At 48.1% G+C, this 115343-nt stretch carries 114 protein-coding genes, 1 pseudogene and 2 riboswitches (2 of these 117 running past the window's edge); of the genes and pseudogenes, 34 read left to right on the plus strand and 81 right to left on the minus strand.

Features of this window, described 5'->3' with window-relative positions:
• From KB559_RS04560 to KB559_RS04575, 4 genes are all read left to right on the plus strand, one after another.
• Positions 1 to 542: the 3' portion of a serine hydrolase domain-containing protein gene (locus KB559_RS04560; RefSeq protein ID WP_211020529.1), read on the plus strand. It extends 1528 nt beyond the left edge of the window; 542 of the gene's 2070 nt are visible here — the last part of the coding sequence; the start codon falls outside the window, past its left edge; the stop codon is at positions 540 to 542.
• A gap of 296 nt (positions 543 to 838) precedes the next feature.
• Positions 839 to 3280: a nitrite reductase large subunit NirB gene (nirB, locus tag KB559_RS04565; RefSeq protein ID WP_211020530.1), complete on the plus strand. Its 2442-nt coding sequence runs from the start codon at positions 839 to 841 to the stop codon at positions 3278 to 3280.
• A 19-nt stretch (positions 3281 to 3299) separates the two neighbouring features.
• Entirely contained in the window at positions 3300 to 3665 is a 366-nt protein-coding gene (locus KB559_RS04570; RefSeq protein WP_247681578.1) for a nitrite reductase (NAD(P)H) small subunit, read from the plus strand.
• Complete coding sequence (locus KB559_RS04575) at positions 3658 to 4491, plus strand: uroporphyrinogen-III synthase (protein ID WP_211020531.1); 834 nt, start codon at positions 3658 to 3660, stop codon at positions 4489 to 4491. Before KB559_RS04570 ends, KB559_RS04575 begins: the two co-directional genes overlap by 8 nt.
• Before the next feature lie 184 nt (positions 4492 to 4675).
• Here the strand turns inward: KB559_RS04575 and KB559_RS04580 are convergent, their stop codons facing one another.
• Entirely contained in the window at positions 4676 to 5146 is a 471-nt protein-coding gene (locus tag KB559_RS04580) for a MarR family winged helix-turn-helix transcriptional regulator (protein ID WP_211020532.1), read from the minus strand.
• 109 nt (positions 5147 to 5255) lie between these two features.
• Here KB559_RS04580 and KB559_RS04585 point away from each other — a divergent pair, with 109 nt between their 5' ends.
• Positions 5256 to 6176, plus strand: a complete 921-nt coding sequence (locus tag KB559_RS04585) for an alpha/beta hydrolase family protein (protein ID WP_211020533.1) — start codon at positions 5256 to 5258, stop codon at positions 6174 to 6176.
• A gap of 1039 nt (positions 6177 to 7215) precedes the next feature.
• Here the strand turns inward: KB559_RS04585 and KB559_RS04590 are convergent.
• Complete coding sequence (locus KB559_RS04590; protein ID WP_211020534.1) at positions 7216 to 7563, minus strand: winged helix-turn-helix transcriptional regulator; 348 nt, start codon at positions 7561 to 7563, stop codon at positions 7216 to 7218.
• Between the two features lie 190 nt (positions 7564 to 7753).
• Here KB559_RS04590 and KB559_RS04595 point away from each other — a divergent pair, with 190 nt between their 5' ends.
• Both KB559_RS04595 and KB559_RS04600 read left to right on the plus strand, forming a co-directional pair.
• The gene (locus tag KB559_RS04595; RefSeq protein WP_211020535.1) at positions 7754 to 8500 is read left to right on the plus strand and encodes an SDR family NAD(P)-dependent oxidoreductase; all 747 of its coding nucleotides are present in this window, start codon (positions 7754 to 7756) and stop codon (positions 8498 to 8500) included.
• Positions 8501 to 8759: 259 nt separating this feature from the next.
• A complete protein-coding gene (locus KB559_RS04600; protein WP_211020536.1) occupies positions 8760 to 9116 on the plus strand; it encodes an antibiotic biosynthesis monooxygenase family protein in 357 nt (118 codons plus the stop codon).
• A gap of 327 nt (positions 9117 to 9443) precedes the next feature.
• Here the strand turns inward: KB559_RS04600 and xerS (KB559_RS04605) are convergent, their stop codons facing one another.
• From xerS (KB559_RS04605) to KB559_RS04640, 8 genes are all read right to left on the minus strand, one after another.
• Positions 9444 to 10514, minus strand: coding sequence for a tyrosine recombinase XerS (xerS, locus tag KB559_RS04605; protein ID WP_211020537.1), 1071 nt, complete (start codon positions 10512 to 10514; stop codon positions 9444 to 9446).
• 232 nt (positions 10515 to 10746) lie between these two features.
• On the minus strand, positions 10747 to 11832 hold the full coding sequence (locus KB559_RS04610; RefSeq protein ID WP_211020538.1) for a Gfo/Idh/MocA family protein: 1086 nt from the start codon (positions 11830 to 11832) through the stop codon (positions 10747 to 10749).
• A gap of 24 nt (positions 11833 to 11856) precedes the next feature.
• Positions 11857 to 12795, minus strand: a complete 939-nt coding sequence (locus KB559_RS04615) for an AraC family transcriptional regulator (protein ID WP_211020539.1) — start codon at positions 12793 to 12795, stop codon at positions 11857 to 11859.
• Positions 12792 to 13802, minus strand: a complete 1011-nt coding sequence (locus KB559_RS04620; RefSeq protein WP_211020540.1) for a Gfo/Idh/MocA family protein — start codon at positions 13800 to 13802, stop codon at positions 12792 to 12794. The genes KB559_RS04615 and KB559_RS04620 overlap by 4 nt, the downstream gene beginning before the upstream one ends.
• A gap of 280 nt (positions 13803 to 14082) precedes the next feature.
• Entirely contained in the window at positions 14083 to 14940 is an 858-nt protein-coding gene (locus KB559_RS04625; RefSeq protein ID WP_211020541.1) for an aldo/keto reductase, read from the minus strand.
• 33 nt (positions 14941 to 14973) lie between these two features.
• Positions 14974 to 15954, minus strand: a complete 981-nt coding sequence (locus KB559_RS04630) for an aldo/keto reductase (protein WP_211020542.1) — start codon at positions 15952 to 15954, stop codon at positions 14974 to 14976.
• 50 nt (positions 15955 to 16004) lie between these two features.
• Positions 16005 to 16571, minus strand: a complete 567-nt coding sequence (locus tag KB559_RS04635; RefSeq protein ID WP_211020543.1) for a sugar O-acetyltransferase — start codon at positions 16569 to 16571, stop codon at positions 16005 to 16007.
• 20 nt (positions 16572 to 16591) lie between these two features.
• Positions 16592 to 17632 (minus strand): NAD(P)-dependent alcohol dehydrogenase, encoded by a 1041-nt coding sequence (locus KB559_RS04640; RefSeq protein ID WP_211020544.1) that lies wholly within the window; start codon positions 17630 to 17632, stop codon positions 16592 to 16594.
• A 190-nt stretch (positions 17633 to 17822) separates the two neighbouring features.
• Between KB559_RS04640 and KB559_RS04645 the strand changes: the two genes are divergently transcribed.
• Positions 17823 to 18242 (plus strand): MerR family transcriptional regulator, encoded by a 420-nt coding sequence (locus KB559_RS04645; protein WP_211020545.1) that lies wholly within the window; start codon positions 17823 to 17825, stop codon positions 18240 to 18242.
• A gap of 82 nt (positions 18243 to 18324) precedes the next feature.
• Here KB559_RS04645 and KB559_RS04650 read toward each other — a convergent pair whose 3' ends face one another.
• From KB559_RS04650 to KB559_RS04665, 4 genes are all read right to left on the minus strand, one after another.
• Positions 18325 to 20232, minus strand: a complete 1908-nt coding sequence (locus KB559_RS04650; RefSeq protein ID WP_211020546.1) for an effector binding domain-containing protein — start codon at positions 20230 to 20232, stop codon at positions 18325 to 18327.
• A gap of 18 nt (positions 20233 to 20250) precedes the next feature.
• Positions 20251 to 21051: a VOC family protein gene (locus tag KB559_RS04655; RefSeq protein WP_211020547.1), complete on the minus strand. Its 801-nt coding sequence runs from the start codon at positions 21049 to 21051 to the stop codon at positions 20251 to 20253.
• A gap of 165 nt (positions 21052 to 21216) precedes the next feature.
• Complete coding sequence (locus KB559_RS04660) at positions 21217 to 22773, minus strand: ABC-F family ATP-binding cassette domain-containing protein (protein ID WP_211020548.1); 1557 nt, start codon at positions 22771 to 22773, stop codon at positions 21217 to 21219.
• A gap of 142 nt (positions 22774 to 22915) precedes the next feature.
• On the minus strand, positions 22916 to 23731 hold the full coding sequence (locus tag KB559_RS04665; RefSeq protein ID WP_211020549.1) for a ZIP family metal transporter: 816 nt from the start codon (positions 23729 to 23731) through the stop codon (positions 22916 to 22918).
• 251 nt (positions 23732 to 23982) lie between these two features.
• On the opposite strand from KB559_RS04665, the gene sleB reads away from it, so the two are divergent.
• On the plus strand, positions 23983 to 24630 hold the full coding sequence (sleB, locus tag KB559_RS04670; RefSeq protein ID WP_211020550.1) for a spore cortex-lytic enzyme: 648 nt from the start codon (positions 23983 to 23985) through the stop codon (positions 24628 to 24630).
• Between the two features lie 62 nt (positions 24631 to 24692).
• On the opposite strand, the gene KB559_RS04675 is transcribed toward sleB, so the two are convergent.
• From KB559_RS04675 to KB559_RS04690, 4 genes are all read right to left on the minus strand, one after another.
• Positions 24693 to 26630 (minus strand): FtsX-like permease family protein, encoded by a 1938-nt coding sequence (locus KB559_RS04675; RefSeq protein WP_211020551.1) that lies wholly within the window; start codon positions 26628 to 26630, stop codon positions 24693 to 24695.
• A complete protein-coding gene (locus KB559_RS04680; RefSeq protein WP_211020552.1) occupies positions 26627 to 27382 on the minus strand; it encodes an ABC transporter ATP-binding protein in 756 nt (251 codons plus the stop codon). The genes KB559_RS04675 and KB559_RS04680 overlap by 4 nt, the downstream gene beginning before the upstream one ends.
• 109 nt (positions 27383 to 27491) lie before the next feature.
• The gene (locus tag KB559_RS04685; protein ID WP_211020553.1) at positions 27492 to 28496 is read right to left on the minus strand and encodes a sensor histidine kinase; all 1005 of its coding nucleotides are present in this window, start codon (positions 28494 to 28496) and stop codon (positions 27492 to 27494) included.
• Complete coding sequence (locus tag KB559_RS04690; RefSeq protein ID WP_211020554.1) at positions 28493 to 29185, minus strand: response regulator transcription factor; 693 nt, start codon at positions 29183 to 29185, stop codon at positions 28493 to 28495. Before KB559_RS04690 ends, KB559_RS04685 begins: the two co-directional genes overlap by 4 nt.
• Positions 29186 to 29325: 140 nt before the next feature.
• On the opposite strand from KB559_RS04690, the pseudogene KB559_RS25560 reads away from it, so the two are divergent.
• A pseudogene (locus KB559_RS25560) lies at positions 29326 to 29436 on the plus strand (DUF3231 family protein); the annotation flags it as partial.
• 73 nt (positions 29437 to 29509) lie between these two features.
• Here the strand turns inward: KB559_RS25560 and KB559_RS04695 are convergent.
• From KB559_RS04695 to KB559_RS04725, 7 genes are all read right to left on the minus strand, one after another.
• Positions 29510 to 30838 (minus strand): voltage-gated chloride channel family protein, encoded by a 1329-nt coding sequence (locus tag KB559_RS04695; RefSeq protein ID WP_211020555.1) that lies wholly within the window; start codon positions 30836 to 30838, stop codon positions 29510 to 29512.
• Positions 30839 to 30908: 70 nt separating this feature from the next.
• Positions 30909 to 30968, minus strand: a riboswitch (Fluoride riboswitch).
• Positions 30969 to 31016: 48 nt separating this feature from the next.
• Positions 31017 to 31571 (minus strand): GNAT family N-acetyltransferase, encoded by a 555-nt coding sequence (locus tag KB559_RS04700; RefSeq protein WP_211020556.1) that lies wholly within the window; start codon positions 31569 to 31571, stop codon positions 31017 to 31019.
• A gap of 80 nt (positions 31572 to 31651) precedes the next feature.
• On the minus strand, positions 31652 to 32290 hold the full coding sequence (locus tag KB559_RS04705; RefSeq protein WP_211020557.1) for an NAD(P)-dependent oxidoreductase: 639 nt from the start codon (positions 32288 to 32290) through the stop codon (positions 31652 to 31654).
• Positions 32291 to 32293: 3 nt separating this feature from the next.
• Positions 32294 to 33175: a VOC family protein gene (locus KB559_RS04710; RefSeq protein WP_211020558.1), complete on the minus strand. Its 882-nt coding sequence runs from the start codon at positions 33173 to 33175 to the stop codon at positions 32294 to 32296.
• A gap of 197 nt (positions 33176 to 33372) precedes the next feature.
• The gene (locus KB559_RS04715) at positions 33373 to 33810 is read right to left on the minus strand and encodes an Rrf2 family transcriptional regulator (protein WP_211020559.1); all 438 of its coding nucleotides are present in this window, start codon (positions 33808 to 33810) and stop codon (positions 33373 to 33375) included.
• A gap of 93 nt (positions 33811 to 33903) precedes the next feature.
• Positions 33904 to 34683 carry a TIGR00266 family protein gene (locus KB559_RS04720; RefSeq protein WP_211020560.1) on the minus strand — a complete coding sequence of 260 codons (780 nt, stop codon included), beginning with the start codon at positions 34681 to 34683 and terminating at the stop codon, positions 33904 to 33906.
• Between the two features lie 55 nt (positions 34684 to 34738).
• Positions 34739 to 35242 (minus strand): hypothetical protein, encoded by a 504-nt coding sequence (locus KB559_RS04725; protein ID WP_211020561.1) that lies wholly within the window; start codon positions 35240 to 35242, stop codon positions 34739 to 34741.
• Between the two features lie 178 nt (positions 35243 to 35420).
• Between KB559_RS04725 and KB559_RS04730 the strand changes: the two genes are divergently transcribed.
• Positions 35421 to 35804: a MerR family transcriptional regulator gene (locus KB559_RS04730; protein WP_211020562.1), complete on the plus strand. Its 384-nt coding sequence runs from the start codon at positions 35421 to 35423 to the stop codon at positions 35802 to 35804.
• On the plus strand, positions 35794 to 36123 hold the full coding sequence (locus KB559_RS04735) for a thioredoxin family protein (RefSeq protein ID WP_211020563.1): 330 nt from the start codon (positions 35794 to 35796) through the stop codon (positions 36121 to 36123). Before KB559_RS04730 ends, KB559_RS04735 begins: the two co-directional genes overlap by 11 nt.
• A 65-nt stretch (positions 36124 to 36188) precedes the next feature.
• On the opposite strand, the gene KB559_RS04740 is transcribed toward KB559_RS04735, so the two are convergent.
• From KB559_RS04740 to KB559_RS04755, 4 genes are all read right to left on the minus strand, one after another.
• Complete coding sequence (locus tag KB559_RS04740) at positions 36189 to 37325, minus strand: zinc-dependent alcohol dehydrogenase (RefSeq protein WP_211020957.1); 1137 nt, start codon at positions 37323 to 37325, stop codon at positions 36189 to 36191.
• A 181-nt stretch (positions 37326 to 37506) separates the two neighbouring features.
• Positions 37507 to 37974 carry a hypothetical protein gene (locus tag KB559_RS04745; protein WP_211020564.1) on the minus strand — a complete coding sequence of 156 codons (468 nt, stop codon included), beginning with the start codon at positions 37972 to 37974 and terminating at the stop codon, positions 37507 to 37509.
• 118 nt (positions 37975 to 38092) lie between these two features.
• A complete protein-coding gene (locus tag KB559_RS04750) occupies positions 38093 to 39172 on the minus strand; it encodes an AI-2E family transporter (RefSeq protein WP_247681579.1) in 1080 nt (359 codons plus the stop codon).
• 39 nt (positions 39173 to 39211) lie between these two features.
• The gene (locus KB559_RS04755; protein ID WP_211020566.1) at positions 39212 to 39478 is read right to left on the minus strand and encodes a hypothetical protein; all 267 of its coding nucleotides are present in this window, start codon (positions 39476 to 39478) and stop codon (positions 39212 to 39214) included.
• 162 nt (positions 39479 to 39640) lie between these two features.
• On the opposite strand from KB559_RS04755, the gene KB559_RS04760 reads away from it, so the two are divergent.
• Both KB559_RS04760 and KB559_RS04765 read left to right on the plus strand, forming a co-directional pair.
• Complete coding sequence (locus tag KB559_RS04760; protein ID WP_211020567.1) at positions 39641 to 41014, plus strand: TrkH family potassium uptake protein; 1374 nt, start codon at positions 39641 to 39643, stop codon at positions 41012 to 41014.
• A 68-nt stretch (positions 41015 to 41082) separates the two neighbouring features.
• A complete protein-coding gene (locus KB559_RS04765; RefSeq protein ID WP_211020568.1) occupies positions 41083 to 42315 on the plus strand; it encodes an aminopeptidase in 1233 nt (410 codons plus the stop codon).
• Positions 42316 to 42405: 90 nt separating this feature from the next.
• On the opposite strand, the gene KB559_RS04770 is transcribed toward KB559_RS04765, so the two are convergent.
• Together KB559_RS04770 and KB559_RS04775 are read right to left on the minus strand one after the other, a co-directional pair.
• Positions 42406 to 42612, minus strand: coding sequence for a hypothetical protein (locus KB559_RS04770; protein ID WP_211020569.1), 207 nt, complete (start codon positions 42610 to 42612; stop codon positions 42406 to 42408).
• A gap of 38 nt (positions 42613 to 42650) precedes the next feature.
• A complete protein-coding gene (locus tag KB559_RS04775) occupies positions 42651 to 43850 on the minus strand; it encodes an MFS transporter (protein WP_211020570.1) in 1200 nt (399 codons plus the stop codon).
• Positions 43851 to 44038: 188 nt separating this feature from the next.
• On the opposite strand from KB559_RS04775, the gene KB559_RS04780 reads away from it, so the two are divergent.
• The 3 genes from KB559_RS04780 to KB559_RS04790 all read left to right on the plus strand — a co-directional run bounded on the left by KB559_RS04780 (position 44039) and on the right by KB559_RS04790 (position 46221).
• Complete coding sequence (locus KB559_RS04780; protein WP_211020571.1) at positions 44039 to 44617, plus strand: TraR/DksA C4-type zinc finger protein; 579 nt, start codon at positions 44039 to 44041, stop codon at positions 44615 to 44617.
• A 184-nt stretch (positions 44618 to 44801) separates the two neighbouring features.
• The gene (locus KB559_RS04785) at positions 44802 to 45410 is read left to right on the plus strand and encodes an RNA polymerase sigma factor (RefSeq protein ID WP_211020572.1); all 609 of its coding nucleotides are present in this window, start codon (positions 44802 to 44804) and stop codon (positions 45408 to 45410) included.
• Positions 45385 to 46221, plus strand: coding sequence for a hypothetical protein (locus KB559_RS04790; RefSeq protein ID WP_211020573.1), 837 nt, complete (start codon positions 45385 to 45387; stop codon positions 46219 to 46221). The genes KB559_RS04785 and KB559_RS04790 overlap by 26 nt, the downstream gene beginning before the upstream one ends.
• 69 nt (positions 46222 to 46290) lie before the next feature.
• Here the strand turns inward: KB559_RS04790 and KB559_RS04795 are convergent, their stop codons facing one another.
• The 3 genes from KB559_RS04795 to KB559_RS04805 form a co-directional block, all read right to left on the minus strand.
• Positions 46291 to 47571 (minus strand): hemolysin family protein, encoded by a 1281-nt coding sequence (locus tag KB559_RS04795; RefSeq protein ID WP_211020574.1) that lies wholly within the window; start codon positions 47569 to 47571, stop codon positions 46291 to 46293.
• A gap of 352 nt (positions 47572 to 47923) precedes the next feature.
• Complete coding sequence (gene gerQ, locus KB559_RS04800; RefSeq protein WP_211020575.1) at positions 47924 to 48376, minus strand: spore coat protein GerQ; 453 nt, start codon at positions 48374 to 48376, stop codon at positions 47924 to 47926.
• 74 nt (positions 48377 to 48450) lie between these two features.
• A complete protein-coding gene (locus KB559_RS04805; RefSeq protein WP_211020576.1) occupies positions 48451 to 48873 on the minus strand; it encodes a cell wall hydrolase in 423 nt (140 codons plus the stop codon).
• Positions 48874 to 49099: 226 nt separating this feature from the next.
• Here KB559_RS04805 and KB559_RS04810 point away from each other — a divergent pair, with 226 nt between their 5' ends.
• On the plus strand, positions 49100 to 50425 hold the full coding sequence (locus KB559_RS04810) for a phytoene desaturase family protein (RefSeq protein WP_211020577.1): 1326 nt from the start codon (positions 49100 to 49102) through the stop codon (positions 50423 to 50425).
• Between the two features lie 73 nt (positions 50426 to 50498).
• Here KB559_RS04810 and KB559_RS04815 read toward each other — a convergent pair whose 3' ends face one another.
• From KB559_RS04815 to KB559_RS04830, 4 genes are all read right to left on the minus strand, one after another.
• Positions 50499 to 50906 carry a DUF2500 domain-containing protein gene (locus KB559_RS04815; protein WP_290408085.1) on the minus strand — a complete coding sequence of 136 codons (408 nt, stop codon included), beginning with the start codon at positions 50904 to 50906 and terminating at the stop codon, positions 50499 to 50501.
• Between the two features lie 226 nt (positions 50907 to 51132).
• Positions 51133 to 51318 carry a hypothetical protein gene (locus KB559_RS04820; RefSeq protein ID WP_211020578.1) on the minus strand — a complete coding sequence of 62 codons (186 nt, stop codon included), beginning with the start codon at positions 51316 to 51318 and terminating at the stop codon, positions 51133 to 51135.
• A 182-nt stretch (positions 51319 to 51500) separates the two neighbouring features.
• Positions 51501 to 52799 (minus strand): WD40/YVTN/BNR-like repeat-containing protein, encoded by a 1299-nt coding sequence (locus KB559_RS04825; protein ID WP_348772887.1) that lies wholly within the window; start codon positions 52797 to 52799, stop codon positions 51501 to 51503.
• A gap of 67 nt (positions 52800 to 52866) precedes the next feature.
• The gene (locus tag KB559_RS04830; RefSeq protein ID WP_211020579.1) at positions 52867 to 53946 is read right to left on the minus strand and encodes a polysaccharide deacetylase family protein; all 1080 of its coding nucleotides are present in this window, start codon (positions 53944 to 53946) and stop codon (positions 52867 to 52869) included.
• A gap of 366 nt (positions 53947 to 54312) precedes the next feature.
• On the opposite strand from KB559_RS04830, the gene KB559_RS04835 reads away from it, so the two are divergent.
• Positions 54313 to 55239, plus strand: a complete 927-nt coding sequence (locus KB559_RS04835) for an L-lactate dehydrogenase (protein WP_211020580.1) — start codon at positions 54313 to 54315, stop codon at positions 55237 to 55239.
• Positions 55240 to 55309: 70 nt separating this feature from the next.
• Here KB559_RS04835 and KB559_RS04840 read toward each other — a convergent pair whose 3' ends face one another.
• Positions 55310 to 56851, minus strand: coding sequence for a 2-isopropylmalate synthase (locus KB559_RS04840; protein ID WP_211020581.1), 1542 nt, complete (start codon positions 56849 to 56851; stop codon positions 55310 to 55312).
• Between the two features lie 2020 nt (positions 56852 to 58871).
• Entirely contained in the window at positions 58872 to 60107 is a 1236-nt protein-coding gene (locus KB559_RS04845; protein WP_211020582.1) for an MFS transporter, read from the minus strand.
• Positions 60108 to 60260: 153 nt separating this feature from the next.
• Between KB559_RS04845 and KB559_RS04850 the strand changes: the two genes are divergently transcribed.
• Positions 60261 to 60671 (plus strand): MarR family winged helix-turn-helix transcriptional regulator, encoded by a 411-nt coding sequence (locus KB559_RS04850; RefSeq protein ID WP_211020583.1) that lies wholly within the window; start codon positions 60261 to 60263, stop codon positions 60669 to 60671.
• A 268-nt stretch (positions 60672 to 60939) separates the two neighbouring features.
• A complete protein-coding gene (gene xerS, locus KB559_RS04855; protein WP_211020584.1) occupies positions 60940 to 62037 on the plus strand; it encodes a tyrosine recombinase XerS in 1098 nt (365 codons plus the stop codon).
• A 73-nt stretch (positions 62038 to 62110) separates the two neighbouring features.
• Here xerS (KB559_RS04855) and mobB read toward each other — a convergent pair whose 3' ends face one another.
• The 5 genes from mobB to KB559_RS04880 are packed head-to-tail and all read right to left on the minus strand — an operon-like array spanning position 62111 to position 65925.
• Complete coding sequence (mobB, locus tag KB559_RS04860; protein WP_211020585.1) at positions 62111 to 62653, minus strand: molybdopterin-guanine dinucleotide biosynthesis protein B; 543 nt, start codon at positions 62651 to 62653, stop codon at positions 62111 to 62113.
• Positions 62650 to 63927 carry a molybdopterin molybdotransferase MoeA gene (locus KB559_RS04865; protein WP_211020586.1) on the minus strand — a complete coding sequence of 426 codons (1278 nt, stop codon included), beginning with the start codon at positions 63925 to 63927 and terminating at the stop codon, positions 62650 to 62652. The genes mobB and KB559_RS04865 overlap by 4 nt, the downstream gene beginning before the upstream one ends.
• Positions 63924 to 64265 (minus strand): prenylated flavin chaperone LpdD, encoded by a 342-nt coding sequence (lpdD, locus tag KB559_RS04870; RefSeq protein ID WP_211020587.1) that lies wholly within the window; start codon positions 64263 to 64265, stop codon positions 63924 to 63926. The genes KB559_RS04865 and lpdD overlap by 4 nt, the downstream gene beginning before the upstream one ends.
• A 35-nt stretch (positions 64266 to 64300) precedes the next feature.
• The gene (locus KB559_RS04875; RefSeq protein WP_211020588.1) at positions 64301 to 65233 is read right to left on the minus strand and encodes a dihydroorotate dehydrogenase; all 933 of its coding nucleotides are present in this window, start codon (positions 65231 to 65233) and stop codon (positions 64301 to 64303) included.
• Complete coding sequence (locus tag KB559_RS04880; protein WP_211020589.1) at positions 65230 to 65925, minus strand: dihydroorotate dehydrogenase electron transfer subunit; 696 nt, start codon at positions 65923 to 65925, stop codon at positions 65230 to 65232. Before KB559_RS04880 ends, KB559_RS04875 begins: the two co-directional genes overlap by 4 nt.
• Positions 65926 to 66107: 182 nt before the next feature.
• Here KB559_RS04880 and KB559_RS04885 point away from each other — a divergent pair, with 182 nt between their 5' ends.
• Entirely contained in the window at positions 66108 to 66935 is an 828-nt protein-coding gene (locus tag KB559_RS04885; RefSeq protein ID WP_247681580.1) for a polysaccharide deacetylase family protein, read from the plus strand.
• Between the two features lie 50 nt (positions 66936 to 66985).
• Here KB559_RS04885 and KB559_RS04890 read toward each other — a convergent pair whose 3' ends face one another.
• From KB559_RS04890 to KB559_RS04905, 4 genes are all read right to left on the minus strand, one after another.
• The gene (locus tag KB559_RS04890; RefSeq protein ID WP_211020590.1) at positions 66986 to 67675 is read right to left on the minus strand and encodes a 3D domain-containing protein; all 690 of its coding nucleotides are present in this window, start codon (positions 67673 to 67675) and stop codon (positions 66986 to 66988) included.
• Positions 67676 to 67679: 4 nt separating this feature from the next.
• Positions 67680 to 67855: riboswitch (cyclic di-AMP (ydaO/yuaA leader) on the minus strand.
• A 168-nt stretch (positions 67856 to 68023) separates the two neighbouring features.
• Complete coding sequence (locus tag KB559_RS04895) at positions 68024 to 68746, minus strand: amino acid ABC transporter ATP-binding protein (protein ID WP_211020591.1); 723 nt, start codon at positions 68744 to 68746, stop codon at positions 68024 to 68026.
• Complete coding sequence (locus tag KB559_RS04900; RefSeq protein ID WP_211020592.1) at positions 68733 to 69395, minus strand: amino acid ABC transporter permease; 663 nt, start codon at positions 69393 to 69395, stop codon at positions 68733 to 68735. The genes KB559_RS04895 and KB559_RS04900 overlap by 14 nt, the downstream gene beginning before the upstream one ends.
• Positions 69396 to 69490: 95 nt before the next feature.
• Positions 69491 to 70321 carry a transporter substrate-binding domain-containing protein gene (locus KB559_RS04905; RefSeq protein ID WP_211020593.1) on the minus strand — a complete coding sequence of 277 codons (831 nt, stop codon included), beginning with the start codon at positions 70319 to 70321 and terminating at the stop codon, positions 69491 to 69493.
• A gap of 473 nt (positions 70322 to 70794) precedes the next feature.
• Between KB559_RS04905 and KB559_RS04910 the strand changes: the two genes are divergently transcribed.
• Positions 70795 to 72540, plus strand: coding sequence for an alpha amylase N-terminal ig-like domain-containing protein (locus tag KB559_RS04910; RefSeq protein ID WP_211020594.1), 1746 nt, complete (start codon positions 70795 to 70797; stop codon positions 72538 to 72540).
• A gap of 115 nt (positions 72541 to 72655) precedes the next feature.
• Here the strand turns inward: KB559_RS04910 and glgA are convergent, their stop codons facing one another.
• Together glgA and glgB are read right to left on the minus strand one after the other, a co-directional pair.
• Entirely contained in the window at positions 72656 to 74092 is a 1437-nt protein-coding gene (gene glgA, locus KB559_RS04915) for a glycogen synthase GlgA (RefSeq protein ID WP_211020595.1), read from the minus strand.
• Positions 74089 to 76050 (minus strand): 1,4-alpha-glucan branching protein GlgB, encoded by a 1962-nt coding sequence (glgB, locus tag KB559_RS04920; RefSeq protein ID WP_211020596.1) that lies wholly within the window; start codon positions 76048 to 76050, stop codon positions 74089 to 74091. The genes glgA and glgB overlap by 4 nt, the downstream gene beginning before the upstream one ends.
• 190 nt (positions 76051 to 76240) lie before the next feature.
• Here glgB and KB559_RS04925 point away from each other — a divergent pair, with 190 nt between their 5' ends.
• Positions 76241 to 77464, plus strand: a complete 1224-nt coding sequence (locus KB559_RS04925; RefSeq protein WP_211020597.1) for a glucose-1-phosphate adenylyltransferase — start codon at positions 76241 to 76243, stop codon at positions 77462 to 77464.
• A gap of 71 nt (positions 77465 to 77535) precedes the next feature.
• Here KB559_RS04925 and KB559_RS04930 read toward each other — a convergent pair whose 3' ends face one another.
• Genes KB559_RS04930 through KB559_RS04950 form a run of 5 tightly spaced genes read right to left on the minus strand, consistent with a single transcriptional unit; the run spans position 77536 to position 82239 of the window.
• Entirely contained in the window at positions 77536 to 78078 is a 543-nt protein-coding gene (locus KB559_RS04930; RefSeq protein WP_211020598.1) for a GNAT family N-acetyltransferase, read from the minus strand.
• Positions 78075 to 79511 (minus strand): sensor histidine kinase, encoded by a 1437-nt coding sequence (locus tag KB559_RS04935; RefSeq protein ID WP_211020599.1) that lies wholly within the window; start codon positions 79509 to 79511, stop codon positions 78075 to 78077. Before KB559_RS04935 ends, KB559_RS04930 begins: the two co-directional genes overlap by 4 nt.
• Positions 79508 to 80206 carry a response regulator transcription factor gene (locus KB559_RS04940; protein ID WP_211020600.1) on the minus strand — a complete coding sequence of 233 codons (699 nt, stop codon included), beginning with the start codon at positions 80204 to 80206 and terminating at the stop codon, positions 79508 to 79510. The genes KB559_RS04935 and KB559_RS04940 overlap by 4 nt, the downstream gene beginning before the upstream one ends.
• A gap of 30 nt (positions 80207 to 80236) precedes the next feature.
• Complete coding sequence (locus KB559_RS04945; RefSeq protein ID WP_211020601.1) at positions 80237 to 81508, minus strand: hypothetical protein; 1272 nt, start codon at positions 81506 to 81508, stop codon at positions 80237 to 80239.
• Positions 81505 to 82239 (minus strand): phosphonate ABC transporter ATP-binding protein, encoded by a 735-nt coding sequence (locus KB559_RS04950; protein ID WP_211020602.1) that lies wholly within the window; start codon positions 82237 to 82239, stop codon positions 81505 to 81507. Before KB559_RS04950 ends, KB559_RS04945 begins: the two co-directional genes overlap by 4 nt.
• Positions 82240 to 82504: 265 nt before the next feature.
• Here KB559_RS04950 and KB559_RS04955 point away from each other — a divergent pair, with 265 nt between their 5' ends.
• Positions 82505 to 83419 (plus strand): winged helix-turn-helix domain-containing protein, encoded by a 915-nt coding sequence (locus KB559_RS04955; protein ID WP_211020603.1) that lies wholly within the window; start codon positions 82505 to 82507, stop codon positions 83417 to 83419.
• Between the two features lie 84 nt (positions 83420 to 83503).
• Positions 83504 to 84289, plus strand: coding sequence for an HAD family hydrolase (locus tag KB559_RS04960; RefSeq protein WP_211020604.1), 786 nt, complete (start codon positions 83504 to 83506; stop codon positions 84287 to 84289).
• A gap of 104 nt (positions 84290 to 84393) precedes the next feature.
• On the opposite strand, the gene KB559_RS04965 is transcribed toward KB559_RS04960, so the two are convergent.
• The 6 genes from KB559_RS04965 to KB559_RS04990 all read right to left on the minus strand — a co-directional run bounded on the left by KB559_RS04965 (position 84394) and on the right by KB559_RS04990 (position 90765).
• Positions 84394 to 86673, minus strand: a complete 2280-nt coding sequence (locus KB559_RS04965; protein WP_211020605.1) for a type IA DNA topoisomerase — start codon at positions 86671 to 86673, stop codon at positions 84394 to 84396.
• Positions 86674 to 86821: 148 nt separating this feature from the next.
• Complete coding sequence (locus KB559_RS04970; RefSeq protein WP_211020606.1) at positions 86822 to 88309, minus strand: glutamate synthase subunit beta; 1488 nt, start codon at positions 88307 to 88309, stop codon at positions 86822 to 86824.
• Positions 88310 to 88437: 128 nt separating this feature from the next.
• Positions 88438 to 88938, minus strand: a complete 501-nt coding sequence (locus tag KB559_RS04975) for a dihydrofolate reductase (protein ID WP_211020607.1) — start codon at positions 88936 to 88938, stop codon at positions 88438 to 88440.
• A 52-nt stretch (positions 88939 to 88990) separates the two neighbouring features.
• Complete coding sequence (gene thyA, locus KB559_RS04980) at positions 88991 to 89785, minus strand: thymidylate synthase (protein WP_211020608.1); 795 nt, start codon at positions 89783 to 89785, stop codon at positions 88991 to 88993.
• A gap of 79 nt (positions 89786 to 89864) precedes the next feature.
• On the minus strand, positions 89865 to 90293 hold the full coding sequence (locus KB559_RS04985; RefSeq protein WP_211020609.1) for an NUDIX hydrolase: 429 nt from the start codon (positions 90291 to 90293) through the stop codon (positions 89865 to 89867).
• A 13-nt stretch (positions 90294 to 90306) separates the two neighbouring features.
• Positions 90307 to 90765, minus strand: a complete 459-nt coding sequence (locus tag KB559_RS04990; protein ID WP_211020610.1) for a GNAT family N-acetyltransferase — start codon at positions 90763 to 90765, stop codon at positions 90307 to 90309.
• 225 nt (positions 90766 to 90990) lie between these two features.
• Here KB559_RS04990 and KB559_RS04995 point away from each other — a divergent pair, with 225 nt between their 5' ends.
• Complete coding sequence (locus tag KB559_RS04995) at positions 90991 to 91422, plus strand: Lrp/AsnC family transcriptional regulator (RefSeq protein WP_211020611.1); 432 nt, start codon at positions 90991 to 90993, stop codon at positions 91420 to 91422.
• A gap of 26 nt (positions 91423 to 91448) precedes the next feature.
• Entirely contained in the window at positions 91449 to 92078 is a 630-nt protein-coding gene (locus KB559_RS05000; protein ID WP_211020612.1) for a LysE family translocator, read from the plus strand.
• A 134-nt stretch (positions 92079 to 92212) separates the two neighbouring features.
• Here the strand turns inward: KB559_RS05000 and KB559_RS05005 are convergent, their stop codons facing one another.
• From KB559_RS05005 to KB559_RS05015, 3 genes are all read right to left on the minus strand, one after another.
• Complete coding sequence (locus KB559_RS05005; RefSeq protein WP_211020613.1) at positions 92213 to 93067, minus strand: undecaprenyl-diphosphate phosphatase; 855 nt, start codon at positions 93065 to 93067, stop codon at positions 92213 to 92215.
• 142 nt (positions 93068 to 93209) lie between these two features.
• Positions 93210 to 93770: a peroxiredoxin family protein gene (locus tag KB559_RS05010; RefSeq protein WP_211020614.1), complete on the minus strand. Its 561-nt coding sequence runs from the start codon at positions 93768 to 93770 to the stop codon at positions 93210 to 93212.
• A gap of 39 nt (positions 93771 to 93809) precedes the next feature.
• Positions 93810 to 94394, minus strand: coding sequence for a hypothetical protein (locus KB559_RS05015; RefSeq protein ID WP_211020615.1), 585 nt, complete (start codon positions 94392 to 94394; stop codon positions 93810 to 93812).
• A gap of 280 nt (positions 94395 to 94674) precedes the next feature.
• On the opposite strand from KB559_RS05015, the gene KB559_RS05020 reads away from it, so the two are divergent.
• Positions 94675 to 94968 carry an ArsR/SmtB family transcription factor gene (locus KB559_RS05020; protein ID WP_211020616.1) on the plus strand — a complete coding sequence of 98 codons (294 nt, stop codon included), beginning with the start codon at positions 94675 to 94677 and terminating at the stop codon, positions 94966 to 94968.
• Positions 94961 to 97480 (plus strand): DsrE/DsrF/DrsH-like family protein, encoded by a 2520-nt coding sequence (locus tag KB559_RS05025; protein ID WP_211020617.1) that lies wholly within the window; start codon positions 94961 to 94963, stop codon positions 97478 to 97480. The genes KB559_RS05020 and KB559_RS05025 overlap by 8 nt, the downstream gene beginning before the upstream one ends.
• A gap of 48 nt (positions 97481 to 97528) precedes the next feature.
• Here KB559_RS05025 and KB559_RS05030 read toward each other — a convergent pair whose 3' ends face one another.
• From KB559_RS05030 to KB559_RS05045, 4 genes are read right to left on the minus strand one after another with little or no spacing between them, the layout of a single operon-like run.
• Positions 97529 to 97669: a hypothetical protein gene (locus tag KB559_RS05030; RefSeq protein ID WP_211020618.1), complete on the minus strand. Its 141-nt coding sequence runs from the start codon at positions 97667 to 97669 to the stop codon at positions 97529 to 97531.
• Positions 97656 to 98234: a hypothetical protein gene (locus tag KB559_RS05035; protein ID WP_211020619.1), complete on the minus strand. Its 579-nt coding sequence runs from the start codon at positions 98232 to 98234 to the stop codon at positions 97656 to 97658. The genes KB559_RS05030 and KB559_RS05035 overlap by 14 nt, the downstream gene beginning before the upstream one ends.
• A complete protein-coding gene (locus tag KB559_RS05040) occupies positions 98156 to 98473 on the minus strand; it encodes a hypothetical protein (RefSeq protein WP_211020620.1) in 318 nt (105 codons plus the stop codon). Before KB559_RS05040 ends, KB559_RS05035 begins: the two co-directional genes overlap by 79 nt.
• A 15-nt stretch (positions 98474 to 98488) precedes the next feature.
• The gene (locus KB559_RS05045; protein ID WP_211020621.1) at positions 98489 to 100774 is read right to left on the minus strand and encodes an ATP-binding cassette domain-containing protein; all 2286 of its coding nucleotides are present in this window, start codon (positions 100772 to 100774) and stop codon (positions 98489 to 98491) included.
• A gap of 94 nt (positions 100775 to 100868) precedes the next feature.
• Between KB559_RS05045 and KB559_RS05050 the strand changes: the two genes are divergently transcribed.
• Positions 100869 to 101807 carry a helix-turn-helix transcriptional regulator gene (locus tag KB559_RS05050; RefSeq protein WP_211020622.1) on the plus strand — a complete coding sequence of 313 codons (939 nt, stop codon included), beginning with the start codon at positions 100869 to 100871 and terminating at the stop codon, positions 101805 to 101807.
• Between the two features lie 112 nt (positions 101808 to 101919).
• Here KB559_RS05050 and lpdA read toward each other — a convergent pair whose 3' ends face one another.
• Genes lpdA through pdhA form a run of 4 tightly spaced genes read right to left on the minus strand, consistent with a single transcriptional unit; the run spans position 101920 to position 106793 of the window.
• Positions 101920 to 103335, minus strand: a complete 1416-nt coding sequence (lpdA, locus tag KB559_RS05055) for a dihydrolipoyl dehydrogenase (RefSeq protein WP_211020623.1) — start codon at positions 103333 to 103335, stop codon at positions 101920 to 101922.
• Positions 103336 to 103339: 4 nt separating this feature from the next.
• Positions 103340 to 104662 (minus strand): dihydrolipoamide acetyltransferase family protein, encoded by a 1323-nt coding sequence (locus tag KB559_RS05060; protein WP_211020624.1) that lies wholly within the window; start codon positions 104660 to 104662, stop codon positions 103340 to 103342.
• A 44-nt stretch (positions 104663 to 104706) separates the two neighbouring features.
• The gene (locus tag KB559_RS05065) at positions 104707 to 105687 is read right to left on the minus strand and encodes an alpha-ketoacid dehydrogenase subunit beta (RefSeq protein ID WP_211020625.1); all 981 of its coding nucleotides are present in this window, start codon (positions 105685 to 105687) and stop codon (positions 104707 to 104709) included.
• A gap of 35 nt (positions 105688 to 105722) precedes the next feature.
• Positions 105723 to 106793: a pyruvate dehydrogenase (acetyl-transferring) E1 component subunit alpha gene (pdhA, locus tag KB559_RS05070; RefSeq protein WP_211020626.1), complete on the minus strand. Its 1071-nt coding sequence runs from the start codon at positions 106791 to 106793 to the stop codon at positions 105723 to 105725.
• A 254-nt stretch (positions 106794 to 107047) separates the two neighbouring features.
• Here pdhA and KB559_RS05075 point away from each other — a divergent pair, with 254 nt between their 5' ends.
• Complete coding sequence (locus KB559_RS05075; RefSeq protein ID WP_211020627.1) at positions 107048 to 107776, plus strand: alpha/beta hydrolase; 729 nt, start codon at positions 107048 to 107050, stop codon at positions 107774 to 107776.
• 101 nt (positions 107777 to 107877) lie between these two features.
• Here the strand turns inward: KB559_RS05075 and KB559_RS05080 are convergent, their stop codons facing one another.
• Positions 107878 to 108519: a trimeric intracellular cation channel family protein gene (locus KB559_RS05080; protein WP_211020628.1), complete on the minus strand. Its 642-nt coding sequence runs from the start codon at positions 108517 to 108519 to the stop codon at positions 107878 to 107880.
• Positions 108520 to 108652: 133 nt separating this feature from the next.
• On the opposite strand from KB559_RS05080, the gene KB559_RS05085 reads away from it, so the two are divergent.
• Both KB559_RS05085 and KB559_RS05090 read left to right on the plus strand, forming a co-directional pair.
• The gene (locus KB559_RS05085) at positions 108653 to 109294 is read left to right on the plus strand and encodes a thiamine diphosphokinase (protein WP_211020629.1); all 642 of its coding nucleotides are present in this window, start codon (positions 108653 to 108655) and stop codon (positions 109292 to 109294) included.
• 308 nt (positions 109295 to 109602) lie between these two features.
• Positions 109603 to 110112: a C40 family peptidase gene (locus KB559_RS05090; RefSeq protein ID WP_211020630.1), complete on the plus strand. Its 510-nt coding sequence runs from the start codon at positions 109603 to 109605 to the stop codon at positions 110110 to 110112.
• 58 nt (positions 110113 to 110170) lie between these two features.
• Here the strand turns inward: KB559_RS05090 and KB559_RS05095 are convergent, their stop codons facing one another.
• From KB559_RS05095 to KB559_RS05125, 7 genes are all read right to left on the minus strand, one after another.
• Complete coding sequence (locus tag KB559_RS05095) at positions 110171 to 110848, minus strand: winged helix-turn-helix transcriptional regulator (RefSeq protein ID WP_211020631.1); 678 nt, start codon at positions 110846 to 110848, stop codon at positions 110171 to 110173.
• Between the two features lie 123 nt (positions 110849 to 110971).
• Complete coding sequence (locus KB559_RS05100; protein WP_211020632.1) at positions 110972 to 112003, minus strand: thiazole biosynthesis adenylyltransferase ThiF; 1032 nt, start codon at positions 112001 to 112003, stop codon at positions 110972 to 110974.
• 120 nt (positions 112004 to 112123) lie between these two features.
• A complete protein-coding gene (locus KB559_RS05105) occupies positions 112124 to 113113 on the minus strand; it encodes a hypothetical protein (protein WP_211020633.1) in 990 nt (329 codons plus the stop codon).
• Complete coding sequence (locus tag KB559_RS05110; protein ID WP_211020634.1) at positions 113100 to 113654, minus strand: hypothetical protein; 555 nt, start codon at positions 113652 to 113654, stop codon at positions 113100 to 113102. Before KB559_RS05110 ends, KB559_RS05105 begins: the two co-directional genes overlap by 14 nt.
• Before the next feature lie 12 nt (positions 113655 to 113666).
• Positions 113667 to 114101 (minus strand): hypothetical protein, encoded by a 435-nt coding sequence (locus KB559_RS05115; protein WP_211020635.1) that lies wholly within the window; start codon positions 114099 to 114101, stop codon positions 113667 to 113669.
• A gap of 19 nt (positions 114102 to 114120) precedes the next feature.
• On the minus strand, positions 114121 to 114612 hold the full coding sequence (locus tag KB559_RS05120; RefSeq protein ID WP_211020636.1) for an ABC transporter permease: 492 nt from the start codon (positions 114610 to 114612) through the stop codon (positions 114121 to 114123).
• A gap of 17 nt (positions 114613 to 114629) precedes the next feature.
• A protein-coding gene (locus KB559_RS05125; protein ID WP_211020637.1) for a hypothetical protein crosses the window boundary here: on the minus strand, positions 114630 to 115343 show its 3' end. It continues 1365 nt past the right edge of the window; 714 of the gene's 2079 nt are visible here — the last part of the coding sequence; the start codon falls outside the window, past its right edge; the stop codon is at positions 114630 to 114632.

The following is a 115343-nucleotide window of genomic DNA, read 5'->3' on the forward strand; positions in this document are numbered from 1 at the left end:
ATATATGGGCAAAAAGAGAAGGCAAAGCCTATTACGCTGTGAACGAGAAGTATAGCTCATTAGTTTACATGATAAATCCAACCCTCAAGATTTCCCGTAACAAAGAATTGCCGGATTATTTGGGGGATAAGAAAATTACAGGACCGAATACTGCAGTGAGTCAACATCAAGTCCCTGGAACGGGAAGCCGGGATAGTGCTGAGTATCGCTTTTATACTCAAGAAGGTATCGAATACTTTGAATCGGCTGGAAGTTTGTATATAAGTGAAGATAATGTAGTGCCTATCTATAAAGGAAAACAATCTAAGGTTACTGTGCAAACAGATGGATATTCGAAATGGTATAGTATACCTCAAGAAATAGCTGGTAAGAAGATGATCGTATCGATGCCAGAACAAGGATCCTATGCGGTGTATGACAAAAATGGAACATGCGTGAATTACACCGTAATCAGCGGAAATAATGAAGTTGTTCTCCCAGAAAACGGAACAATCGTATTTGCAGGCCATGTGGGATCAACATTTAACATTTCGTTGGAATAATAGTTAGAATTCATCGCATTGAACGTTACAAAGTTTTTTAACAAGCACACCGTTAATTTGAGCTTACTCAAAGCTAACCGGTGTGCTTGTTATTTTCACGCGCTTAATACGATTATGAAGTTGATTAAGCAATCATTTAGTTAAAAATTAAAATAAACGGTTCCCTTCATACTCATTTTTTCTTATGATAGAAACAGAGAAAATCTGCTAAAACTGGTTCGCTTGTACGTATGATGTTTAGAAGGTTACAAGTTCACTTTTGCATGGATAGGACTATATATTTAGGAGGTTTCAGCATGGTGGAAGCACAAGAACGTCGGCATCTAGTCTTGATTGGTAACGGGATGGCCGGGATCAACACGGTGGAACAAATATTAAAACTGGCACCCGGCGCTTACAGGATCACCGTTTTTGGGAGCGAGCCTTATCCCAACTACAATCGTATTCAATTATCGTATGTGCTAGAGAAGAGTAAAGCGGTAGAAGACATCATTTTAAACGACAGGGAATGGTACCTTGAGAACGGAATAGAGCTGTATACGGGAACGACTGTAACGCATATTGATACGGAGCAAAAAACCGTGAAGGCAGACAACGGTATGGAAGTTCCGTATGACACTCTGATCATTGCAACCGGTTCCAACCCGTTTATCCTTCCGGTTCCAGGAGCAGATAAAGAAGGAATTGTAGGTTTCAGGGACATTGCGGACTGCGAGAATATGCTGCGTGCGGCTGATCAGTACAAGAAGGCTGCCGTAATTGGCGGAGGCTTACTTGGACTAGAGGCAGCTAAGGGGCTGCTTAAACTGGGGATGGATGTGACGGTGGTCCATCTGTTTGAGGAGATCATGGAGCGTCAGCTGGACCATACCGCCTCGCTGATGCTTCAGGCAGAACTGGAAAGTCAAGGCTTGAAATTCGCAACAGGCAAGCAGACCGAGGAGTTTCTGGGGGACAAGCGAGTCAGCGGCATTCGTTTTTCCGATGGAACAACATTGGATGCGGAATTCGTAGTTATGGCGGTAGGAATTCGTCCGAATATTGCGTTAGCTAAGGAAAGCGGTATAGCTGTTAACAAGGGTATTCTCGTGAATGATTATATGCGTACTTCGGTACCGGATGTATATGCAGTCGGGGAATGTAACGAGCATCGGGGCATTACATATGGGCTCGTGGCTCCACTGTTTGAGCAGGGGGCTGTGCTTGCGAAGCATCTGTGCGGAGTGGATACGAAGCCGTATGAAGGATCTGTGGTATCTACTCAGCTCAAAATATCTGGTGTAGACGTGTTCTCCGCTGGTGAGTTTATGGATGCAGAAGGGCTGTCCATTGTGCGGATGCATGATGACTGGCGACGTATTTACAAAAAAGTGCTGCTCCGCGGCGGACGGATCGTCGGCGGTGTTCTGGTCGGTGACGGGAAGGAATCCTCCAGACTGCAGCAGTGGATTCGAACGGGCACGGTTATGACGGAAGCCATCCATGATGCGATTGTTGGACAAGCCTCGGTGGAGACCGGGAACACGGCCGCTGAGCTGGCGGACGAAGAAATCGTCTGCGGATGTAATGGTGTGACGAAGAAACACATTGTCGATGCCATTAACGAAAAAGGATTAACCACAGTGGAAGAGATCAAGGTAGCGACAAGCGCATCGCGTTCTTGTGGAGGCTGCCGGCCTGTTGTAGAGCAGATTTTGCAATATGTGCTCGGGGACAAATATGATTCAGCAGCAGCGAAACAGGAAGCAATCTGTTCCTGTACCACATTGAGCAAAGATGAAGTCGTGACGGCGATTAAAGAAAAGGGGCTGATCACCTCTAAGGAAGTAAGGTATGCGCTGGAATGGGATAACCCTGAGGGCTGCTCCAAATGTCGTCCGGCGCTGAATTACTATTTGGGTATGATCTGGCCGACTGAGCATGTGGACGAGAAGGATTCACGTTTTGTAAATGAACGTATGCATGCGAACATCCAGAAGGACGGAACATTTGGCGTTGTGCCGCGGATGTACGGCGGGGTAACCACTCCGGAGGATCTCAGACTGATTGCTGATATAGCGGTAAAATACAATGTCAAGCTGGTTAAGGTAACCGGTGGTCAGCGGCTTGACTTGCTTGGGGTCAAAAAGGAGGACCTGCCGAAGATCTGGAAGGACCTTGGCATGCCTTCCGGTTATGCGTATGCGAAGGCGCTGCGCACGGTCAAGACCTGCGTGGGATCACAATTCTGCCGTTTTGGTACGAAAGATTCGATGGGAATGGGAATATTACTCGAGAAGAAGTTCGAGCGGTTAGATATGCCAGCCAAGTTCAAGCTTGCCGTAAACGGCTGTCCGCGTAACTGCGCGGAGTCATCAACCAAGGATATTGGGATCGTCGGCAATGAGGGGGCTTGGGAAATTTACGTTGGCGGTAATGGCGGGATTAAAGCCCGACTTGCTGAACTGCTGTGCAAGGTGCGAACAGATGAAGAACTTCTGGAGATTGTCTCCGCGTTCATGCAGTACTATCGGGAAACAGGCAAATATCTGGAGCGGACCTCGGATTGGATCGAACGGGTGGGACTAGAGTCCGTCACAGAAGCTGTAGTCCATGATCTGGATAACCGCCGGGCTTTGGCTGAGCGAATGGAGGTCGCCCTGGCTCAGGTGAAGGAACCTTGGAGTGAAATCCTGAACAATTCAAATTTGCGAGAACGGATGTTTGATGAAATCACTGTCTCAACGAACCAGGACTGAAATAGGAAGGGGCTGCAAGATGGAACCAATATTGAACAGCAATGAATATACGTATTACCTAGTTGGCCATGTGGATGATTTCCCGGAGAGACTGGGACGAGTTGTTCGCTTGGGTAAGGAAGTGATTGCGGTATTCAAAACAACGGACGGACAAATCTATGCGCTTGAGAATAAAAGCCCTGGGCCGCGCGGAGGCACAATTGCGGAAGGAATGATATCCGGAGAGGTCCTGTTCGACCCGATCTGTGACTGGAAAATTTCGTTGACGGATGGTCAAGTGCTTGATCCCGATACGGGACAGGTTCGGGCCTATCCGGTTCAAGTTCTCAGGAACGAGGTACGGATTGGATTACTTACGAAAGAGGGAGGGCTGTTCCATGAGTAAAGAACTTCAGAACAAAAAAATTGTCATTGCAGGGTCGCAAAAAACAGAAGAAATGGCTGAAATTATTGAACGCAGAGGTGGAATCCCCCTTATCCGTTCACTTCAGGGGCTAACGGATTGTGATCCGGTTGAAGTGGAAGAGGATGTAAAGCGTTTTATCGAGCAGGGAGCAGACTGGTTTATTTTCACGACAGGCATTGGATTTGAAGCCATGATTCAGGCTGCGGAGAGGCTTAACGCCGTAACTGAATTCGAAGAGAGATTGAAAGAAACTAAGATAGCCTGCCGCGGTTATAAAACAAACGCCTTTTTAAAGAAATCCGGTATTCATCCGGTTGTCTGTGATGATGATGGAACGGTTGCCAGTATGATCGAAAAGCTCGAGGTGTTTGATTTTACCGATCAAAAGGTGTGGATTCAGCTTCATGGCGAGTTGTCGTCGCAGTTATATCAGTTTATCCAAAGCAAAGGCAGCATGGATGTTCAAGCTGTACTGCCTTATCGTTATCATGCTCCTGAGCAGGAGACGCTTGCATCGCTTATGAATGAACTGATTCAGCGAGAAGTGGATGCCGTTTGTTTTACGACAAGAGTACAAGTCGGATATTTATTTGATTATGCGAGAGAACATGGACGTGAGGAAGAGGTGAAATCCGTCTTTGAACAGGATGTGCTGGCTGCCGCTGTCGGCAAAGTAACGGCTGAGGCGCTTCGAGATAGAGGGATCAGCCGGATTATCGTGCCGGAGATAGAACGAATGGGTGCTTTAATTGTGGAGATCTCGCATTATTATGAAGCTCAGCAAAGTGGAGTAAAGGCAGATTAAAAGCGGAGAACATAATATCTGGAGTTAAGGTTGTAATATAAGGGCTGTCCCACTCGGGGTGTTAGCGAGTGGTGACAGTCTTTGCTTTTTTTCTATAAGCTTGCTGAAGCAAAAGCCCCCTCCGTTATTTGATGAAAGGGGCCAGTTCAATTAACGTTCAACAAATTTGTTTCAAAAAGCGCGGTCACTGCTTCGAGGGATTACTAGACGCTAAAGGCCCTTTTTTTGTTCTTTCCGCCAGCCTCATAATCGATTCAATGTCTAAGTCGGTTAACTGATCTAGGAAATGTTTGCGTATGGCCATAGAGACAATGGGCCGGGCATCATCTAATGCTGACTTTCCTATTGGGGTGATAATGACTTGAACACCTCGATCTGCGTCTAATGGCTTCCTCATTACAAGGCTTCGTTTTTCCATACGCGTCAGATGATGTGACAATCGGCTCTTATCCCAGTCCATAGATTCGGCCAGCTCTTGTTGGCGAAGGCAGCCGTTCCCCAAAAGGTCTAACCGATCCAATACCCCATAATCACCCTCGGATAGTCCGGTGCGCTCGGACATCTCTTTAATTACTCGGCCGAAGATGCTATGAAAGGATCCTTTCCACTTATACCATAATTGAATTTCTTCATCGTTCAGTTTGCTCTTATCCATGGGAATATAATAACACGGTTGACGTGACAACTTCAACATGATATCATCACTAAAGGTTGACACGTCAACCTGTGTTTAAATTGAGAAGACCAAGAAAGGAATATCTATTATGAAAATGCACGTAAGTACGTCTACTCCAGTCCTCTCAGTAAAGCCGATAGTGCTGTCAGCCCCGGGCCGCGGGGAGGATTTGCAAGTGCGGGTATCAGTGCCAGCGACGGGTAGTCAATTGCCTATTATTATTTTCTCGCATGGATTTGGTTGGTCGATGGACAGCTACGGTCCGTTAGTCGATTACTGGGCTGCTCATGGCTTCGTGGTCATTCAACCCACCCATCTCGACTCGAGGACACTGAACCTTCCTCCTGACGATCCCCGTACACCACTGATCTGGCGTTTTCGCGTCCAAGACCTGAAGCACATCCTTGACCAACTTGATCTTATTGAAGCATCCATTCCAGGCCTCAGCGGACGTCTCGACCGCAGCCGCATCGCCGCGGCCGGACACTCCTGGGGAGGCCAAACGGTGAGCATGCTGCTTGGCGCGCGAGTCCTCGATGCCAATGGCGAACCGGGAGAGGACATGTCCGATTCGCGGATCAAGGCGGGCATATTGCTTTCCACGACTGGCCTTGGTGGAGCTGACTTGAGTCCGTTCGCGGCAGAGCACTTCCCATTCATGAACCCGAGCTTTTCCGATATGAGGACGCCGGCTCTCGTGGTCGCGGGAGATCATGACCAATCCCACCTGTCCACTCGGGGGCCGGACTGGTTCACAGATCCCTACTTCCTGAGCCCGGGCAGAAAGAGCCTGCTCATCCTCTTCGGTGCAGAGCATATACTTGGCGGAATCTCCGGATACAACGTCGCTGAGACGACGGACGAGAACCCCGAACGAGTTGCTTTGCTCCAACAGCTCACGTGGTCTTACCTTCGCGATGCGCTCAATCTCGACGATTCAAGCTGGTTGGCAGCCCGGAAGAATCTGGAGGAGAGGGCCAATACATTAGGTCGCATCGAATCTAAGTAAGAACCTAAAAGGCGTGATCAAAACGAATCAAAAAAAGGGCCATTCCTCAAAAGGATGGCCCTAAAGGTGTGTCGGTGGACAAGAACATAGTCCCAAAAGAACCCGAACCTAGTGCGTTCACATTGTTATGTGACAATTGATAAGATGAGAGGTTAAACACGGTTGCTAGGTATTAAAAAGGCGAAAAAATGGACAAGAACTTGCATTCATAGCCGATTAGATAATTGGATCCCAATATAAAAGTCAAGGGACCCCTGTACGGAATAACATGATTGCTTTAGGTAAGTGAGACAGCGCAAACTCGAAACAACGCAACAGGAGTGGGAGTGATTTTCCATTTTAGTGTCTCGAGCATTCTGATCTTCTCCATATAATTCCGACCTGTACGAACGGTCCTGCAGGAGGCGGCCAGCACATCTATATACAGCTTTGCATTCCTTTGAGAATGATACGTTAGGATGGAGATTGCGGACATACGAATTGAAGGTGACAGAGTTAGTAGCGGCTACGGATCAATCACAATGAATGCCATTTTGAAGCTTGTAGACCAGATGAATATCCGGTTTATCACCGGTTGGATTTCGAGTGTCGACTGGGATCATATCAACCGCTCGGAGCGATTTTACAGTAAGTTTGGCTTTGAGTGCGATCTTAACCATGAAACTAAGTATGGCACGATCACTTGGATCAATCAATCACTCGGGGCTACCCGAGAAGAACTAAAGGACCTAATGAACCCTATAAGGGCAAGATCAGAATAAGTCTCGACGTATGAATTTAACAACAGTATTCGTTTTGTTCAATAGTAATTGCTTATCAATATTGGAATAATCAATCGAAAACAGTATATCTTTAAATGTAATTAAGCAGACTTATGTCGTTTTTGTGAGACACAAGTCTGCTTAATTAATGACCACGTCGAAACAAATATGCACAAAACGTTAAGGGATGAAGGGAGAAGACCTGTATGATTACGTCCTAGATTCATCCTTCGGCTCAACGGTCACATTCGTAAATCCGCTTTGCATGCTAGTGATTTTTAATCAACTTTCAAAATTTGCACTTCTCCTTCAGTGAATGTTTTATCGGCATAACCGTCACCCCATTCACAAAGCGCTCTTAGAATTGGTTCAAGCGATTGCCCAAGCTCTGTGGTCGAATATTCGACCTTCGGAGGGACCTGATTAAACATTTTTCTGCTTACAAGTCCATCAGCTTCTAATTCTCTAAGCGTTTGGATAAGCATTTTTTGAGTTATATTGTGTACAAGTCGCTTTAACTCACTCGTTCGTTTTGGACCATGTATCAAATAATATAAAACTAGCCCTTTCCATTTCCCCCCAATTACCTCCAATGTAACTTCAAGGTTACAATAATAAACTTTCATGTAGAAAACTCCTCCAGTGTCAATTATTACTTTTTAGTTACTATATAACAAAAAAGTGGGTACTTCTATAATTATTACTTTTGATACATAATATCATTTGTGGGATGTTATTAACAGTTTTTTTGAAAAAACGGCAGTCAAGAGATAATATACTCAGAACAAAAATTAACCTTACAAGGAGAGTCATAACATGGGAAAGTTTAATGGAAAAGTAGCGGTTGTAACAGGGGGTACTAGCGGCATCGGTCTTGCAACAGCGCAGAAGTTTGCAAAAGAAGGTGCACATGTTTTTATTACAGGACGCAGACAAAGTGAACTTGATTCAGCGGTGAAGCTGATTGGAGATAATGTAACTGGTATTCAAGGTGACGTTTCCAATCTGGCGGATTTAGACAGACTGTTCGAAGCAGTGAAGCAAGAGAAAGGACATTTGGACATTCTCTTTGCAAATGCTGGTCTTGGGTCATTCCTTCCATTGGGTGAGATTACAGAAGAACATTATTACAAAACATTCGACGTTAACGTAAAAGGAACGATATTCACGGTTCAAAAGGCGTTGCCCTTGTTTCCGAACAATGTAGGTTCGATTATCATAACCGGGTCCACGGCTGGTTCCGTGGGTGACCCAGCATTCAGTGTCTATGGCGCATCAAAGGCAGCAATAAGACAGTTAATTCGCAACTGGATTCTTGATCTAAAAGGAACTGAAATTCGTGTAAACGTCGTTAGTCCTGGATCCGTTCATACACCGGCTTATAATTACTTATTTGGAGCCGAGGTCGAAAATGTCCTTGAACATGCCAAGACCGTAATTCCACTAGGCAGAGTGGGAACATCTGAAGAAATTGCAAATGCTGTAATGTTTCTTGCCTCGAATGAAAGCAACTATATAAATGGAATTGAATTGTTCGTGGATGGCGGAACTGCACAAGTTTAGTTCGGAGATATTCCACGAAAGTTCCTTAGAAGAACACCATGGTCAAGTAAAGTTTAGCTGGTATTTCGGACCTTCTGACAACCCACAAACAATCTCTGGTCACGACTTCATAGTCATTGAGAATGGGTTAATTTTAGGTGTCTTTATTGAAAAGTCAGAATAATAACCAGTTTAACCGATGGATACAATATACAAAATGTATTGAATTTTCGAAGAAACAAAAACAGTGCTAATAAACTAAAGAAGAGGTGTATCAACTATGACAAACAATAATAATCAAATTATCCTTAACATACGCTTCAAAGTAAAACCCGGTAAGAAAGATGATTTTCGCAAGCAATTATCCTCACTGGTTGACATTATGTCAAATGAAACTAACTTTGTGAACGCCATTATTCATGATGACATGGATCAATCGGAAGACATCGTCATTTACGAGATATGGAAAGGCACACAAGAAAGCTGGCTGCAAGAAGAGTTTCCTAAGCCCTACCGCAAGGAGTATGAAGGAGTTCTCTCCGAATTGCTGAATGATAGAATGGTTAGCTGGTTAATCCCAGTTGCTGAATGGGGAAGCAACTTAACTGGAGTATCTAAAAAACAATCCTTAAAGTAGGTGACTACATGTTTCAAATATTTCCAAGTTTGTGGTACTCGGATCATAATAATCAGCAAACGAGAAGCTCATGTACTGATCAACCAACCGTGATTTGCATAGTAATGAGATGAAGCCAATCGCGAGACAAAACTTGAAGTTTTGTCTCGCGTTTTAGTTTTAGTTATAGGCAAAAATTGAATAGTATTAATGCTTGGAAGAAGTGTCAGCCACAAGGTTATTTCTTTCGCTACTACATATGTACAAAATACGGGTTTTGTGAATAAGTATAATAAAAACAAGACAGGAACAAGGTTTCCGCAGATTTTCGGTCTTGTTCCCAGTCCATTATTTATCCATATTGTTTACGGCTTTCTGCATCTCTTCATCTGTTAAATGCGTGTAGATCATTGTCGTTTGGATTGATGAATGCCCTAACTGATTTTTAAGTCGCGGGACATCGTTATTTTCCTGGTGGTAACGTGTAGCGAAAGAATGTCTCAATGAGTGAACCGTTAGCGCCGGTTTACCGTATGCTTTAGCGTATTTTTCGATCAGCTTTTGAATCGATCTCGGTGTTAATCGCCGGTTTTTGCCTTTGCGTCCGATCGGTGCTGCCATAAATAAGTAAGTTTCTGATTTTTCCGGTTTATATCGGTCACTGCGGATCTGAACGTAATTCTCCAGGTCCGTTTTTGCTTGTTCGCTAAAATATACATATTGTTCCTTATTACCTTTACGGATGACCCGTACTAAACCTTTGTTCATATCCAAATCCTCGATATTGATGCCGGCAACTTCCGATAAACGCAATCCGGAGCCCAGGATAAACGATACGATTGCTGTATCGCGTTCGCGGTTAAACTCATGGAATTGATACAAACGCTTGTTTTCCCGATTTTGAACACCGAAATCATACGCTATAAACTGCCGGAACAGTTCAAAATCATCGGCCCGAAGGATTTTACCTTCAATTCGATTGGCGATCGTTTCCTGGCTTTCTTTTATTGCGTTAAATTCGATTTTGGCCATCACATTTCGTTCGAGATATGGTTTCAGATCTGAGGTTTCGGCTTTGTTTTGCAAATAATCGAATAACGACTTCAAAGCGGACAGTTTCCGGTTGATTGTCAATTTCGTGTTGCCTAATTGATACTCCAGGAACGTCAAGAAACTTTCGATTTCCCGTACGGTCAGTTTCTCCAGAATCGATAATTCGATTTCTTTACGCGTGGGAGCTGCAAACTTCTCGGACACCAGCCAATCAAAAAATATAATGTAGTCGTGGCAATAATTCAACAACGTAGTATGTGATAATCTGCGTTTGCGCGTGTCTATGTATTCGGTGACGTACCACGGCAGTTCCATTAATTTCTCATCGATTCGGCTCATATAATGCGATCTCGTGATTTTATCCATTTCAGCATTCACCTCATGTTTCTAGATTAATCCATTCTTATAATTTCGTCAAATTATTATTTTACGTAATTATAAGAATCAACTCCAAAACTGACCAGCCGCTTCCCCCTGTTTACAGACATCAATATATCTTTCATTAAGTTATATCGATTAGTTACATGGATTCTGTTGATTCCATTCTTATCTCATTGTAAAAAAAGAAGCCGCTAATCAGCGGCCTCTTAAATGTGAATCACGAATTCATGTATACGGCTTTGCCCGTCTTCGACGATTCGTAAATGGCCTCCAGAATTTCGGAGACGACGCAGGCTTGCTCAGGTGTGACTACTGGTTCCAGATCATTATCCACGGCTTCAATCCAGCTTTTCATTTCTAAATCCGCATCGTTCTCGGCTTTCCCTTCATAAAAGGCAACACCGCCGGCTCCAAGCTCTGCCTCTTTGGTGTATAGAAGTCCAAACTCCTCACCGTTGATGCGCAGCCCGTTCTTCATGTCGGCTCCGGCTTTTGAGCCGCTCAAAGTGCATTTTGCCTCATGCACATCCAGCGTGTTCAGAGCCCAGCTCGATTCAAGCATGACGGTAGCCCCATTTTCCATGATGATCATACCGAAAGCGGAATCCTCAACCGTAAACTTCGCCGGGTCCCAAGGCCCCCAGGCATTAGCTGCATTCTCCGTTTGTGAAAGCTCGTGATATTTCGTCCCCAGAACTACTTTCGGCTTGTAGTTGTTCATCATCCACAGCGTCAAATCGAGGGCATGCGTACCGATGTCGATGAGCGGACCTCCTCCTTGCTTCTCCTCATCCAGGAACACGCCCCAGGTCGGTACGGCTCTTCTGCGTATGGCATGGGCCTTTGCAAAATAAATATGGCCGAGATCCCCGGATTCGCAAATCTTTTTCAAATGCAGGCTGTCCGGACGGAACCGGTTGTTATAGCCGATGGTCAGCTTTTTGCCCGTACGTTTGGCGGCTTCAACCATTCTGCGCGCATCGGCGGCCGTCTTGGCCATCGGCTTCTCGCACATGACATGCTTATCGGCCTCCAGGGCGGCAATTGTAATTTCCGCATGCATATCATTCGGGGTCAACACATGGACGATATCGAGCGATTCGTCCTTCAGCAGTTCACGATAATCGGAGTAGACCTGTGCACCTTCACAGCCGTACTCGGCTGCAGCTATCTCCGCGCGCTCCGGGACGATGTCACAGAAGGCGACAAGCTCCACGTTACCGAGTTTCTTTAAGCTTGGTAAGTGCTTCCCATTAGCGATTCCGCCGCAGCCGATAATTCCGATTCGATACATCTTGCTCATAGATGATTCCTCCTAAATTATGATTCATCGCTCCAGCGATTTGGTCTTTCTATACTCTGTCGGGGTCATGCCGATTCGTCGGCGAAACACAGCGTGCAGATAAGTGGCGTTCGCGAAGCCTTCCGACTGGGCGATTTGCTCGATGGACAGATCACTCTCTTCCAGCCGGCTGCAGACCGCATTCAACCGGATCTCCTCCAACAATTTGCTGAAGGGCTTGTTCGCATCCATCTGCTGGAACGTTCGCTGCAGCTGTCTGGCGCTGATATTCAGCTTTTCCGCCACATTTTCCAAGGTCAAGTTTGCCGAAGAATTGGCTTCCATGTACTGAACCGCATATTGGTAACGGTATGTCATCATGTTCCGGATGGGCGCTTCGGCGGTGATAACGCCGGCATCGTAAGCCCTTACCGCCTTCATCAGAATACTGAGCACCAGTTGCTTTATCGAAGTGTAATATCCTGAGTACTTGCCATCGCACACCTGATAAGCTTCCAAGAAGCACGCCATCGCACCATGCTGGTCTTTCTTCGGCCGAAGCGGCAGACTGCACAGCTTCCCGATGCATTCCTCCGCTTCCGCCGCTTCCCACGGATCGCATTCCGTCCGCTCCCAAGGGATGATGTCGACATGCAGGCACAACTCGTCCATGGCTTCTTCCGAAGATGCAGCCTGATAGTGCATAACGCCAGGGCCGGTCAGATAGAACATCCCCTCCGACAGTGCATACGTCTGATCTTCAAGAATGACAAGCCCCTTCCCCCTCGGGATGAAATGGAACTCAAATTCGGAATGATTGTGAAAATCGATGATTCGTCCCGGCTCAAACGAAGTTAAATGAAACCGCAGCACTTTAATCTTGTAGTGGCCCCAGACGATCTGGATATCTAGCCGCTCCAACAAATCCTGCTTCTCAAACATCACTTCATACGGAAACGGCGGCTTCACCCTAGGACCGGTCATGGATGTTGAGCGCTTCCTTCCAAGGAAATCACGCGTCCTTCGCGGGCCGAAATATTAGCGGCTTCCATCAGACGGGTCAATTCCACCGCGATTTGCAAATTCGTACGGGCTGTCGTGCCGTTCTGGATATGGCCCACCCATTGATCGAAAGCGCTTTCCCGATGGCTTCGCAGCGGCCATTCCACCCAGCCTATTCCTCCACTCTCATCCTTGTTGGACTTCAGTAGAAGCTTCTCCTCCGGAGTTCCGAACAGCAGCGTGCCTTCCGTGCCGTGAATCTCGATCGTAAAAGGTGAATGACTGTTCACGAAGCCGGCTTCTACGACGCCAATTGCTCCTGAACCGGTAAACAACGTCACGATAGCGTTATCCTCCACTTCCTTGCCGGTCACATAGCCAAAGTTGGCACTGACACCGGTAACCTTCTCGCCGAGGAACAAGCTTGTTAAATACATCGGATGGCAGCCAAGATCGATCATCGCTCCGCCGCCGCACTGCTCTTTATTGTAAAAATGCTCAGGCAGCCATCCCGCCAGCGCCCCGTTATGGGCCAAACGCACTCTTGCGTATGTCACTTGGCCGAGCAGCCCTTTTTCCAAAATATCCTCAATCGCAAGCGTAGATCCCGCATTCAGCCTTGGGAGCGACACAGTAAGAGTAACCCCGTTCTCCTCCACGGCAGTCATGATTTCTTGAACCTCATCCGCCGTCGGCGCGATTACCTTTTCCGTGAAAATATGCTTACCCGCTTGCGCAGCTTTTAATATCACTTCTTTATGCCGGTTTGTTGGCGCATCCACGATCACAGCGTCCAGATTGGCCTGAGACAGCATGTCGTCGAGCGATTCGTAAAAAGGAACGCCCAGCTTCCCCGCCGCCGCTTCTCCCCGCACACGATCTTCATCCCACACAGCCGCCATTTCGGTATCCGGGTGCTCCAGCGCCTGTTCGGTATATTCCCAAGCATGAACATGCCAGAAGCTGATTTTGCCGATTCTTGTACTCATTTCATTGCCTCCTTCATCTGTATAAAATTCTGACATCTGTTGATTAAAGTAACACATTCATTGCGATTAATATAGTGAATTTATGCGACAACTATCTATATAAAATTACGACATTCAAAGAACACATGAGTCATAACTTTTACCACCACAATTCATCGGGCATCACTCATTTTAAAGTCAATTTTACCCACAAAAAAGCCTCCTTTCCGGCTAACGGATAGGAGGCACATACAAACAAAAAGATGTACTACTATACTAAAAGCATTCGCACTAATGATTCTTAAACTAAACCTTTCTTGCCGTACTCGGTTAAAAACTCAACAGTTTGCGGATCGTAGTGAGAGAAGAATGAACTTTCTCCGGTGTCGAGTGCTGCTATCTTGTTCAAATCCTCCTCTGTGAGTTCAAAATCAAAAACGTTGAAGTTTTCCTCCATACGATTTTTGTTGACCGTTTTTGGAATTACTACAACACCTCTTTGGATTAAGAAGCGTAGGGCTACTTGAGCCGTCGATTTGTTATATGTGGCGCCCACTTCTTGCAAGGTAGGGTTGATAAACAAATCATTCTTACCTTCAGCAAATGGGCCCCAGGATTCGATTTGCGTATTGTATTTCTTCATAATTTCATGTGCTTTTACCTGCTGATTGAAGACATGGGTTTCCACCTGGTTGACAGCCGGAACAACTTCACTAAACTGAACAAGGTCGATATACCGGTCCGGGTAGAAGTTACTGACACCGATCGCTTTAATTTTACCCGCTTTATAGAATTCTTCCATCGCACGGTACGTTCCATAATAGTCATTGAATGGTTGATGAATCAGGAGTAAATCTAAGTAGTCGAGTTGAAGTTTGTTTAGTGATTCCTCAATTGAAGCTTTTGCTTTTTCATATCCTGCATTGGATATCCAAACTTTAGTGGTGATAAAGAACTCTTCTCGGGATACTCCACTTTTCTTAATCGCTCGACCTACTGCTTCTTCATTTCCGTAAGCCTGCGCGGTATCAATGGAACGGTACCCTACGCTGATGGCGTCAAGTACACATCTTTCGCATTCCGCCTGATCAGGAATCTGGTAAACGCCATATCCTAAAATGGGCATTTTAATTCCGTTGTTCAAAGTTACATATTCCATTAGCTTAACCTCCTTATGTTTCTGATAGATCTTTTACTGTGCCCCCACTACAGGATGTGGGACATAAGGCTCTTCCAGAAATGCGATTTCGTCAGGGCTTAATTTCACCGTTAGAGCTCCAATAGCATCTTCAAGCTGTTCGACTTTAGTAGCCCCGATAATCGGAGCTGCAACCGCTTCCTTCTGTAACAGCCATGCGAGTGCGATATGAATACGCGGAACATTACGTTCTTTTGCTATGGATGCCACTCGTTCAACGATTACTCTATCCACATCTGCAGTCGCCTCATATTTGGATTTCTGTATTTGGTCGGTTTCTGATCTAAGCGTGGCTTCAGACCAATCACGGATCAGCCTTCCTGAGGCAAGAGGACTATAAGGAGTCACTGCAATTTTCTGATCTTTGCAAAGCGGCATCATTTCTCTTTCCTCTTCACGGTAGATGAGATTAAGATGATTTTGCATGGAAACAAATCGTGTCCAGCCATTTTTCTCAGCTACATGCAATGCCTTTTGAAATTGCCAAGCATACATGGCGGATGCACCGATATATCTGGCTTTTCCGGCCTTCACAACATCGTGCAAGGCTTCCATTGTTTCTTCAATAGGTGTGCTATAATCCCATCTGTGGATGATGTAAAGGTCCACATAATCGGTCCCCAGTCTTTTTAAGCTCTTATCGATTTCGCTCATAATGGATTTTCTGGATAGACCGGCACCATTAGGGCCATCATGCATGCGCCCCCAGACTTTCGTAGCCAGAACAATTTCATCCCTGTTCGCATATTCCTTTAAAGCTCTTCCGGTAATCTCTTCACTGGTTCCGCCTGCGTAGACATTCGCTGTATCAAAAAAGTTGATGCCGAGCTCAAGAGCCCTTTTAATAATCGTGCGGCTTCGAGCCTCATCAAGTACCCATTGATGACCTCCCGGCAACACCTCTCCAAAGCTCATGCAGCCAAGGCAAATTCTGGAGACGTCCATCCCCGTGTTTCCAAATTTGATATACTCCATTCATCAAACCTCCATTTCCACGAAAATATGAAGCTTAGGATTAACGAACATTATAAATTCTTTATGACTTTTGCCGGAACGCCGGCAACAACACTATTATCAGGAACATTTTTATTTACGACAGCCCCTGCCGCAACGACGGAATTGTCTCCGATCGTTACTCCAGGGAGAATTGTAGCGTTCGACCCAATCCAGACATTTTTGCCAATGGTAACTGGAGACGGGAAAGTTGTACTCCTAGTTTCTAAATCTAAACCGTGATTTAACGTAGCAATCGTGACATTCATACCGATCAACGAACCGTCTCCTATGACAATTCCGCCGCGATCCTGGAAGGAACACCCGGTATTCAGAAACACGTTTTTTCCAATTGTGATATTTTTGCCGAAATCGGTATAGAACGGCGGGAAACACATAAAAGACGGATCGACTTGACGACCTGTCAACTCACCAAAAATCGTTACTATTTCTTCTTGTGAATGGAAAGATGTGTTCAGAGCCATCGTGATCTTTTGAGCTTCAAAACTACACTGAACCAATAGTCGATGCAATTCTTTTTCTTCGCCCGAAATAGGATTTCCTTCTCTACAGTAATTAATAAAATCTATCATCTCCAAGAAAGATCATCCTTTCAAAATCACATCGTGCTGATATCAATCACGAATCTATATTTAACATTGGAGGCTAAAACGCGTTTATATGCTTCGTCGATCCGGTCGGCGGATATCACTTCAATCATAGGGACAATATCGTATTCTGCACAAAAATCAAGCATTTCTTGGGTCTCGCGAATGCCGCCGATCATGGAACCAGCAAATGAACGACGATGTCCGATCAGATTGATCGCGTACAGTGACAATGCTTCTGCAGGAGCCCCTACGTTTACCAGCGTACCGTCAAGCGCTAGCAGCCCTAAGTAAGCATCCATATTAATCTTTGCACTTACCGTATTTATTATTAGATCAAAGCTTCCGGCCAATTTCTCGAAAGTTTCCTGTTCGCTAGTGGCATAGTAGTGGTCTGCTCCTAGTTTTAGACCGTCTTCCTTTTTGTTCAGGGTCTGAGACAGAACGGTGACCTCGGCCCCCATCGCATATGCAATTTGGACTGCCATATGGCCAAGTCCGCCCATGCCGACAACAGCCACTTTTTTGCCCGGACCGGCTCCCCAGTGATGAAGCGGAGAATAAGTCGTAATCCCTGCGCAAAGTAACGGAGCCGCCGCGTCGAGACCTATAGAATCCGGAATTCTGACTACAAAATCCTCTGTTACGACAATATGGGTAGAGTATCCGCCTTGTGTAGGTTCGCCATATTTATCAACACCCGCGTAAGTTGGTATATTTCCTTTGAGGCAGTACTGTTCTTCCCCTTTTAGGCAATTCGCACACTCGCCGCAGGAGTCCACCATACATCCAACCCCTACTCGATCACCGATCTTGTATTTTGTAACATGAGGTCCGACTGCCGTAACAATTCCCGCAATCTCATGTCCAGGAACGAGAGGGTAATTCACTGGCCCCCATTCGCCATGGGCGGTGTGGATATCAGAATGGCAAATACCGGCATATTTAATTTCGATCAGAACATCCTGCGAATCCAGATCCCGCCGTTTAATCTCAGCAGCTCGGAACGACTGATCCGGACCGTCAACAGCACGTGCTTTAGCAATTATCATAATAGAAACCTCCTAGAATAAATGTTGTATCAAAAATGTACTAGAACCCTCTTGCAGAACTATGTTAATCCTTATAGTTAACTCTAAGTCAAGTGCTTGATTTAAATTTAGATTTGACGCTGTACATCATACAGTGATAAATTTTCATAGTATAGAGTTTGCTCTAAGTCTAAAACCAGGAGATACCACGATGAAAACATATTCGATCAGCGAAGTTGCAAAAGAATTGGATCTAACGACATTTACCTTACGTTACTATGATAAAGAAGGACTAATCCCCTTTGTAGAACGGACCTCCAGTGGAATACGGTTGTTTAAACAATCCGATATCGAAGCTTTGAAAATTATTGAATGTCTAAAATCCACAGGGATGCCGATCAAGGAAATAAAAAACTTTATTGATTGGTGTTCGGAGGGAGACGCCAGCTTACAACAAAGATATGAAATGTTCCTGGAAAGGAAAGCAGTCGTAGAAGCACAGATAGCTGATCTAAGAAAAACAATGGAAATAATCGATCATAAATGCTTTTACTACAAGACGGCCCTGGAAGCCGGCACGGAGAATATCCATAAAGACATTAACATTGGAAACACCCTTACTCACGAATAGAAAACCACCTGTAGTTCATATTGTTCGATATGAATTACAGGTGGTTTTGTTTTTTGTTTTATTTGTACTCGTTCTGCAACATCTATTTTAAATAATGCTCCAGAAGAGCTGTAACTGGTATTCCATTAATCCGCATTCCATCAAGTTGACAGTTTTGGATATCAACATCACTCAAATTGCAGTTTTCAAACTTCGCTGTACTTAGATCACTGTTGCGGAAAATGACCGGCTCTACATTTACCCAACCTTCGGTACCCGGCTCCCCGTCAAGATGGCTTTTTACAGCATCAGGCCGGCGGATATGTTCGAAGATCGTACCGCCCAACTGAGTTTCGTTGATGTGTACGTTTGAGAAGTAAATATGCTCCCAATTCGAGCCCACAAAATTCACATGCTTTAACCGGGCATTTCTCATATCGATCCCGTGGAGAACGGCATCCTGGAAGCTTACCATTCTGACATTCTCTCCCCGCAGATCCTGCAGTACATGTCCGCCCTTTTCATCGACGACTGTTTTATCTGTCAGGCGTTTATCCGCCAACCGCTTGCGAACCGGGAAATGCATCTCGAACACCGAGTTTCCATTATCCGCTCCAAGGTAGCTTTGATCATAACACTCAAATTCAAAATCATGAACAGCATCATATTCCGTCTGCTGCGGGAACCAATAACCATGGAAATAATCCCATACCTGACCAAGTCCATCGCTAGTTCCGCGATAAGTGATCACCACAAAGTCATGATCAGGAATAGATAGTTCCGTCAAGCCTTCCGGTACAGGAGTTTGAGACTCACCCTCCACTTCAACTGCTGCAACATAACTGAAATCTTGATGCGGTCCAAAAGGAGGTTCATATAGGTACAATCCAACCGTGCTTAGCGGCTGTCTAACATCCGTAATCTCCCCGATCCGCGGCATGAATTCCCCCCACATTTTCGGAATCGCCTGCTCCGGAATCGTCTGTTTACGATCAACGAACATTTTTACTCCGATAATTTTGCGGGTTCTCCCCTGTCGAATCTCCACATTGATGACTCCGGGATAGCGATCCGAAGCAAGAAACTTTGAATCTTCCTTAATCGGCGCGTAAATATCGTAATCAAAGTAGTTGATCTCGTCCGCCGGAATTTCGAAGGGATTTATCGGCTGAAGCCGGTTCATCTCATACCCGAAGGAACCTTCCTGCATGTCCCTCTCGTAAGGCCCTTGCTCAAACCATTTGAACAGATACCCGTAAGCTTGTTCCATGCGGGTCCGGTCTCCATCAACCCTCAGACGGGCAAAGCGTTTGGCGGGAATGGTGATCTGCTCAAGCTCATCCGGCAACCCGTCAAAATGCTCTACGGCCATGCCAACCCATAACGTGGTTACTTCCGAGGACCATTGCCATTCCGGAATAAAGACGTATCCATGCTCCCGGTCGGTTACTGCGGGGTGATGCTCCAGCAATGAAGCTACCTTCTTCCAGGCTTCGCGAACTTGATGGCCGTCCCTCGGAATACGCAGCACGGCCGCTTTCATTTCCGGCCTCTCTATGATTTCAACGTTCATTTCTCCATCTTCGAGCGCTTCCGGGAAATCATCGGCATGCTCACGAGATCCGTCGATCCCGCCGAAAGCCAAATGATACCCGTCCGGATCTTCGATTACGAATTCTTTCCATGGTCCTCCGTCCGCATAGACGACAGGCTCCATGGCGATAATGGCCCCTTTGGATTTGAATTCTTGATACAGGCTGTCCAATCCGGTCCAATTATCAACATATGCGGAGACATCGATGCCAATGGACGAACCGGGCTCTGGAGCGTTTGGAAATACCCGAGAAGGATCCGGTGCTTGATGAAGCTTGAGCGCCAGCCCGGTCAATCCGTCGCGCTCCGCCCACCAGTCGGTTACGTCGAAGCCAAGCACGTCACGGTAATAGGCTCTTGAGCGCTCTAAATCCGCTACGGATAACACGCTTAATGAACTGCTGATTTGCTTAGGCATCTTGTCCGATTCTCCTCTTTAATTCATTTGAGCAACCACAATTCGATTTCCATCGGGATCGATCAGGGAAAATTCACGCAGATCGGGGAAGTAGTTAGGCTCCCCTGCGAGTTGAAACCCATGATTTCGCACAAACTCAAGCGCGCCTTCGAAATCTTCCGTTTCAAAAAAGAATAGCTCCGTGAACGAGTCCTGGTTTAAATGGCGGTGTTGGTCCAGTAAAAGAGCGGCTCCGGAAGTAACCGGCACCGAGTAAATATTCTGTGATGCAGCCGCTTCATCCAACGGCACCCCGAGCAGGTCGGTATACCACTTCGCTGCTTCCGGCATATTTTTTACATCGACAAAAACTCCGCCGATCCTCGGAATGATTGGACTTTGTGCTGCAAACTCCGGACTGTCTTCTTGAACCGCAGTCCAGCAGGCCATATGACAATTGCCTTCAGGATCCCGGAAATTGAAGTACGCCATCGTTCCATTTCTTTCCGGTTCGAAACAGGTCTCCCCACTGTCCTGGATATAACGGTACGCTTGATCAATATCCCGAGCCGGGAACATCATCCGTGGCTTCATTCCCTCATTCCAGTCCGGGTTTTGGTGGTTGGCTGCATTAGAATCAAGAATTAAGTGCGTGCCTTGAAAATCGAACCAATATACAGGGCCTCCGTTCAAACGCTCTTCCTTGATTGGCAGTCCAAGTAAACTGCTGTACCACTCCGCTGATTTACGCAAATCCGTGACATGAACAAATACGCTGGCAACCCGGTTTTCAAGCGGAATCGACGAGGTCGTCGGGAATACGCTTTCATGATTAGACAAAGGAATTTCCTCCATTCGAATAAATGATGTGTTCCAATTCATAAATGAAATGATTTTAATATATTGAATTTGACACTTTCCATGAAATTCCTTCAACGGGTAGGAGTTCTACTATAAAAAAACAACGCGACCCCTTAAACGGCCGCGTTGTATCTATATCTACAATTAGAACACTTTTGTTGTCCAGGACTCACAGTTCCAAGTCTCCGTCACGACATCACGATAGAATTCCGGTTCGTGGGAGATGAGCAGAATGCTTCCCTTGTATGCTTTGAGCGCACGCTTCAGTTCGTCCTTGGCGTCTACATCCAAGTGGTTAGTAGGCTCGTCGAGTACGAGCAGATTGGATTCACGGTTGATGAGCTTGCAAAGACGTACCTTTGCCTTCTCGCCCCCGCTTAATACCGCAACTTTACTCTCGATATGCTTCGTAGTCAAACCGCATTTGGCAAGCGCCGCCCGTACTTCAAATTGCGTAAAGGATGGAAACTCGGTCCAAATTTCTTCGATGCAAGTATTGTAATTCGCTTCTTTCATTTCCTGCTCGAAATACCCAATCTCCAGGTTCTCACCCAGACGAACAGAGCCTTCCAAAGGCTGGATTTGACCCAAAATGCTGCGCAAGAGCGTTGTCTTACCGATTCCGTTTGCGCCGACGAGCGCGATCTTCTGACCGCGTTCCATACGGAGGCTCAGCGGGCGGGACAACGCCGAATCGTAACCGATGACCAAATCCGTCGTTTCAAAGATCATCTTCCCGGATGTTCTGCCGTCCTTGAAATTGAACTGCGGCTTCGGCTTTTCCTTGGCCAGTTCAATGACATCCATCTTATCGAGCTTCTTCTGTCTGGACATCGCCATGTTACGGGTAGCCACACTCGCCTTATTCCGGGCCACGAAGTCCTTCAGATCCGCGATTTCCTGCTGTTGACGTTTATAAGCGGATTCCAATTGCTGTTTCTTCGCTTCGTAAACCTGCTGGAAATAGTCGTAGTCGCCTACATAACGGTTCAGTTCCTGATTTTCCATGTGATAGATCAGGTTAATTACGCTATTAAGGAACGGAATATCATGCGAGATCAGAATGAAGGCATTCTCGTATTCCTGCAAATACCGTTTTAACCATTCGATATGCTGCTCGTCCAAATAGTTGGTGGGCTCATCGAGGAGCAGAATATCCGGCTTCTCAAGCAGCAGCTTCGCAAGCAGTACCTTCGTCCGCTGCCCGCCGCTCAAATCGTTGACGTCTTTATCGAGCCCTATATCAGTCAAACCCAAACCGCGTGCAGTTTCATCCACCTTGGAATCGATCAAATAGAAGTCTTGGTTCGTCAGCGTATCCTGGATCGTTCCCACATCCTCCAGCAGCTGCTCCAGTTCTTCCGGTGTTACATCGCCCATTTTGCCGTACATGTCGTTCATTTCCTGTTCCATATCGAACAAGTATTGGAAGGCGCCGCGCAGGACATCCCGAATCGTCATTCCTTTGCTAAGCACCGCATGCTGATCCAAGTAACCGACACGGGTACGTCTGGCCCATTCAACTTTTCCTTCATCCGGCTGAAGCTTGCCGGTAATGATGTTCATGAAGGTGGATTTCCCTTCACCGTTGGCACCGATCAGACCGATATGCTCCCCCTTAAGGAGACGGAAAGATACATCGTTAAAAATCGCACGGTCCCCAAAACCGTGGCTAAGTTTTTCTACATTTAATATACTCATGAATTTAACACCTTTTCTGTTTAGATATACTCGTCATATTATATATGTAATCCGCGGCATACAACAAGTCCTCAGCGACAGGAAATGTATAAAGGTTCAACAAAAATAGAAGCTCCCGTCCCTATGACCGGAGCTTTTACCTCTATCCCAAAGCCACATCGAGAATCATCATTAAAATAAAACCGAACATCAAGCTCATGGATGCCAGATCTTTATTGCCCTTTTCCTGTGAGCTTGGAATTACTTCTTCAACTACGACGAAGATCATGGCCCCAGCTGCAAAGCTTAACGCGTAAGGCAATAAAGGTTCGACAAAAGCAACGGCAAATGCCCCAATGACCGCGGCGATCGGTTCAACCATGCCTGAGAATTGTCCGTAGAAAAAGCTCTTTCTGCGCGACATTCCTTCGCCTCTCAGCGGCATGGACACGGCAACTCCCTCAGGAAAGTTCTGGATACCAATTCCGAGCGCCAAAGTCACGGCTCCGATGAGCGCCCCTTCGGTCCCGCCGTTAGCAAGGGCGCCAAAGGCAATCCCTACAGCCAAGCCCTCCGGAATATTATGAAGCGTGATGGCAAGCACCAGCAAGGTGCTTCGCTTTCTTTTATTCGGAAGTAAACCTTCCGCTTTGCCGATCGACGTATTCGGATGAAGGTGAGGTAATATTTTATCGATTCCCCAGATAAACACGCCGCCTAACAAAAATCCAAATGCTGCCGGAAACCAGGTACCGATGGCATTGTTCCCCGACATCTCAATGGCGGGAGCCAATAAGGACCAGTAACTGGCGGCAATCATGACCCCGCCGGCGAAACCCAACATGCTATCCAACAGTCGCTGGTTTAAGGTTTTTGTGGCAAACACGAGAGCGGCACCCAGCGCTGTCATTCCCCATGTAAACAAAGTTGCCAGTAAAGCTTGTAAGATCGGATTAAGATTCTGAAAAAAATCTAGCAATTGAACAACTCCTTTTGCCGAAAAGATGACGTAAGAAAAAATTGTTTCCCCCAGTAAACATCTTAGCTTATTCTGCAGAACCGTCAATTACTTAATTTACTTTTTTATGCGCCCACTTTACCATATTCGCTTTAGTATTGAGCTGTGCCTAGTAATTTTAAACTCCACAAATTGCCACAGTGCCAAATGTTGTGGGTTGCTCTCTCTCCTTTTTCAACATAAAATCAGTCAGGAAAGGAAGTGATTCGCAAATGAAAATTTTCCGTACGTTCATCATACTTATTATTGCAACATTTACAATAGGATTGTTCGGCGGCTCCACGCAAGCGGCAGCTCCGGGTAAATTAAATGTGGGCAGTAACGGCGGCGATGTATGGGATCTGCAATACAGGCTTAAAGCGCTTGGTTTATTCAACCTGGAGCTTACCGGTTATTACAGAACCTCCACCAAAAGCTCCGTACAAAATTTTCAGAAGACTTATGGACTGCAAGTTGACGGGGTAAGCGGTCCCCAAACCTGGCAGGCCTTAAAAAAATACTCACTGAATCAGAGTGAAATGGATATTCTGGCAAAAGTGATCTATAGCGAGGCGCGTGGAGAGTCTTACAAAGGACAGGTAGCTGTCGGTGCCGTCGTCTTGAATCGGCTCCAATCCGATCAATTCCCGGACACGATTAAGGATGTTGTTTTTCAGCCTCGTGCGTTCACGGCCGTGGATGACGGACAATACTATTTGACACCCGACAGAACGGCCTATCTGGCAGCACAGGATGCTGTACGAGGATGGGACCCGACGTATGGATCGCTATATTATTTTAATCCGGAAACCGCAACGAGCGAATGGATTTGGTCTCGTCCACAGAAGATCAAGATAGGTAATCATATATTTGCCGGCTAAAATACAAAGACAGGACCGCTGAACTGGCGATCCTGTCTTTATCTATATCTTTATCTTTGGTTTTATAACGATTCTTTAATGACCCGTTTATAGAACAGGACCGACAATAGTGCGAAGATCGAATACAAAGCCGTATACAGCAGCATTACCAAAATCATGGGCATCCATAATTCCGTACCGAAGAAGAACCATCCCGATTTTACTGCAAAATAACTGTGACTTAGCCCGACGATCAACGGAATACCGAAATTGAACAATTGCTTGAACTGAATTCCGCGTAGTAAATTCCCTTGTGTAAACCCGAGCTTCCGCAAGATCGTATAATTCGGCCGTTCCTCTTCCCCTTCATCCATTTGTTTGAAATACAGGATACAGCCCGAGGTGATCAGGAAGGTCAAGCCCAGAAAGGCAACGATAAACATGATCAAGCCCATATTGCTCTTCTGATTCATAACGAGCTGCGGCTGCGACAAATAGCCGGGTTTGTCCGCGAATCCCATCTCCGTGTAAAGCTCGTTTGCCTGTTGAAGCTTCGAGGAATCAACGATATCGATCCCAAGATACATCCGGCTTTCTCTCTGCAACTCCGGATTGAAATCTTTGGCGAGCCGCTCATAGACCGTCTGGTCCACGATGGCCGCCGACAAGCTGCCCGAATAATACCAGGACACTACACCTTCTTTATCCGTACCGATCAGATTTAGCTTCACCGAGTCGGTCTGTCCCTGGAGCTCGATTTCGCCTTTATCGCGTAGACCCATAAATTGAGTCAGGGCATCATTGGTGCCGGCAAACAGTGCCTCTCCCGGACTGACGTCCACTCCCTCAACGGTAGCATCGCTGACGATGGCCAGGGTCATGATGTTGTTGTCTTTTTTGCCTATATCGGAACTGATAATTTTAGAGGCGTCCATATCCACCATCGTGACTTCCCGCCGGGTTTCCTTGAACCCGATATTGTTCTTCTGAATCGCCTCGGTAAATTTCGCGGCATCGTCTTCATACAGGACGGAAAAGTGGTTCGGCACACTTTGCTCGGCTGACTTTTCCGCCGAATAGTAAGAAATATAGCTTAAGGACAACAATCCGATTGCCAGCGCCGAAACGGTTGTGATAATCGTTAGCAGCAAGGCGTTTGATTTCATGCGAAACATGATCGATGAGAGTGACAGCACCTCGCCCAGTGATAAATAACCGCCCTTGCTCTTTCGGATCACGTTGAAAATAAAGCTGACAGAGCCTTTGTAGAACAAGTATGTCCCGATAATGACGGAACCCAGAATCAGGATCATCGCCATAAACAGCTCGGTCATTTCCAAGAAATCCCCACTGAACAGCTTCGTTGATACGTAATACCCGTACAGAATAAGTCCGATTCCGAGTATACCCAAAATGATTTCGATCAGGGGCTTTCTCCGGACGTTATTCTCGGTAGTTGATACGACGCGGAATAAGGACAGAATACTCTGTCTCTTAATGAACGTGAAGTTCATAATCATAATAAGCAAGTAAATGGCCGCAAACACAATCACGGTTTGAATCAAAGCTTGAGTTGAAAAATTCAGGGAAGCTTGGGCTTCCACATCGATCACCTTGAACAGAACCATCAACAGCAGTCGCGAACAGGAGAATCCGATGAAGATCCCGATCAGCATCGAGCCGAAGTATAAGATCAGGTTTTCACTGCTCAGAATTCTGAATATTTTCCCTTTTGTTAATCCAATTAATTGAAACAGACCGATTTCTTTACTGCGTCGCTTAATAAAAATCGTGTTGGCATATAGAAGAAAAATAGCTACGATCGCTACGAGCAGGACGGATGCGGTACCAATGCCCGCGGCCCCCTTCACGGTATCTTTCATTTCATCCAGTGCCGGATCATATTGCAGAGTCACGAAGGCGAAATACAGAGCCACGCTAAAAATAAGCGCAAATACATACAGATAATAGTTTTTGATATTCTTCTTCAAATTACGGTAAATCAGGTAGTTGATATTCATCCCTGAACACCGCCCAATACGCCTTGAGTCTTGATAATGTCGTTAAAGAACGATTGTCTGGATTCTTCGCCCTTATTTAACTGGGTATAGATTTGACCGTCTTTAATAAAGACGACTCTGCTGCAATAACTCGCAGCACCCGGATCGTGCGTAACCATAACGATGGTCGATGAAATTTTCTGATTCAGATCGCTTAACTTGTTGAGCAGGTCTGAAGCGGATTTGGAGTCCAGTGCCCCTGTCGGCTCATCCGCAAAAATAATGCTCGGATCATGAATAAACGCACGGGCCGCCGAGGTCCGCTGTTTCTGTCCGCCGGATATTTCGTTCGGATATTTATCTTTAAGGTCAAAGATGCCGAGCTCGGTGGCCACCATTTGAAACTTTTGATCGGCTTCTTTTTTGGACACTTTCTTGATCGATAGCGGCAGCAGTACGTTTTCTTTAACCGTCAGCGTATCGAGCAGATTGTATTCTTGGAAAATAAAGCCCAAATGGTGCTTCCGGAATTCGGCCAATTCTCTTTCCTTTAGCCCCGTAAATTCCTTGCCTTCAATTTTGATGCTGCCGTTACTGACCTTGTCGATGGAAGACAACACGTTCAGAAGCGTCGTTTTCCCGGAGCCCGAAGCGCCCATGATGCTGACGAACTCCCCTTTTTCCACCTGAAGATCGATTCCCTTAAGTACTTCCTGTTTATTGAACTTGTTGCCATAGCTTTTATGAATTTTGCTAGCTTCCAAAATCGCCACTTTAATCACTCCTAAACTTATCTTTACCTCATGCATTTATCATAATGCCTAAGGCGGAACCTTTTCCCTCGATTCCCCGAACAAAGCACAAAAGCATGTGACATTGTTGTCACATGCCTGTCAGGCTCAGAAATTCATTCTTTTTCGGAAAATACAACGTGAAGACCGTGCCTTCACCCGGCTTGGATACAACGTCGATGCGAATCAGCAAGGAATCGGCGGCCTTTTGTGCCAGATACAGCCCCATTCCGGTAGCTGCGCTGTCCTTATGTAAGGTTGTCGAAGTAAAGCCTTTATCAAAAATACGGGGTAAATCCTTCGGGTCAATCCCACGTCCGTAATCTTGAATCCGAAGATACACCTGTCCGTCCTTAGCCCCGCTTTCGATTACAATATCCGAAGCATCACTGTATTTAACAGCATTCGTCAGCAGCTGCCGGATAATAAAACCCAACCATTTCACATCCGTGAGCACCTCCGCAGCGGGTAGGGAGACGTCGAAGCCGATGTTTTTTTGCAGACACCATGATTTCAGAGATATGATCTCGGTATAAATGATCGGTTCGAGAGCAGTCTGCTCAATAAACAAATCATTCTTGATAAAAGATATCCGTTTCTGGTGCAGTTGCTGGTCCAGCAGCAAATGAATCCGCAGCCACTCGTACATCATCTGCGATTTCAGAGTCTCGTCATCCAGCCGCTCGATCATTAACCTCAGCGTGGTCAGCGGGGTTTTAACTTCATGAATCCAGGACAGAAGGTCATCCTTCTCTTGTTCCAATTCGATCATATAGAGCGAGGCTTCCTTCTTGTACCGTTCCGTCTGCCGGGTGAGCACTTCCGTAGTTATTGTCTCGAACGGACTCTCCGGATCTGCGACGGAGGCTAGATCATACGTGTCGTCCCAGGATTCCAGGCTGGCGTAAAACCGGGTTTCCCGCGGATACCTGATCACCAGGAAAGCTATGAAGATTAGGAATGACAGAAAGACAATGTATAGAATCGGCATAAAAGGTATGGTGGCATCGATAGCGGCGACAAACAGAATGAGCAGCTGCAGGCACAGAAACAGCAGGATCCAGCTCAGTCGTTCCCTCAAATACTTCCCAATCACAGAGGAGCCGCCTCCTCCGTTGCCATATACCCCTGGCCAACCTTCGTTTCGATATAGGGATCCAATCCAAGGTTCTCCAGCTTTTTGCGGAGACGGTTGACGTTCACGGTCAGGGTGTTATCGCTGACGAAATGCTCGTTGTCCCATAAACTCTTGATCAGGTCTTCCCGGCTTACGATCTGGTTCTTCCGCTCGATGAGCAGTTTGAGGATGAACATCTCATTTTTGGTCAGTTCCACAGACCCCGCGCTACTCGTAATCGTATTCTTCACATATTCCACAGTTGCTCCGCGCCAGGTTCGCAGCTCAACGCGCTCCGTGTTGTAGTTATAAACCCGGCGGAGAGTCGCCTGAATTTTCGCGATCAGCACTTCAAAGTGAAACGGCTTCTGGATAAAATCATCCGCACCCAGCTGCATGGACATCACCATATCTGTCGGATGATCCCGGGACGACAGGAAAATAATCGGTACATTGGAATGCGAACGGATCATTCGGCACCAGTGAAAGCCGTCAAATTTGGGCAGTTGAATATCGATAATGACCAGATCCGGCCGCAATTCCGTAAATTCCTCGGTAACTTTACTGAAGTCCTGGACTCCATGCACGTCGTAGGACCACTGCGAGAGCCGTTCTTTTACCTCATGAAACAAGGTGATATCGTCTTCAATGAGCATGATTTTAAACAAGGCGGTCACCACACTTTATGTATTCATTATGTACAAATCAAGTTTATAGCAAATTTAAGTGATATGCCATCGATGCCAAAGCATGAGATTCAAACGCTCAGGTAACAATACCGTATGAATCGAAACTTAGGAGAGATGATATGGGAATTTTAAGTGGAAACCCAAAAAATGAACCTATGCATTATGGAGAGATCTTTGGCGTATGGGAAGCCTCCATGATGGCCAAAGGTATGGTTTCCTGTTACCAGGCCCCGTCGTTGAAGCGAGGGCGTTTATTTATCCTTCATTTCGCAATCCGAAATTTAGCCTCGATTATTCCCCGCCTTAACGGTCTCCGTCCTTTATTTTTTTCCGTATCCCTTTCACGCTAGACAATGTAGTTCCTCCTGGCAACGAAATAAAGTGGCTTTTGGAAATACCGATCCGCTGCGATGTATATATGCCCGTGTGCCCGGAAAATAGGTAGCTTACGATACTGGCTATAAATAAGTAAATAGCTGCTTCAGAGCCAAAAAGTTCAATCCCCATCAAAAAGCAGGCAATAGGCGTGTTGGTCGCACCGCTAAATACCGCGATAAAACCCAGTCCCGCCAGAAAGGGAGCATATAAATGAAGGAACCCGGAGAGCGCGTTCCCGAGCGTAGCTCCGATCGCAAATAAAGGCGTAACCTCGCCTCCTTGGAATCCGGCGCCCAGCGTCAGAGACGTAAAGATCAGCTTAAATAAAAATGCGAATGGGGACACGTTTTCCGTAAAGGAGCTTTGGATTAACGGAATTCCCAACCCAAGGTAGTCACGACTCCCGATCATATATACAAGTCCAATGATGATAAATCCCCCGACAGCACTTTTTAGCATGGGATTCTTAAATAGCCGGGTGTACCATTTCTTCAAAAAATGAGTTAATTCACTAAACAAAATACTCGTTAGCCCAAACAAGATCGATGCAAACACAACCTTGAGCACTACGAGCCAATCCAAGGAGGGAACCTCTCCGATGGAATAGTGAAGATGCGAGACGCCCCAGAACGAAGAGGTAACCAGATTGCCGACAAAACTCGCTACGAATGCGGGGATGAGCGCCTCGTGGCTGATCAGGCCGATAGCCAGCACTTCAAGACCAAACACCGTGCCGGCCAATGGCGTCCCGAATATCGATCCGAATCCGCCGCTGATTCCGCAGATCAACAGGATTTTTCGGTCGACAGGTCCGACGCGCAGCAGCTTCCCGAACCATTCGGCCAAACTTCCGCCCATTTGTACTGCCGTTCCCTCCCGGCCGGCGGAGCCGCCGAGCAAATGGGTGACCAACGTACCAAACAGGACCAGCGGCGCCATCCGAAGCGGTATCGTCTCCTGTCCGTCGTTAATCTGCTCCAGAATGAGATTGTTCCCCTTGGAACTGTTTTTACCGAACTTCCAATACAGATAACTGACCAATGCTCCGCCTGCAGGCAAGAGAAATAAGAGCCATGAATGTTCTAAACGAAGATTAGTTACGGCATCCAGGCTTTTTAAGAATAACGCGGAAGCCGTACCGGTAAGAATCCCTACCCCGCTCCCTAGAATAATCCACTTGAGCAGCGTACCGGCCAGTGCCAGCAGAGTCCACTTTTCGGACCATTTGGCCCAGGCTTGTCTAAATTCGTTCATCTCTTTCTCTCTTCCTCTCCGATCGTAATGGAACAAAAAAACAGACTCCTACCAGGGAAGTGTTGCAAATTCTCTGGTAGGAGTCATCAGCTTCACAGCGGTTATGGCGAACTCCATCGCCTATAAAGGATATAAGCATTTTAATATAACGGGAAATATCAGCCAACTTCATTTCGTACTATTCCCGGTTAATTAAGTATTGACTCTTTAGCAGGGCAAATATTACGGCATCCACGAATTGATCCTTTTCATAGAAGCACTGCTTTAAATAGCCCTCTTCATGAAAGCCCGTTTTCTCAAGCAGATATCGGGACCGGATATTGTCCGGGTCGATGAAGGCTTCAATCCGGTTAAGACCGAGATCTTCGAACCCGAAGCGCAAAATTTCTTGAAGCACCTCGGTCATGACGCCTTGGCGCCAATAAGAAGGATTCAACTCGTAACCGATCTCTGCTTTATAATGCTCCTTGGCCCAATTGTGATATCCGCAAGTCCCGATTACCTTGTTGTCGGGCTTGACCGTGATGGCCCAACGGAATCCCTTGTTTTCCAAGTATCGGCTGTTCCAGGATTGGATCAGGTCCTCCGCCTGACGTAACTCCACAAAACTGTCCAAATCATAGTACTTGGTTACTTCATCATTAGAGAAATAATGAAACAAATCGCCGGCATCCGCGGAGGTCAGCTTACGTAATATGAATCTTTCCGTCTCCAATTGAGGGAACAGCTGCATGGCGTTCGGTCCTTTCGTACTGAAATAGTACTCTATATTATAGGCGAAAGGCCGAAGCAGTGAAAGGGTTTTCTAGTAACTTACGATTCTGACACGACGGTAAAGCGCTGATTGAGATGACGGGGATGCTCGATTTCGTCTACAACGGCTACAGCAAAGTCCTCGTAACTGACATAACTTTCCCCTTTGCTATTGACCAGCAGTTGGTCTTTTCCGGTTTGATAAGATCCCGTACGTTTACCAAGCGCGAAGTTTGCCGAAGGGCTCAGGAACGTCCAGTTTACGCCTTCGGTTCCAAGCAGTATGTCCAGATTCTTGCCTTGATTTGAAGCCGTCGGCAGAAATAGGGCGGGGAAATCCGGCGTATCCATGACCCGAACCGTCTTTGCCTCGTCCACATACAAACTTCCCGCACCGCCAACTACGATCAATCGGGTAGCCTTCGCCCCCTTCAAGGCTTCAATGAGGACATTGCCGGCATCGACATGCAGCTGCTCCTGGCCGAAAGGAGCGGCAAACGCGTTCACTACTACATCAAACTGCTGCAAGTCCTCTGCCTTCAAATCGAAAATATCCTTTTCCACGACGGAAACATGCTTGTTATCCAGTTTGGAGGCATTCCGCACAATGGCGGTCACTTCATGACCCCGTTTTAATGCTTCCTCCACTATTCTGCTTCCTGCCTTACCTGTTGCTCCAATGACTGCGATATTTGCCATGATTTATTCTCCCTTCTCATTCTTAGTTACTGTAATTTTCATCCCGATTCCGAAGGGATCACTCAATGAGATGTCATTCCCGTCGGATTGACGCTCAAATGCCGTCCCTTCAGCGGTGAGCCGCTGCTCAATCTCAAGCAAGGCGTCCCGGTCAGGTACATTTATCGTAAAATAACGAAGACCGACGGCATCTTCAGGGGTAGGAGGAGCACCGGCGCCGGCCCACAGGTTCAAGCCGATATGATGGTGATAGCCTCCCGCGGATATGAACAGCGCGGCACTGCCGTATCGGGCGATCACGTCGAAGCCGAGTACATCGCAATAAAAATGCTTGGCGGCTTGTAAATCCCCGACATGAAAATGCACATGTCCGATTTTGGTTTCCGGCGGCAATCCGTTCCACTCCGCACCTTCCGAAACGGCCAGCAGCCCGTCGATATCCACCGGATCGGTGGTCATCAAAATTTCGCCTTGCTCATTTTTTTGCCAAGTATCCCGTGGACGGTCCGCATACACCTCGATACCGTTGCCGTCGGGATCGTTCAAGTAGAGAGCTTCGCTGACCAAATGATCGCCTTGACCCAGCGGGATCTTGTGGTAGGCCATATTGCGCAGTGCAGCTCCAAGACTAATACGATCGGGAACCAGAATGGCAAAATGGTATAATCCCGACACGGAGCGTTCCGGCATCCGGTGGAATTGATTGTTTTCCTCCAGGATAAGTAACGGAGTATGTCCATCAGCGGTAAGCTCGGCGACAGCGCCGTCCCTCTTCAATAGACGGAAGCCGATGACTTCCTCATAGAAGCGGAGCGAAATCTCCATATTCGTAATTTTCAAGCGCACGGCGCCAATTACAGTTTCCGGATGAATAGATGTGGGCACGACCTCATCCTCCTTAGTTTCATAAAATTATAATCAAACAGCATATTTTATTTTGAATCGCGTCCGTGTAACTTAAGTGGTTACAGCGCGTCGATGTAACTAGTATAGTTACAGTTAAGAATCCTGTCAACCATGAGCAGCTTCCGCCTATATAAAAAAATGCCCCTAAAAGGGGCATTTTAAATCAATCATTTTGATTATTCACATTTGGTGTCCGTCTCCTGAATCGAATTTACGATATCCTGAAGCGTTACCCGCTCTAAAGTTAATTCCAATGCCGCCTGGGCCGAAGAGAAAATCGGTTCGATCGAGGATTGAATATTACGGCCGACCGGACATTTCGGATTTGGCTTATCATGAATAGAAAATAACGCGTCCTCTTCCACAACTTGAACTGCGCGATATATATCCAGCAGAGTAATCTCCGATACCGGCCGGAGCAGCTTCGTTCCGGCAACACCGGAGCGGACCTTCACCATCCCCGCCTTATTCAGCATGCCCATAATCCGGCGGATGACCACCGGGTTTGTATTTACGCTGTCAGCGATATACTCTGAGGTATTGACGCCATCCTTGTTCAGTTCAAGCAGGGACAAGACATGAATGGCAACGGAAAAACGCGAACTGATCGTCATGGCTATCCCTCCCTTATCTCACTGTAACAATAATAGTTACACAAAGGGGGAAATGTCAACGTCAATTGCCACAGCATCGCTGCCGAACGTCTCTTAACGTTCGAACAAATTACCGAGGCCTCCAAGCAGGCTGCCTTCGTCTTTGCCTCCGACACGCGCTGCGGAAAGAACACGGTCAGCCAAACGGCTGAACGGAAGCGATTGTACCCATACCTTGCCGGGTCCGCGCAGCGTTGCGAAGAACAGGCCTTCTCCTCCGAACAATGCGGATTTCACGCCTTTGACCATTTCGATGTTGTAATCGACCGAAGCGGTCATAGCCACTAGACAGCCGGTATCCAGGCGAAGCACTTCGCCCGGCGCAAGATCGCGTTCGATGACCAGACCGCCGGAATGCACGAATGCAAGACCGTCGCCCTCAATTTTTTGCATAATGAATCCTTCCCCGCCAAAAAATCCGGTTCCAAGCCGGCGCTGGAACTCGATACCGACCGACACGCCTTTGGCTGCGCAAAGGAAGGAGTCCTTCTGGCAAATAATTTTACCGCCGAGCATTTGCAGGTCCAGCGGAACGATTTTCCCGGGATAAGGAGAAGCGAACGTCACGCTTTGCCGCCCATATCCGGCATTCGTGAATACCGTCATAAACAGCCCTTCACCTGTAATCAGGCGTTTGCCGGCCCCCATCAATTTGCCCATTAAGCCGCCGCCTTGATTGCTTCCGTCGCCAAAGATCGTCTCCATCCGGATATCCGGATCCATCATCATGAAGCTCCCGGCTTCCGCTACGACGCTCTCCCCTTGATCAAGCGCGACCTCCACGCACTGCATTTCCTCGCCGATAATCCGATAATCGATTTCATGAGCATTCATTCAGTTCCGCCTCCAATAATAATTAATCATATTAATTTATGTAAAATAATTGTGCTTATAACCGCTCCAGCATGTAAAGCATATGTTCTAACATTTGAGGCAGATCGGGAATGACCTCTTCCCCGAATCTTCTATGAAATTGTACCGTTATTTCGTTCAGCGGGGGTGCGTTGCTGTCGCCGTAAACGGAAGTGATCTTTTGGATCTGGTGAACATGGCTTCCCCATATCTCGGTGGTGAGCCTTTCGATGGCGGGACACTCGCTGTCCGGATCCTTCAGGTGCTTGTAAAAGACAGGTTGCATCTGGCAGCCGAGCGTCACTGAATCCAGCTCCATAATTTCTCCGGCCAAATCTTCCGTGTCCGCCCATAGCCGGAGTTCCGCCCAAGTCTCCGGTTTCCCCGGCAAACAGAACTGAATGGCGTAATAACGGGACATGGCCGACAACTCGACCCGGTCGCTTCGTCCAATGATCTGAAGCTGCCCATGCAGGTCCGAATCATAGACAGCGCCTTCAAGAACGACTTTTAAATTATCAAATACCGTTGGATCGAACAAGCCGATACTCCCTCCTTACCGTTTTCAGGATGGATTGACTGATTACCTGAGCTCACTTCACTTTATTATACACGGTTCGGCAGCAGGAGAAAAATGGGATTGACCCTCACACTAATGTCAGGGTTTATAATGGCATTACAATACAGAATCAGTAACTGAAGGCAGGTGAAGCCCATTTATGAAAATCGGCGAATTATCCAAGGCAACCGGAGCCAGCATCCGCTCGCTGCGATACTATGAACAGCAAGGTTTGATTGCTTCACGGCGAATGGATAACGGATACCGGGACTATAGCGGATTATCGGTCGATACGGTCAAGACCATACAGTTTTATCTGCAGCTCGGGTTGACGACCGAACAGATTTCAGGCTTCCTGAACTGTGTCATGGCCAGCAAGGAAGCGTTTTGCGAACAAATCATGCCCGTCTACCGCACCAAACTCAAAGAAATTGAAGAACAAATTGCTCTGTTGTCGTCGATAAAGTCAAACCTGGAAGAACGGATTACCTATCTTTTGGAGGAAAATCCGAAATTGAAGGAGGAAATGAATCATGAGCGTTAAAAGAGTGTCCACACCTGCCGAGTTCGGTCAAGAGCTGCTGCCTCAAGGTATTACGTTGGTAGATTTTGATGCCCCTTGGTGCCCGCCTTGCAAAGTGCTCGGCCCGCTTTTGGATCAACTGCATGAAGATTATAAGGGAGCCCTCAACCTGGTCAAAGTAAACTGCGATGAATCGCCGGAACTGGCTTCGACTTATGGGATCATGTCTCTGCCGACCGTCATTATGTTCCATCACGGTGAGCCCGTAGAGAAGCTGGTAGGATTAAGACCTAGAGAAGCATATGACAGAATCATCGAAAAATATCACATTAATGCCTAAATGATTAAAGCAAACAACGGGCTGTCCCTAATGGGCCGCCCGTTGTTCTATATTCGAAGGTTAAGCTAAGGCTTTAAAACAACCTTGATACAGTTTTCTTCCTTGTCATTGAATATTTTATAACCATGTTCCCCCTGATCCAGCGGCAAACGGTGCGTTATGATATCGGTCGGATCAAACCGGCCGGACCGGATTTGTTCATACAGCTCGGGAATCAAATGAATCACCGGCGCTTGTCCGGTTCTAATGTTGATATTCCGTTCGAACAGATCGCCGAAAGGAAACAGGTTGTATTTCAAGCCGTATACGCCCGTCACCTGAATGGTCCCCCCTTTGCGGACCACCTTGGTTGCCAGATTGAATGCGCTGAGCGAACCGCCTTGAAGCATGAGCGCGGTCTCGACCTTTTCAGCCACCGATTTCTTGGCGTCGAGACCCACACAGTCAATGACCACATCTGCCCCGCCCCGCGTGATCTCTTTTAAATGCTCTTCCAGATGATCGACCTTCTCGAAATTGAAAATCTCCACCCCGTTGGTCCGCTTGGCGTGTTCTAGGCGATAATCCAGATGATCGACGGCGATTACACGTTTCGCCCCTTTTTGCCAGGCGAATTTTTGCGTAAGCAGTCCGACGGGGCCGCAGCCGAGAATGATGACGGTATCCCCGGCCTTTACACCGCCGTTGATTACGCTCCAATAAGCCGTTGGAACGATGTCGGACAGGAACAGCAGCTTTTCGTCTTCCATTTCGGCATTCTCGGGAATGACGAAAGGAACAAAGTTCCCGAAAGGTACGCGCATCAATTCCGCCTGGCCGCCGGCATAATCCCCATAACGGGACGAATACCCGAAATATCCGCCGGTATCCCGGTTCTCATTCGCATTGTCGCATTGACTTTCAAGTTGGTTTTTGCAGAAAAAACATTCCCCGCAAGCAACGTTGAAAGGAATAATGACCCGATCTCCTTTCTTCACTCGTGTCACTTCAGGACCTACGTCCTCTACAATTCCCATCGGCTCATGGCCGATTACGTAATCATCGTACATGCCGAGAATTTCCCCGTTATAAATATGCAGGTCAGAACCGCAAATGGCGGTCGAGGAGACTCGAACAACAATATCGTCTTTCTTTTGAAGCCTGGCATCCTCCACTTCTTTCACGCGAATGCTCTTCTTGCCTTGATAGGTTACCGCTTTCATGAACTCGCTCCCTTCTTGATTCGCGTTCATTGTACGCAGGTTTCATGCGAATTATTTATTATTACCCTAAACCATATTGAAACGACCTGAGTACATGAAAGAAATAAAAAAGGCCCCCGCGATCATATCGCAGGCAGCCTTTAAGTTATTTCAATGGGTTTAGCCTCATCCCATCTATCACTTACTCGTAGGTCGGCATTCCTTTTACTTGCTTTGCCAGTTCAATGTAGGGCCCGTCAGCCAGATTGTTAAAAGCCAAATGTGTGGCTCTTAAGCTTAGAAGCTGTTCCCCGGGACGTACCCCGAATTGCTCCCATGTCTGCAAAGGCAAACGGATGTAATGATCACTGGCCAGATAGGTCCAGCAGAACACCCGCTCTTTGAAGGTAAGCGTTTCCCCTGCTGGGATCGAAAAGCTTTGCAGCTGAGGCAAGCTTGCGAACACCTTCGCCAAAGGAGAATTGTCGATCAGTTCCTTGCAAACGACGCTGAATCCCTTCGCGGTATTGCGCCCTGACATGAGAATGACGTTGGAATTCGTTTGGATGTGATACTCCTGCAGGGCTTGATCCGGCAGGTAAAAGGATCCATCAGGAAGTATTTTGCTCCATGCGTAAAAATACTTCCCGTTTTTGGCGGTTACTGCCATTTCTTATCATCCCCCGAGAATTTTTACTAACCAATTTATTAGGTTAATCATCACTCAAGGAGTGGAATTGGTGATATGATATTCGTCACCATTCCATCAGAAATGGAAATATTTTGGATTATGTGTTTAAATCCTCGGTCTTTTGGGACAAATAAATCTGATATATCTTTACCACTATAATTTTAAGCATCATATATACGGGAATCGCTAAGATCATGCCTAAAATTCCGCCGAAATCACCGGCGATCAAGAGCAGAACAATCGTGGTCAACGGGTGAATGTTGATCGTCTTTCCGTAAATATAAGGAGAGATCAGGTTTCCTTCAATCTGTTGTGCGATAAACACGATAATGATGACCCACAGGACCATGGACGGAGATACCGTAAAAGCGACGATTACGCAAGGGATGGCTCCGAGCAGAGATCCAAAGTACGGGATAAAGTTAAACAATGCTCCGACAATCGCCAATAGCAAAGGATATGGCAAACCGATCAGCCAAAAACCGAGGAAACTCATTACGGCCAGCACCACGGCGCTGATCATTCTTCCGGCGATGAAGCCCTTCAGCATCGTGTCGATATCATGAATCGTAATTTCCCCTTCGCGGCGGAAGTTCTTCGGTACCATGCGTACCAGAGACGGAGTCACCCGATGATCTTCCTTCAACATATAGTACAGCATGATCGGAACCGTACCGACGACGATGAAGAAATCATTCAGGAAGTTGAACACATGTGAGATGTAACCGGTAGCACTTTCAATTCCCGCGTTCACGTATTCCGTAATTTTATCCATCAGCTGCGTATCTTTATTGTCAAACATTGAAAAATAACGATTGTTGCGAATTTCGTTCATCTGACTTTGCAAACCGTCGATCAGCTGCGGCACGTTGTTGATGAATTCCGTGATCTGCTTCTGCAGCGGAGGCCACACGACCATCAGAAATATAGTGACAACTCCGGCAAACAGCAAATAAATAAACAGGATGGAAAGGATCCGGTTCATTTTTTTACTTTCAAGAAACTGGACGATCGGCCTCAGCAAATAATATAAGAACCCCGAAATCGTCAAAGGCACAATCAAAATCTGGACGAGCGTGGAGATCGGGTTAAAAATAAAATGAACCTTGTGAACCAAATAGATGATGGTCAGGACCATAATGGCTCCAAGGCATCTTCTGTAGAATGGTTTTTCCATCAATAGCGATCCCCCCTTTTATTTAAATATAGGTCTGCCTTACTCTGCGAGCGTGTTCCGGGCAGCGTCCAACAGTTCGTCAAATCCGTCATCGTCCTGCTCGATCCATTCGTCAACAGCCATAAATTCCGCCTCAATCCCGGATTCCCGGGCATAATTCAAGCTGTAGTCCCATTCCTTTCCTTTTTTGCTGAAAAATGTGATCTCATAGGCGGCTTTATGTCCCTCCACTTCAAATATTGTTTTACCCAAAAAAGCTCCCTCATCATCTTTATGCATGTCCGCTTGCAAAATGTTCAACTTCATATCAGCCATAACTCCTTTTCCTGTAATTTCTCTTTAAATGTCGATCTAATTTAAGGTTTCTACTATAATGGTTGTTATTGAGGAAAGATGTAGCCAACCTTTATTGAAATATCGTACCATGTTTTACGTCAATAGCAAGATCATGTAAGAGGTGAATAATCATTGTCCAAGCATCGCAGTAAAACCAGCAAGAAGAGGAAGTCCAATCCGCTTACTCCGGCAAAAACACTATCATTTGGCTTCGGCATCATCATTATTCTGGGTACATTTCTGTTGTCCCTTGGACCGGCGTCAGCCGACGGGCGCCCGATGAAATTGATCGACGCCTTCTTCATGGCCACATCGGCTACCTGCGTGACCGGGCTTGCCGTCGTTGATACGGGCACCCATTTTTCCCTCTTCGGTGAAATCGTAATTCTGACGTTGACCCAGCTCGGAGGGCTCGGCTTCATGACCTTCGGCACACTGATCGCGCTGGCGTTCAACCGCCGAATTTCACTGCGGGAGAAGCTGGTGCTCCAGGAGGCGATGAATTATAACTCCATGGAAGGGCTAGTTACCCTGATCCGCCGGGTCATTACATACGCCGTTGTGATCGAAGGAACGGGCGCACTCCTGCTGGCCGCCAGATGGATGCTGGACATGCCTTGGCACAAGGCGTTGTATTACGGCATTTTCCACAGTATATCGATCTTTAATAACGCGGGCTTTGATTTATTCGGACCCCTTCACGGGGAATTCAGCGGTCTCTCCGAGTACTCCAACGACCCTTTCGTCAACGTCGTCTTAATGATTCTGATCGTTCTGGGCGGCATCGGGTTTATCGTGATATCAGATCTGCTGCACTATTCCCGTACCCGGAAGCTGTCGCTGCATTCTAAAGTCGTCCTTAGCATGTCCGCGTTCCTGATCGTTGGCGGAGCTCTGATGATGTTCATCCTGGAGATGGGAAATCCAGCTACGCTGAAGCCGTTAGGCTGGGGAAATCAAATCATGACCTCCTTATTCCATTCGATCAGTTCCAGATCAGGCGGCGTGAGTACGCTTAGTATGGCGGATATGCAGCATTCCACCCAGTTTATGTTCATCCTGCTCATGTTCATTGGAGCGGCTCCCGGCTCTACTGGCGGGGGAATCAAAGTTACGGTGTTCGCCGTTCTTCTCGGTGCGATGTATTCCATGCTCCGCGGCCGGGAAGATATCGTCTTGTTCCGCAGACGTCTTTCCAAGGGAGCGATTATGCGTGCGATCACCCAAACCTGGCTCGCCTTGTTTCTCGTCATCTTCGTGGCCATGGTGCTGTCTGCCATTGAGGACAGGGAATTCCTCCCCCTGCTCTTCGAAACCACCTCGGCGTTTGCAACGGCAGGGTTCAGTCTTGACCTGACTCCGCGGCTGACGGACACGAGCAAAGGCGTGCTTTGCCTGGTCATGTTCCTGGGCCGGGTCGGCCCGGTTACATTGGCGTATGCCCTGGCACCGAAATCGGAGAAAGAGCTGTTCAAGTATCCGGAAGGAAAAATAACCATCGGTTAATTGGATAGTCTAAAAAAATCGTAGTATGATATATCAATAACCATTTTTTAGATTACGGAGGTAGGACAATGTCTGATTTTCAAGAAAAGCTACAGAAATATGCTGAGTTGGCCGTTAAAGTAGGTGCCAATGTTCAGCCCGGTCAAAACCTGATCGTGGTCGCCACAGTAGATTCGGTGGAACTTGTACGTTTGATTGTTAAGCAAGCCTATGAAGCCGGAGCAAGATTTGTAAAAGTCAACTGGAGCGACGACACCGTCACCCGGTTGCGTTATGAGCATGCGGCGGATGAATCCTTCCTGGATGATCCAAAATGGTACGCCGGAGAGATGCTCGAATATGTAGAAGGCGGCGCGGCTGTTCTTCACGTCATTTCCTCGGACCCCGACTTACTGACCGGTATTGATCCGCAGCGGATCACCAATCATCAGAAAACATACGGCAAAGCCATGAGTAAATATCGCGAGCTCCAAATGTCGGATAAGTTCAGCTGGTCTATCGTTGCCGTTCCGTCGAAAACTTGGGCGGCCAAAGTGTTCCCGGATCTTCCGGAAGCCGAACAGGTGAATGCTCTGTGGGAGGCGATTTTCCGTACCGTACGTATCGATCAGCCTGATCCGATCGGCGCTTGGCGCGATCATATTGCAAATCTGAATAAGAAATCCGAATATCTGAATTCCAAAAAGTATAAGAAGCTTCACTATCTTGCACCAGGAACCGATTTGACGATCGAACTGCCTGAAGGGCATATCTGGGTCGCTGCAGAGAGCATCAATGCCCAAGGCAACACGTTCCTGGCGAACCTCCCGACCGAAGAAGTGTTTACGGCACCGCTGAAAACCGGTGTCAACGGTACCGTATCCAGCACGAAGCCGCTTAGCTATAATGGAAACATCATCGATAAGTTCAAACTTACGTTTGAAAACGGCCGTATCATTGACTTCTCTGCAGAGGTGGGAGAATCCACGCTCAAACAGCTCGTTGAGCTGGACGAAGGCTCGCATTATTTGGGCGAGGTCGCCCTCGTGCCGCACGGATCGCCGATATCGCAATCCGGCATCTTGTTCTATAACACTTTGTTCGACGAGAATGCATCCAACCATCTGGCGATCGGCAATGCTTACGCCTTTAACCTGGAAGGCGGAAAGTCCATGACTCGCGAAGAATTGAACAAGCATGGATTGAATGCCAGCTTTGCACATGAGGACTTTATGGTCGGTTCCGCGGAAATGGACATTTTCGGGGTAACGGGCGACGGCAAAGAAGAGCAAATTTTCAAAAAAGGAAACTGGGCGTTTTAATAAGCTCTCACTTTATTTATTCACGAATAAGAGCACCCCGCCGAAGATCGGCGAGGTGCTCTTTTGTTCTGATACAGCATTTACTTGTGCTTATGAAGATAAATCCAATAAACCAACTAGGAGTAGAGCTATAATTAAAATAGAACCGCCATAAATGAGCGTCAGTTTAATCAGATTCTTTTTCGTTCGCTTGTCATAGTCGGGATTGCCTGTTCGATTCTCCTTGGAATTTCCGATAATTAGCGTACCTGCCGCGGCAATAGCCACAAGCGCTACAATAACGATATACAGCCACATTCCTGCTTCTCCCCCTTCATTTCATTTCTTCCCTGCTGTTATTCTTTTTCCGGCAATCCCAGCGGATTTGAATTTACCCGCTTGATCAATACGGCAGCCGTGCTGAATATCACCAGCGCACCAATAAACCCTGCGAGAAGCCAAGACGAAGCGCCTGCTCCTCCCAGGTCCATGCTCTTCCCCATCAACAGCGGGAGTACCGCGCCCCCGATGCCGCCGGATGCGATCAGCAGACTCGGTGTCGTTTCCTCCGAACCCGGCAACATCTTGTTAGCGAACACCAAAGCGATGGAGAACAATCCGGACATAAACAATCCAAGCAGCAGAATCAAAGCGATCAGACCGGTTAATCCCCCGACGAGCGCAAAGCACGAAATCAGAAAGAAACTGATCAAACTCCCGCTAATGACATATCTGCTGTAGGATATTTTTTCCGCAATGATTCCCGCGAACAGTCTGCCTACCGTCATGGCGATCCAGAACAAAGTGACGCTGAGCGCGGCCGTCGCTTTATCCGTCCCTACCTTCTCAATCAGCATCGATGGAAGGAAATTGACGAAGCTCATCTCTGTCCCCACATAGAGGAAGAAGAACAGGATGAAGACAAGGAGCATCAACCCTCGGCTGCCTTGATATTGGCGAAGCAGACTTCCTTTTTCTTTGCGTCTCTCTTCCCTGGCATTTAATACGGCGTTCAATTCTTTGAAATTCCCTTTCCCCCACGCCAGCAGCATCACGAAAGCAAGCGTGCTGACCAACAGAAAGGAATACCGCCACATTTCCGCCCGGATGAGCCACCCGGCTACAAGCGGCATCAGAAGCGCTCCAACCCCGAAAAAGACTTCAAGCCGGCTCATCGCCACTGCCGTCCCCTCCGTAACGGCTACCAGAATAAGTGTTCCGATGACGGCCTCAATCATTCCGAAGCCGAAGCCGGCAACCGCGCCCACCGCGTACATCCATTCCCACGGCGGGAGCAGAGTGTATACCAGTTCGGCAACGAATAACATGCCTGTGGCAATCAGCAGCCCGTTTCGCTTTCCGAATTTTCCAATGAGCAAGGGAGATAAAAGCACTCCGATCAAAAAGCCGGTAAACTGTGCAAAAATCAGGGTCCCTCCTGCGCTGTAATCCTTGCCGTAATGCTCAAGCAGATTAGGCATAATCGATCCTACGACCACATGAGCCAGTCCGATCAATAAATAGGCCCAGCAACCGAACCACATCAACCTCTTCATTAAAACTCCTCTCATGATGCCAAGACCGCGTCTTTAATTCAAGCATCCTTACTTGAAGTAATTACAGTTTTAAGTATTAACTCCATTGTAAGATAAAGTCGACATTGCGTCACCCTACTTCATTCCGGGGTAAAGCATACATAGGCGATTGAAGGAACTTGGCCTATTTTCAGAAGGAGGGAAAGTTCATGAGCCATCTGACAAACGAACAGTTGACGAAATTAAAGGAATCTCTTCAACAGGAGAAGAGCGATCTCGAGAGACATTTTAGTGCGGACGGCAATGCCCAAGGCCAGGAAGAGTCGCTGCGGGTTTCGACGGGTGAATTGTCCGCTTACGACAACCATCCTGCCGATGTCGGGACGGAAACATTTGAACGAAGCCGCGATATGGCGGTTGATGATAACTTGGAAAGACGGCTTGAGGAAATAAATTCGGCATTGGACCGGATCGAGGATTCCAGCTATGGACAATGCGCCGTATGCGGCCGGGACATCCCTTACGAGCGTCTGGAGGCGGTTCCCTATACCGCTTATTGCGTGGAGCATACACCGGAACGGAACGTATCCGACTACCGGCCTGTAGAAGAGGATGTCATCACTCCACCCCCTAAGGGAGCCGGGGAAAACAGGCAGCGGGATGCCGGTAATTTCGATGACGCAGAGGCCTGGCATACTTTGGAAAAGTATGGAAATTCCGATTCCCCCGCTATGGCCGCTAAACGTAACCCAACTGATTACGATTCCCTAACGGTTGAAGACGACTGATCATTTATATAAGCCTTTCCTGCACTAATAATTGAACGTTCGAGATCAAGGGTGTTCTCCTCCGGGGGAACTCCCTTATTTCATCTTGTCATGGAAAATCATTCCTTTCACGCCCGGCTTATAGTAAAATCGAGATATTGGCTTTTTAGATTCATGCGCCTTAACGGCAAGAGAGGGGAGAACCATGCCGGAACGGTTAGAATGGCTGCTCGGAGCCGACTATCATCACCTGTCTGAGACCATTCAGGAAGATGTCTACTGTGCATTTTACGATCTTGTTTATGGGGCGATTTTTTACCTGGTAAAGGATCATCAGGCTGCCGAGGATATAATTCAAGAGGCATTTATTAAAGTTGTCACGAAAAAACCGGAATTTGAAAGTGTCAGCGGAATGAAATCATGGATGAAAACCGTAGCACGCAACACGACGATTAATTATTTTAGAAAAAATAAAAAATTTCGTAACCACTTGGACGTGGAACGTGTTTATATGGATATAGAGCCTATTGGTCCTATGGTCCCATCCGTAGAGCAGACGGTTGAAATCAAGATGATGGAGGAAGCCATCCTCTCTCATCTGAGTAAGTTGAAGCCGGAATACCGCCAATTAATGGAATTGCGTTGGAAGCAAGGCTTAAGTTATAAGGAGATTGCAGAGCAGCTGGATCTTTGCGAGAATATCGTCAGACAGCGTCTATTCCGAACCCGGGAAGGGATCAAGAAAATGCTATACAGAGAGTGGGGTGGCGACTATCAAAAACGAGAAAATGGAGCATCAAAAGTATCCCGATGAGTTTGAAGCCCTATTTAATGATGCATTTGATAACGCCATTGAGTCGCTTCCCTCTTATTCCGAATCCGATCGCCGCAAATCCTGGGAACAAGTTCAGAAGAAGCTTAACCGGAAACGGACCCGTTTAAATAGACGCCGTAAAGCTCAGTTGTTCGGTATTGTAGCTGCATCCATGCTTTTGGGGGCCGCTTTGTTCAGTCCTCCTTTAGTAACGAAGGCCATCTCCCCTATTTTTCAGGAGCTCAAAAATCTGGGCAGCGGGATGTCGCAAATGGTGTTCGGCAATGGACAGCCGCAAGCGGATCCATCAATGGCCAAGACACCTCCTCCGCCTGAAGATTTCACTGAGGATGAACTCAGAGAAATGAGCAAAGAGGTACACCTTGTCGATGCGGGGACTTATGAAACGGTAAAAATGGACATGGAGGAAGCCCGCGATACACTCGCCTTCTCTCTTCCCCGGATTACCAACATTCCGGAAAGATTTACTTTGGAATCACTCGAGGTGGTCATTCCGTCTGGAACGCCGGAAGACCCGAATACCTTCGGAAAGAGCGCTCACCTGCTCTACCGAACCGAAGACGGCCAAATACTCAGATTGACGTTCGATCTGTTGATGAATAACGAAATCCTGTCAACGATGAGTAAGGAAAATACCGAAGAGGTTGAACTGAATAATGGAAATATAGCGTTTATCAGCAGCGGAGACATGAGCGAAATCAATATGATGCTCGGGAATGTATATTTTAATGTGATCGGCAATGTGGACAGGGATGAAATTCTTGCGATCGCTAACGGGTTGAACCAATAAGTAATCATTGGATGTAAAAAAGGCGGGCAGTCCTTCAAAGGGCTGCCCGCCTTGCATGTTCTTTTATGTTTATGCGCCGGCTTCCTCGATCGGAATAAACTGCTGTTTCAGCAGCTTGACGCGTGAAATTCTCTTGTTGTCGGTCTCCTCCACCACATATAAATAGCCGTCGTATTCCACGGTTTGCCCGACTTGCGGCGGAAGAATTTCAATTCTGGAATACAGCCACCCGCCGATCGTATCGTAATCGTCGGAATCCAGTTCAAAACCGAACCGGTCGTTGACGGATTCGATCAGCATCAGCCCGTCGATGGAATAGGCATTCTCATCCACTTGCTCGATACCCGGTCGCTCCTCATCGAATTCATCCTGGATTTCGCCAACAATCTCTTCGACGATGTCTTCCAGGGTGACCATGCCGGAAGTGCCTCCGTATTCATCGATCAAGATGGCGATCTGGGTTTTCCCACGCTGCATCCGCTTCATCAAATCGCTGATCTGGATCGATTCAGGTACAGCCATGATGGGACGCAATAGATCGAGGTAATCCGAGGTATTCGAACGGATTAAATCTTTAATATGAATGAATCCAATAATATGGTCCTTATCATTATTGCAAACGGGATACCGCGTCCGGGTGCCTTCCAAAGCGATTGTCAGGTTTTCGTCCAATGAATTCTGAGTATAAAGGCAGATCATTTCCGTCCGCGGGATCATAATCTCCCTCGCCGTTGTGTCGGCGAACTCAAAAATATTATCAACGAGCGACATTTCCGTACTATCGATAAGTCCGCTTTCTGTGCTCTCCTTCATCATTACCCGGATTTCTTCCTCGGTATGCAGGGAATCCTGCTCGGACACCGGAGCAATGCCGAACAATCTCAGCAGTCCGGACGACAATCGATTTAGCGTCCATATGAAGGGGAACATCAGCTTATAGAACATTCTCATCGGCCTAGCCGATAAGAGAGTAATTTGCTCCGCTTTGCGTACGGCAATCGTTTTGGGCGCGAGTTCGCCGAGTACGATATGCAATACGGCAATCAGCAAGAAGGAAACAAACAGAGATACAATATGCACCGGTTTATCGCCAAACCCCGCAAACTCGAACAACGGATTCAGGAGCCGGGCTACGACCGGTTCGCCAAGCCATCCCAGGCCAAGGGAACAAAGTGTGATTCCAACCTGACAAGCGGATAAGTAACCGTCAAGGTGATTCAGCAAGCTCCTCACGATAACAGCGTTTTTTCGTCCTTCTTCGACTAAGGCATCGATTCGGCCGCTTCTGATTTTTACGATTGCAAATTCAGCAGATACGAAAAATCCGTTCAGCAGGACCAGTAACAGCATCAGTCCTATAGAAAAAAGACTCGGTAAAGGGTCAGTCAATACGTTTCCTATTCGCCGCAATCAGTGCGGTGAATAGGTGCACCTCCTTCGCGGTTTGAAATGATATTGATGTCTGATTTCGTAATATATCGTCAACTTCCCAATGGATTCATCTCCTTGTCAGATCATTAATTTAGCCTCTAAACAACCTCAGCAAATGAAACAACTTTGGTGAGTGTATTACTATTAATTATATAATTATACACTACACAGTCAAACCCCGGCGTATGCCAAGGAAACAGGCTGGGTTACGCACTTTTTTTGATTTGACGCGAAATAGGGCCTCCAGTAAGGAGGCCCCTTCATATTACAATTATCTCCGGGTTGTCGGCGGGTTCCCGATCGTGCCCGGGTATTGATACACCAGCGGCTGATCGAACGTAGCAAAATCCAGATTAACCATCAGCAGAATGGTGCGCACGCCTGTATTAGGGTCGCTGATGATGATATGGTCACGGCCGGCCGCTTCGAGTACGCCCTTGAAGATTTTAGCGTTCCACTCGGAATTGTTCTCATATGTCATGTAGAAAGTGCCTACTTTGCCCAGGTTCAAACGAAGTATGTTCTCGATAAACGACTGCTCATTCGTCGGAAATTGTACCGGCACCACGGTTCCGGATGGTGTCATCGGACTGCCGCTCGGAACTTGAGGCGGTTGGCCGCCCGTGGTTCCTGTTCCCGATGGATAAGTCCCTGAAGGATAAGTCCCGGATGGAGTTCCTCCTCCGATAGTGTATGTGACCGGCCGATAAGGTTGATTAAACATGGAAATAATTCCTCCTCAAAATGATCTTACTTATGTTCTTTAAATATCCTGAAGGGCGGAGCGTCGCTGTTTCCTCAATATACGGCCGGGCAATCTTCCCCACTCGGGGCAAAGAAGCAATGCGCCTTCCATCGTCCGGTGTTGGTCTGGTCATACCAGGTGTCCGGGCAATCCCCAGCCGGTCTGAAGAACCATAGAGCATTGGATGCAGGCCATATTTTTTCGCCGTTGATTACTCGCTGGGCCAGTCGAATATCGCGGTCCCGGGCTTTTTGATAAAAATAACCCTTCTGCGTAGCTTCAAAGCCGCCCGGCGATTGGAACACCATGTCGTTCATGTTTCGTACGTTCTTGAAATCAAGACAACCACCGAGAATCCGGTTGACTCCGACGTTGCCGACCATCAGCATGCCTTGCTCGCCTTCTCCCTCGGCTTCCGCCCGCATAAGCCGTGCTAGAAGTTTGACATCCTCGGAATTAGTTCTAATAACAGCCAAATTCCGTTTCCCCCCTTTCCTCTCTTCTCAACGCTATATCCTATGTGCTAATGCCTATATTGGTGCAAACACCTATCAATTTGACCAGGCTGTCAAGGAAGAAATCGTGTTCCGACTATGAAGGCGGTTGCAATTTTGAATATTTAGTGACCATTTCTATGGACGCGCTTACATGAATAGCATATACTGATAAGGAATAAGGATTTTCCTTTTAGGAGGTTCTCCCATGAAAATCGCAATCATTGGCGGCGGTTTGGCCGGCTTGACGGCTGCCGCATATCTTTCCGACAGCCCGGACACCGAAGGTACGGTGTTTGAACGCAGTCCGCAGCTGGGCGGGCGCGCATTTACTTATGAGAAATCCGGTTTTACGCTCAATTATGGAGCACATGCGGTTTACGGCATCGACAGACATACCTTGCAGCATATGGAGGAAGAGCTTGACCTTAAATTCCAGAGCAAGCAAGTGGATAAACGAAAGGTCGTATATGCCAAGCATGGTAATTTGACACCCGCTCCGCTAGATTTCGTGAATATTATGAAGACCGATGTGCTGACCACGATGGAAAAGGTAAGATTCGTAGCGGAAATTGCCGCAGTAATCGGAAACATTCACCAACTGAAGCACTACCAGACACTCGGAGAATATTTGGATAAATCCAATGCTTCCTCCGATGTCAAAGAATTATGGGAGCATCTGGTGAGCTCGAACTTCTTTATTACGCCGGATGATGCTCGCAAGGTGTCAGGTGAAGTGATTGCCGATTACTACCACAATCTGTTCCTCTCCAGCAAACCGGTCAATTATATTCTCGGCAGTTGGGCGACGATTACGGAACAGCTGGTTCAAAAGATCAATGACAATGAGAAATGGGATATTGCGGTTAAAGAACCGGTTGAATCGATTGTAATGGAGAATGGGAAGTTTATTTTGAAGACCAAAACCCGGGAAGCCCTGGAGTATGATCAGGTTATATTTGCAATGCCTGTCCAACAGGTATACAAATTGCTGGAATCCTCCCCTTGGGCCGGGGCTCTTGAACCGTTTAAGGACAATTCGTGCACGGAGGTCCTCGTCTATGACGTAGGCTTCTCCAAAGTAGTAGCCCGTCCATTCCACTATATCAGCGATATGGACAACAAAGTATTTATAAGCGACGTGTCGGCTACCGACTATACGGTCGTTCCAGTAGGCGGACAGCTTCTGCAAGGGATCGCCTATTTGAATGACGATTTCCAGGATGAGGATCAGAAGAAAGAATATCTGGAAAGTAAAACTCAGCAAATGGAAGCGTTATTCGATACTTATTATCCGGATTGGCGGGAACATACGGCTGTAAAACGCGTTTCTAAGAAAGCCATGGTGTCGAGTGTCAAGAACATCCACACCAACAAGCTGCTCCCAAGCAAACTGCCGGGCGTTCCGTTCCTCTTCTGCGGGGACGGCTGCGAAGGCAAAGGCGAGCTCGCTGAACGGGCTTTCTCCAGCGGGCGTGCCGCTGCTCAAATGATGCTGTCCGATAAAGTTAAGACTAAGGCACTGACGCATTGATCTAGCATTCATCATCTTTCAAACAAAAAGAGCTGTCCGATGGACAGCTCTTTATTATTTTATGGGAAGCCCGTTAATAATGGCGATACTCCTGAAGCGAGGCCCGATATGTTTTGCTTAGACGTTCAAAACCAAGGTAACGGCTGCCTTGAAACGTAAGCTTCCCCTCATCCCCTTCCGAGCATTGGCCATACTCTTGCCCGCTCACACCAAATTCCATCCGGTCCCCGCTCTCGACTTCAAAGGTAATGTAATACTTGCTGTCCGAACGGTTTACGGAGAGATCCGTATCATGCCTGTGGGAGACCTCGGTCCGTTTACCGACGATGACAGACGAAACACTCAGCACCGGTTGCCGGTTATTGGTCCAATGCCGTTTGATGCCGCCTGCTGCCGTTAAAGCAATGATCCCGAGAATAACGGCAACAAAAACCGGGAAAGCCGTATTCATCACCCCGAACATTTCCATCCAAGATTGCACGCTTCTCCCTCCTTAACAAGCATCGGTCTATTACGATAGCCTGACAGCCTCCCCTTCTCTCCTATGTATATGCCGTCCAAATCAAAACTTGTTATTCCGGCCCCTGTGAAAATATGCCACCCTTGTCCCTATATTTTGGACATTCCTTTATATGCATGAAAAAACAAATAACCTTCGGTTCCTGGGCAGAACCGAAGGTTATTTAGATGATGAGGAAGCTATTGTATCAGGCATAATAGAATTGAAGCAATTCGCGGGTTTCATGAACACCCTCTGTTTCCATCTCGTTAAGTCCTTGCTCCGCCCAGCAAGCTTGGCAAGCTTCCTCGGTCATGCACAGATGAGCGTCGTCGCAAGTGTAGCAAAGTTGGAGGAAATTGCGGGTTAAATTCTCAGCGTTCATAGTTTTCATTTTGGCTCACTCCTAATGGTTTGTTTTTGATTTGTTTGGCTTGAATGTGTTTCCTTCTTACAAGTTAAATATATCACAAAGTTTAATTAGTGCACGTGATAAATTTCACAAATTAATGAACATCGTATTTCCCCTCTTTGTCGTCGGGCACCAAAATAAAAAAATGCCCGTCAGCACGCCTCTTAGAGTACGTGCCAACTGGCTCCGCCGTCTTGGGTTTGCAAGAGCAGCGATCGTTTTTTGTCGCTTTTTTCTACGAGTAACCAGCCCACCTTAGGAGAGAAGAACTGAATCTTTACCACTTCGGGATAATCGGCTAGCACTTCCTTCAATTTTACGTTCTCGGGAAACAATGTCCAGCTCTTTCCTTGATCCACGGTATGATACAAGGTTGCGTTTTGAATCGCCCACCCTTCCATAGGATTGAGGAAAGTCATCGATAGGTGAGCGTCGTTCCCGTCTCTCCAAGGCAAGCCAAATGGCGAAAGCAACCAACTCTTACCGGAATCCGAGGAAAAGTAACCGTTATATTTGACCGCCTCTTCCCGTTCGCAACCAATGGAGATCCAACCGGCAGAGCCGCTTCCGTTAAAAAAACTCGGAGCCCCTACTGAGAAACGACTGCAGGTACTAAATTTATCTTTTTCAAAAAAACCGTTATCTTTTGTCCACTGACTTCCGCCGTTTGTTGTTACATATAAAGCGGGCAGCCCGGCTTCGATCATCGTGATATATCCGTTAGTTTTATTTGTAAAAATCATTCCGACCGGATTTCCAAGCTTAGGCAGTGTATGATCGATGGATGACGTATCCGTCGGAAGAATTGGTGTGCTCATTATTTTGGTCCAAGTGGCCCCGCCGTTAGTGGTTGAATACAGCGCTTTGGCTTCACTGCTGTCCGGACCGTTACCGACCGTCAGAATCCAGCCGCGGTCCTGATCCAGGAAGTAGATGGAAGCCACATCATCCGCTTCGGGCAGTGAGGCCATCTTCCAGGTTAAGCCACCGTCACCTGTCCGCAGAATGATCGCTTCCCCGGAACCGAGCGAATCCCGGACGATCCAACCATGCTCCGCATCGACAAAAAACAAGTCGGTGCCGTATTCCGGATTATTCGGAAACTGGACCGATGCGGACGGCGATATATTAGTCCACGTTTTGCCGCTATCCTGAGTAACATATAACCGAAGCTCACTGCGGGTTGAACCCCAGGCCAGCCCTTTTGAGGCGCCTAGTAGCCGGAAATCGGTGAGCCGGGTTTGAATCTGATATTTCTTTCCTTCTTCAGCCGCTGGAAGAGAAGCGGATGAGTTGTTCACCGATGATTCCGGATTGATAACGGTCAGTGTCTGTCCTTCTTCAATCATCTCTTCCTCTTGCTGAGCAGGCTTATTGTTCGCCGGCAGGTGCCCCGAAGAGCAAGCAGTCAGCAGCAAACCCGCCATAACGGCGAATCCTGCCGCTTTGTACCACCATCTCACCAAGGAACCACCTCTCTTTCAAGAATCTCGCAGATTATTTTAATTATACCATAGGGAGAATCGTAGATTACAAACGCTGGTCCTTCGCAAAGTTCACAGAGAAGTGCTGGTCCGGCTTGTAGACCGCGAAGGAATACCCCTTCTTCTGCAAATAACTTATGATTTCTGGCAGAGCCTGTACCGTTTGCGATTTCTCATGCATCAGAATAACTTCGGTATCCCGGTGAACCTGTCTCTTAACCTCTTTGATGATACGATCGGGCTTTCCTGTATAGCTCCAATCTTTGGAATCGACAGTCCAGTCCCACATTTTAAATTTGGCAGCCGCAATGTCGTCCCGGAATTTCTCTCCGATTTCCGGCTTGCTTCCGTAAGGCGCCCGGATCAGCCACGGTGTGGTCCCGGTGATCTTTTTGATGAGAGCCTGTTCCTGCTTGAACTCCTTGATAAATTTCGCCGAGTTACCGCTTTGATATAACTTCTTCTTATCATGGGTCATACTGTGCAAGCCGACATAATTGCCATTTTCGGCCGCGTTTTTAACAGCTTTCTCATTCCCGTCCAATTGTCTTCCGATCATAAAAAAGGTGGCATGGATTCCATTTTGATTCAATATATCAACGATTTGATTCGTATATTTGCTTGGCCCATCGTCAAAGGTGAGATAAATGACTTTTTTGGCTGTAGCTTTATCGGTTTTTACTGCCGGTTTGTCTGGTTTCTCTTCCCCTTTTGACTCGGTCGTTTTGCTTGGGGGCAAGCCCTGGTCGTTCTTCTCGATAGTGGCAGGAGGTTCCATATCGTTCGGAATGGAGTTTTCTGATGCTTCGGGAACGCTTGAGCTTTCCCCTTCAGAAGCTGGGTCTTGTATAGTATCAACACCTTCGCCGCTTACTTGTCCCTCTTTAATAGTCGGACTCTCGGCAGAGCCTGCATATTTAGGCGTCACTACGGCCGCTGAGCCATAGCCGGCACTTTTACCCTGAATAACTGTCGTCGCCGCAAAAGCCGATAAGACTAATGAGGCGGAGGACAGTACCAATGCAGCGATAACCATGGATTTCATCTTACGAGTGGACTTCTTCTCCTGGTTGCGTCTGGATTGCTGCAATTTTTGTTCCTCTTCAATTCGGCTTATGTAAGACATTAAATTTCACTTATCCTCTCTCTATTAATACTACTAGAATAATATAAAAGAGAGTCCGGCGTCCTTACAGAATGGTTACATCTGAGGTTACAAAGTACTCATAATCCACTTTAGTTTACATAATAAATATTATGAATCCTATTTTTTTGATAGTCTCTCACAAGTTTTATGAAAAAAATGATTATTTCATGTTTTACTTTAAATTTTGAGTGTTTCATGTACAATGTAGGGAGTAATAAGTACATATCTGCTAACACTACTAGCGGAGCTTTGATCTTTATGCCTAGGGATCCCCTAAAATTGGTTATGGGATCTACACTATACATCGCTTAGGCAGGAAAAACTAACTTTTAAGGAGATGAACTAATGAAAACTCAATTGCGTTCCAGTAGAGTCGTTATTATCGGGACCGGAGCCGTAGGCGCAACAACTGCCTATACATTATTGCTTCGGGAACGCGTATCCGAGCTCGTATTGATTGACGCCAACAAAGACAAGGCGCTTGGTGAAGCCCTGGATATGAACCACGGCCTTCCGTTTACAGGCGGTGTGAAGCTCTGGGCGGGTGACTATAGCGATTGCGCCGACGCCGATGTGATCGTCATTGCTGCCGGTGCCTCCCAACGTCCGGGTGAAACCAGAATTGATCTGCTTAAAAGAAATGCAGGCATTTTCGAAACCATCATCCAGAACATCGTAAAATATAATGATCACGCCATCATTTTGGTAGCGACGAATCCGGTCGATATTTTATCTTATGTAACTTTGAAAAAGAGCGGCTTCCCTTCGAACCGAGTCATCGGCTCCGGCACACTGCTCGACAGCGCTCGTTTCCGGTATCTGATCGGGCAAAACAAAAAAATCAACCCGCGCAGTATCCATGCGCATATTATCGGCGAGCATGGCGACTCGGAACTTCCGCTTTGGAGTCTTGCGAATGTCGCTGGTATCGATCTTGAATTCTCCGATCAGGACCGTGAGAATATTTTCAACAGCACAAAAAATGCCGCTTACGAAATCATCAACGCCAAAGGAGCTACTTTCTATGCGATTGCTCTGGCGTTGGACCGGATTATCACATCCATCCTGCAGGATGAAGGCTCGGTTCTAAACGTTTCCACCCTGCTGGAGAACTACAACGGCGTTTCCGATGTGTATCTCGGAGTACCAAGCATCGTTGACCGTAGCGGTGTTCGTGAAGTGCTTGATCTCAAACTTAGCGATCAGGAACTGGTCCAGTTCCAAAATTCGGCGAACAAGCTGAAATCGGAAATTGCCAAACTGGAGCTATAAGCAAATTGGAGACGCCCCTAATGCTAGGGGCGTCTTTTTTTAAAGTAACTAGCTTAGACAAACCACATGATTAATAGATTACGATATTCCCGTCCCTTTCGCGTTCTTGACGGCCTACCAGACGGTTAATTGCCTCAATGTAAGCTTTGGCGCTGGCCTCGATAATATCGGTGCTCACGCCTCTTCCCGATACCGTAACCTCACCCTGTCTCAACACAACATGCACTTCTCCCTGGGCGTCTGTTCCCTGCGTAACGGAATGAATCGAGTACTCTTCCAGCTCCGCCTGGATACCAATAACTTTGGATAGCGCTTGGTACACTGCGTCAACGGATCCATTGCCTACGGACGCTTCATCGGCAATAGTACCGTCCTGCCTAATGATGCGTACCGAAGCGGTAGGTATCGATCTGTTCCCGTAGGAAACCTGTATGCTGTCCAGGACAAAGAATTTCGGTCCCTCCGTCATATTATCATCCAGCAGTGCGCGTATATCTTCGGAGAGAACGTTTTTCTTCCGGTCAGCCAGCTCTTTGAACTTGGCAAAAGCGATGTTAAGCTGCTCTTCATCCAACGAATAGCCGAGATCGATGAGCTTTTCCTTGAAGGCATGGCGGCCCGAATGCTTGCCCAGCACAAGCTTGCTGGAGCTGGCGCCAATCGTCTCCGGGGTAATGATCTCGTACGTACTGCGGTTCTTGAGCATTCCGTCCTGGTGAATTCCCGATTCATGCGCAAATGCGTTAGCGCCGACAATGGCCTTGTTCCCCGGCACGCTCATCCCGGTCATTTTGCTGACCATCCGGCTGGTTTGATAGATCTCTCCGAGATTTAAGGTCGTTTTCGCTCCGTAATAGTCGCTTCTTGTTTCTAGTGCCAGAGCCACCTCCTCGAGACAGGTATTACCTGCACGCTCACCTATGCCGTTGATCGTCCCCTCGAACTGGTCCACTCCATTCGCGATGGCTGCCAACGTATTAGCCGTAGCCATGCCGAGATCATCGTGACAGTGAGTGCTGAGCTGAATTTTCTCGATGCCCGGTACATTCGCTTTAATCGTTCTGAACATTTCCCCGAATTGCTCCGGTGTCGCAAATCCGACCGTATCCGGTAAATTCACTACCGTCGCCCCGGCTCGGATCGCCATCGCAGTCATTTCGCACAAAAAGTCGACTTCAGTCCGGCTTGCATCCTCAGCGGAAAATTCGACCTTGTCAAAAAACTTCCGGCCGTACCGGATTGCGGCTTCTGCAGTTTCCATCACTTTTGATTTGTCCATGCGCAGCTTGTATTCGCGATGAATCGGCGAGGTAGCCAGCACCAGATGCAGACAAGGATCTTGAGCATCCTTCAGCGCCTCGACCGCCGCATCGATATCTTTCGTATGACAGCGGGCCAGGCTGAGCAAGGTTGCATTCTTAACTTGCTTCGCCACCTCCCGGATGCTTTGCAAATCTCCGGGCGAAGTTGCGGCAAAGCCAGCTTCGATCCGGTCGACGCCAAGCCGCGCCAGTTGAAGAGCGATCGCCACCTTTTCCTCAATGGTTAGGCTGACGCCTGGCGATTGCTCTCCATCACGCAAAGTCGTGTCAAACACATAAATTTTCCGCATACTTAATCCCACCTTCTCTGAAATATTGAAAAAACCTCTTCCGCCCTGCTGCAGCCAATTCAACTGCAACAGGGGCGAAAGAGGTTACTTTCACGGTACCACCCTGATTTTACCGCAACATATCGGCGGCCTTAACGAAAATCGCGCGAAAAAAGCACGGTTTCCAGTACGATAACGGGTACGACCCGGCGTTCCTTAGTCATGCAACTGTAGCACGATTCGGGAATGCAGCTCCAAGGCGAGTCGGCAACGGGATTAAGACGGCGATTTCAACTGGTACGCCGCTCTCTGGACATAAGGGCCCGTTTAGCCTGCTCCTTTTCATTGCCTGCAATATAAAAAATAAAACCATAAGAAAACAAAAATCCCCTTTCATCCCGCACGCCAAATGGCGTACTTTAGGGACGAAAGGGGTTATCTTCCGTGGTACCACCCATGTTCACCATATCATTTGAATCTGAATATGGCCTCATTGTCAAAAGGACTTGGTCCATTTGACGCGCACGATAACGGATGCGATTCCGGCGGTCCTTATTCCTACGTTCAGAAATCGGGACAACGGCTCCAAGGCGAGTCGGCACTCGGGATTAAGACGGCGATTTCAGCTGATACGCCGCTCTCTGGACATAAGGGCCCGTTTAGCCTGCTCCTTTTCATTGCCTGTAAAATTAATAAAACTTGGAGTTATTATATGCCGGTTTCTTAACAATAGTCAACACCGGGTAGAAAAATGCTTAAAATTCAGATAAAGACCGAGATAGGAGGTCGTTTTATAATTCATGTGATTAATAAAAAGTTATTAATGTTATTAATTAACGAAGATTAATATGATTAATTATATTCAGATTCGGTAATCCCTCTTATCCCTTTTCTTCTTCTGGCGAGCGTAGCCCGGGTGTTACAAAGGAGCTTACTGCTTTTATTGAACGCATCTCCACTACTACGATTAGTCCTCAACACATTTACGAGTGCAACATAAGAATCACAAGCAGCTTTCAGCTAATAGCAAGCTCCCCTTAAATACTCCGCACTGTTCCCTGCTATTATTGAACGATATCCAAGGTGTAACAATAAGCGCCTACTTCTATCGCGCCTTCTCCAGATGTTAAGAGTCGGTTCCTGCTTATAGTGAGCGCATCAAAAGTTTAACGACGAGTATCTCTGCATCTAAGGAGTTATAACGAGCTTTTTGGCGAACAAACGAGCAACCCTTCATGCGCTAACGGACATAGCAGCCCTTATTAGACCAATTTTCAGCTACTTTTAAATCTAACGGACACCACAGACCTTAATCTGCAGATTTACAGGGTGATTGGCCTGTTTTCGAAGAAATAACGGCCTGTATGTCCGTTAGATTGTTAAATATGCTGTTTTGATCCCAATAACGGCTGTAGTGTCCGTTAGAATTCTCGAACCACTCTCGACCCTCACACTACATGCTTCACGTTACCTTATTCCATCACACTATTTAGCAAAAGTTCGAGACGAGCTCCCTCCCAGGTTCTAACGGACATAGCGGTCCTTATTCGACCATTTTTTCGCTACTTTTAAATCTAACGGACACCAAGGACCTTAATTGGCAATTTTACCGAGTAATAGGACTGTTTTTGGAGAATTAACGGCCTGTATGTCCGTTAGATTGTTTCCAAGGCTGTTTTACTCCAAATAACGGCTGTAGTGTCCGTTAAAACACTCGCCCAACAGACTAAACTCTACACACTACGCGTTATTCTCTCCCATAACACCATTAGCCGCCACCTAGCCTGCCACCAGATAAGTTTCGCATGGATTACCATATAACATGTCGGTCACCTAAGCGCCTTAACTCTATTGCCGTTCAACTCTGCTTGCTGAGAACTTTGGAAAGTCACGCACCGTTTCCTTCAGCTGTAAATTACGCTAACAAGGAAAAGAACCCAAAGCGCCGGCTGAGGGTTCTCTCGAGTTCTCCCTAATTAAGTTTACATAACATTTATTACGGTAAAAGACTATTATTATTTCCTTCTACCTTACTTCTATCTTAATGCCCACTCCCTGCATGATCGACATGCTTCACATGATGCTGGTTGGCCATAATGAGGACCACGGACAACAGTACAAAACCCGCGCCGACTACAAAAGGAATATGCGGATTAAACCATTCCGCCAGCTTCCCTGCCAGAAAAGGAGCGATCGCACCGCCAAGGAAACGCAAGAAACTATAAGCAGCTGAAGCCGTGGAGCGTTCTACAGGTGAAGCGTTCATTACCGCCGCGGTGATCAGGGTATTGTTATTTCCAAGCAACGCGCCGGCAAATACTACCGCTGCAATGACAACCCATTGTTCATTTGTCCAAATGCCCATAACCAACAGCGTCAACGCAAACAGAAAGAGCATTACGCTCATAGACTTAACGGTTCCGAAACGCTGCTGCAGTCTTGGAGCCATAAACACGGAGGTAAACGCCAGAAGGACGCCCCAACCCAGGAATACAAAGCCAAGACCGTGTTCATCTAGTCCCATAACGAAAGGTGCGTAAGCCATTAGAGTAAAGAATCCAAAGTTATAGAGACAGGCAGTTAATCCGAAGATAACGAGCGAACGGTGTTTAAGTGCACGGAACGGATCCAGTACGGAGGTTTTTGGCCGGTCTTTACGGGATACGTTAGACTTAGGCATCAAGGTAATCAGCCCGATAAAGGCAATGACCATGAGTGAAGCCACTCCGAGGAACGGTCCTCTCCATGTGATCGCGCCCAGCCATCCGCCGAGCAGCGGACCGACAGAAATACCAAGGCCAACCGCAGCTTCATACAATATCACGGCTTGTGTGGTACCGCTATTGGACAAGGACACGATAGCAGACAATGCGGTAGCTACGAATAAAGCATTCCCGAATCCCCAGCCGCCTCGTAGTCCGATGATTGTCCAAATATTATCCGATAGTCCGCCTAGAGCCGAGAAAATCGCGATAACGATAATGCCGAGCAACAGCGTCCATTTCATCCCTAATCTTGATGATATTGTACCAGTAACCAACATGGCTACCGCCATAACTGCATTGTAGCTTGTAAACAATAAAGAGACTTGGCTCTGGGTTGCATTCAGGTTTTCAGCGATGGCCGGCAAAATCGGATCCACAAGTCCAAGCCCCATGAATGCGATAATTCCGGCAAAAAAAACGGCCCAAACGGCCCGTGGCTGCTTAAAAAAGCCGCCTTCCTCCAGTTTGGCCGATCCATCGGTTGAATCGGTGTTTACTACATGATTAGACATTCATGATCTCTCCCCTTAATCTGTATATAGAATAACGATTCACATTTTACTTTCAATATAACTAGTTGTATGATGAAAGTACATTATTGTATTATACAACTATAAGTAAATATGTCAACATACTAACCATTTAAATAAAGTGAGGTTAAAACCATGGACGAACAAGCCTTGGATGTTATTGAAGTTGAATTGGCGATCCTTTATCGCCGTATTTCAAACCGGAAACACGGTAATTTGGACCGCTCAGCCTATTTGCTGCTTCATCAAATAAGTGTTTATGGTGCCGCCGGGGTGAAGGCTTTAGCGGATGAATTTCATCTGGACGTCTCTACGGTCAGCCGGCAGGCTGCCGCTTTGGAGCAAAAAGGTTATGTCTTCCGCACTCCCGATCCAACTGACCGGAGAGCTTATTCTTTGCAAATTACGGAGCTTGGAAAACGGGAATTAATCGAATCCAAAAAGGCTCGTACCGAAAGAATCGGCCGCCTGATCCGCGATTGGACGGAAGAAGAGCAGCAAATCTTCGGGGAATTGTTGACCCGATTAAACCGGACCTTTGACTAACCTTCTTTTTTTCGAGATTAGATTGGTTATAGATATGTGTAGAGTAGAAAATTTGCCGAAAGTAACTAAGTATATTTTGGTATTTCTATTGTGAATTTTTCATATGTTGTTGTTTTCGAATTAATTAATCTCGATTTGACAACGTGGTTCCGGTCCTCTATTATTCGAGTTGCCGGACATCAGAATTCGTCGATTTTATCCTATTTTCTCTGGAAACATAAGATTTGAATGCGGAGTTGCCCGTCGTTTATTTTGCGGAGGTATACAAATGAATATTCAAAAAACGATCGATCGAAAAAAGTTAGACGAGCGCGTCGTATTTATGCCCTGGTTCGTACAGCAATTCATCGATTATAAGCTGCCGGACCTTTCCCCCTCCACCCTGTTGGAATATATCCGGGATTATGAGCAGTTCTTTAATTGGTTGCGTGCTGAAGGGCTTTCTGAAGCCGAGAGTAACTCGCAAATCACCCTTAAAGACCTGGAAGTACTACATATGGAGAGCATTGTCGGTTACCGTCTGCATTTAACGACCCGTACGGAGGGGACGAACGCCAGAATTACGGTTTCCCGAAAAATGTCCTCGCTTCGCTCTCTGTTTCATTATTTAAGCCAAATTGCCGAGGATGAGAATTTTTATCCGCTACTTAAACGCAACATTATGGCCAAGGTCGAAATCAAGCGGGTTCATAAGCCGAAGGATACGGCAGCCAAGCTCAAAGGAAAAATATTAGAAGAGGATGAAATCCTGGAGTTTGTATCTTACATTGCCGAAGGCTACGGACAGGACATTCAAGATAATAAGCAAGCGTTGTTTTCTTATGAACAGAATCGCGAACGGGATGCCTGCATTGCCAGCCTGATCCTCAATTCGGGGTTGCGGGTATCGGAAGTCGTCAATCTTAATGTAGATGACCTCGATCTGGCGAATAAGCTACTCTATGTGTTCCGAAAAGGGAATAACGACGAAACATTCAAGACCCCCGTTTATTTTCGGGAACAATCCAAAGATGATCTGAGCCATTATCTGGCCTTGCGGCAAAGCCGCTACCGGACGCCCAAGCGGGAAAAGGGCTTATTCGTCACGATCCCCAACGGGCAAAAAGAAGGTAAACGAATGACAAAACGGGCGATTCAGGCGATGATTATCAAATACGCCAAACGATTCGGCAAGCCTTACCTGACAGTACATAAACTGCGCCATTCATTTGCCACGGACTACTATTTGCAAAATGATATTTACAAAACGAAAGAGCAGCTTGGCCATGCTTCTACCGAGACGACCGAAGTTTATGCCCATCTGACCGACAAGACGATGTCCCAGGCGATTGAGCGCCGGAATGAAGCGGCGGACACCGGATCATAAACAAAGATCCATTATATTAACACAAAAAAAGGTGGTTAGCGGAGTCCGGCTCCGGCTAACCACCTTTTTACGTTTACTGTGCTTTGACATGCTTTAGTATGAAATCCACAATATGCTCCAACTCATCGGCTGAGAAACTAGGTAACTCCTGTCCCTCCGGCAATAGCCGATCTGATGCCAAGTTGGACGTTCTGTCTCTCAACGCCTCAATCCCAACGTCCCGGCGGCAAATCAAGGCGACAATACCGCTTAATTGTGTAATTAGTTCCACATCTTCCGGTTGATGAAGCATAACAAGCTTTGGATAATCTTCTTGTTTGAAGCCCTCCACGAGGATCAAGTCATAGGTGCGAAACCGTTCGACCAATTCTGCAAGCGGAGTCTCACGCTCCTCTACGACAGCCGTTCTCCAAGGCGAGGTGATGGCTGTCGCCGTCGCACCTGCTTTGCGGAGCTTATAGGTGTCTGTCGCCTCTACGTCGCCTTCAAAGCCATGGACATCATGCTTGATGACAGCCGTTTGCAGATCCATTCCCTTGAATATATTCACTAATCCGGCAATCAGCGTCGTTTTCCCACTGTTTTTGTAACCGCAAATCTGTATTACTTGCTTCATCGCGCCCCCGGAAGCTGCAACACCGACACCATTTCCCCGGCTGCGACTCCACGACTTGACGGAGGGATGACAATAAGGACATCGCTATCCTTGATCGTAATCATGACGCTGGACTCATCGAGAGCAGCCGGAAATGCCACAAACCGCCCCTCCTTCAGCTCCAGTCGTCCCCGAATGAAACGGGTGAAATTGTTGACTTTAACGTATTCCCGGCCCAATTCGGCCTGAATTTCCTTCAAAAACGGATCCCTTACTCCGAGCATGGTTCCGATCGCCGGCCGCACAAATAATTCAAAACCAACGAAGCAGGCACCCGGATTTCCTGAGAGCGCGAACAGCAGTTTACCGTTCTTCACCGCAGCGGTCGTAACGCTGCCCGGTCTCATCGTGATCTTATTAAACAGCATCTCCACATCGTCTCCGGCCACCAAATCGGCCATAATATCGAAATCGCCGACAGAAACGCCTCCGGTAGTCACCACTAAATCATAAAGCTCAAATGCATCCTGCACTTTTTGCCGGGCTGTCCCCAAATCATCCGCAATCGCTTCGAGAATGAACGGCTCTCCTCCGGCATCGCGGATTTGACTTGCCAGCATGTACGTATTGCTGTTGCGGATTCGGCCGTCCTGTAGCGGCTCTTCCACACCAAGGAGCTCCGAGCCGGTTGAGAAAATAGCGACGGATGGCCGTTTAACGACCGGAACGTTATAAATACCGAACGTGGCAAGCACCGATATTTCCCCGGCGGAAAGGCGACGCCCCTGTTCCAAAATGAGCTCGCCTTCTTGCAGCTCCAAGCCGACCGGTGTAACGTTGCTGCCCGGTTTAATCTCTCTTTTGAGCTGAATATACGCTCTGCCCTGGCTCTCGCTGGATTCGGTCATTTCGAACATAACTACCGCATCGGCTTCATCAGGCACCTTCGCGCCCGTCATAATCCGGGAAACCGTTCCCGGAACAAGAGCTACCGAAGGCAAGCTTCCGCAAGGTATCTCGTCCACGACTTCCAGAAAAACCGGCGTTTCGGCGGAGCAGCCGAGCGTATCGCTGCTGATTACAGCAAAACCGTCCATTCCGGACCGGCGAAAATGCGGGTATGGATGCGGGGCCAGGACGTCCTCGGCAAGAATGCGCCCTTGCGCTTCAGGCAGGGGTACTCGCTCCGTCTCTGAGCGGCGTACATAAGATAAAATTCTCGTTTGCCCTTCCCTGACCGAGATCGCTTTTCTTTTGAATTTTTCTTCTTTTCCGTCCGAAAAGGATGTATTCACCTGGATTCCTCCGTTCTAGCTTGCTCTATCCATTGTTCCAAGAGAGCCTCCGTGATTTCCGAAATCCGGTTTATTTCCTCTCTGTTTAAATCATCGTAATGAATGCCCATCACCACGGTAACCGTACGATTAAGTACCTCTGCGGCCCGTTTGGCCATAGCCGCTGTCAAAACATGCTCCTTGTGACCCGGAACAGCGGTTGTCTGAACCTGGATTCCCTCGCCCTCGGCATAAGCGGTGGAAGCCGCGCCGATATGAGCTTCTCCCCCTGTTATCATCAATAATAAATCCCGCCCGGCGGGAATTGCCTGCAGGTTGATATCGTCAAAGCTGTGCATTCGCGAGACCTCCTTAGCATTACCTTTTATCTATTCTAAAGGATGCCGCGAATTTCGTCCAAGCTGTTTACCTTTTGCTCCGTCATAAATTGACCAAGGCCTTCGATAAGCTCCTTGCCTGCTCTCAAATTTATAAAGTTAAACGTGCCCACTTGAATCACGGCGGCTCCGGCCATAATAAATTCAACGATGTCTTCCGCACTCGATATTCCGCCCATGCCCATGACAGGAATGCTGACCGCGCGGCTGACTTGATGTACCATCCGGAGAGCGATCGGTTTGATCGCCGGGCCCGATAAGCCTGCATACAGGTTGTCAAATACGCTTCGGCGGTTGCGGATATCGATTTTCATGGCCGAGAACGTATTGACCAGCGATATACCATCCGCTCCCTCCGTTTCGCACATCACTGCCATTCTGACGATATCCTCGGCATTCGGGGAAAGTTTGACGACAAGCGGCAGCGAAGTAACCGCACGGATTTCCCGTACAACCTCCCTGGCCGTCTCTGTCTTGATTCCGTAAGCCATTCCTCCGGCCTTGACATTCGGACAGGAAATATTCAACTCGATCATGTCGATGGCCGAACGTCCTTCTCTTCTTCTGGCCGCTTCATCTTGCTCGATCAATAGCGCGCCATCAACATAATCCTGAAGCGTGTTACCGCCCAAATTGACAATTCGCGCCGTATCCAAGTCTTCCCATCGTGGGCACTCCTCGCGTAAAAACATGGGGATTCCCGGGTTTTCAAGTCCCACACTGTTCAACAGCCCTGACGCAGTTTCATAAACGCGTATGCCTGAGTTTCCTTCCTTGGGATGAAGGGTCAACCCTTTTCCGGAAATGCCTCCTAAGAGGTTCAAATCATAATAATTGCCATACTCCTTACCGAATCCGAACGTTCCCGAGGCCATTACGACCGGGTTTTTAAAGTGAACTCCAGCAATATTGCAGGACATGTCCATCATGCAAACACCACCTCTTCCGCACGAAACACAGGTCCGTCCGCGCAGGCCTTTTTTCGTCCATCGCGGCACTGGACACTGCATACGAGACAGGCCCCGATCCCGCACGCCATCCGATTCTCAAGCGACACATAAACCTCCGCCTTTGTTCCGGAATCAGCCTGCTTCCGTTGCACGGCTTCCAGCATCTTGTGCGGGCCGCAGGCAATGATCGTGTCATAAGCATTAAAATCTACCTCATCCAAAATAATTCCGCCCACGTTCACTACCACTTGCCCCGTGGTTCCGGCCCGGAATTCATCTACCATGTAAGCCTCTCTGCTGAAGCCTAAATATACGTCTGCATCAGGAATTTGCCCTAAGGCATAATAAAATGGAGCAATACCGATACCTCCACCAACAAACGCCGTCTTCCCTGAAGGTCTCGAAAAACCGTTACCCAGCGGGCCCTCCAAGGAGATAGAATCCCCTTTTCTCAACTTTGAGAACATTTCCGTTCCTTCTCCGGCCACTAAATATAGAAATTCCACGTATTCCGCGGTTACGTTAAAAATGCTTAGCGGTCTGGAAAGCAGAGGATAGTGATCCCATGCCCGCAGCATGTAAAATTGACCCATTGTTCCGGCGAATTGTCCCGCCACGGCGAGTCGATAAACGCCTTCTGCTACCTGCTCATTAGCCAATACTTCCGACAAAATTCTCTCTCCTTCCCGAATAACGCCACTTTGTTTGCTGCTCCTTGCTTCATATTAAGATGCAATTTTTCAGCTATCCGAGTCTGTGATAAACCTCACATTTGCATAATACACATAATTAGCCAGTTTTCTGGGCATACCAATTTATAATACGGTTTCCGGGTAAAAGGAGAGGATTTGCTATGTCTAGATCGACCAAACGGCGGATGATCTCCGCTGGAATCTGCGCCGTCATGACGGCTTTGTTTTGCTGTATCCTCTGCTTATTCCCCGACTCCTCCAATGCGTTTACTACGAAAGGCCCCTTAACAGAGGATACTGATTCATTGGATACCGCACCTGCTTCCGCAAAGCCCTTAAATCTGGGAGAGCTTCGGCGAAAATATTCCGAAACCTTTAAATTCCGCGGTCCAGAAGTGAAACAGATCGCCCTGACTTTTGACGATGTGCCCGATCCGCGGTTTACGCCCCAGGTATTGGCTGCACTTCGCAAAGAAGGAGTCAAAGCGACTTTTTTCGTCGTCGGGCACCGGGCGAAGAAGCATCCGGAGCTGCTGAGGGCCATTCACCGGGACGGCCACATCATCGGCAACCATTCCTTTAGCCATGCTTTGTTCAAAAACCGCTCGCGAAGTCAGTTTCAAAACGAAATTTTGCGAACCGAGAATATTATCGCTAATCTCGTTGGTTATCGGCCCAAGTTGATACGCCCGCCATATGGAGAAATTAACGAGGAACAAGTTAAGTGGGCCAAGAAAAGCGGTTATATTATCGTGAACTGGAATGTCGATTCGCTGGATTGGAAAGGACTCGATTCGGAGAAGGTGAAACAGAACGTCCTCAAGGCCGCAGGCCCGGGTTCTATTGTATTACAGCATGCCGGAGGGGGAACGGGGTCGGATTTATCCGGAACGATTCAGGCGCTGCCTGAGATCATTCAGACGTTGAAAGCAAAAGGCTATCACTTTGTGACTCTTCCCGAGCTTCTGCAAACGAAGAAGTACAAATAACGGAGAGTAGGAATTAAAAAAGCAGCTCCCTTGGGAGCTGCCGCATTCAATTATTTATCTAAAATATACAGTTTAACGTCCTGAAATCCGAACTCATTAACGGTTTGCGGACTGCCCGGAATGAATATATCAATGCGGTTCCCTTTGATCGCGCTGCCCTGATCGGTTGCGGTCGCAACGAAGGCGTTTTTCGGCAGATTGGAATGGCTATGTCCCGTAACAAGCACTTTAGTGCCCATAGGAATTACTTTCGGGTCAACGGCGATGGTCCCCAACTGCAACGGTTTGCCGAAGTAATCAACGGCTCCCCACTTTCCGTTCTCGCTCGCTGCGGAAGAATATGCCGTGGCCTTAACCTCCACGGTTTTGGAGTAAGAGAAGTTCTTGCCCCAAGCCTCTACGGTCTTATCCGCACTTGAGACTTTTACGGCTGATAACGGCTGAGGAATTATGTTTTCCTTTGCGCTTGCAGAAGCTGTTGACATAAGGGCTTTGGATCCTTCTCCAGGGATAACGATATCCAGGCCGCCGTAAATATTCGATGCTTTGATGGATGGATTCGCTGTAATCAGCTTGTTCATATCCACGCCGTATTGTTTAGCCAGAAGGTAAAAGGTGTCTCCTTCCTTCGCTTTATGTATCGAATCCGCATGGACAGGTACCGACTGCAAAGCTCCTGCCAATCCGACTGCAATAATTGTCGCCTTAACGGCGCGTGCTAATTTAGTATGCTTATTCATGATGTCCTCCTTCTACTATCGCCTGCGGAGTTAGTTGTCGGGTTAGGGAAAAAAGGATAGGCCCCTGCGCATTTACTTCGCTTCACCCCAAGATAGCCGTGTTCTCGTCATTTGACGGGTACAGCAAATCGGAAAATCGTCCCCCGCACCTGCGCTGGCAGGTTTTGGCCTAATCAATATATCACAATTTTGTAACCAATAGGGCAAGCAAATGTTTCCATGATGCGTTAAGTAGCAGCCAATCGCACTATTTTCGCCGATGATGTGATTACAATTCTGTAAAAGCGATCGAACTCAAAAAAACCGCCCGAACGTTCTCCGGCGGTTCATTCATGTTATAGAGTTAAGTTACAGCACTTTACTGAGAAAATCCTTGGTCCGCTGATTCTTCGGCGAACCAAAGACCTCCTGCGGAGTCCCTTGCTCCATAATGACACCCTGATCCATAAACAGAATCCGGTCCCCAACTTCGCGGGCAAAGCCCATTTCATGCGTGACGATGACCATCGTCATCCCCTTGTCGGCTAGGTTCTTCATCACGTCCAGCACCTCTCCGACCATCTCCGGATCAAGCGCGGAGGTCGGCTCATCGAACAGCATCACATGCGGCTCCATAGCGAGCGCGCGGGCAATCGCGATCCGCTGCTTCTGTCCGCCCGACAGCTGGGAAGGATAAGCGTCCCGCTTGTCTTCCAGTCCGACCGTGCGCAACAGGTCCATGGCCAAAGCTTCCGCTTTGTTCTTCTCGATTTTTTTTACGCGGATGGGAGCCATCGTGATGTTATCGATCACATTTTTATGCGGAAACAAATTAAACTGCTGGAACACCATGCCCATTTTTTCGCGGGTTTTGTTGATATTGTGGCGTTTACCGGTAATGGATTCCCCTTCGAACGTGATCTCGCCCTCGGTTGGTTCCTCCAGAAGATTCAAACAGCGGAGAAAGGTACTCTTCCCCGAGCCGCTGGGGCCGATCACAACGACGACCTCTCCTTTGGCGATTTCCAGATCGATCCCCTTCAAAATGTGAAGCTGGCCGAACTTTTTATGCAAATTTTTAACGGTGATCACTGGCTTTCAACTTCCTTTCGAACAGACCCAAAATACGGGACAGTGTGAATGTCAGAATAAAGTACATAACCGCTACGATCAGATACGGCGTCATGCCGTCGTAAGTGATCGTAACTACAGCACCGGACTGGAACATCAGCTCCGTAATACCGATAAAGGATACGATCGAAGATTCCTTAATAATCGTAATAAACTCATTCCCGATTGCGGGCAGCACCGACTTGATCGCCTGCGGAATAATGATAAAACGCAAGGACATCCAGCGATTCATGCCTAGGGACCGAGCTGCTTCTCCTTGCCCCCGGTCTACGCCCTGGATCCCGGCACGGAATATTTCCGCAAGGTAGGCCGAGCTGTTGATCGAAAGCGTGATCGCTCCGGATTCAATCGGGGAGAAGTTGACATTGAACGCCGTCGAAAAACCGTAATGAATTATTAAGAGCTGGACCAACATCGGCGTTCCCCGTAAAAATTCAACCCAAGCATGGCCGATAAATCGGACGATTCTCCACGGGGCCATCCGCAAGAGCGTAACAAGCAGGCCCAAAATAAAACCGCAAAGAACCCCCAGAGCCGCCAGTAGCAGCGTATACTGCAGACCGGTCAAAAAATAGCTGCGGTACTCCCAAAACATTGTAAAAAGCTCCATGTCCCAATCATTCCTCCTATTTTACCTCAAAAGCCTTGACAAAAAAACAGAAAATAGCGAATAGGCTCCGCTATTTTCTGCAAATCGGTCACCGGTTATTTTTCAGCAAGTGCGCTTGCTTCGGTAACGAACTTATCGATCGAACCGTCTCCGATCAGACGATCCAATGTGGCGTTGACCTGGTCAAGCATTTCCTTGTTGCCTTTCTTCACGCCGACGACATAACCTTCGTCCTCGGTTACCGGTTTGGCGTCAGTAATGCTGATGCCTTCTACGTTCTTGACAAACGATTCGGCCACAGGGCCTTCGATAATCGCCACATCAACGCGTCCCGATTTCAGCTGCATGATGATATCGTTTATTTTTCCAAGAGAAGTCAGCTTGGCGCCTGTAATCGTCTTGGCAATATCTTCTTGAATGGAGCCCTTCTGTACGCCGATCTTCAGACCTTCCAACGATTCCATCGTGTTGTATTTATCTTTGTCCTTGGTCACGGATACGACCGACTGCTCCGCTTTATAATAAATTTGGGACAAGTCGACTTGCTTCGCGCGTTCCGGTTTCGGGCTGAGACCCGAAATGACGAGATCCACACGGCCGCTGTCCAATTCATTCAGCAGGGAGTCGAAAAGCATATCCTTGAATTCCACTTCGGCTCCAAGATCCTTCGCGATTTCCTTGGCGATCTCAACATCGAAACCTACGATTTCATTGTCACCATTCTCATTTTTGATTTTAAATTCGTAAGGCGGGAAATCCGCGCTCAATCCTACGATCAGCTTTTTGGAAGCCGTACCGGTATTGGCCGATCCTTGGCTTTCATTAGCCGGAGTGTTTCCGCCCGCATTGTTTGTATTTTGTCCGCAAGCGGCAAGCACGCTTGTTACCATAATTAACGCTACAATTAAGATACCCCATTTTCTCATCTGTCTCTCTCCCGTCGGTATTTTTTTATTAACCACCATTCGATTTACTGGGCTAATTATAAATCAACCTGTATATATATGCAAAGCTATTTTTATCATTTTCATCATTTTTTCATACTTCACGGATAATAATCATAAAAATGTTAAATTTTATAAAACCATGGTCAATTCAATATGTAGACTAACCGTATTCAATCAAAAGATTTTAATATAAAATTTTACATTTAATTTGAATTTTATTCATACTCTTTTATGAATGCCCTCCTATCAAATATGCAGCACAGTGAATAACGAAATGTATTTTTATTAAATTTTGTAATAAATATTAATAACGCACTCTTCTTCAAAAAGAAACATACATGGGTTAAGTGGGGGAATAATGGTTCATAAAGGGTCTCATTTGGTTATTAATTAGCTGAAAAACCTGCTCGGTTTTTAAGTTGATTTTCATGCTACGTAAGGAGGTGGCCCCTGTGCTGCTAGAAGCGCTATATCATGTACCCAGGGATAAATGGGCCTATGCTTACGACACGACTACGATACATTTGCGCGTTCGAACCAAACGGGACGATGTGGAAAATGTATTTGCGATGACCGGCGATAAGTATGATTGGGATGGAACATACCAGGAAATCCCGATGGAAAAAGCCGCCCATGACCGGATGTTCGATTATTGGGAAGTGGCCGTGAAGCCCCGGTTCAAACGTTTGTCTTATGCCTTTAAACTGACTGCGGGAACAGAAACCGTGTATATGCTGGATACGGGCATTCAGCATGAAGGCCCGACTCCGCCCGGAGAATTGTATGAATTCCCGTATATCCATGAAATCGATGTATTTAAGGTTCCGGAATGGGCGAAAAAGGCCGTGTTTTATCAAATTATGCCCGAACGGTTTGCAAACGGCGATCCCGGCAACGACCCGGAGAATACCCAGCCTTGGGGCGGACAGCCCGGTACGGACAACTTTTTCGGCGGGGATCTAAAAGGCGTGCTGGATCATCTGGACGACCTGACCGATCTCGGCATCAATGCGATCTATTTCACGCCGCTCTTTGTATCCCCCTCCAACCATAAGTACGATACCGTGGATTACAAAAAGGTCGATCCCCATTTCGGTGACAACGAGACGCTTAAACAGGTCGTGGAAGCATGCCATAACCGCGGCATTCGCGTTGTGCTCGACGCCGTGTTTAATCACTGCGGCGAACAATTCCCTCCCTTCCAGGATGTGCTTAAAAACGGCGCGGATTCCAAGTATGCCGACTGGTTCCACATCAACGAGTTTCCGGCTCAGATCCATAATGGAATTCCTACGTACGATACCTTCGGTTTTTTCGGAAACATGCCCAAATTCAACACCGCAAATCCGGAAGTTAAGGAATACTTGCTTGGCGTAGCTGAGTATTGGATTCGCGAAATCAAGCTCGATGGCTGGCGGCTGGACGTGGCCAACGAAGTCGACCACCATTTCTGGCGCGACTTCCGCAAGGTGGTCAAGGAGGCCAATCCGGATGCCTATATTATCGGCGAGGTATGGAGTGATTCCCTGAACTGGCTGCTTGGAGACCAGTTTGACTCCGTCATGAACTACCCCTTTGCTGACAAAGTGCTGGAGTTCTTCAACGGCGGGATGGACGGCTACAATTTCTCCAATGAGATGGGCTCCTTAATTATGCGGTATCCGCAGCAGACGAATGAAGTGGTATTCAATATGCTGTGCAGCCATGATACCCCCCGTCTGTTGACTCGGGTCGGTACGGATAAGCGGAAACTCAAGTTGTGTGTTGTATTTCTGTTTACCTATATCGGCACACCGTGCATTTTTTACGGGGATGAGGTGGGGATTACCGGGAACGGCGATCCGGACTGCCGGAAGTGTATGGAATGGGATCCAAAGAAGCAGGACCGCGAGCTGTACGATTTTTACAAAATGATGATCGAGCTCCGCAGAAAGCATGGTGCGCTCCGGCATGGGCGTTTCCGCTTCCTGCAGGCGAATCCGAATGATCCCTGCATCGTCTATGAACGTATGGATGATCACATGCATTTTACGATCTGGATGAACAATACGGAGGAATACCGGACCTTGACCCATCCTATGGAAACGGAAGACTGGCGCGACGCACTTACAGAGGACCGTGTTAAGCCAAAAGACGGCATGATGAATGTCGGTCTCGATCCGTTTGGTTTCCGGATTCTCTACCGCAAGTTAAAATAAACATCTCGTAATTAAGAATAAATACAACATAAATCCCCCCGATGCGATATTACCTTCGCATCGGGGGGATTTGTATATGCTATAAGTTTCCTGGCTAACCGCCTAATCGAAATATCTACTCCGATTCCGTAAGGCTCCTGTAAATATCGATATATTGCTCCGCCGAATTGTTCCAGCTATAGTCTCCAGCGAATGCATTAGCCACGATCTTTTTCCATTCTTCGGGCTGATGATAAAACGAAACGCCTCTGCGCAGCGTATACAGCAAATCATGGGCATTGTAGTCCTTGAAGGTGAATCCATTGCCCTCTCCGGTATACTCATTGTAAGCATGAACCGTATCGTTCAACCCCCCGGTTTCCCGGACAACGGGAATGCTTCCGTAACGAAGCGCCAATAATTGACTGATTCCGCAAGGCTCGAAGCGCGACGGCATCAGGAACAGATCACTTCCCGCATAGATACGGCGGGACAGGCCGTCGCTGAACTTGATTTGAACCGACAGCTTCTCCGGATGACGGTGTGCCGCTTCCCTGAACCAATCCTCATAGGCCCGGTCTCCGGTCCCCAGCACAACGAACTGAACGTCGTCAAAATGCAGCCATTCGTCCATAATCCGGGTGACCAAATCAAGTCCCTTTGGCTCAACCAGCCGGGTAATCATGGCGACCAGAGGTACATCCGGAGCCACAGGCAGCCCCACTTCCCGTTGAAGAGCGGCTTTATTCTCCCTCTTTTTATTCAGGCTAGTGCGGTATCGTGCAGCCAGTTCCGGATCTGTCGACGGGTTGTATAGCTTCACGTCAATCCCGTTTACAATTCCGGACATCCGGTCTCCAAGCGAACGAAGCAGGCCGTCCAAGCCATATCCGTAATGCTCCGTCCGGATCTCCGAGGCATAGGTCGGGCTCACGGTCGTCACATGATCAGCGAACACGAGCCCCGCTTTCATGAAGCTGACATTCCCGTTATACTCAACCCCATCCGGGGTAAAGTAGCCATGCGGCAAGCTCAGCAAATCGCCAAGAATTTCGTACGGGAATATCCCTTGGTACAGCAAATTGTGAATCGTAAATACGGTACGAATGTCAGCATACGCCGGGTTCGATCGATAGTGTTCCCGCAGCAAAAGTGGAATCATAGCGGTATGCCAGTCATGGCAGTGAAGCACGTCAGGGAAAAAGTCGATGGCCGGAGGAATTTCCAGGACGGCACGGTTTAAATAAGCAAACCGTTCCCCGTCATCCCAATAACCGTATACCCCGTCTCTGCCAAAGTAATATTCGTTATCGATAAAATACACCGGAATTCCGTCCCACACCAAGTATTCTATGCCTCCGTACTGTTGACGCCAGCCCACGGGGACAACCACTTCGCCCAAATGGCGCAAAGTCTCGGTATAAGCTGCCGGTATGTCCTTATATTTCGGCAGGACCACGCGCACGTCATGTCCCGCCTGCTTCAACGCCTTAGGTAAAGCACCTATCACGTCGGCGAGTCCTCCGGTTTTAATAAACGGTTCCGCTTCGGCGGCCGCGAACAAAATTTTCATTTTTTCTTCCTCCCTTGCGGCGTTGATTTGGTCTTTGCCGTCTTTGATCCGGCGGCAGCGGTTGCGGTTTTTTTCCAGATCGACATACTAAGCGGCGGCAAATTTAATACCAGGCTCTGCTTCTGATTATGCCATGGCGTTTTCTCGCTCTTTGCGCCTTTCTTATTCACCTTTCCGCTTCCGCCGTAATTTAGATTTTCTGTACTAAATATCTCTTCATACGTGCCTGCTCTGGGAATGCCAAGGCGGTAATTGTTCCGCTCCACCGGCTGAAAATTGATGACAACCAGCAGTGTATCCTTCACTTTTTTGCCAATGCGGAGATAGCAAATCACGCTCTGATCAGCGTCGTCCGCATTAATCCACTGATAGCCCTCAAACGTATGATCCAATTCCCACAGCGCCGGCTCTTGAAGGTACAAGTGATTCAGAGCGGCGGTAAATTCCTGCATTTTTCTGTGCGATTCGTACTCCAGAAGAAACCAGTCGAGCTCCCCCTGATCCCGCCATTCGATAAATTGGCCGAACTCACCGCCCATAAACAGCAGCTTCTTGCCCGGAGAGGTCATCTGATAACCTAGCAGCAAACGCAGCCCCGCAAATTTTTCTTCATAACCGCCCGGCATTTTGTCAACCAGCGACTTCTTGCCATGAACGACCTCGTCATGCGACAGCGGCAGTGCAAAATTCTCCGAATAAGCGTAGCAGATCGGAAAAGTCAGCAGATGATGGCGAGCCGGCCGTTCCCAAAACGGTGTCTCCACGTAAGCGAGCGTATCGTTCATCCAGCCCATATTCCACTTGTAGTTAAAGCCTAGCCCTCCTTCGTGTACGGGAGACGTAACCATAGGCCATGCGCTGGACTCCTCCGCCATCATCAAAGTATGAGGATAATACCGGAATACCGTCTCGTTCAATTGCTGCAAAAAGGAAACTGCCTCCAGATTCTCGATGCCGCCCTGCTCATTTCGACTATACTGGCCCTCGGATTTCTCGAAATCCAACCGCAGCATGCTGGTCACCGCGTCGACTCTTAATCCGTCAAAATGATACATATCCAGCCAATACAACGCATTTGAAATCAAGAAGGCGCGCACCTCCGGCTTCCCGAAATCGAAGCTGAGTGTGCCCCAACCCGGTTTCTCCGCTTTGGACGGGTCGGCATATTCATACAGCGGCGTACCGTCAAACATCCGCAAACCATGGGCATCCTTCGTAAAATGACCCGGAACCCAGTCCAGAATCACACCGATCCCCGCTTCATGGCAACGGTCGACAAAGTACATCAGGTCTTGAGGCTCACCGAATCGGCTCGTCGGGGCAAAATAGCCTGTCGTTTGATAACCCCAGGATAAATCATATGGATGTTCAGTCAGGGGCATAATTTCAATATGGGTGTATCCCATCTTTTCGACGTAAGGAATTAACAGATCGGCCATCTCCCGATAAGTGTAGAAACTCCCGTCTTCCCGCTGTCTCCATGTACCGAAATGCAATTCATAAATGTTCAGCGGCCTCTGGTACGGTGCCCGCTTTTTACGTCTCCATGCCGCATCCCCCCAACTGTACTCATCCAGGGATTTCACCACGGAGGCGGTTGCCGGTCTTACTTCTGCGTAAAAAGCATATGGATCGGCTTTAAGAAATTTGTTGCCGTCCGGACCCGTAATTTCATACTTGTAAAAAATCCCTTCTTCAAGTCCCGGAAAAAAGCGAGTCCAAATCCCCGAATCGGGTATCTTATATAATAAATCGTTCTCCCCGTTCCAGCCGTTTTGATCGGTGGCCAGGGAGACCTGGCGCGCGGCTGGCGCCCAAACCGTGAAACGGATTCCAGTCTCGCCGTTTTCCTGGGCGACATGGGCACCGAACGTCCGGTAGCTGCGGTAAAGTGTTCCTTCATGGAATAAATACACGTCCGTGTCCGAAACGGCGCTCGTTTTGAATGGCTCTAACAATTTATCACCTGCTTTTATGTATAGTCCCACTTAAATATTTACCCAAAACTCCCCGAAACTGAACAGGAAAATTAAAAATGAAAAAATAAATGTAATATTTTCTTGGGATTTCCATAATTTTAGTTTCAACTACATTATATCTCGTTTATGTATGTACTACACAGACGAAACCTTACGGGAGGGAAACGAAATGAAAAAGAAAGACTGTATTGCTATGCTTCTGGCCGGTGGTGAGGGCCGACGATTGTCGCCGCTTACGTCCAAGCTTGCCAAACCCGCCGTTCCTTTTGGCGGCCATTATCGGATTATCGATTTTCCTCTCAGCAACTGCGTGAATTCCGGAATTGACACCATTGGTGTTCTTACCCAATATGAAGCGGAATCCTTGCATGAACACATCGGCGAAGGAGATGCCTGGAACCTTCCGCGGACGGCCAATAACGGAATTTCCTGTTTGCCATCCTATAACGCCGGGGTAGAGGAATATGCAGGTACTGCTGATGCCATATTTAAAAATATCGATTTCGTGGACGGTCACGAACCCGAAAATGTATTAATCCTTTCGGGTGACCACATTTACCACATGGATTACCGGGAAATGCTTGATTTCCATATGGCATCGGACGCTTCTGCGACGATCTCGGTAATGCCGGTACCGTGGGAAGAAGCGCACCGCTTTGGAGTCATGTCTACGGATGAGCATTCCAGAATTACCGAATTTGCTGAGAAACCAGCGCAACCGGCCAGCAATCTGGCCTCGATGGGAATATATTTGTTTAAATGGGACTTCCTCAAGCAGCATCTGATTGAAGATGCAATGGACGAAAACTCCAGCCATGATTTCGGCAAAGATGTGATTCCGAAAATGCTGGCCGGGGACAGAGCGCTGCATGCTTATGAATTCAAGGGCTACTGGCGCGATGTCGGTACGGTTCAAAGCCTGTGGGAAGCTCACATGGACATTTTGGCCAAAGACTCGGACTGGAAGCTGATGAACGAAGCATGGCCGATGTATACCCGGGAGCATGCCCGTTTGAAAGCAAAACCGTTTAAAACACGCAGCGTTCAGACGAAATCGTCCATGATCCATGATTGCTGTGCGCTCGAAGGTTATTCCGAGCGATCCGTTATTTTTGGCGGCACCGAGGTGGGTCGTTATACGAAAATCAAGGACAGCGTCATTATGCCTAATGCCCGGATCGGTCGCGGGGCTTTGATTGAGCGGGCCATCATCGGTGAAGGAGCCATTATTCACGACGGCGCCGTAGTCAGAGGAACCGAAGGCGAAATCGTCGTTGTAGGCCCTTATGAGACCGTTCAGGCCAAACCGGCCGCACGCCCTCAGCCTGCCCGCCTGCTCAAGGAAGTATACGACAAGACGGCCCGTCTTCGTGCCGAAGGACTGTCTTCCTAATACGACATAGCTGCATATTTTATATAAAAAAAGGGTGTCGGCCCAGGCCGACACCCTTTGTGCGTTATTCATTACAATTTTCGGTAGAGCTCGCTGTTCATCTCGTACAGTATATACTCCCTGCCGTTCAGTGCTCCTCTTCCCCGCGTTTCCATGCCCAGTTCCCTGTAATAGGGATTCAGCTTGCGGTTCTCGCTCCAGCAGTCAAATCTCAGGCCTTTACGCCCGAGTTCGCGGCTCCGTCTGGCCGCCCAGTAAATGAAATCGCGGCCCAAAGCATGCCCCCGAAAGGAAGGCGTGACCGTTAAACGGTGCAGATAACTGTAGCCTTCCTCGTTCAGGGAGCCCCAATAATCCGGATCGCTCTGTTGAAGCGTAAACATACCGACCGGCTCATCGGGTCCCACAACCAAATAAATTTCCCGTTTAGCAAAATAAGTCGCGATTTCTTGCTCGGTAAATTGTTCCGGCTTCCATTGCATAATCCCGGCGGACGCCATCCAATTTGCCGCTTCAACCAACAGAGATCGAACGAGCTCCGCATCATCTTTGTCCGCCAGGCATATATCCAATTCTCCTGCTGAGGTCATAATCGTTCCTAATGGCGTTCTCATACAGGTTCACCGCTTTCTTCGGTTCCCTCTTCCGGTTCAGCAAGCGGCAGCTTGACGGATACTGTAGTACCGGTGCCCAGCTCACTGTGAATATCCATTTCTCCATGGTGCAGTTCAACCAGTTGCTGGCTGATGGCCAGCCCCAGCCCGGTTCCGCCGCCTTGGTGGTTGACCTGGAAAAACCTGTCCTTAACCTTGTTCAAATGCTCATCGCTGATCCCGATTCCGTTATCGACCACTTCAATCAGCACCCAATCGGGTTCAGTTCGGGTAATCACCAGATGGATCCAGCTGTTCTCATTGGAAAATTTGATCGCATTATCAACGAGGTTCAGAAATACCTGCTTCAACCGATTTCCATCTCCAACGACGATAATCGTTTGTACCGTGCGGTCCTCCAGCTTAATCTGAATGCCTTTTTGTTCCGCCTTGGCCCAAACGTTCAGCATCGTTTCCTGAAGCAGTTCTTTCAGATTAACACGTCCAATGACCAGCTTCATTTCATTTTGCTGGAGCTTGGAGAAATCGAGCATTTCCTCTACCAAGCCGATGAGGCGGTCGGTTTCTTTGGCGATAATGCCCATGCCTATCTTTGTTTCTTCCGGGTCGAAGCCGCCCAGGGTCAAGGTTTCGCTCCAACCCTTAATCCCTGTCAGAGGCGTACGCAGCTCATGCGAGATCGATGAAATGAAGTCGTCTTTGATCTGGTTGCTGCGCACGATCTCTTGAGCCATATAGTTTAACGTGGCGGCCAGTTCGCCGAGCTCATAGCGGTAATTCCCTTTGATCCGCACGTCAAACTTCCCCTTGGCCATATGGGCCGAGACCGCCCTGATGTTGTTGATCGGCTTAACGATCGAATTGGCCAGTCCGATACTAAAAAGTGTGACGAGAGCCAGTACCGCAAGGCATACCGCCCCCGATAACAGCGTAAGCTTCATTAAATTTGAATTTACGGCTTCCAGCGAAGTGACGAACCTGACGATATACCGATTCTCCCCGCGCACCTGGAGCGGCGTGGAAACCGCCATCACCATTTCACCGGTGGACGGCTGCCGGCCGATCCATTTGCCCACGCTTCCGGCTGCCGCCTGCGAGACATCGCTAGTCTGGATCGCTTTATCCGCCTGAAACGCGTTGCTACTGGCCTCGACTTCGCCCTTTTTGTTTAATATCATCAGCTCCGTATTATCCAGCTCAAACGTGCGCAGCATTTCCGTGAAATAATCGGGATCACGTTCCGCATTCAACCGCACGAACTTTTGAAAAAAGTCGGAAGCCCAAGTGGAGTGTGTATACATATGATTGTAAATCGTGTCGTAATAATAAACCCGGATCGCCAATGAAAAAATCAATTCCACCATGAACAAGGTTACGAATACGACGATGAAATATTGTAATACGATTTGCCGGCCTATGCCTTTTTTGATCATTGTCCCTCGCCTTTCCACTTATAGCCGTGTCCCCACACGGTTTGCAGAAAAGCCGGTTCCGACGGATTGTTCTCGATCTTCTGCCGCAGCCTGCGGATGTTCACATCGACAATCTTGGGGTCTCCCATATATTCCTTGCCCCATACATGATCCAGCAGCAGATCCCGGCTAAGCGGTGTGTTCTCCTGCTCCAGGAAATACTGGATCAGCGAAAATTCTGTCGGCGTAAGCTCTATAAGCTGGCCATTCTTTTTAAATTGCTTGGATATCAAATCCAGGGTAAACGGCCCTGAAGTAAAAGATACTTTGGCGCTGCTCTCCCGGTATACGTTCACTCTCCGGAGCAACGACTGAATTCTGGCGATTAGTTCGGTCGGACTGAACGGCTTGCTCACATGATCGTCCGCCCCGACAGACAAAGCATAAACTTTGTCCTGTTCCTGTACTTTTGCGGTCAGAAAAATAATCCCGATCCGCTCATTCGTCTCCCGGATTCTCCGGCAAACTTCAAACCCGTCGATTCCCGGCACCATGACGTCCAGCAGCGCGATATCTATATCCGGAATGCTCTGCAGCTTCGCCAGGGCTTCGTTGCCTTCCGCCGCCTCAATCACCTCAAACCCGTTGCGCTTGAGATTGATCACAATAAAACTGCGGATGGATTCTTCGTCTTCCAAAATCAATACTTTGCTCAACTTGGTCTCCTCCCTCTTATTCGCCAGCGTTTAACGCTTGATCTCTTTTTCGCCTTTATTAATTTTCAAATCGGTATGGCTCAGGAATCCGATAACCTTGTCATTATCCCGGGCCATAAGTTCCCAGTCTCCTTTATTTCGTTCCCATTCCGAAAGGGAGAAGAACCGGATTTCCGCCACCGTTTCACCCGAGTCAATCTTGGTAAACCAGAGGTGCTCGTTTTGATCCGACTTCGGAGCGATCGTTACCTTCCCCCACCATTCTTTCGGGAAGTTGAAATAAAAACGGCCCGCTAAATCCATATATTGCTGCATAACGAATTTAAGACCTGCATCTTCTTCCCACTGGTAATAAGAAAACAGAGGTATATCATCATACGGCCGGGATTCCCAGCCTTTCGGCTTCTCGGAGCGGCCGACCTCCAGAATGCCGTCTCCATCCACATCGCCGCTCAGAACGGGATAGTTCTTAAATGTGGAGTCCTGAGAAGGCAGCAGGTCGATCAGCTTGCCGTCCTTCATGACGACCAGATGCGAATAAGCGTAATGCGTTCCGAAGGCGGCATCGAGGATGATTCCTTTTAGCTTAGGCGTAATGTTGCCGCTGACCGTATTGTAGTACTGCTTAATCGGATCATCCAATTGGATGTGAGCCAGTTCTTGAAAGCCTTCATTATATTGGTATACCGTAACCGTAGCGTTTTGATCCCGCTTCAAGGTTACAACGGTCAAGTCGAGCAGACCGTCCTGGTTGAGATCATCGATAAGAAAATTGTTGTACGGCAGGGACAGTACATTTTCTACTTCGGATCCGTTATAGGTATAGACGGTAAGTCCTTTCTGGGGATCTTCTTCTCCGCTGGTAAATCCGGCGATAATGTCCAGGTGGCCGTCTCCGGTAATATCGCGGACCTCAAATGTCTCCAGTACTTGTCCTTCTCCGTCGAATTTAACCTTAGGAACCCAGGTGTCTCCCGTATGTTCCAGAATCATCCCGTGAATCCGGACCGCTTCGTCCGGAGTTTCGTAGAATACTACGGCTTCCTTGACTCCGTCGTTGTTCAGATCGGGTGTCCGGATCGAGCTGATGTCGCTGACGTCCCGGGGCCGGATGATCTGGGCCCCCTTGATCTCGGCGTTAATAACGCTGATGAGCGACTCTTTGTCCGAGGATAGCTGCGGCGTCTCCATCAGCGATTTCGGATCTTTAATGATATTGCATCCGCTCAGCGCAAAGAGCAGAAAACCTCCGGCTGCTGCGGTAATCCAGCTTTTGTGGAACAATTTCATCACTCTCTTCATACCAGATCGATCGAACGCTTCTCTTCAGCGGTCAACCGTCTGCCCGATACATCGAGCTTAAGTTCTCCTTCATAGAGTCCCCAAATTCTCGTGCAATAGCGCTCAGCCAGTTCAATCGGCAATGCGGCAACGACTGTTTTGCCCTGTTCGCTGCACAGCGAGCGAAGCGTATTCAGTACGCGTTCCGCCGATTGGGGATCGAGACCCACTACCGGCTCGTCCGCTGCGATAAATCCGGCTCCATGGACCAGTGCTCTGCAGATGGCAACGCGCTGTCGCTCTCCCCCGCTAAGCTTTCCGGCCTTTACATGAGCTTTATCAAGCAATCCGAACTTCTCCAGCTCGTCCATCGCACCCATGTAATCGTCGGATCGAACCATCCCGGTGATCCGTCTCAGAAAAGAAGTCTGGCCGACTTGTCCGATCAGCACATTTTTCAGCGCTGTCTTGTCGGGATATAATGATGGATTTTGCTCCAGGTAGGCGCATTTGGAACGGTATTTCTGGGAGCCTTTGCCCCCGCCCTTAATGATCTGGTTACCGTCCCAGGAGTACTCCCCACCATTCCAGCTTTCCCGCAATGCGAGGCAACGGAGCAACGTGCTCTTGCCGCTGCCGCTCGGTCCGACGACGCCGATGATTTCTCCCTGCTCAAACTGGGTGGTGATTCCCCGCAAAACCTGTTTTTTATTGCCATCCACCGATTTTTTCAAGTGGCTTACTTTGATCATCTGTCCGATTCTCCTTTAACTGCGCTCTCATCTTTAGTTTATTGGAAATAGGCTTCAAAATCCATTACAGCATCTTCATAATTGGCAACAATAAAGAAAGAAAATCGCTGGATAACCCGGCGACTTCCGTAATGTGGCATTCATGTTAGCTTTTAGATGAAATAAAGTCACGCTTTTTAAACCCTATACAAACATTATAGTAGACAACCTCCACGCCAACAAGCCATAATGAAAATGTATGCATTGACCCGTGGGAGGTTTAGTCATGTACTATGACGTGAAAATCGATGTTTCACCGGTGTATGAACTTCTAAGCAGCTTTATTATATACACGACCCGTAAATGGGTGAACAATTTAGATGTCGGTACCGAATGGATCGAGTCCCTCGATTCCCGGTTTAGCGAAGAGGATCGGCAACGTTTTACCGATACCGCAGCGCTGCCCTTTACGGACTATGATTTACTATATGCCCTGGTATTGGAACGAAGCACAGATTCAGATATCGATTCCTTTTTGAACGAGCTTGCCGAAGACGAAGAGGATACGCTGCTTCACAAACTCAAATCCTATGTTCCCGCTGTGAATAGTGAGGATATTTCACGACTGAGATCCTACGTACCTCTATTGCGGCTGTGGAACGATAAATATTTCCGCGAAATTGAGGAGCAGTATGCTTCCTTGCTGGACGAGGATGCGGCCGAGAAACAGGCTTTAATGCACAAGATGGATCCCGATGCCCTGCTGGAGTATGCCTCCGGCGGATTGGTGCTGGAACCTCAGCTGCCGATCAAAAAGGTAGTTCTGCTCCCCTCCATCCATTTTCGTCCGATAAATACATATTGCTTCTATGAAAGTACGCTGCTGATCCAGTATCCGCTGGATTTGCCGGAACTGGACGAAGACGAGCCGCCAATCTGCCTGCTGCGACTGACGCGTGCCCTCGCCAACCCGGAACGATTGCGCCTGTTGCGCTACGTGGCTGATGAGCCGAAATCCCTGCAGGAACTTCTTCAGAATTTGAACGAGACCGAGGAACAACTGATGCATCATATGATGCGGCTTCGGGTAGCCGGTCTTCTCCGTGTCCACCTAATGGACCGGGACAACGAGAAATTCAGCATCCGGCCGGACGGAGCGTCCGAACTGCAGATGTTCCTTGAATCTTATATTCGACTTTAGGTATTTGCTTTTGCGCCGGCCCTTCTGCTAAGGTAGGATACATACAAAAATTTACCCGCTTCCCTTCAGAAGGAGTGACTTAACTTGAATAGGCCGCTGCGGCAGCAAATTATTTTTGATCTGGATGATACCCTTGTCCACTGCAATATTTATTTCGACCAAATTCTTGACGAATTCAGTGAACTGTTGGCCGATTGGTTTCAGGAATTCCGCATCACGACCGAGGAAATCCGCAACAAGCAAATTGAAATCGATGTCGCCGGCGTGGAGCTGATCGGCTTCGTCAGCAGCCATTTTCCACAATCCCTTGTAGACACCTATCGTTATTTCTGCCGGCTTCTGGGCCGGGATCTTAATATTGCGGAAGAAGACAAACTGATGAAGCTTGGAATGAGCGTGTATGACCGCGAGGTTGAGCCGTATCCGGGCATGGTGGAAACACTGAATCTCTTAAGATCGCAAGGCCATGAGCTATACCTGTATACCGGGGGAGAAACGACCATCCAGCAGCGTAAAATCGAACAGATGAAACTGGCCGATTATTTCCAGGACCGTATCTACATCCGGCAGCATAAAAATGTTGAAGCGCTGGAAGAAATCCTGACCTCCCGTACATTTGAACGGCGTTCTACCTGGATGATCGGGAACAGCCTGCGCACGGACATCGAGCCGGCCCTTTCCGCCGGAATCAACGCCATCTATATCAAACATCCGAAGGAATGGACCTATAATCTGATTGACCTAAAAAAAGAGACGGACACTTCCATGTATACCGTATCCTCTCTCGAGGCCGTTCCGGGTGTAATCGCCGGGAGCCTGACGCTTACCCAAGCTAGTCAGAGTGCATCCTCCGGTCGCATCGGCCGCTAATATGGACATGCTTGTTTTTCGTAGATAAACCGCTTTTCTGATATATTCCTGCCATAAAAAAAGGCAGCCGCTCATAATTAGAGCAGCTGCCTTGTTCTTTTATATCAAGACTCTTCCCGTTGAATCTCCAGCTTGCCGCTTATACGGTCAACTAACCGGATTCTGGCTTTGTAATCGCCCTCCGGCTGCTTGAACGTCAGCAATTGGGTCTGTCCCTTTTCAAGCAGGGCGTTCAGCATATTTTGCGATATGTTCTTCCCCGCAAATTCCTTCCAGATTACGAAGCCGCAGCCTTGTTTAAAATGCGTACAACCAAACCCTTTGCGGCCTTCGATCAATTGGCCGCCGCAGCCCTCGCGCGGGCAAGGAGCCAGCGGCTGCAGCCCGCCGCCGGTACCGTTGGAAGCTGTGCGGCGGGAAGCGGTCTGGCCTCCACTTTCGCCGCCGTTACCGCCCTGTTTACGGGCCGATTGGCCTGCTTCTTTACCGGCTCCCCGTTTCCGTTTGCCTTTCTCGTCCTCACCGGCTTCGAACAGCGAGGCATCCGCCTTGGGCTGCGTCCTTACTTTATCGATGATGGAAATGGCAAACCGCTTGACGTTCTCCATGAACTTTTCGCTGGCCGCTTCTCCCTTCGAAATCTGATGCAACCGCCGTTCCCATTGCCCGGTCATTTCCGGGGAAGTCAACAGCTCAACGCCCGCATGCCGGATCAATTCCACCGCCATCCGGCCTTTCTGGGTCACCGTAATCCGCTTGCCCTGCATCGTGATGTAACCGACCTTCTTGAGCCGTTCGATCGTTGCCGCCCGGGTAGCCGGCGTTCCGAGACCCGCTTCCTTCATCGCCTCGCGAAGCTCCTCGTTCTCCAGCTGTTTCCCGGCGCTCTCCATCGCCTTCAGCAGTGTTCCTTCCGTATATGCCTTCGGCGGCTGGGTCGCCTTCTCCTTCGCCTGCGCATCGGTACACTGAACCGGACCATCCCGGTCGATTGAAAACGGCTCGCTGACCAGTTCCTCCGCTTCGTCCTCATCCTCCTGCTTTTTGCCGCGTCCGGAGCCCGACGATTTGCCGGTGCTCTCTTCTCCCGGCAGACAGACCTTCCAGCCGAGCGATAGCAGCTCCTTTACGTTCGTCTTGAACATTTCAGACTCGACCTCCGTAAGCAGCGTATGCTGCTTATATTCTGCCGGAGGATAGAAATGGGATAAGAAGCGGCGTACGACAAGGTCATAAATATGCTGCTCTTCTTTGCTGAGCGTTCCCGCGCGTCTCAGAGTCGGCAGAATGGCATGGTGATCTTCGACGCGCGAGGGATTGCATACGGACTTGTTGTTGACATGCACAATCCGCGGGTCTCCCCCTTCGGCCAAATCCCGGTACGGCGATGATTTCAGCATATGAAGAGTTTTGTGCATCCCGTCGATATTTTGCTCGGTTACATAGTTGGAGCTAGTCCGGGGATAGGTAATGACTTTATGCTTCTCATACAGAGCTTGGGCCAAGTCCAACGTCTTCTTGGCCGAATAGCCGTATTTCGCGTTTGCTTCCCGTTGAAGCAAAGTCAGATCATAAAGCTTGAAGGGATACTCCCGGGTTTCTTTCACTTCGTATTCCGCGATACGTCCCTGCTTGCCACGGACCTTCTCGGCGATCGAGGCGGCTTTCTCTCCGTCCGTCAATCGTTCGCCCTGCCAGGAGCCGACATATTTACGTTCGTTTTGGGCAAAATCGGCTTTTATCTCGTAATACGTGAGCGAATCGAAATTTTCGATTTCTTTTTGCCGATCATAAATCAGCGCAAGCACCGGCGTCTGAACCCGTCCGACCGACAGCAATGTCCGGTGCTTGGTCGTAAACGCCCGCGAAGCGTTCATCCCTACCAGCCAATCGGCCTCACTGCGCGCCCTTGCGGCAAGCTCCAGATTTTGAAATTCGGAGCTGTCGTGGAGACCTTCAAAGCCTTTCGCGATACTCTCCGCGGTAAGGTCGGAAATCCACAATCTTTTTACCGGCTGGGTTAATTTAAGCTGCTGCTGGATGAGGGCGAATATGTATTGTCCTTCCCGCCCGGCGTCACAGGCATTCACGATCGCATTACACCGTTTGGCCAGTTCCCCGATCGTCTTTAGCTGGTCCTTCGTTCTCGGATTCGGTACAATCTTGAATTGCTCCGGAAGGATCGGCAAATCGCCGAAATTCCAGCGTTTGTACTTCGCATCGTAAGCGTCGGGCTCGGCCAAGCCGAGCAGATGGCCGATCGCCCAGGTAATGATATAACGATCCCCCTCCAAATAAGACCGGTTGTTCTTCGCCCTCGGCTCGATGACCGCGGCAATCGTTCGCCCCATATCCGGTTTTTCGGCGATAACGAGCGTTTTCATATTTTTTGGGCCCCACTTTCTTGCTTCTTGCGCAGATCCTAAAATACCAATATCCATAATTCCAATAAAAAGGGCCGCGCTCTGCGCAGCCCTGTAGCTGGAATCTATTATATCATATTTTCGGATTGTACTGTATCACCCTTATTTCCTAGGATAGTACAGTTGCGCCCATTAAGTATTTATCCACTTCCCGAGCCGCTTCACGGCCTTCATGGATCGCCCATACGACGAGGCTTTGTCCCCGGCGCATATCCCCGGCGGCAAATACTTTATCGACGTTCGTATTATATTTTCCGTAACGTGCCTTAACATTGGTACGGCGGTCGGTTTCAAGGCCGAGCTCACCCGTAATCCCCTGCTCCGGTCCGTCGAAGCCGATCGCGATCAGAGCCAGCTGCGCCGGGAACACTCTCTCGGTCCCAGGAATCGGCTGATAGATTTTGCGTCCCGTCTCGTCCACGATTCGTTGGATCTGTATCGTATGCAGCTCCTTCAAGTTCCCTTCTCCATCACCGACGAACTTCGTCGTCATAATCGAGAATTCGCGCGGATCGCTGCCGAACAACGCCTTGGCTTCCTGTTGGGCATAGTCCAATGTATAAACATTCGGAAATTGCGGCCACGGGTTGCTGATCGGGTCACGCTCCTGAGGTGCCATGGCATGCGTTCCGAATTGTGTGATGCTGCGGCAGCCGTGGCGCAGCGAGGTAGCCACGCAGTCGGAGCCCGTATCACCGCCGCCGATAACGATCACATCTTTGTCTTCGGCGGACAAATAATTCCCGTCCTCCAGCCCGGAGTCAAGGTAGCTCTTGATCGTTCCGTTCAAGAACGGCATGGCGTACTGCACGCCCTTCAGATCGCTGCCCTCAATGTTGAATTCACGCGGCTTCGTCGCACCTCCGCACAATACGACTGCATCGTATTCCTCTACGAGCTGCCGCGCCGGAATATCCTTGCCTATTTCCGTATTCGTTACAAATCTCACGCCCTCGGCGGCAAGCAGATCCACCCGGCGTTGAACGACCGCCTTGTCCAGCTTCATCGTCGGAATGCCGTACATCAACAAGCCGCCGATCCGGTCTGACCGTTCGAATACGGTCACTTCATGCCCGGCCTTGTTCAACTGCGCGGCGCAAGCCAGGCCCGCAGGGCCGGAGCCTACGACAGCAACCCTGCGTCCTGTCCGCCGAGCCGGCGGTTCGGGAACGACCCAGCCTTCTTCAAAGCCCTTATCGATGATCGCCTGCTCGATCGTCTTGATCGTGACAGGCTGCCCGATCAAGCCGACGGTGCAAGAGCCTTCACAAGGCGCGGGGCAAACCCGGCCGGTGAATTCAGGAAAATTGTTCGTTTTATGAAGACGTTCCAACGCTTCCTTCCAAAGTCCGCGGTAGACCAGATTATTCCATTCCGGAATCAGATTGTGTACCGGACAGCCCGAGGTACCTCCCGCCATATCCATTCCCGTATGACAATATGGCGTGCCGCAATCCATACAGCGTGCGCCTTGCGTCCGGAGTTCTTCAGCTGACATATGCTTATGAAACTCCTGCCAGTCCTTGACCCTTTCGGAAGGGCTCCGGTCTCCCGGTATCTGCCGGTTATATTCCATAAACCCCGTTGGTGTAGACATCTATAACTTCCCCCATCCGTATGATGCAAAAGCTTCCAAGAGGCATTGAAACTTTCACATTTCAGTGTATCTTGATGTTAGCATCCGGGGGGAACGTTATTAATGGATTAATTCTATTTTAATTTGCACTAAAGTGCACCGGGCTTACGTCGTTCATAGGTCAGAAAGCGGTAAGAATAAGGATTCTTCTCATCACGAATTCCCTCTTCTTCCTTGACAACCTCAAACTCCGACCAGTCGAAGTGGGGGAAAAATACGTCGCCTTCAATCTCCTCGTCAATCCGCGTAACATGCAATCGATCGGCTAAGGGAAAGAAATGCTGGAATACGCCTGCCCCTCCAATGACCATAAGCTCACCCTGTTTTGCATATTCCAGAGCATCTTCTACGGAATGAACGATATCTGCTCCTTCTGCCCGGTAAGCGTGATCGGCCGTGAGAACGACACTCTTACGGTTCGGTAACGGACGGCTCCCCATCGATTCCCATGTATTCCGGCCCATCAACATGGTTTTGCCGGTCGTTTGCTCCTTAAAAAATTTCAAATCCGCCGGCAGCCGCCAAGGCAGCTGATTGTTCCGGCCGATCGCCCCGTTTCGAGACATTGCCCAAATGAGAGTAATTCCCATGAAAAACTGCCCCTTTCAACCTGTTTGTCCCCTAATGGATAACGACCTGTTATTAAACAGCGACCGTAGCCTTGATCGTTGGATGATATTGATAACCTTCAAATTCGAAATCCTCATACACATAATCAAATATCGAATCCGGCTTCCGCTTGATGATGAGCTTCGGCAGCGGATAAGGCTCGCGCTCCAACTGCGTCTTCACTTGTTCAAGATGGTTGCTGTAAATATGCACGTCGCCGCCCGACCAGATAAATTCGCCGACCTCAAGGCCGCATTGCTGCGCCATCATATGAGTCAGCAATGCGTAACTCGCAATATTGAACGGAAGTCCAAGGAACGTATCGACCGATCGCATCGTCAGCATACAGGACAGCTTTCCGTTCGCCACATAAAATTGGAATACGAAATGGCATGGCGGCAGCTTCATGTTATCGACTTCCGCCACATTCCAGGCGCTGACCAGGTGGCGGCGCGAATCGGGATTGTTCTTGATCGCCTCGACCACGTTTGCGATCTGATCGATATGACGGCCGTCTGGAGCTTCCCAAGCTCTCCATTGCGATCCGTAAACCGGCCCCAAGTCTCCGTTTTCATCCGCCCACTCGTCCCAAATCCGGACGCCATGCTCTTTCAAATAGGCGATATTGGTTTCTCCTTTAAGAAACCATAGCAGCTCATGAACAACCGATTTCAAATGAATCCTTTTTGTGGTCACCAAAGGAAACCCCTGGCTGAGATCAAAGCGAAGCTGTCTCCCGAACACGGAAATCGTTCCTGTTCCGGTCCGATCCCCTTTCGGAGTCCCGTTATCCAGGACGTCTTGAAGCAAATCCAAATAATTTCTCATCTATCGCACACCCCGCACTTGTTTGTATGACATCTTGTCTATTATAGCAGAGGAATCAAGCGGATTGAACCAAACCAGCCTATCCTTTTCCTTCGTCAAAATAAGGAATCTCCCGCTCTCCGCGCACAAGGCCGCTTATCCCTTCTTCATAATACGGCATCAATCCATCCGCCCGATCTAAGTCCACCCAGTCCACCTCGGCAATCTCATCCGGCAGCATCGTCTCTTCCCGGCCGCCCGTAATTTCCGCACGGAAGGTAAAAAGAACGAAATGTTCCTCTTTTTCCGGAAAAATGACCTCGTTTACGGCCATGACACCGAACACTTCAATATCAACGCCGGCTTCCTCCTTCACCTCGCGGATCAGTGCCCGGACCAGTGTTTCACTGGTCTCGACCGTGCCGCCCGGCAGCGTCCACGTATCCCGGTTATCCCGGTTTCGAACCATCAGCACCTTTTTCTTATCAGGGCTTACGATCAACGCGTATACGATATCGATTCGCTTCATAGTGCGCCACCTTCTATAAGTTCAAATAGTAATGATAGTACTCATCATCCCGGGTATATCCCAGCTGTTCATACAGCTTTTGAGCTCCCTTGTTGCCGACTCCGGTTTCCAATGCGATTCCCTTAGCCTTCGATTCGACTGCATACTCCGAAATCGCATCAAGCAGCTGTTTGCCTATACCGGAGTTTCGATATTCCTTCAACACATACAAATCGTTCAATATCCAGGATCTCTGCATCGATAACGAAGAGAATACCGGATACAGCTGAGCAAAACCAGCCGCTTTGCCGTTTTCCTCATCTTTAGCCACAAATATAACGGACTCCCTATGCTCCATTAACCGAAACAGAAAAGCTTGTGTCCCTTCCGGATCGGAGGGTTGTCCATAAAACTGCCGATATTGATCAAACAAATGCGTAACGGACGCCAGATCCTTATAGGTTGCCTGCGAAATATGTACGGATACACTCATGGTTGTTATCCTCCTCAAAGTATATAAGATGAACTGTTAATGTTCATCTTATCTTGAAGCCCTAAATAATTTAAGTCATTCACAAAAAAAAGAATAAGAAACTGTAAATATTTTAATATAATAATGCATTCATCGTAATATTTTACGGTAATAATTAAAAATGACCAAATTATTTTAACTATAGTTTATAATTAATTAAAGAATTTAAAGTGGGAGTTGTGAAAAATGGATAGCGTCGATCTTCAAATTATAGAACTTCTGAAACGCAACAGCCGCATTACCAGCTCGGAAATCAGCAAAGCGATTCATCTGTCTGTCCCCTCGGTCTCGGAAAGAATTCGTAAGCTTGAGGAAAAAGGGATGATTGAGCAATTTACAATTAGATTGAACCGCGAAATCACCGGATGGCATTTGCTGGCTTACATATCCGTCATTTTAGAGCATCCGAAGTACATCGAGTCATTCAAAGAGCAGATTTCTAATGAATCCTGCATTATAGAATGCCATCATCTGGCCGGTGATTACGATTATTTATTGAAAGTCGGCGTTCCGGACATCTCCTCGCTTGAAGTCTTCATTTCCGAAACCTTAAAAGGCTTGGCCGGGGTTCAAAAAACGAAAACGACGATCGTACTATCCACTTTAAAGGAAGCATAAAACTTTGTGCAAGGAGTCAAGTGGGCATGGCCATGATCACTCTTCTAAAAAGCATTCTAATCGGAGCCGCCATCGCGGCCCCGATCGGTCCAATAGGCATGTTGTGTATTCGGTCCACCTTGGTTGGGGGCTGGAAAAAAGGGTTGGTCGCCGGGCTAGGCGTAGCAACCGCAGATGCGATTTATGCAGCTGTTGCCGGTTTCGGCATGAATGTGATCTCCTCTCAGTTGATCCGGTTCGAGGACGGCTTCAGAATGATCGGCGGTCTTCTCATTCTTGTTCTAGGCCTTCTCGGTTTCCGCCGCAAATCGCCTTTTGCCGATCACAATATCCCTGGGCAAACTCGACAGTTGTTCACCTTTGGCTCCACGTTTCTGCTTACCCTGGCCAATCCGATGACGGTGATCTCTTTTGCAGCGCTATCCGCAGGTTTGGGTATGGGTTCATTCCTAGGTTCTTCGGAGGGGGCTTCAGCGTTCACCGCCGGGATCTTCCTCGGTTCCGCCTTATGGTGGATTCTGCTGTGTTTAGCAGTGAACCAGCTGCGCCTTCGTTTATTGACACCCGCAGCCCTACGCGCCGTTGATTTAATCTCAGCCACGCTTATTACCGGATTTGGTGTCTGGTTCCTGATATCCGTATTTTTCGGCCTATAAATATCCCGCTTAAATTGAATCTTATGGGGATTTGTTTGGATGCCGATCAGAGGGAACCCTTCTCATATTTACTTTATTACATGACGAAGCCCGGGCAGGAATGGTTGCTTATTCCTAACCCGGGCTTATTATAACTACTTGAAGAATCCGGCAATCCCGGCCACCAATACGATGATCGCGAACACCATTCTATAATACACAAACACTTTCATCGGCTTCTTCTGCAAGTAAGCGATAAACTTCTTGATGACGGCAAGTGCAACCAGGAAGGACACCAGGAAGCCTACTCCGAGCGAGATGAGCTCCGTTGACGTCATACTGGAAAAACCGCCGATTTTCACAATTTTCAAAAAGCTCATACCTACCATGACGGGAATCGCCAGGAAGAACGAGAACTCAGCCGCCGCCACCGTCGTCAGGCCGGCTACCCAGCCGCCGATAATCGTGGAAGCGGAACGGGACATGCCGGGAATGATCGCCAAAACTTGAAACGCCCCGATAATGAGCGCTTGTTTCACAGTGACATTGAGCTCGTCACCGCCGCCGCCAAGCCCGTTGTTACGGAACTTCTTCTCCGCGTACAGCATCCATAAACCGCCGAAGAACAACGTGAACGCCACAACGACCGGCGTAAACAGGTGCTCGTCCGACCAATCATTAAGCAGTACGCCGAAAATGCCTCCAGGAATACATGCGATCGCCAGCATGAGCCAAAAGCGGAAGCCGGACTTCGCAAAGCCGACCTTTTGCGGAAAAAAGTTGACCAGCGTGTCCTTGATTTTTCCCCAGTACAGCACGATTACGGCCAAAATCGCCCCAAGCTGAATCACGTACGTATACATCTCGACGTAAGATGGCGTTGTTCCGGTAAAGCCCAGGAAATTCTCGAAAATGACGAGATGACCGGTGGATGATACCGGCAAGAATTCGGTAATCCCTTCTACAATCCCTAAAATAATTGATTTCAGTATCGAAAAAATCGTATCCATGCCACCAAGCTCTCCTTTTCAAACAAACTTACTAGTAACTACATTGTGTCACCGATTTTCAATCGCAGGTTTTATCCTACCATAAAAATAAGCAGCCAGGCTACTCCCTTTATTTTATTGGAGCTTGCCCCATTATATAACGTTAAATGAGAGGTTGGATGGCCTTTTTCAACATATCGGCATTCATCGCGCCCTGGGAGACCTGACGGATTATGCCTTTTTCATCAATAAAATAGGTAGTCGGATAGGCAACGATCCGGTAGTTGTCCATGACTTCGCCCTTCGAATCAAGCAATACGGGGAAGGTTAGTCCCTGTTCATCTACAAAGCTTTGCGCATTGTCGGAACTTTTCTCCGTGGATGTCAAATTAATACCGAGCACGACGACATTTTTAGCGTCATACTTCTCATACAATCGCTGCATATGCGGCATCTCCACCCGGCATGGCGGGCACCAGGACGCCCAAAAATTCAAGACCACCACTTTCCCGCGGAAATCCGACAGGGACACCGGAGTACCGTCCAGCCCGTTTAACGTAAAGTCAGGGGCTTGCTCCCCCTCCTTAATCCCAACAGTTGCGCCTCCATCTTGCACCGTTTGTTGTTTGTTTCCATCCGAGTTCGTTCTATTATTTATGTAATCATAAGCGCTATAAGCGACAAGTCCCAATAAGATGACAAAGATAAATACATTCTTTTTCATAACTGTTTCCTCCCCTTCCTAAAAAAGATTTTGGACTCACTAATCCCTCTTTGGTCCTTTCCAGAAAACAAGTACGACGGTCAGCAGCAAAAATACGACCTGCAGCTTGCTGAAAGACAATATCCAGATGACGCGTTCATGATTGAAAAATTGGAACACAATGTTACCGATCAAAAACCAAAGTGCGGCAAATTGAATTCTTGCCTCCGGCGTTTCGCGCTTTGCAATTAACATTTGGAGCAGGAGGAGGCCGGTCCAGCAGATGCTGGCGATCCATGAGATGGAGGGTCCTTCCTGAAACATCAGCTCCGGCAGCCGCGACACAAACCATCCCCCAAGAAAATAAACGGCAAAACCGTGCACCAAATTAGCAAAGTCTAGCTCTTTCTTCCGAGAACGCAGCCATATATAAAGCCCCCCAACCAAACCGGCGATCCAGCCGCCCGCTTCACCACCATCAAAATAAAGCAAGGACATGGGCTCGGATACCGCCTCTACTGGATGAATGAGCAAATAACTAAATTTCCAAATCAGAAGCCATAACAAAAATCCATTGGACAGCAATTCCGCTATCGTCTTAGTTTCCGAGCGGTCAGTAACTATCCGCCCCCAAAGCTTCAGCATTATCCACCCTCCTGCCCCAAACAGAAGATTCAGAACAAGAGAGCCATTTAATAAAAAGGGGCCTAATTGAATGTTTTGCAATCCATTTCCTCCTTTTCCAAAGCGATTTTCACCCGAAATATACCCTAAGGGGTATGATATGATGGGTAATATCTTTTGTCAAATTAGTGTCACCCTTCCGTTCAACGCTGGCCAAATTTCAACTTGGCATTTGACTTTAAAATCTAAATATCGTAATATTGCGATATAGTGATATATTAGAGAACTGAGGTGATCCAGTTTGGACAGCAATTTTAAGTCCTACCAAGAAGCTGCCGAAATCCTGAAGGCATTGGCCCATCCGGTCCGGTTATGTATTGTTAAGGGCCTGATCGAAAAACCGGAGTGCAATGTTTCTTATATGCAAGAGTGTTTGAATTTACCGCAATCGACGGTATCCCAGCATTTGCAGAAGCTGCGCAGCATGGGCATCTTGGAAACCGAACGGAGCGGACTTGAAGTCAAATATCACGTTGCTGATGAACGAATCAAACAATTAATACGCATCTTATTGGAGGAAACTAATCATGAGTAAAAAAGTTATTATTGTCGGAGGCGTCGCAGGCGGCGCATCGGCTGCGGCTCGTTTACGTCGTCTCGATGAGGAAGCGCATATCATCATGTTCGAACGGGATTCCTATATTTCTTTCGCCAACTGCGGTCTTCCTTACTATATCGGTGATTCGATTACGGATCGTTCAAAGCTGCTTGTACAGACTCCGGAAGCCATGTATAAACGTTTTAACATCGATATCCGGATCGATAGTGAAGTCATTGGCATTAACCCGGAGAACAAAACGGTAACCGTACGCAGCAAAACGAGCGGCGATTACGAGGAAACCTATGATGCGGTTATTTTATCCCCAGGAGCCAAACCGATCCGCCCTCAATTGCCTGGGATTGAAAGTAATAAAATTCACACCTTGCGAAACATTCCTGATACGGACCGGATCAAAAAAAGGGTTAGCGAGGACAAAATTTCATCGGCCATCGTCATCGGCGGCGGATTTATCGGCGTCGAAATGGCGGAAAATCTGAAGGAAATCGGTCTGGACGTTACCTTGATTGAGGGCGGTCGGCAAATTTTGGCTCCCTTCGATGCGGAGATGGCAAACGCGCTGGCTAAGGAAATGGAGGATCATGGCGTAAAGCTGCTTCTATCCCAAACCGTTCAAGGCTTTGAGGAAAAAGGTGAGCTCATCGAAGTTCGTACCGCTAGCGGCATAAACTTGACCGCTGAAATGGTGATCCTTGCGATCGGGGTATCCCCGGATACCGGATTTCTGCGAGGAACAGGTATCGAGTTGGGGCCCAAAGGCCATATTATCGTCAATGATCGGCTGGAGACCAGCGTAAGCGGAATTTATGCCGCAGGCGACGCCATCGAAGTTACGGATTATGTCAACGGCACGACTACGGCCATTCCGCTTGCGGGTCCGGCCAATAAACAGGGCCGAATCGCCGCGGATAACGTAAGCGGGCTGAGCAGCACGTTTAAGGGCAGCCAGGGAACGTCCATTATCAAGGTGTTTGGTTTAACCGGTGCGGCAACAGGAAATAACGAAAAGACGCTGCAGCGTCTCGGTCTGCCATACCATATAACCTACGTCCATCCGAATTCCCATGCTGCTTATTATCCGGGAGCAACGCCATTAACGCTTAAGCTGCTGTTCAACGACGAGGGAACCGTTCTCGGCGCCCAGGCGGTTGGGCACGACGGTGTGGATAAACGGATCGACGATATCGCCACAACGATCCGTTTCCGCGGCACGGTAAGTGATCTTACCGAACTTGAGCTGGCCTATGCTCCTCCGTACTCTTCCGCCAAAGATCCGGTTAATATGGCCGGGTACACAGCCGAGAACGTGTTGACCGGTAGAACCGCAGTCTTTGTTCCGAAAGATTTGGACAGCCGTGACAGCGCCTCTACCCTGCTTGTCGATGTCCGTTCGGAAATCGAGCATGCCAACGGCCATATTCCGGATTCCTTGAACATTCCGGTCGATGATCTGCGTAGCCGACTCTCCGAGTTGGACCCTTCAAAAGAAATTTGGGTTTATTGTCAGGTTGGACTTCGCGGGTACACCGCTTCCCGGATTTTGCAGCAAAAAGGTTTCCGTGTCCGCAATTTGACCGGCGGATATAAGACATATCAGTTAGTGCGATATCAGGCCGGCCAAAGACACGGCGGAGATCAACCGGAGAAAACAGCGGCTATTTCCGCCCCTGCTCCTGTTATTGAAGCGGCTCGGGAAACCGCAGCTGCAGCGCAGCCCCTGCGAGTGCGCGACCAAGAATTGCGGGCCGATGCTGAGCTGGACGCCTGTGGCTTATGCTGCCCCGGCCCATTGATTCAGGTGAAACAAAAAATGGATCAGATTCAGGAAGGGCAAATTCTACGGGTGACCGCTTCGGACCCTGGATTTTATGAAGATGTGCAAGCCTGGGCGACTATGTCTAAGAATCGGATACTACAGGTCAGTAAAAAGGCGGACGGCATGATCGAGGCCTACCTTTGCAAAGGGGGACTGCTTGAGATTGAAGCCTCCAATCCTGCTCCGAGTAATGTCTCTTCACAGGAAGGTACTTCGATGGTCGTATTCAGCGGCGATCTGGACAAAGCCATCGCTTCATTCATTATTGCCAACGGAGCGGCGGCAAGCGGCAAAAAGGTAACGATGTTCTTCACCTTCTGGGGCCTGAACGTCATCCGCAAACCGGAAAAGGTGAATGTCCCGAAAAACATGATCGGCAAAATGTTCGGCGCCATGATGCCGCGCGGCAGCCGCAAGCTGTCCCTGTCCAAAATGAACATGATGGGCATGGGTGCGAAAATGATCCGCGGCGTCATGAAGAACGGCAATATCGCTTCGCTTGAAGAGTTGATGCAATCCGCAATCGACCAAGGCGTCGAAATCGTGGCTTGTCAAATGTCGATGGACGTCATGGGCATCAAGCGGGAAGAATTGATCGACGGCGTGAAAATCGGCGGTGTCGGTTACTATTTAGGGAAAGCGGATCAATCCGGCATTAATCTATTCATCTAAAGCTAAAAGCTCACTCCATCGCTGACGGAGTGAGCTTTTTTATTATTCTTATTTGTTCGGGTCCACCTTCATGCGAAGTTCAATATATTTCAGCGCTCCCTCATCGGTTTGCTCCGTCTTGACTAAATCACCTGATAATTTCTCTCCAAGCTTGCCATAGGCCGCTAGCGCCGATTTAGTGCAGCACAAGATAAAAACTGCCTACGTCTTTTTTCGGCTGCTTTACCCGGACCTGGAACGAGCCGTCAGGAAGTACCTGCGTCTTCTCACCGTATCCGAAATGGACGTGATCCGGAATGCCGATATCGCCGGAAACGACCGTACCTTCAAGCAGATTGCTCTTCACCTTAATCAAATAAAATCCTTCTTCGGCGTTTACCTCCGGCTTCATCCATATGGCGGGATTTACATAGTCATCCGGCTTTTCACCGACCGGATTCTCCGCCTTCCATTCTGAGCCGATTTCAGCAGCGGCATCCATGTAAATATAGGTTACCGCTTTGTGTAGCGTCTGATTCTCTTCCTCAACTTGATGGATAAACGTGCCGGTCATTTTTTCTCCATTCGCGCCATAAGGCTCCAGATCTGCGGACTGCTGATCCGGTTTAAAGCTGATCGTTATTTCCAAACCAGGAACCAGATTGGATGTTCCCGAGATTACGATTTGGTCCTTTTCTATTTTAGCGCTTCCTTGAAGCCAGACATCCGACGCTCCCTGATCTTTGGGTGCATGCTCGGATGAGGTTCCGGACACGATTTCAACATCGACCTTATTCTCTGCTGAAGAGGAATATCGCTTACATTCCCGTCTGCTGCTGCCTTCCCTTTTGTTTCATCCTGAGCCATAACTTCCGGCCCGGCGTTTTTTTCCGGATCTCCGGCAGAGTCCTGATTTCCGTTTCCGCATCCGCCAAGAATCATTACAGCGGCCAGACCAACCAGAACCCCTTTCCATACCGTAGCCGGAACCCATTTAGCTGAAGGTTGAAACATCATCGAAATGATTTTTCATCGCCGGAAAGAGGATTCCTCACCTTCCAAATAGCTGTTCAGATAAACACCGGTTATCGAAGTTTGATCCTTTACGAGATCCTGAGGTGTGCCTTCAAAAATGATCTTCCCTCCTTCACTGCCTGCTCCCGGACCCATGTCAACAATCCAATCCGCCTGAGTCATGACGTCGAGATGATGTTCAATAATAATGACGGTACTTCTCCGGTCGACCAGCTGGTTTAATATATCAATTAAACGTTCCACGTCGCGCAAATGAAGACCGGTTGTCGGTTCATCAAACACGTAAATCCCGCTTTGCTTGCTATGAAGTTCCATAGCTAAACGCACGCGCTGCCGCTCGCCTCCGGAAAGAGTATGGAGAGGTTGCCCTAGCGTAACATAACCTAGACCGACTTCGGACAAGCCACTGAAAATGCTCACCATTTCCCTATGATCATTGAAAAAGTCGTAAGCCTCTACAACGCTTAAGTTCAAAATATCGTTAATATTTTTGTCGTGCAGGGTATACTCCAGCACTTCATCTGTAAATCTTCGTCCCTGACATGCTTCGCAGACACTGACCACGGGGTCCATAAAAGCCAGATCGACCGTGATCGTACCAAGACCTTTGCAGGCCGGACACGCGCCATCGGAGTTAAAACTGAACAACGATGCGCTAACCTGGTTTGCGTCTGCCAACTGGTCTCTGATATGATCCAGCGTCCCTGTATAGGTGGCAAGGTTGGATCGTTTGGAACCTTTGAGTTCACTCTGATCAATTGAAATCGCATCTGGATATCGTTGGAGCAACACCTTGTTGATCAGCGTGCTTTTGCCTGACCCGGCCACCCCGGTGACTACAGTCATAACTCCTGTTGGAATCGTGACACTGACATCCTTGAGATTATGCAGTGAGGCGTGCTCAAGCCGCAAAAATCCGTCCGGCTTCCGAATATTCTCCTTCAACTTGGGTTGCCGCCGCAAATAGTGTCCAGTGATGGTGCCCGCACTCTTAAGTCCTTTGACATCTCCCTCGAATTTAATTTCACCGCCTCTTATTCCAGCTTCAGGTCCCATATCCACGATGTGGTCGGCGATAGCAATGACATCCGGATCATGTTCCACCACCAAAACGGTGTTTCCTTTGCTGCATAACTGCCGCAGCATCCGGTTTAGCCGGTCAACGTCCCGGGGATGCAGCCCGATGCTCGGCTCGTCAAAAATATAAGTAAGACCGGTTAGACTGCTCCCGAGATGACGAATCATTTTAATTCGCTGCGACTCCCCTCCCGATAAAGTCGAAGTCTCCCGGTTTAAACTCAAATAGCCAAGTCCGATCGAAACGAGGCTGTCCAGCTTCTTGATCAATGCCTCCACAATAGTTTTGGCTGACAAAGCCGTAACCTTGCGCATTTGAACTGACAGATCGCTTACCTGCATTGCGGAGTATTCCGCAATATTAAGGTCGTCGATTTTACAGGAAAGAACTTTTTGGTTTAACCTCGCTCCATTACATTCCGGGCAAACCCCCTTCTCCACGATATAATTCAGTTGATCCTCGTTCTGCTGTGCTTGCTTGGAATCCTTGGCCAGAAAGCCATTTTCGATCCGTGGAATGACCCCTTCATAAATTGCGGTAGACGGCCATTCCGAAGTCGGATTGGCCGGTTTGAAACCCGATTTGTACAGCAGCGTATCCCATTCTTCCTCGGTATAATCCTTCAGCTTCTTGTCATTATCAAAAAGTCCGGTAGTTACATAACGCTTCCAGCGGTAACCCCCGGGTTGAAAGGTCGGGAACATAATCGCCCCTTCATTCAACGATTTGTCTTTATCGATCAAACGATCCAAGTTTATAGTCGCTGCTGTTCCAAGTCCCTCGCACATCGGACACATTCCCTGAAGGTTATTAAAGGAAAGCCTGTCAGAATATCCGACGAACGGTTGCCCGATCCGCGAAAATAAAAGTCTCAGCAGCGAGTAAATATCCGTTACAGTACCGACGGTGGAACGGGCATTGCCGCCGATGCGTTTTTGATCGACGAGGATTGCGACAGACAAATGCTCTATGGCATCGACATCGGGTTGTCCATAGTGAGGCAGACGATGCCGCACGAAACTGGTAAACGTTTCATTCAGCTGCCGTTGCGACTCCGCAGCAATGGTATCAAAGATCAATGACGATTTACCGGAGCCGGATACGCCGGTAAAGACCGTGATTTTATTCTTTGGAATACTTATTGTAATGTTCTTAAGGTTGTTCTCTCTGGCTCCGATCACTTTAATGGGTTCCATAGACATTGAGGCTCCCTCCTCTTGTTTCTGTTATAAAAACAATATATCGTAATACCATGACAATTCTTGGCATGATATAGCAATGAAAAGGAGCTCTCCAATGTCTAAATCCAAAGTCTTATTTGACCTGATCATGTACGTAAATGCGAAGCGCAGCTTTACCGCACAAAATGTGGCGGATGAATTTGACATTTCGCTAAGAACCGCGCACCGTTATTTACTTGAAATCAGTGAGATGGGCGTTCCGCTATATACCGAACCGGGGCGAAACGGAGGTTACCGGGTATTAAACAACCGGGTCCTCCCCCCGATTGCTTTTGAGGAGGATGAAGCCTTTGCCATATTCTTCGCCTTTCAATCGCTTAAATACTATAGATCCCTTCCTTTCGAGATCAATATTGCTTCCGCCTCCGGCAAATTGTACGCCAGTCTTCCGGATGATTTAAAAACTAAAATGAACCGTTTGGATGAAGTGTTGTCTTTCTGGAATTTAAAGCGAAGCGTGGATTCACCTTATTTAAAAGAGATTATTGAAGCGGCTTTGCGAAATCAAGCCATCCATATGGAGTATGAATCCAAATCCAGAGTTACGATCAGAGAGGTTGTGCCACTCGGAGTATATGCGTATAACGGTTTCTGGTATATGCCTGCCTCGAACACGGAACAGGAACATATCCGAGTTTTTCGGATCGACCGGATTCTCTCGCTGCAATATAGCGACAATACGCGCTCCGTCCCGATGAAGCTGGATGAATGGTTGGCTCGTTCTAACGAAATTATGACGCCGGTCCGTCTTTATGTCCTATTGACCGAAGAAGGAATGCGCCAATGCAAAAGCGAGCCTTGGCTAGAGCCATATATTAAGAGTGCAAGCAATGACGCAGGATGTATCGATACTGTGATCGATCAAAGCGAAATAAGATTTTCGGCAAATTATTTTTTTCAACTAGGTACCGAAGCTAAGGTTATCGAACCGCGGGAAATGTCCGAAATGATTAAGCAAAAGGCACTCGAATTGATGGAGCATTATAACAGCTAAATAACCGCTAAAAAAAGGGCAAGACCGATGAATTTCGGTCTTGCCCTGTCAATTAGCTTAGGAGAACTCCTGGCCGTCAATAATTAGCCGCGCCGGAGTGATAAATCAAAAATTAACGGGAGATCACGTGGATCGGATGGCCTTCAACCAGTTCAGCGGTTTCCATCACGATTTCACCCAGTGTCGGGTGAGCGTGGATCGTAAGCGAGATATCTTCAAGCGTTGCGCCCATTTCGATCGCGAGGCCGAGCTCGGCAATCAAGTTGGAAGCTTCGATACCGACGATTTGCGCGCCGATTACCAGATTGTTTTCAGCGTTAGCTACAATCTTGATGAAGCCGTCAGGCTGATTCAGCGAAGTTGCACGGCCATTGCCCGCGAACGGGAACTTGCCGGCTTTGACTTTGTAGCCTTTTTCCTTCGCTTCTTTCTCCGTGTAGCCCACGCTGGAGCATTCAGGATCCGTGAAGACTACAGCCGGAATAGCTTTGTAATCCACTACAGACGGAAGTCCGGAAATGACTTCTGCTGCCACTTTACCTTCATAAGAAGCTTTGTGAGCCAATGCAGGACCGGCTACGATATCGCCGATAGCGAAGATGTTCGGGTTGCTCGTACGTCCTTGGTGGTCAACTTCTACCAAACCGCGGTCAGTCAGCTTAACGCCGGCAAGATCAAGGCCGAGATCGCCATCCGTGTTTGGACGACGGCCAACCGTTACGAGGAGGTAATCCGCTGTAACTTCTTTGTTTTCGCCGTTTACGGAGTATTTCACAGTAACGTTCTTGTCGGTTTGCTCAGCACTTTCAGCTTTTGCATTAGTGATGATTTCGATACCCGTTTTTTCCATGCTCTTGGTTACAAGACGGGTCATATCTTTGTCAAATCCGGCAAGTACGGAATCCATACCCTCGATAATCGTAACTTTCGTACCGAATTTCGAGAACATTTGGCCCAATTCAGCGCCGATGTAGCCGCCGCCGATAACGATCAGGCTGCTAGGAATTTCAGGAAGTTCCAAAGCTTCCGTCGAGGACAGGATACGTCCGCCAAACGGGAAAGGCTTCAGTTCGATCGGACGGGATCCGGTCGCAAGAATGCAATGCTTAAAGCGGTAACGCGGCGATTCGTGATCGTTGAAGGCACGTGCTTCGTTTTCGTTGATGAACATCACTTCACCGCTGAAAACTTCGATTTTGTTGCCTTTAAGCAAACCGGATACGCCTTGGGTCATTTTCTTAACTACGCCGTTCTTGAATTCTTGCGTTTTCGTGAAGTCAACCTTCACGTTTTCAGCAGTTACGCCGAAAGCGTCGGCATGCTGTGCGTTTTCGTATGCATGCGCTGCGGAGATCAAAGCTTTGGACGGAATGCAGCCACGGTTCAAGCACACGCCGCCGAGTTCCGATTTGTCCACGATAATTACTTTTTGGCCCAGTTGGGCGGCACGAATGGCCGCCACATATCCGCCGGGACCGGCACCTACAACCAATGTATCAATATCTAGAGAAGCGTCTCCTACTACCATATTGTTACACCTCCATAACGAGCAACTCAGGGTTAGCGAGCAGCTGTTTGATATAGTTCATGAAGTTTTGAGCTGTTGCTCCGTCGATGAGACGGTGGTCGAAGCTGAGGGACAGAGCCATAACCGGAGCGACAACGATCTCGCCGTTCTTAACAACCGGTTTTTCGCTGATGCGGCCTGTACCCAGGATCGCTACCTCAGGGTAGTTGATGATCGGAGTAAAGAACATACCGCCGGCGGAACCGATGTTCGAAATCGAAATCGTGCTGCCCTTCATTTCGTTTGCGGACAGCTTGCCGTCACGGCCGCGGGCTGCCAGATCACGGATAGCGTCGGCGATCATCCAGATGCTCTTGCGGTCGGCATCTTTGATAACCGGTACGATCAAACCGTTATCCGTATCGGTAGCAATCCCGATATCGTAATGTTTCTTGTAAACAATTTCGTTGTTTTCTTCGTCGATCGAAGCGTTCAGCGCCGGGAATTGGCGGGAAGCCGCTACGAGTGCCTTAACGATGAATGGCAGGTAAGTTACTTTGATGCCCTTCTTCTCGGCGATTGGTTTCATGCGAGTACGGAAAGCTACCAATTCGGTAACGTCCACTTCGTCCATGATCGTTACATGCGGAGCTGTGTATGCCGATTTCACCATAGCGTTCGAAATCGCCTTACGGATACCCTTGAACGGTACGCGTTCTTCTTCTGCGCTTACGCTGGCCGCGGAAGCTGCCGATGCTGCAGGAGCCTTCGCTGCTTCGTCTTTGCTGCTTGCAGCTGCAGGAGCTGCTGCCGCGCCGCCGTTTTTGAATGCTTCCACGTCTTCGCGAGTGATTTTACCAGCGTTGCCTGTGCCGCTTACTTGTGCAATATCAACGCCTTGCTCGCGGGCGAATTTGCGTACGCTAGGCGTAGCAAGCACTTCGCGGTTTGGTGCAGCAGGTGCTGCCGCGCCGTTAGCGCCGCCTTCTTTAGCTTCAGCCGGGCTGGAAGCTGCAGGCGAATCCTTCGTATCCGCTCCGCCTTTCGCTGCATCAGCTTCTTGAGCGTTAGCTTCTTCATGAGCCGGTTCCTGTTCAGGAACATCGCCTTCCGCGTCGATAACAGCCACTACTTGGCCAACGCGGAACACGGCACCGTCGGTCCCGAACACTTCGAGCACCGTACCGTTTACCGGACAAGGTACTTCTACGACCGCCTTGTCGTTCTGTACCTCCATCACGATATCTTCGTCTGTAACTTTGTCGCCGGCTTTGATATGCATTTTAATAATTTCGCCTTCATGCAAACCTTCGCCCAGCTCTGGGAAGCGATATTCAAATTTTGCCACCTGGAAGACCTCCTGTTATTTAATTAGTTTAAGAATCGATTTCATTAAAATTCGAGAACTTTGTTTACGCCCTCAATGATGCGAGCCGGAGTCGGCAGCCATTGATCTTCGATTTGCGCGAACGGATAAACGGTATCCGGAGGCGTAATGCGAAGCACTGGAGCTTCCAAATGAAGAATAGCCTTTTCATTGATTTGAGCGATGATTTCTGCAGCCATACCGGCGGATTTTTGCGCTTCCTGCACAACGATCGCACGGTTCGTTTTCTTAACGGAGGCAAGAATCGTATCGATATCCAGCGGCACCAATGTGCGCAAGTCGATAACTTCAGCTTTGATGCCTTTAGTTTTTTCGAGTTCTTCCGCAGCTTTTACAGCCGTGTGAACCATCATGCCGTAAGCGATGATCGTCACGTCGGAACCTTCGCGAACCACGTTGGCTTTGCCAAGCTCAACTGTATATTCACCTTCCGGCACTTCAGCGCGGAATGCATGGTACAAGTTAAGGTGCTCCATGAAGAATACCGGATCATTGTCGCGGATCGCGGAAATCATGAGACCTTTTGCGTCGTAAGGGTTAGAAGGGATTACCAGTTTAATACCCGGAGTTTGCGCAATCAAACCTTCCAGGGCGTCCGTATGCAACTCAGCCGCTTTTACGCCGCCGCCGTATGGAGTACGGAACACGATCGGCGCGTTGTAACGGCCGCCGGAACGGTAACGCATCCGTGCAGCTTGCACCAAAATTTGGTCCAAAGCTTCGAAAATAAAGCCGACGAACTGGATTTCGGCAACCGGACGGAATCCTTGAATCCCGAGGCCTACTGCCATACCGCCGATTGCGGATTCAGCCAGCGGCGTATCGAATACACGATCTTCGCCGAATTCTTTTTGCAAACCTTCTGTTACGCGGAATACACCGCCGACATTACCTACGTCTTCCCCGAAAAGCAGGACGTTTGGATCCCGATTCAACTCTACGCGCATCGCATCGCGGATTGCTTCTTTCATATTCATTTGTGCCATTGCTCATATCCTCCTCATTAGAACTTCTTCAAGGCTTATTTATTAAATTCGGCTTTTTGTTCTTCCAAATGTTTAGGCGTTTGTTCGAACATGCTGTCAATCAGGCCAGGAATGGTCATTTTCTCGGTTTGCTCAGCCTTCTTGATTTGTTCGTTGACTTTCGCCTTGGCTTCTTCTTTCACGCGAGCCGTATCTTCGTCGGTCCAAAGACCTTTCTTCTCCAGATACTTGGCAAGACGGGCAATCGGATCTTTTTCGCTCCATTGTCCTTCTTCTTCTTTAGTACGGTATTTGCTTGTGTCATCGGACAGGGAATGCGGACGGAAACGGTAAGTAACCGCTTCGATCAAAGTCGCGCCTTCGCCGTTACGTGCACGTTCTGCAGCTTCTTGAACCGCGCTAATAACTGCGAACACGTCCATCCCGTCGATTTTCACGCCGCGGATACCGGCAGCTACCGCTTTATGAGCGATCGATAGAGCAGCCGTTTGTTTGGAGAAAGGAGTCGTAATGGCATAGCCGTTATTTTGCACAAAGAAAATAACCGGAAGCTTAAATACTCCAGCATAGTTCAATGCTTCGTAGAAATCGCCTTCGGACGAACCGCCGTCTCCGGTGTAAGTAATGGCGACTTGTTTTTGTTTCTTCAATTTATAACCCATGGCGATCCCCATAGCATGAAGAACTTGCGCGCCGATAATAATTTGTGGCATAAGTACGTTGACGCCTTCAGGAATTTGACCGCCGTGTTGATGACCGCGGGAATACAAGAAAGCTTGATAAAGCGGAAGACCATGCCATACGAGCTGCGGCATATCGCGGTAACCCGGGCAAACGAAGTCATTCTTGTCCAAAGCGAATTCACTGCCTACCATCGTAGCTTCTTGTCCGGATACCGGAGCATAGAAACCGAGACGTCCTTGACGTCCCAGGTTGATGGCACGCTCATCCCAAGTACGGGTAAATACCATACGGTACATTAGTTCTTTCAATTGATCATCTGTCAAGTTCGGGACTTTATCTTTGTTTACAATTTCACCATCCGGCGAAAGGACGGCCAAAGCCTCGACTTCCTCCGTATATACTTCATAAGGAATCTTGCTCATTTTCTTCACCTCGACAAAATATTTGATTATCATGTTCCGCTGTTATAGAATTATTATACATCTGTTGTAGTCATTAAGTCAAAGGAATTGCGCTGAAATGACTTAATTATTTATTTTTGTTTGTATAACAGACGGAACATAATTATGTAACACGAATGACTTTCTGGAAGTGTATGCGTTTACTGCTTCCAGGGTTATCTTAACTTAATGAGAGGTCAAAAGCAAAAAACAGACGACAAGGGGCGTGTCATAATATGACGGATTCTCGGTATTTAAAACGGACGATTGTTAAAGAGGAGGTCGACTGCAACAGCTTGGGAGAAAAAAGGAAACTTCGCATCTATCTCCCCCCTGGCTACAATGAAATTTTAAGTTATCCTGTCGTTTATTGTCAGGACGGCGAAGAGTTTTTCAATTTCGGACGGATCGCTACCCTCGCGAACCAACTGATTCTTGATGAAGGAATCGAGCCTTTCATTATAGTAGGAATCGAGGTCGATGTCTCGGTCCGGACGGAAGAATACGCTCCTTTCGGCAATCGGTTCGAGGCTTACAGCACCGGTATTACTGAAGAAATTATACCCTTTGTGGAGCGTAAATATCCGGTTCGCCGCGAACCGGACCAACGCGTATTGGCCGGCGATTCCCTGGGCGGATCATTTTCGCTGCATCTCGCTATGAAAAACCGGCAACTGTTTTCCAAAATCATCAGTTTATCGGGCGCGTTTTACGATGCCTCCCTGGAACTTATTGCTGCCGAAAAGGACTTGTCCACTCTTTCTCTCTATATGATAGTTGGATTACAGGAGCAGCAGTACACAACCGATACAGGAACTTACAATTTTGTGGACTTAAATCGCCGGGCTAAGGAATTGCTGGAAGAGCGCGGAGCCAAAGTAAGATATTACGAGAAGGACGGACAGCATCTGTGGGGCTTCTGGCAGAAAGAACTTCCTGAAGCGCTGGTTTATTTTCTCGAATAACTGTATCCAAAATAGGCTCGACATAATAAAGAAGAGGATCTATGGCCTTGAGACAGGCATGGATCCTCTTCTTTATATAGGAGATGATTTGCGGACATGCTCTACAATGTCTCCGATTTGGCCTCAACCTCAATATTGCCCGTCTTAAGCGACCTTCTCGGGAGCTTCCATTTATAATGGACGGACAGCATCCGAAAACAGACAACCAGGACGAACAGCAGCAGCAGTCCGATGGTCGAAGTGAAAAAGCCAAGACCGATGACAAGTCCGGCGATCATCGCCCATACCGCATAAATTTCGTCCCTCAGGACAAGCGGCTTTCGTCCGGCCAGCAAATCCCGGATGATCCCTCCTCCGATCCCTGTCAAAACCGCGGCTACCAGGATCGCGCTGATCGGATGCTTCATTCCGCTCGCATAAAGTGCACCTTGAATCGCAAAAGCGGACAACCCGATCGCATCAAACAGCGCCTCCGTCTTCTTCCAATGCTGAATCCAAGGGAGCGGCAGCACAAAAGCGACCAAAACGGACAAAACAGCCAGTAATATCAAATCGCCCTGCGCCCACAAGGTAGTAACCGGCACGCCGATCAACACATTGCGGATAATTCCCCCTCCAAAAGCGGTGACCAGTCCCAGCACCAGTACCCCGAGTATGTCGTACTCTTCTTCCATCGCCACAAATGCTCCCGACATGGCGAAGGCGATCGTTCCGATAATACTGAATATATCGAATAAATGCATTTCCCTGCTCCCCTGCCCTCTCTCTCGCTAAATTGCTGTGTCCATTGTATTCCCGACGCCTTCAATTGTGCAAGCCTAAAAACTGAACTATACTGGTAATATTCGGGCTTATGAACAGAAAGGGAGTTTTTACATGGAAGCGAATCGTGTGCTTATTTTTGCCGGAGGTACCATCGATCCAGTATTTCTGAAGAACATCTCTCAGAACGACATCATTATCGGGGCGGATCGAGGAGCCTTATTTTTAGTTGAGCATGGGATATCTCCTGACATTTCGGTTGGGGATTTCGATTCAGTCAGCCCTGAAGAACTGGAGAAAATTAAAAAAAGCAGTAAAGAGCTTATTCAGTGTGATGCTGTAAACAAGGATTTAACCGACACCGAACTGGCTTTTGAAGTCGCTATCCAAAGACATGCTACCGAAATCGTCATGGTTGGCGTTCTCGGTTCCAGGTTGGACCACACTCTATCGAACATTCAAATGATGTTGCGGGGGATGCAGCATCAAATTACCAGCGTAATTTGGGATACCAACAACTATGTTACGCTTACAGGCACGACCTGCGAAATCGAAGACCGCGGTTATACTTACGTATCCCTGCTTCCTCTCACCCCGGAGGTCACAGGTATCCATTTAGAAGGGTTCATGTACCCGCTGGACAACGCCACCCTGAAAATGGGCCAATCTCTAGGCGTAAGCAACCGTCTCAAAGGGGAACGGGGAACGATTCGGATCGAGAGCGGCTTGCTGCTTATTATCCAGAGCAAGGACTAACGAAAGAAAGAAACACTAGCATTTCGCCAAAATAATAAAACATTTTTGTAACCTTTTCTTCAGATTCGGTTACAGATCAAAATGTGAAAGAACCCTTGAAATATCAAGGCTTCTTTCATTTTTCTTTACATTGGAAACAACGAACTTCTTACGTTTTTGTAAACTTTAATCATATTTTAATAATCGGGGTCAAACCCTTACCTACCAAGCGATTGACCGGCCCTTGCCATAATTTCGGAAGTTTAAAAGCTGTTATACTTCATTTCGAACCGGTCAACAAAAACAAGAACTTTGGAGGTATATACATCATGAGAATGCAACATCTATTCCAAAAAGTATTGACGGTAGGTCTCGTCTCAACTATCGGATTCAGCTCCCTGCTTGCCAGCGGCGCTGGAGCAGCACCGGCCCAAGCAGCAGAAAGCGTAGCAACATCTAAAGGAACCCAAGTTGTAAACTACGGCAAAAAATATATGGGAGTCCCATACAAATTCGGTGCATCTACTTCAACTACAAGAAACTTCGATTGCTCGTCCTTTATGAAACACATCTTCAAAAAATATGGAGTAAATCTTCCACGGACTTCAGTAGCTCAATCTAAAGTTGGACGTGCTGTATCCAAATCGAATTTGAAAGCCGGCGATCTGGTATTCTTCTCGAGCGGCAGCCGCGCAAACGGCAAGAACGTAACGCATGTAGCTGTTTATATGGGCAACGGTAAAATTTTGCACACTTATGGCAAACCGGGGGTTACAATCTCTAACCTGAACTCCGGCAACTGGAAAAGAACTTACTTGAAAGCTCGTCGCGTCCTTTAGTCCTCATATATGTAATCAAACCCGATAGCCTCTCTATCGGGTTATTTTTTTGTGCGAATCACTGTATTACGTATCCGGTTCCGCGGACGGTATGGATCAGCTTCCGGGATCTTCCCTTATCGATTTTTTTGCGCAAATGTCGGATATACACATCCACTACGTTCGTTCCCGTAGAGAAATCATATCCCCAAACCTCCTGCAGAATCGCCTCTCTCTGGCAAACCTGCTCCGCCCTCTTCACTAAATATCTAAGCAAATCGAATTCCTTTGGTGTAAGTTTGATCAGATCACCATCCCGATAAGCTTTGCGCCCTTTCAATTCAATAACAAGATCCTCATACTTTAGTTCCGTCAAATAACCGTCGGCAAAACGACGGAAAAGCCTGATCAGACTGCGGATTCTTGCTTCAAATTCTATATTGGGTACCGCTATGTCCACAACTTCGTTTACTCCTGCTTCAAGTAAGGACACCATCTCATCCGTATCCCATTCCTTCAAAATAACCATAACGGGGAATGGAGGATTCTCCCCAACTCTGTCCATCAGTTCATAAACAACACGGCTGCCGGGCTCTGGACTCAGCAGCAGTACGCCAGGCATTTCCTCATCCAGTTCTGTTGCCGTATCCTCCAGGCCGTGGCAACGGCGAACTTCAAATCCGGCCTGTTCCAGAAATAATTGCCTTTGGGTGGCTGCAAAATCATTTTTTTGCATCAACAGCACGATGTCTTTCATATGAGTTCCCGCCTCTGCCCTTTAATCTCCGAACTTCCTTTAAAGAGGGTTCTATGCACTTATCGTTAAGATGGTCAAAATAAAAACAAACCATTCCGCAAGGTGCGTGAATGGTTTGCCAAATTAGCCCAAATACCGATCGTATATCGCTTTGGCTTCCGCCGTATTTTTCGTTCCGTGAATAAGCGCTCTTCCGTCCTCGAACAGGACAATTCGCCGATCCCCGACCGTGAAGGAGACCAGAAAAGGATTGCGCTCCACCTTCCCTTCCCCCAGCCGTTCAAATCTCGCGGCAATTTCGGGTAAAGGAAGCTTCCGTTTGAAGGCAGGCCGGATCTGAACCGTGTCCCTACCGCACAGCACCTCCGATTTACGGGTACCTGCTGCGGACAGAAACGGATAAGTCGGATGCGTACCGCAGGATAAACAGTCCTCCCGTTTGGCGGACCCTACTTTGATTGAGGATTGCTCGTTCCGCCACACATCGAAGGTCAGCAATGTGCCTCGAAGCGACTCGGGATGACCTGTCAGCAGCTTCAACGCTTCCGTAACCTGATGCGCAACGACGATCTGCACGGCAGGCGGAATGACACCTACGGTATCACATGTATCGCCTCCAAGCGGAATCGTCCCCAATAAACAATTCAAACATGGCGTTTGGCCCGGTAAAATCGTAAACGTCATCCCGTAGCTACCCACACAGCCACCGTAAACCCATGGAATTCCGTATTTTTGTGCGATGTCATTGATCAGAAGCCGGGTATCGAAATTATCCGTGGCGTCCATAACCACATTTACATCCTTAATCAGCTCTTCGATCTCCTCATAAGTTACATCCACGACATGCGTTTCGATTATAATTTCGCTGTTGACAGCGCGAAGTCGTTGTTCCGCCGCCACGGCTTTCGGCAGCCTAGCCAACGCATCGGCCTCGGTGTACAGCTGCTGCCTCTGTAAATTGCTCCACTCCACATAATCACGGTCCGCGATGACCAGTCGCCCCACACCTGCGCGGGCAAGAGTTTCGGCGATCCCCGTTCCGAGGGCGCCTGCCCCGATAATAAGCACCGAAGACTCCGCAAGCTTCTGCTGCCCTTCAGGACCTATCGGTTGAAACAACTGCTGTCGTGAATAACGGTCCTCATTAGCTTTCATTCTTGCTTCACGTTCCTTTCAGCTACATTCTATTACGAATTTTAGCATATGAAGAAGAACGCTGTAACCACTCTGTCGGTAATGAATGTGAACTTACGTGGACGAATCCTGCACTTATAATCAGTGGACTCCTTGTCCACATTCCGCTTCAAAATATCCGGAAGCTGCCGCATCTCTGGCATTCGTGAAAACTTCAACCGGTTGGAAAGGGAACGGACACTTATCATTAAATGCATATCTGATCCCGGTTTCCGGATGTATGCCGCCGTACACGGGCCGGCGTTTGACCAGTCTCCCGCCGCCGAGCGCATAATTGTTATAGTATTGGTTTCCGACAGGAATCCCTTGCAGAAAAACAAGCACACCTACGTCGTCGACTGTATTGTTCCATTCCTCTTGGGAAATTACCGGAAGCGTAAACGTATAACTCACGCCGAGCTTACGGGAAATTTCATTATGACGATGAATGATACCCGCTAGATCATCTTCTATACTCCGGACGATTACCGATCTTCTCACTTGCTCGAAGGCTTCCTCATTTTGAAGAACCGGAATACTCCACTCGGAGCCAACAGTCTCCCGCAACCCGGTTACCGACTCCCCCGTAACGGGATTTACAACAGTAACCCGCTGATCCAGTGTAAAGGAAAGACTTTTCCCCTCCTGATCCCGGTATACATATGGCTTCTTTGGACGCCAGCGATGTTCGGCGACGGAATAGCCGTCTGTCCCTGTGAGCTCTTCCATCGCATAGATATAATAACCGTCATAATCAATAACCACTACAGCAGGAATATACGTCATAAAAGATTGCATCGCCAGCGGATCGTCAGCGATACCGAAATTCAGTGCCAAGGTCTCCTTTAAAGCCGCCAACCCCGCTTCTTTGTCGGCCCGCATGAATTTTACGGATCCGTACCCCGATTCATAATGCTGCGACTCGTTACGATTAAGCAGGGTTCCTGCATCCTGAGCAGCCGTCTTTAAAACCGAGTTGTACCGGATTTCAAGCCGATTAGCTTCCCTAAGCTGTTCCGTATTCCAACTTGAAATCCATAGTACCGGACCTGCGATCAGTACAAAAATGATGGCCCAGTCAGTAATCTTCATTCAACACCATGCCTCCGTAGGACAAATGCTTCGTTTGGCCGCCTTCTGGTGCCGTGCCGTAGATAAAACCTGACAGAACCTCCAACGGGGACCGTGACACTTTCGTTACAGTTACACTCAAATAATCTCCGGCCTCCAACCTATATTTTCTTAAAACCGGCCCACCCGCAGGGAGAGCTGAAGGAAACAACATTTTAAGGATGTCTGATGTGTAATTTGAATCGTAGACCACGCTGAATTCGTCCATAAATGTAGTTGGATCGGCAGGATCCTTATATTCGGGATGATATTTCTTATGGCGGTGTTCTAGTTCGATGTCATAAGCCGCGCCTGTGGTCTCCAGCTCACGCGCAAAATCCTCGTACATTTCCGCAGAGACATACCCTTTGCTTCTTACGGCATCCGTAAACTGGACAAGCGTGTTATAAGCCGACAGTACCCTGATATCTTCCTGACGCTGAGCGGATTGGACCGCGGGAAAAAGAAAGATCAGTACCACCGCCAGGATAGCCGCCGCGATCTTCGATAAAGCATTGCCCATACTTCGGCCCCTTCACTTTAATTTAAAAGATATCTTAGCCAAGCGCCCCTGCTTATCGAGCTGGGAGTATGCCTTGTAATCTTCCTCCAAGTCCAGCAAAGCTACGGCCAATCCTAGATCTTGATCATAGAGACCGGAAGGCAATGCTCCATCATCTTTGGCATCCGGAATCACAGTGCCGTTAATCGAGACTTCCGCCCCTTCCAACTTCCAGCCCCGCAGGCCATATAATATATCCAATCCTGTATATGTATCGAAATTCGATGCTTCGTTGCTTAAGCCGGCTCCCGATAGGGTCACACTTCGCTTGTGCGTTTGAATGAAAGAGGATAAATTTTGTAAAAGGCCATCATAACTACGTGTAAAATCAAGGGTAAACAATACAGCTCCAAGAGTTAAGGAAACCGCCGTACCTAACCACAGTAAATCTTTCAGGCTCTTCAGCATGTGTGATTCGGCTTCTCGGCTAAGGAGTGACCGTAGTCTGGGTAAAGATCAGTCCCCTAACTACATTGGAATTATCCTTGATCACTTTTGCCTTGAATTTACCGCTTGGATTGACGTATTCGTTAAGCTTTTCGTTCCAGGTGTTGCCTATATCCGCCAAGCTGGAGCCACTCACTGAACCGTATTCTTCGTTCGTCAGAGTGCCGTTGATTTTGAGAATGTCTCCATACCATTGGCCTGTACTGTTTTTCCCCGTCTTAATCTGAATACCGAACTCTTCCCGGTCCTTGAATTTTCTCAAAGCATTCGTGACCTGGGACCCGCTGACTGTCGTATCGTCATAAACCGTAAATGAGGCCTGTGACAGTTCTGTTTGAATATCGGAAAAATTGTTTTGAGCTGTTTTCGTAGCTTCCTGGGCGGATACAAACAAGATTACAACAATAGTGATCAGAGCGATCGTCAAAAAAATACCGGCCGCTACCTTTAAAGCGGATGATGCGTTGTTCATATTAAAATACCTCCTTGTTAAATATGTTGAATTTGCTCAAAATAAATGCCCATCTGTTGAAAGCTCATCCAAATCAACGGGATGACCAGGTAGGCAAACACAAGACAATACATCGGCGCAAAACCGATGATACGGCCGATCCCCGCTTTCGTATCCAGCGATTTTTCATAATCGAGCCGTCTCCGCTCAAAATGATACGCCATCTCACTCTCCAGCTCATCAAAGGCATCCGAGATCGTTATTTTCTCCGTAGCGAGAAGCAGCTTGTCCGCCAACTGCCTAAACTCGTCCAGCCCGGCCTCCTCCTTCATCTGCCTCAATGCTTCTTCGCCGCCATGCCCGAAATGGAGCAGACATTTCTGCAGTGGAATTTTGAAAATCACGGCATACGAATGCAGCCAGTCCAAAATCTCTTCGACAGAAATTCGTTCCAGTTCCTTCAGAATAGAAATCATCGTATGAAACTGGTACACTTCTTGCCTCATATCCATAAGCCGCATCCTCCTCTGGAACATCAGCGTCCAGACCGGTACACAGTATCCGATCCATCCGGCAATCAGCGACAAGAGAAGCTCCCACCATTTCAGATACTCCGCGTTCCAGCGTTTCAATTTATCTATGACACGCTCCGCCGTTGCCTCAAGCTGTTTATCGTTCGGCTGTAATCCCCTTTCCGCCATTACTTGTGTGATGGAGGCAGCTATTTGATCATACTCTCTATTAGAATCCAT

It is taken from the genome of Paenibacillus sp. Marseille-P2973, from assembly GCF_018101095.1.
Taxonomy (GTDB): domain Bacteria; phylum Bacillota; class Bacilli; order Paenibacillales; family Paenibacillaceae; genus Fontibacillus; species Fontibacillus vini.

What these genes read in the sequence shown, in the direction of transcription:
- KB559_RS04600 (WP_211020536.1), top strand. Translation starts at nt 8,760, where the DNA reads ATGACAAACAATAATAATCAAATTATCCTTAACATACGCTTCAAAGTA.
- thyA (WP_211020608.1), bottom strand. Translation starts at nt 89,785, where the DNA reads ATGAGAAATTATTTGGATTTGCTTCAAGACGTCCTGGATAACGGGACT.
- KB559_RS05090 (WP_211020630.1), top strand. Translation starts at nt 109,603, where the DNA reads ATGAGAATGCAACATCTATTCCAAAAAGTATTGACGGTAGGTCTCGTC.
- KB559_RS05095 (WP_211020631.1), bottom strand. Translation starts at nt 110,848, where the DNA reads ATGAAAGACATCGTGCTGTTGATGCAAAAAAATGATTTTGCAGCCACC.
- KB559_RS04955 (WP_211020603.1), top strand. Translation starts at nt 82,505, where the DNA reads ATGTACTATGACGTGAAAATCGATGTTTCACCGGTGTATGAACTTCTA.
- KB559_RS04985 (WP_211020609.1), bottom strand. Translation starts at nt 90,293, where the DNA reads ATGAAGCGAATCGATATCGTATACGCGTTGATCGTAAGCCCTGATAAG.
- KB559_RS04780 (WP_211020571.1), top strand. Translation starts at nt 44,039, where the DNA reads ATGAGCCATCTGACAAACGAACAGTTGACGAAATTAAAGGAATCTCTT.
- KB559_RS04795 (WP_211020574.1), bottom strand. Translation starts at nt 47,571, where the DNA reads ATGCTGTTACTGGTCCTGCTGAACGGATTTTTCGTATCTGCTGAATTT.
- KB559_RS05005 (WP_211020613.1), bottom strand. Translation starts at nt 93,067, where the DNA reads ATGGATACGATTTTTTCGATACTGAAATCAATTATTTTAGGGATTGTA.
- KB559_RS04695 (WP_211020555.1), bottom strand. Translation starts at nt 30,838, where the DNA reads ATGAACGAATTTAGACAAGCCTGGGCCAAATGGTCCGAAAAGTGGACT.
- KB559_RS04830 (WP_211020579.1), bottom strand. Translation starts at nt 53,946, where the DNA reads ATGTCTTACATAAGCCGAATTGAAGAGGAACAAAAATTGCAGCAATCC.
- KB559_RS05010 (WP_211020614.1), bottom strand. Translation starts at nt 93,770, where the DNA reads ATGAAAAAGAATGTATTTATCTTTGTCATCTTATTGGGACTTGTCGCT.
- KB559_RS05105 (WP_211020633.1), bottom strand. Translation starts at nt 113,113, where the DNA reads ATGAAGATTACTGACTGGGCCATCATTTTTGTACTGATCGCAGGTCCG.
- KB559_RS04615 (WP_211020539.1), bottom strand. Translation starts at nt 12,795, where the DNA reads ATGACCGGTCCTAGGGTGAAGCCGCCGTTTCCGTATGAAGTGATGTTT.
- KB559_RS04790 (WP_211020573.1), top strand. Translation starts at nt 45,385, where the DNA reads ATGGAGCATCAAAAGTATCCCGATGAGTTTGAAGCCCTATTTAATGAT.
- KB559_RS04765 (WP_211020568.1), top strand. Translation starts at nt 41,083, where the DNA reads ATGTCTGATTTTCAAGAAAAGCTACAGAAATATGCTGAGTTGGCCGTT.
- KB559_RS05025 (WP_211020617.1), top strand. Translation starts at nt 94,961, where the DNA reads ATGAGTAAAAAAGTTATTATTGTCGGAGGCGTCGCAGGCGGCGCATCG.
- KB559_RS04845 (WP_211020582.1), bottom strand. Translation starts at nt 60,107, where the DNA reads ATGTCTAATCATGTAGTAAACACCGATTCAACCGATGGATCGGCCAAA.
- KB559_RS04575 (WP_211020531.1), top strand. Translation starts at nt 3,658, where the DNA reads ATGAGTAAAGAACTTCAGAACAAAAAAATTGTCATTGCAGGGTCGCAA.
- KB559_RS04720 (WP_211020560.1), bottom strand. Translation starts at nt 34,683, where the DNA reads ATGAATGCTCATGAAATCGATTATCGGATTATCGGCGAGGAAATGCAG.
- KB559_RS04820 (WP_211020578.1), bottom strand. Translation starts at nt 51,318, where the DNA reads ATGAAAACTATGAACGCTGAGAATTTAACCCGCAATTTCCTCCAACTT.
- KB559_RS04620 (WP_211020540.1), bottom strand. Translation starts at nt 13,802, where the DNA reads ATGAGTACAAGAATCGGCAAAATCAGCTTCTGGCATGTTCATGCTTGG.
- KB559_RS04595 (WP_211020535.1), top strand. Translation starts at nt 7,754, where the DNA reads ATGGGAAAGTTTAATGGAAAAGTAGCGGTTGTAACAGGGGGTACTAGC.
- KB559_RS04580 (WP_211020532.1), bottom strand. Translation starts at nt 5,146, where the DNA reads ATGGATAAGAGCAAACTGAACGATGAAGAAATTCAATTATGGTATAAG.
- KB559_RS04990 (WP_211020610.1), bottom strand. Translation starts at nt 90,765, where the DNA reads ATGAGTGTATCCGTACATATTTCGCAGGCAACCTATAAGGATCTGGCG.
- xerS (WP_211020584.1), top strand. Translation starts at nt 60,940, where the DNA reads ATGAATATTCAAAAAACGATCGATCGAAAAAAGTTAGACGAGCGCGTC.
- KB559_RS04965 (WP_211020605.1), bottom strand. Translation starts at nt 86,673, where the DNA reads ATGAAAACGCTCGTTATCGCCGAAAAACCGGATATGGGGCGAACGATT.
- KB559_RS04630 (WP_211020542.1), bottom strand. Translation starts at nt 15,954, where the DNA reads ATGGAGTATATCAAATTTGGAAACACGGGGATGGACGTCTCCAGAATT.
- KB559_RS04950 (WP_211020602.1), bottom strand. Translation starts at nt 82,239, where the DNA reads ATGATCAAAGTAAGCCACTTGAAAAAATCGGTGGATGGCAATAAAAAA.
- KB559_RS05075 (WP_211020627.1), top strand. Translation starts at nt 107,048, where the DNA reads ATGACGGATTCTCGGTATTTAAAACGGACGATTGTTAAAGAGGAGGTC.
- KB559_RS04705 (WP_211020557.1), bottom strand. Translation starts at nt 32,290, where the DNA reads ATGGCAAATATCGCAGTCATTGGAGCAACAGGTAAGGCAGGAAGCAGA.
- gerQ (WP_211020575.1), bottom strand. Translation starts at nt 48,376, where the DNA reads ATGTTTAATCAACCTTATCGGCCGGTCACATACACTATCGGAGGAGGA.
- glgA (WP_211020595.1), bottom strand. Translation starts at nt 74,092, where the DNA reads ATGAAAATTTTGTTCGCGGCCGCCGAAGCGGAACCGTTTATTAAAACC.
- KB559_RS04885 (WP_247681580.1), top strand. Translation starts at nt 66,108, where the DNA reads ATGTCTAGATCGACCAAACGGCGGATGATCTCCGCTGGAATCTGCGCC.
- KB559_RS04975 (WP_211020607.1), bottom strand. Translation starts at nt 88,938, where the DNA reads ATGGGAATTACTCTCATTTGGGCAATGTCTCGAAACGGGGCGATCGGC.
- KB559_RS04755 (WP_211020566.1), bottom strand. Translation starts at nt 39,478, where the DNA reads ATGAAGTTGAACATTTTGCAAGCGGACATGCATAAAGATGATGAGGGA.
- KB559_RS05100 (WP_211020632.1), bottom strand. Translation starts at nt 112,003, where the DNA reads ATGAAAGCTAATGAGGACCGTTATTCACGACAGCAGTTGTTTCAACCG.
- mobB (WP_211020585.1), bottom strand. Translation starts at nt 62,653, where the DNA reads ATGAAGCAAGTAATACAGATTTGCGGTTACAAAAACAGTGGGAAAACG.
- KB559_RS04945 (WP_211020601.1), bottom strand. Translation starts at nt 81,508, where the DNA reads ATGAAGAGAGTGATGAAATTGTTCCACAAAAGCTGGATTACCGCAGCA.
- xerS (WP_211020537.1), bottom strand. Translation starts at nt 10,514, where the DNA reads ATGGATAAAATCACGAGATCGCATTATATGAGCCGAATCGATGAGAAA.
- KB559_RS05115 (WP_211020635.1), bottom strand. Translation starts at nt 114,101, where the DNA reads ATGCTGAAGAGCCTGAAAGATTTACTGTGGTTAGGTACGGCGGTTTCC.
- KB559_RS05110 (WP_211020634.1), bottom strand. Translation starts at nt 113,654, where the DNA reads ATGGGCAATGCTTTATCGAAGATCGCGGCGGCTATCCTGGCGGTGGTA.
- KB559_RS04970 (WP_211020606.1), bottom strand. Translation starts at nt 88,309, where the DNA reads ATGTCTACACCAACGGGGTTTATGGAATATAACCGGCAGATACCGGGA.
- KB559_RS04935 (WP_211020599.1), bottom strand. Translation starts at nt 79,511, where the DNA reads ATGATCAAAAAAGGCATAGGCCGGCAAATCGTATTACAATATTTCATC.
- KB559_RS04785 (WP_211020572.1), top strand. Translation starts at nt 44,802, where the DNA reads ATGCCGGAACGGTTAGAATGGCTGCTCGGAGCCGACTATCATCACCTG.
- KB559_RS04675 (WP_211020551.1), bottom strand. Translation starts at nt 26,630, where the DNA reads ATGAATATCAACTACCTGATTTACCGTAATTTGAAGAAGAATATCAAA.
- KB559_RS04810 (WP_211020577.1), top strand. Translation starts at nt 49,100, where the DNA reads ATGAAAATCGCAATCATTGGCGGCGGTTTGGCCGGCTTGACGGCTGCC.
- KB559_RS05015 (WP_211020615.1), bottom strand. Translation starts at nt 94,394, where the DNA reads ATGCTGAAGCTTTGGGGGCGGATAGTTACTGACCGCTCGGAAACTAAG.
- lpdA (WP_211020623.1), bottom strand. Translation starts at nt 103,335, where the DNA reads ATGGTAGTAGGAGACGCTTCTCTAGATATTGATACATTGGTTGTAGGT.
- KB559_RS05085 (WP_211020629.1), top strand. Translation starts at nt 108,653, where the DNA reads ATGGAAGCGAATCGTGTGCTTATTTTTGCCGGAGGTACCATCGATCCA.
- KB559_RS04645 (WP_211020545.1), top strand. Translation starts at nt 17,823, where the DNA reads ATGAAAACATATTCGATCAGCGAAGTTGCAAAAGAATTGGATCTAACG.
- KB559_RS04905 (WP_211020593.1), bottom strand. Translation starts at nt 70,321, where the DNA reads ATGAGAAAATGGGGTATCTTAATTGTAGCGTTAATTATGGTAACAAGC.
- KB559_RS05050 (WP_211020622.1), top strand. Translation starts at nt 100,869, where the DNA reads ATGTCTAAATCCAAAGTCTTATTTGACCTGATCATGTACGTAAATGCG.
- KB559_RS04735 (WP_211020563.1), top strand. Translation starts at nt 35,794, where the DNA reads ATGAGCGTTAAAAGAGTGTCCACACCTGCCGAGTTCGGTCAAGAGCTG.
- KB559_RS04585 (WP_211020533.1), top strand. Translation starts at nt 5,256, where the DNA reads ATGAAAATGCACGTAAGTACGTCTACTCCAGTCCTCTCAGTAAAGCCG.
- KB559_RS04850 (WP_211020583.1), top strand. Translation starts at nt 60,261, where the DNA reads ATGGACGAACAAGCCTTGGATGTTATTGAAGTTGAATTGGCGATCCTT.
- KB559_RS04590 (WP_211020534.1), bottom strand. Translation starts at nt 7,563, where the DNA reads ATGAAAGTTTATTATTGTAACCTTGAAGTTACATTGGAGGTAATTGGG.
- KB559_RS05040 (WP_211020620.1), bottom strand. Translation starts at nt 98,473, where the DNA reads ATGTTTCAACCTTCAGCTAAATGGGTTCCGGCTACGGTATGGAAAGGG.
- KB559_RS04715 (WP_211020559.1), bottom strand. Translation starts at nt 33,810, where the DNA reads ATGACGATCAGTTCGCGTTTTTCCGTTGCCATTCATGTCTTGTCCCTG.
- KB559_RS05080 (WP_211020628.1), bottom strand. Translation starts at nt 108,519, where the DNA reads ATGCATTTATTCGATATATTCAGTATTATCGGAACGATCGCCTTCGCC.
- KB559_RS05000 (WP_211020612.1), top strand. Translation starts at nt 91,449, where the DNA reads ATGGCCATGATCACTCTTCTAAAAAGCATTCTAATCGGAGCCGCCATC.
- KB559_RS04930 (WP_211020598.1), bottom strand. Translation starts at nt 78,078, where the DNA reads ATGAGAACGCCATTAGGAACGATTATGACCTCAGCAGGAGAATTGGAT.
- nirB (WP_211020530.1), top strand. Translation starts at nt 839, where the DNA reads ATGGTGGAAGCACAAGAACGTCGGCATCTAGTCTTGATTGGTAACGGG.
- KB559_RS04835 (WP_211020580.1), top strand. Translation starts at nt 54,313, where the DNA reads ATGAAAACTCAATTGCGTTCCAGTAGAGTCGTTATTATCGGGACCGGA.
- KB559_RS05065 (WP_211020625.1), bottom strand. Translation starts at nt 105,687, where the DNA reads ATGGCACAAATGAATATGAAAGAAGCAATCCGCGATGCGATGCGCGTA.
- KB559_RS04875 (WP_211020588.1), bottom strand. Translation starts at nt 65,233, where the DNA reads ATGATGGACATGTCCTGCAATATTGCTGGAGTTCACTTTAAAAACCCG.
- KB559_RS04660 (WP_211020548.1), bottom strand. Translation starts at nt 22,773, where the DNA reads ATGAGTATATTAAATGTAGAAAAACTTAGCCACGGTTTTGGGGACCGT.
- KB559_RS04775 (WP_211020570.1), bottom strand. Translation starts at nt 43,850, where the DNA reads ATGAAGAGGTTGATGTGGTTCGGTTGCTGGGCCTATTTATTGATCGGA.
- KB559_RS04925 (WP_211020597.1), top strand. Translation starts at nt 76,241, where the DNA reads ATGAAAAAGAAAGACTGTATTGCTATGCTTCTGGCCGGTGGTGAGGGC.
- KB559_RS04610 (WP_211020538.1), bottom strand. Translation starts at nt 11,832, where the DNA reads ATGAGCAAGATGTATCGAATCGGAATTATCGGCTGCGGCGGAATCGCT.
- KB559_RS04900 (WP_211020592.1), bottom strand. Translation starts at nt 69,395, where the DNA reads ATGGAGCTTTTTACAATGTTTTGGGAGTACCGCAGCTATTTTTTGACC.
- KB559_RS04640 (WP_211020544.1), bottom strand. Translation starts at nt 17,632, where the DNA reads ATGATAATTGCTAAAGCACGTGCTGTTGACGGTCCGGATCAGTCGTTC.
- KB559_RS04625 (WP_211020541.1), bottom strand. Translation starts at nt 14,940, where the DNA reads ATGGAATATGTAACTTTGAACAACGGAATTAAAATGCCCATTTTAGGA.
- KB559_RS04995 (WP_211020611.1), top strand. Translation starts at nt 90,991, where the DNA reads ATGGATAGCGTCGATCTTCAAATTATAGAACTTCTGAAACGCAACAGC.
- KB559_RS04745 (WP_211020564.1), bottom strand. Translation starts at nt 37,974, where the DNA reads ATGGCAGTAACCGCCAAAAACGGGAAGTATTTTTACGCATGGAGCAAA.
- KB559_RS04740 (WP_211020957.1), bottom strand. Translation starts at nt 37,325, where the DNA reads ATGAAAGCGGTAACCTATCAAGGCAAGAAGAGCATTCGCGTGAAAGAA.
- sleB (WP_211020550.1), top strand. Translation starts at nt 23,983, where the DNA reads ATGAAAATTTTCCGTACGTTCATCATACTTATTATTGCAACATTTACA.
- KB559_RS05045 (WP_211020621.1), bottom strand. Translation starts at nt 100,774, where the DNA reads ATGTCTATGGAACCCATTAAAGTGATCGGAGCCAGAGAGAACAACCTT.
- pdhA (WP_211020626.1), bottom strand. Translation starts at nt 106,793, where the DNA reads ATGAGCAAGATTCCTTATGAAGTATATACGGAGGAAGTCGAGGCTTTG.
- KB559_RS04840 (WP_211020581.1), bottom strand. Translation starts at nt 56,851, where the DNA reads ATGCGGAAAATTTATGTGTTTGACACGACTTTGCGTGATGGAGAGCAA.
- KB559_RS04770 (WP_211020569.1), bottom strand. Translation starts at nt 42,612, where the DNA reads ATGTGGCTGTATATCGTTATTGTAGCGCTTGTGGCTATTGCCGCGGCA.
- KB559_RS04730 (WP_211020562.1), top strand. Translation starts at nt 35,421, where the DNA reads ATGAAAATCGGCGAATTATCCAAGGCAACCGGAGCCAGCATCCGCTCG.
- KB559_RS04650 (WP_211020546.1), bottom strand. Translation starts at nt 20,232, where the DNA reads ATGCCTAAGCAAATCAGCAGTTCATTAAGCGTGTTATCCGTAGCGGAT.
- KB559_RS05120 (WP_211020636.1), bottom strand. Translation starts at nt 114,612, where the DNA reads ATGAACAACGCATCATCCGCTTTAAAGGTAGCGGCCGGTATTTTTTTG.
- lpdD (WP_211020587.1), bottom strand. Translation starts at nt 64,265, where the DNA reads ATGCACAGCTTTGACGATATCAACCTGCAGGCAATTCCCGCCGGGCGG.
- KB559_RS04750 (WP_247681579.1), bottom strand. Translation starts at nt 39,172, where the DNA reads ATGGAAAAACCATTCTACAGAAGATGCCTTGGAGCCATTATGGTCCTG.
- KB559_RS04570 (WP_247681578.1), top strand. Translation starts at nt 3,300, where the DNA reads ATGGAACCAATATTGAACAGCAATGAATATACGTATTACCTAGTTGGC.
- KB559_RS04890 (WP_211020590.1), bottom strand. Translation starts at nt 67,675, where the DNA reads ATGAATAAGCATACTAAATTAGCACGCGCCGTTAAGGCGACAATTATT.
- KB559_RS04700 (WP_211020556.1), bottom strand. Translation starts at nt 31,571, where the DNA reads ATGCAGCTGTTCCCTCAATTGGAGACGGAAAGATTCATATTACGTAAG.